Genomic DNA, 89,185 nt, shown 5'->3' on the forward strand with positions numbered 1-89,185 from the left:
GGCCGCGGGTGGCGCCGGCGCCCAGCGTGCCGCTACGGCCCCGAACGGCGCGGCCCCGGGCGGCGCGAGCGCGCCGGGCGCGACCGGACGCGCGGGCGGGCCCGGCGGTGCGCAGCCGGCTTCGATTCAGGGTGGCGGCCCGCAGGGCGCCGCGACGCAGGGCGGCGGTACCCAGGGCGCTGCCGGACGACCTGACACGGGACAGCCCGGGGGCGCGGGACAGCCGGGTGCGACCGGAGCGGGCGCGCGCGGTGCCGGCGCGGATGCGGGCGCCGCAGGTCGCGCGGCGCCGCAGGGAATCGCTCCCCGGAGTGCGTCGCCGCAGGCGGTCGGCGCGCAGGGCGCACCCGCCGGCGACGGTCCCGCGGCTCGTGCCGGTACCGGCGCCGCCGACAGCCCCGGTGCGGGCGCTGCGAACGGCTCGGGCGCGACGGGTGCGGACGCGCCCGATGCGGATGCGAGGATCCAGGCGGCGGGCGGCAGCGACGCGGCGAGCGCGTCGTCGCCCGGAGCGGACCGTGAGACGTCCGCGTCGCCGGTGGGTACCGGATCGACCGGGGCCCGGGCGGAGGGCACAGCCACCACCACCGGCGGCGGCGCAACCTCGACCGGTTCGGGCGGATCCGCGTCCACCGGCGCGAGCGGCTCGGGGACCGGCGGCTCCGGGACTGGCGGCGGCTCGGGCTCGGGCACCGGTTCGGGATCCGTCGGAGTCACGACGGGCACGGACGCTGGGGCCTCGGTGTCCGTCCCGGGCGCATCGACGGGTTCCGGCTCGGGCGAGTCCTCCGGCGGCGGCCTGATCGGTTCCCTCCTCGACGCGATCCCGCTGCTGTGAACCGCGCCGTCGTGCCCGCGCCCGGCGCGCGGGTACGACGGGAGCCGGTCTCAGTCCGGCGGTGACCAGCGCTGGGCGCGCCGGAAGACCATGTCCGCCAGCATGTTCGGGGCGGCGCGCAGCGCGAGGTTCCGGCCGGCGACGACGGCGGGCGTCGGCCACTGCAGCGCCGCGCCGAGCAGGTGCGCCTGGCGCGCGAGGGCCTGGGTGCGCGGCCGGCGAGCCTTGTCGTAGGCGGCGAGCTTCGACGGGATGTCGCGCGGATCGGGGTCGCGCGCGAGCGGCCGGAGCAGCGAGACGAGCACCGCCGCGTCCTCCAGCGCGAGATTCGCTCCCTGGCCCAGGGTGGGCGGCATCGCGTGCGCGGCGTCGCCGATGAGCGCGGCCGGTCCGCGCGCGTAGGTACGCAAGGGGTGTGCCAGCCGTTCGACGGGTTGGTAACCGATGCGATTCGGGTCGGTCGCGGCCAGCACCTGGGGGATCGGCGCGTGCCAGTCGCCGTAGCGCTCGAGCAGCTCACCCGGCTCCGGCAGGTCCTCCTCGGGTGCGGGGCGGACGGCGAACCAGTACACCCGGCCGTCGCGCAGTGGGACGTACCCGAAGCGCTCGCCCCGCCCCAGCGTCTCGCCACCGTCGGGCAGGTCGACGGGGGTGTCGGTGATGCCCCTCCAGGCCCCGTAGCCGCAGTAGGCGGCGCCCGGATCTCCGGCGTGGCTGCCGCGCACGCGGCTGCGGATGCCGTCGGCGCCGATCAGCACGTGCCAGTCCTCGAGCAGGCCGCTCGGTCCCAGGTCCAGCGTCTCGCGGCTGTGTCCCTCCACCCGGATGCCGGGCCGCACGGTGTCGGGCGCCAGCCCGTGCAGCAGAGCCCGGTGCAGTTCGGTGCGGTCCACCACGCGCAGCTCGGCAACGGTGGCCGGAGAGATGACGGCGAGGCGGGTGCCGTCGGCGCGGCGCGTGCCGTACGGGACGGACGGCGGACCGTCGGCGACGATCTCCCGCACCCGTTCCTCCAGCCCGAGCGAGCGCAGTGCGGCGAAACCGTTCGCGAACAGCGACAGGCCGGAGCCGCGGGGGAGGAACCGGGCGGCCTGTTCGAGGACGATGACCTCGGCGCCGGCGCGCTGCAGCCCGGAGGCCACCGCCAGTCCGCCGATGCCGGCGCCGACGACAGCGACGCGCAGCGAGTTGGTCCGCCACATGGCCTCGACGCTAGTGCGCGACGCGCGTCCTGTCACCGAAGCCCGGGCCGTGTGACACGCCCCGTTGTCACCGGGGCTGCGCAGGGTTTGAGATCGCACGCGCGCACCCGCTATTGTGATGCGTCCCCCTCGAATCTCGCGCCGGGGGCGATCACTCGAGGAGAACTGACGTGGCCGTCGCCGACGAATGGGACCTGTGGTTCCCCGATGCGTACGAGATCGGTGCGGAGACGGTGCGATCCTTCGCCCGTGCGACGCGGAGCTGGGACGTCCCCTACGCGGTGAGCCGCCGGCTCCCGGACGACGTGGCCGTGCCGGCGACGCTGCTCGGCGCCCCGATGCTGCAGGCGGCGTCCGCCGTGGTGGGCAAGGCGATTCCGAACTGCAACCTCTCGTCGATCATGCACGCGGGTCAGTCCTTCACGTACCTGCGTCCGCTCCATGTGGGCGACGTTCTGAGCCTGGGGGTGCGACTGACCTCGCACATCGTCAAGGCCGAGACCGATCTGATCGTCGTCGAGTGCATGGTCTACGCGCACGGCGAGCAGGCACTCGACGCCGAGATCTTCCTGGTGCACAGCCAGCGGGAGACCGGCATCGACCTCGACGCGGCCAACCGGCTGGCCGACGAGGTCATGATGACCGGCACCGGACCCTCGCACAGCGACGACTACGCCGCGAACGTCGCCGACTCCCGCTAGACAGCGGCACCGAGCACCCCGTCGAGCGCCCGCGCCATATCGGCGGCCTCGATCCGCATGAGCACGGCCTCGTCGACGCCGGCCAGGTCCAGTCCCGAGTCCATCAGCCGCAGCTCGCGCTCCTCCTCGGCGGCCTCGATCACGTTGCGCACGAACCGGCCGTTGCCGAGCCGGTCCAGCCGGTCGGCCACGCCGGCGCAGCAGGTCTCCAGGACGGCGGCCGCCTCGCCCGTGAGCAGGGCGTCGCGCGAGCGGGCCATCGCCGCACCGATCTCGGCGAGCTCGCCCGGGCTGTAGCCGGGGAACCGGATGCGCCGCGCGAATCGCGAGGCCAGGCCCTCGTTCGAGTCCAGGAAGCGGTCGATCTCGGTGTCGTAGCCCGCGATGATCACCACCAGCCGGTCGCGGTCGTTCTCCATCCGGGCGAGCAGCGTGTCGATCGCCTCCTGCCCGAAGGCGTCGCCGCCCGTCAGGCCCTCCTGGACCAGTGTGTAGGCCTCGTCGATGAACAGGACACCGTCCAGCGCGGAATCGATCACCGCGCTCGTCCTCTGTGCTGTCGCGCCGAGGTACTGGCCCACCAGATCGCGACGGCTGCATTCGACCACGGTGTCGGTGGCGAGCAGCCCCAGGCCGCGGTACATCCGCGCGACGATGCGCGCCACCGTCGTCTTGCCCGTGCCGGGCGGTCCCGTGAAGGCGAGGTGCAGCGAGCGGCTGCCGCTGGTCAGTCCGCGGTCCGCTCGCACCTTGGCCAACTGCATCGTGGTGCGCAGGCGGGTGACCTGCTCCTTCACTTCGCGCAGCCCCACCTGTCGCTCCAGCTCCGCGGCGGCCTCCGCCAGCAGGTCCTCGCCCGCGGGCGCCGGTTCGGTGGTCGGGCCGGCCGCATCGGGAAGGTCGAGTACCAGGCGGTGGCCCGGGTCGCGCAGCGCCGCCTCGGCGGGCGGGTACGACGGTGCCGCCCGTTCGAGCAGCTCCCGGGCGCGCTCCTCGTCGCCCTGCTCGCGCAGCACCAGCGCGTGGCAGTACCGGGCCGCAGCCGCGGCGCCGGGCACGGGCCCGTCGGCCGCGCCGGTCAGCAGGCGCACGGCCTCGGCGAACCGGCCGAGCTGCGCGGCGGCCGAGCCGGCGATGGTGGCGGCCGCGGCGGCGAGGACCGCATCGTCCCAACCGCCGTGCCCGTCGAGGGCGGTCAGGGCGTCCTGCCAGCGCCGCGTCCGGGCCGCGGTGACGGCGCGCTGGTACCGCTCGACGGGGCACCGCGGCGCGGCGTCGAGGACGTCGTCGGCCTCCTCGGGCGCACCGTCGGCGAGCAGCCGGGCCGCGTAGGCGACGTGCGCGGTGGCGGCGTCGCGCAGCGGATGGTCGACGTACAGGCCGGTGGCGAAGACACCGCTCAGCGCACCCGGCGGTAGCCCGACGCGGCGTGCCGCGGCCCCGATCCCGTCGGCAGTGCGGTGCAGCGCGGCGAGCACCTCCGCGGTGTTCTCGCCCGCCGCGGCGCGACCGAGCCAGGCGTCGGCCATGCCCGGGTCCGCAGTGGTGGCGGCCTCGAACGCCCGGCGCGCGAGCGCGGTGTCGCGGGGCGTCGCCTCGAACTCGCCGACGCCGATCCCCAGTGCTGCGACGCCCGCCTGGAATGCGCGGAGCGCGGATGTGCCCATGTGGTCCCCCCAGACCCCGATGTTGCGATCACACTAGCGGGGTCGGGCGCGGTCAGCGGGCGAGTTCGGCGATCTCGCGGATCTCGGCCAGGTCAGGGCCGTATTCGGGCGACGACCAGAACCGCAGCCGCCAGTGGTCGTCGCCCTCGCCGGCGTGCCGCGCTGCGGCCTCGACCTCGTAGAAGCCGCGCGCCATGGGGAACTCGAGCACCTCGCCGGGGCCGTCGGCGCCGGGCGAGAACCACTCGACCGAGCCGGAGGTGTCCACGCAGAGCTGCGTGCGCAGCACCGTGTCCCACTGGCCGTCCTCGGGCGGCACCGCATCCCAGTGCTCCATGTCGACGGGCATCGCCGCCTGGGTGCGCGACGGCGACGCGAAGCCCGCGGTGGCGCGGTTGGTCGCGGCGCCGTGCACGGTGACGGCGGCCAGCAGGTCGTCGGGGACGCGGTGACCGAAGCAGCTGCCGAAGAACTTTCCGTCGCGCAGGTCGAGCACGCCGGAGAGTTGCGTGAGGATGCGGGGTTCGAGGCGCATCGGTCCATCATGACGGACGCCCTCGTTGCGCACCCGGGGTGTCCGTTTCATGGTCGGGGAGCACCCTGATGCCGCAGGTGACGAGATTCTGGCATTCTCGGTGACATGGCACAGACTCCGTTCGCCCCCGCGCCGCCGCCCACGCCCGAGACGGTGGCCGCGCGGGCCGTCGAGGTCACGAAGGTCTACGGCGAGGGTGACAACGCAGTGCACGCGCTCGCCGGGGTCACCGTGGACTTCCGGGCGGGGGAGTTCACCGCGATCATGGGGCCGTCGGGATCGGGCAAGTCGACGCTCATGCACTGCCTCGCCGGACTCGACGCCGCCTCGGGCGGCTCGGTACAGGTGGGCGGCACCGAGCTGACCTCGCTGAACGACAAGCAGATCACGCAACTGCGGCGCGACCGGATCGGGTTCGTCTTCCAGAGCTTCAACCTGGTGCCCACGCTCACGGCGATCGAGAACATCACGCTGCCGCTCGACATCGCGGGGCGCAAGCCCGATCAGCAGTGGCTCGACGCGGTGATCGACCGGCTGGGACTGCGGCCACGGCTCGGTCACCGTCCCACCGAGCTGTCCGGCGGCCAGCAGCAGCGCGTCGCCTGCGCCCGTGCGCTGGTCGGGCGGCCGGAGATCATCTTCGGCGACGAGCCCACGGGCAACCTGGATTCGCGGTCCGGTGCCGAGGTGCTGTCGATCCTGCGCGCGGCGGTCGACGATTTCCGCCAGACCGTGGTCATCGTGACGCACGATCCGCGCGCCGCCTCCTACGCGGACCGCGTGGTCTTCCTCGCCGACGGTCGCATCGTGGACGAGATGCGCCGCCCGACCGCGGAACGGGTGCTCGAGAAGATGATCCACCTCGACGAGCTCGTCGCCCGCTGATGGCGAACCCGATGCGCCGGGTGGCGCTGCGGAACCTCCTGGCGCACAAGGGTCGTCTGGTCCTGACGGTGCTCTCGGTGCTGCTCGGCACGTCCTTCATCGCGGGGTCGATGGTCTTCACCGGCACGCTCTCGAAGGCCTTCGACGGGATCTCCGACAAGATCGCCGTCGGGGTCGACGCGCGCATCTCGCCCGAGAACGCCAAGGGACAGGGTGGATTCGGACCGTCGGGCCCGGGTGTGCCGCTGTCCGTCGTGGACCAGGTGAAGACGGTGCCGGGCGTGCGCGTCGTGGTTCCCGCGATCACCGGCACCATCGCCCTGCGGGACGGCGACGGCGAGGTCGTCTCGCCCACCGGCGCACCCCAGGTGGGCGGCGCCTACCTCCCGCCGGGGGAGAACCTCGATCCGGACGGCCTGAAGATCACGTCGGGCCGCGCTCCGTCGGCGCCGAACGAGATGGTGCTCAACGAATCCGCGTCCGAGCGACTGAAGCTCCCGGTCGGTGCGAAGACCACCATCGTCGCGCCGCACTCGCCCGGCCCGATCGACGTGACGATCGTGGGGCTCTACACGATCTCCACCGACTCGGGCGGCTACCTGGGGGCGCTGTTCGCGAAGGACGAGGCGCAGAAGCTCTTCGGCGACGGGGCCACCGCGCCGTACATCGAGGTGGGCGCAGCGTCCGGCACGTCTCCGCAGCAGCTGCGCGACGCCCTCGCCGAGCGCCTGCCGAATCTGAACGTGCAGACCGGCGCCGAGGTGCGCAAGCAGTTCGAGGACACCATCAACCAGGGCCTGAGCTTCCTCAACTACTTCCTCGTCGCCTTCGGCCTCATCGGCCTGCTCGTCGGCGTCTTCATCATCTACAACACCTTCTCGATGCTGGTCGCGCAGCGAGTGTCCGAGCTCGCACTGCTCCGCGCCATCGGGGCGGGACGCAACCAGGTGCGCAACTCCGTGGTGCTGGAGGCACTCGTCGTGGGCGTGGTCGGCAGCGCGCTCGGCCTCGCCGTGGGCATCGGCCTCGCGGTGCTGTTGCGGGCGGGCGTGAAGGCCGCCGGCGCGGGCTTCCCCGACGGCGGTCTCGCCGTGAGCCCGTCCGTGGTGATCACCGTGATGGTGGTCGGCACCGTGGTCACGGTGATCTCCGCGCTGATCCCGGCCGTGCGGGCCTCGCGCGTCCCGCCCGTCGCGGCCATGCGCGCGCAGGACGGCGGCTCGGCGCAGTCGGTCATGGTGCGCGGCGCGGTCGGTGCGGCGCTGCTGCTGTGCTCCCTGGCGTTGCTCTTCGTGGCCACCACCGAGGTCGGCTCCACCGCCGCGATCGAGGTCGGCATCGCGGGCTTCGGCTTGATCCTCGCCATCGTCATCGGCGGCCCCGCGCTGGTCGCGCCCCTGCTCGGCGGCGTCGGCAAGATCATCGCCGCACCCTTCGGCCCCGCGGGACGGCTCGGCCGCACCAACGTGATGCGGAACCCTCAGCGCACCACCGCCACCGCGTTCGCGCTGGTGATCGGCGTGGCGCTGGTCGGGGTCATCGGCACTCTCGGCGCCTCCATGCAGAAGTCGATCGACGCGCAGGTCGACAAGGGCGTCCGCTCCGACCTGATGCTGCAGGCCCCGTCGCTGGGCATGCCGCCGGCCGCGCTCACCGCGATCAAGGACGTGCCGGGCATCGGCGCCAAGACCATCCTGTACGGCGTACCGATGCGCGTGGGCGGCGACCGGCTCAGCGCTCTCGCCATCGACGGCGACGTCACGACGGCGTTCAACCTCACCCGCACGTCGGGCGAGCTGAAGGTCAAGCCCGGCGGGCTACTCGTCGATGACCGCACGGCGCGCGAACGCGGCTGGGACGTGGGCTCGACGGTCGAGCCGATGTCGGCGGTCGGCACCGCGAAGGCGCAGCTCACCGTGACCGGGATCTACTCCGCCACCGGCGGTTCTCTGTCCGGCCCCGTGATCACGGCCACCGACATGAACACGCTCTACCCGCCCGCGAGCGGCGCCACGGCCCCTCTGGTCACACCGCAGTCGGTGTTCATCAACGCGGCCGAGGGCACGTCGGTGAGCGACCTCAAGGAGCGCCTGCGTGAGGCGGTCAAGCCGCTGCTCGTGGTCAACGTCGATGATCAGCAGGACCTCAAGGACCAGGCGGGGCAGGCGATCACGGCGCTCATGGGCGTGCTCTACGGGCTCCTCGGGCTCGCGGTGGTCATCGCGATCCTCGGCATCGTCAACACCCTCGCGCTGTCGGTGGTGGAGCGGCGCCGCGAGATCGGCATGCTCCGCGCGATCGGCCTCATCCGCTCCCAGGTGCGGCGCTCGATCTACCTGGAGTCCATGCTGATCGCGGTCTTCGGGGCCGTACTCGGGCTCGTGCTCGGCGTGCTGCTGGGAGTCTCCCTGGTGCACGCGCTGCGCGACGAGGGGCTCGGCTCGGTGGTGGTGCCGTGGTCCACGGTGATCGTGATGCTGGTGGCCTCCGCCTTCGTCGGCGTGGGCGCGGCGATCCTGCCCGCCATCCGTGCCGCCCGAACACCCCCGCTCGCCGCCATCGCGGAAGGGTGAGTGGATTCCGAGAGTCGGGTTCTATGAGCCACCGGACCCGAATCCTGCCGCGGTGCCCCGTTGAACCCGATTTTCGGGAATCGCTCGTCGGCAGCTGTCACAGATCGGTCGCGACCGGTGTCCTATGTGCGGAAGACTCGGATTTCGCATGAGGAGGCAATCATGAAGGTCGTCGTGATCGGCGCGGGCTATGCGGGCACCATCGCCGCGAATCGGCTGGTGAAGAAGGCGGCGGACGTCGAGGTGGTCGTGGTCAACCCGCGCGCCGACTTCGTCGAGCGGGTGCGGTTGCACGAGCACATCGCCGGCAGCGGCACGGCCCTGACGCCGTTGACCGGGATGCTCGACCCGCGGATCCGGCTCGTCGTGGGCGCGGTGGACAAGATCGGCGACGGCACGCTGCTGCTCGCCGACGCCACGTCCCTCCCGTTCGACCGCGCGATCTACGCCGCGGGCGGGGCGCCGACCGCACCGTCGGGCGCCTACGCGGTGGGCACGATCGAGACCGCGGAGTCGGCGCGGCAGGCGCTCGCCGGCCTGTCCGACGGGGCGGCCGTCACCGTCGTGGGCGGCGGCCTGACGGGCATCGAGACCGCCGCCGAGGTGGCGGAATCCCTTCCGGGCCTGCGGGTCCGGCTGCTCAGCGAGGGCGAGGTCGGAGCCTCGCTCGGGCCCGGCGCGCGAGCACGGGTGCGGCGCGAGCTCGAGAAACTGGGCGTCGTCGTCGAGCGCGGCCGCTACACCGAGGACGACGGTGCCGACCTCGTCCTGTGGGCAGTGGCGAACCAGGTCAGCGACCTGGCCGCGCGCAGCGGCCTCGCCGTGGACGATGCCGGCCGCGTGCTGGTCGACGAGTTCCTGCGGAGCGTCGGCGATCCGAGGATCCTGGCGGTGGGCGACGGTGCGTCCGTCCCCGGCCAGCGGCTGAGCTGCCAGACCGCGCTGCCGCAGGGGGCGCACGGCGCCGACAACCTCGCACGCGAGCTGGAGGGGACGCCGATGAGGGCGTACTCGATGGGCTACACCGGGCAGAACGTGTCGATCGGCCGGCGGAGCGCCGTCATTCAGGCCGCGCGGCGCGACGACACCCCGACCCGGATCCGGTTCGGGGGCCGCTCCGCTGCGCTGGTCAAGGAGCAGGTTTGCCGGATGGCGAAGGGCGCCGCCCGGACCGCTCGCTACGCCTGGCTCCCCGCACCGCGATGACGAGCGCCGAGGGCCTGTTCGCCGAGCACCGCCCGCTGCTGTTCTCGGTGGCATACGAGATCCTGGGCAGCGTCGCCGACGCGGAGGACGTGCTGCAGGAGAGCTATCTGCGGTGGCGCGACGTGGATCTCGGCACCGTCGGCAATCCGCGGGCGTACCTCGCACGGATCGTGACCCGGCAGGCCCTCAACGCGCTGCGGGCGGCGTCCCGACGGCGGGAGGAGTACGTGGGGCCATGGCTGCCGGAGCCGCTGGAGGCACCGTCGGGCGACGGCCCCGCCGAGCACGTCCTGACGGGGGAGGCGGTAACCACGGCGATGCTGCTGGTGCTCGAGTCGCTCACGCCCACGGAACGCGCGGTCTTCGTGCTGCGCGAGGTCTTCGACTTCGGGTACCCCGAGATCGCCGAGGCCGTCGGCAAGAGCGAGGCGACGGTGCGCCAGACCGCGCACCGCGCGCGTGGGCACGTGCGCGCGCGACGGCCCCACACGATCGCGGACCCTGCCGAGGCGCAGGGCGTCGCGGAGCGCTTCCTCCTCGCGGCGGCGACGGGCGACGTCCAGGCCCTGATGGACGTGCTCGCGCCCGAGGTGGTCTTCCTCGGCGACGGTGGTGGTGTGGTCTCGGCGGCGCGACGCCCCGTGCTCGGTGCCGATCGGGTCGCGCGCCTCGCTGCGGGGCTCTTCCGCAAGGGCACCGCGATGGGGGAGATGGGCGTGCGGTTCACCGTCTACAACGGTATGCCGGCCATGGTCGTCGCCTTCGACGGTTCCGTCGACCTGGTGCTGTGCGTGGAGGTCGACGGTGCCGCCGTCACCGGCGTGTACGTGGTGCGCAACCCCGCGAAACTGTCGGGCGTACGCCCGCCCGCTGCGCTGCAGTGAACCTGTGACGGTGTGTCGAAGTGGTACAGGTCACGTCGTTCACTTCGTGGGTGTGCGAACAGGGCGCGGTCCCGGTGGACCTGAGCTTCCCGGTGCGATCGCGCAAATCGGTGTTATTCGGACTGACGCGCCGTTCGCAATATCTGGTCTGACCTGCGGATTTTGACACAGTGTGACGCGCATCACGAATCGGTCACGGTTGAGTCTCGGAACGGCGAAACTACCGACGGGTAGTCGCGCCCGGTCATTAGCCTTCGCGATGGCTGAAGGCAACCGAAGTTCGTTTGACTATGGGGTGTTTCTCCAGCCCGTCCGTGCACTCCACCCCCTTCGTGCGCGGGCCGTCACGACCCACCTCTCAGGAGAAGACCCATGCGTGAAGCAGTTCTGCGCGACAGCGCCCTCATGCGCGAGAGCGCCCCGTTCAGCTGGAACCGGACGGGGGTGGTCACGAAGGCGATGGCGGCCACCGTCCTGGCGGGGTCGCTGACCCTCGCCACCGTGCCCGCCATGGACTTCTCCGTCCCGAAGCCCGCACAGATCCTCGCCTTGCCGGCCGCTGCGGCGCCGCTGCGGATGGAGGTCAGCACCGTCGGCCTGATCGACCTGCTCCCGGACTCGGTGCTGGTCAGCGAGCTGTCCAATGCCGACCCCGCGCGCATCGCTCGGATCATGGCGCAGATCGAGCCGAGCAAGGTGGCCGCGATCATGGGCAACATGCCGGCCGACAAGACCGCCAAGATCCTCGAGGCGATGCCGCCGGAGAAGGTCGTCGCGATCATGAACGCGATGGACGAGAAGAAGCTCACCGCCATCGTCAACGGCCTGCCGCAGAACAAGCTCAACACCATCGTCGCGGGACTGTCGCAGGACAAGCTCAACGCCGTGGTCAAGGCGATCCCCGAGGCGAAGCTCATCGAGGTGGTCAAGAGCCTCGACGACGCGACACTGGGCAAGATCGTCGGCGCGCTGCCGACGGACCGGCTCGTCACCATCGTTGCGGGCCTGGATCAGCAGAAGCTCAAGGACCTCGTCGGCGGCCTGCCGAACGACGTCCTCGGCCCGGTGGTCGCGAGCCTTCCGGCCGACAAACTGACCGAGCTGGTCAAGCAGATCCCCGTCGAGAAGCTGAGCACCGTGGTGGCCGGTCTGCCGCCGGCCACCATCGCCAAGCTCGTCGAGGGCCTCCCGACCTCGGTGCTCACGGAGGTCATCGGCACCGTCGACCCCGCGAAGATCGGCCCCGCCGTCGCGGCGCTCCCCACCGACAAGCTCTCGCAGCTCGTGGGCTACATCCCCACCGAGAAGCTGGCGGCCGTGGTCTCCGGCTTCGACCAGAAGAAGCTCGGCGAGATCGTCGGCCTCATCCCGGTGGAGAAGCTCGGCCCCGTCGTCGCCGGCCTGCCTGCCGACAAGCTGACCGCGCTCGTCAAGCAGATCCCCGTCGAGAAGCTGATCACCGTGGTCTCGGGCCTCGACGACAAGACCCTGGCGCAGCTCGTCAACGGCATCCCGGTGGAGAAGCTGGGCCCGATCGTCGCCGGGCTGCCCACCGAGAAGCTCATCGCTCTGGTCGGGTCCATTCCCACCGACAAGCTCAAGGCGATCGTGGGCGGCCTTCCCGACGACAAGCTGCTCGGCATCATGGACGGCCAGCTGATCGGCCGCGTCGTCTCGCTGGTGGTCGCGAGCCTGGGCACCCCGGGCGGGATCGCCAAGCTCCCCGAGCTGCTCACCGGCATCGTCGGCGGCGTGGTCAACGGCGGCGCGCAGCTCATCCCGAACCTCATCGCGAACATCCCGCTCGTCGGCCCGATCGTCGCCGGCCCGATCTCCTTTGTGACGACCAACATCGTGGCGCCCGTCGTCAACCTCGGCCTGAGCCTGCTGCAGCCGGTGTTCTCGCTGATCTCCACCGTGATCTCGCTGCCGATCACGCTCGCGACCTCCGTCATCAACGGTGGCGGCCTGACGGATCTGTTCGGGAAGGTGACCAAGGGGCTCGAGGGCCTCGCGGGTACCGATGCGGCCACGAAGCTCGCTGCGGCCGCCCCGGCGGCCGCTGCCGCGCCGGCCGAGGACGCCACGAAGCCCGCGGTCTCGTCCCTGCCGGCGCCCACGGCGGTCGGTCCGCAGGTCGCGGCCTCCGACGCCGACGCTGCTGCGGCGAAGGCGAAGGCCGGCGCCGAGGCGGCTGCCAAGGCCGACGCCGAGGCCGCGGCGAAGGAGAAGGAGGCCGGCTACGTCGGTAAGCACCGTGCCGATGACGTGGTGACGACCGCCCCGAAGGCGGACACCGCCGTGAAGACCGATCCGAGGCCGACCGAAGCGGTGAAGTCGCCGACCGAAGCGGTGAAGTCGGACCCGAAGGCCGAGGCTCCGAAGACCGATCCGACGCCGACCGACGTGGCGACGTCGGATCCGAAGACCGAGGAGGCCCCCAAGGCCGCTTCGACGTCGACCGACGGGGCGAAGTCGGCCGCGAGCACCGACGCCGGCATCGCCGCTGATGCCGGCGCGAAGGCCGGGGCCACCGCCGACGCGGCCTGATCCCAGCCGACTCCGGCCCCCACCGCGCATCCGCGGTGGGGGCCGGAGTCGTCTGCGGAGGCGGTGATCAGCGCTTGCGGAAGACGAGCACCAGGTTCGAGACGAGCAGCTCCCGCAGGCCCGGCACCCGGACCATCCACCACGCCCACGAGGGGTGGTACCGGGGGAAGGCGGCGACGAGGTCGGCGCCGTCGACCCGGCGGGCCCAGCGCAGCCCGTCGGACGCGAGCACCTTGAACAGTGATGTGCCGTAGAGGTTCTTCGGCGGGTGCCCGTGCTTGCGGGTGTACATGCGGGCCGCGCGCTCGCCGCCGAGGTAGTGCGTCTGCCCCATCTCGTGGCCGCCGAACGGGCCGTACCAGAGCGTGTAGCTGAGGATCACCATCCCGCCGGGCCGGGTGACGCGCAGCATCTCCTCGCCCATCGTCTCCCAGTCCCGCACGTGCTCGGCGACGTTGGAGGAGAGGCAGATGTCGACGGCATCGTCGGCGATGGGGAGCGCGAGGCCCGAGCCCCGCAGGCCCCGCGATGCGGTGATGCCGGCGGCGTGCGCCTCGGAGGGGTCGGGCTCGACGGGGACGTAGACGGCGCCGTGCTCGGCGAAGGCGTCCTCGAAGTAGCCCGGGCCGCCGCCCACGTCGAGCACGAGCGCGCCGTCGAGGTCGCCGAACAGGTCACCGGTCAGCTCGACGGTGTCGCGCGCGAGCGAGCCGTAGAACCGGGCCGGCTCGGACTGCTCGAAGCGGAAGTCGGACAGCAGCCCCACCGACCGGCGCAGCGTGGCGCGGCGCCGGAGGCGTTTCGTCGTAGTCCGCCAGGTTCTTGGGGACGTGGGGTACACGCCACCGGACGGTACCCTAGAAGCCGTGCGTGAAGTCCTCCTGCTGTGTTGGCGTGACACCCGCCACCCGCAGGGCGGCGGTAGCGAGCTGTACCTCGAGCGCGTCGGGCAGGAGCTGGCCGCCCGCGGCGTGCGGGTCACGCTGCGCACCGCGATGTACCCCGGCGCCGCTCGCTCCGAGACCGTGCACGGCGTGCGCATCTCCCGCGGCGGCGGCCGCTTCACCGTCTACCCCCTGGCGCTGCTCGCGATCGTGCTCGCGCGCTTCGGTCGCGGCCCGTTGCGCGGCATCCGTCCCGACGCGGTGATCGACACGCAGAACGGCATCCCCTTCTTCGCACGGCTCGTCGCGGGCGTGCCCGTCACGGTGCTCGTGCACCACTGCCATCGCGAGCAGTGGCCCGTCGCGGGGCGGCTCGTCGCACGGATCGGCTGGTTCATCGAATCGCGGCTCTCGCCCTGGGTGCACCGACGGTCGCAGTACCTCACGGTCTCGCTGCCCTCGGCGGAGGAGCTGGCGCTACTCGGCGTGGGGCCGGAGCGGGTGGCCGTGGTGCGCAACGGGATCGACGGTGTGGCCCCCGGCGTCGCGGACGTGCGCTCGGCATCGCCGCGGATGGTGGTGCTCTCGCGCCTGGTGCCGCACAAGCAGATCGAGGACGCGCTCGACGTGCTCGCCCGCCTGCGCCGCCGCGTACCGGACCTGCACCTCGACGTCATCGGCAGCGGCTGGTGGGACTCCGAGCTCTACGCGCACGCCGCGAAGCTCGGCGTCCTCGATCGGGTGACCTTCCACGGCCACGTGACCGAGCAGCGCAAACATCGCCTGCTCTCGCGGGCGTGGGTGCACGTCATGCCCTCGCGCAAAGAGGGCTGGGGAATCACCGTGATCGAGGCCGCGCAGCACGGGGTGCCCACCGTGGGGTACGTCGGTTCGCGTGGGCTCACCGATTCCGTGGTCGACGGTGCCACCGGCCTCCTGGTGCGCGACCTCGCCGGGCTCACCGAATCGGTGTACGTGCTGCTCACGGACGCGCTGCTGCGCGAGGAGCTGGGCGCGAAGGCGCAGGAACGGGCGGGCGAGTTCTCCTGGCCCGCCACCGCCGACGGTGTCTCCCGCGTGCTGTCCGCATCGATCGCCGGGGAGCGTGTCGGCGGGCTGGTCTGAGCCGCGCGGTGACCTGACGCCGGGCGCGGGCACGTGGGTGGGGGAGCGAATGTCGCGCGGGGGTCAGTCGCTCCCTCACCGCAAGCGCGGCTTCTGGTGGGGGTGCGAACGTGGGGTGGGCGGATCGGCGTCGCGCGGGGGACGACACCAGGTGAGGGCCGACGTCCGGTGGGGGAGGAGCGGACTGCACCGCGCTCGACGAGGCCCCGACCGGTATCCGTTACTGTGAACTCGTGATGAGGCGGCGCGAGGTGACGCCGAAGACGGCGTGGTACTTCATCGGTCTCGGGGCCGTTGGTGCTGGTGGCGGCGCCGATCCGGGACTGGTCGGCGTGGCCGGACTTCCGCACGATCCTCGCCGTGGCGATGGCGGTCCTCGGCGCCGGCGAGATCGGCGTGGGCGTCTACGCACTGCGCCGGGCCCGGAGGAGGCGTGATGAGCAAGCCTGCTGATACCGAGACCCGGACGGTCCCGGTAGAAGTGCTGCGAGTCGGCGCCGGTGTCCTGCTGGTCCTATGGCTGACTCTCCTCACGGCGTTCATCTTGACCCCCTGGTCGTACGACGGACCGCTCAGCCAACAGGTCGCCCGCGGTGCGATCCTGGCGGCGATCCTGGTGCTCGGCTCGTGGATGGGCCAGTCGTGGCGCACCGCGACCGGTATGGAACCGGCGATGAGCGCTCCCAGCGCGCGCTATTTCCTGGCCGGCGCGGTGCTCCTCGTTCCCGCGATGACCCTGATGTGGCTCGACTTCGGGCCGTGGCCGGCCTGGCGTGTCATGACGGTGGTAGTCCTCGCTGTGGGGATCCTCGTGCTCTTCGTGCTCGACCTCCGCGACCGGCGGCGACACAAGGGCGAGATCACTGCGCCGATCGCGGCGATGACGGTCCGCACCGCCCGCGGCGATCGGGAGGTCCGGATCGCGCAACCGGAGGGGCTGCACGACCGGTGGATGACCCGCTGGTCGGTCGGCACGCCGGAGGGCACCGTCCAGCGGGTTTCCTACGGACCGGATCCGATGCGTTCGCTCACAGCTGCACTCGCCGACGCGGAGGCCGCCACCGCCGTAATCTGAAACGGTGGCTGAATCCGAGAAGAGGCGCCCCGCGATCCTGACCGTCGACGACGATCCCAGCGTGTCCCGCGCGGTGGCCCGTGACCTGCGGCGCAAGTACGGCGACGAGTACCGGATCGTGCGGGCGGAGAGCGGAGAACAGGCCCTCGAAGCGCTCAAGGAGCTCAAGCTCCGCGGTGACCTGGTGGCCGCGATCCTCGCGGACTACCGCATGCCCCAGATGACGGGCCTGGAGTTCCTCGAGGCGGCGATGGACGTCTACCCGGGCGCCCGCCGCCTGCTCCTCACCGCCTACGCGGACACCGGTGCCGCGATCGAGGCGATCAACGTGGTCGACCTCGACCACTACCTCCTCAAGCCCTGGGACCCGCCGGAGGAGAAGCTCTACCCCGTCATCGACGCGCAGCTGGAGGCCTGGCTGTGCAGCGACCACCGCCCCGTGCCGGAGACGAAGGTCGTGGGCCACCGCTGGTCGGCCCGCTCCTCGGAGGTGCGGGAGTTCCTGGCCCGCAACCAGATCCCGTACCGGTGGTACACGGCCGAGTCGCCGGAGGGGCAGCGGCTGCTGGCCGCCGCGGGCAGCGACGGGCAGGAGCTTCCGCTCGTCGCCGCCGCCGACGGGACCGCGCTGTGCGCCCCGTCGGACAGCGAACTCGCGGCGCACGTGGGGCTGAACACCACCCCGGCGGAGGAGTTCTACGACCTGGTGGTCGTGGGCGCCGGTCCCGCGGGCCTCGGCGCCGCCGTGTACGGCGCATCGGAGGGCCTGCGCACGGTGCTCGTCGAACGGTCCGCCACGGGCGGGCAGGCGGGGCAGAGCTCGCGCATCGAGAACTACCTCGGCTTCCCCGACGGTGTCTCGGGCACCCAGCTCACGGACCGGGCGCGGCGGCAGGCCACCAAGTTCGGCGCCGAGATGATCACCGCCGCAGACGTCGTGGGGCTGGAGGTGACGGGCTCCGGGCGGCGCGTGCGGTTCTCCGACGGCACCGTCGTGGGCGCGCACACCGTCATCCTCGCGACGGGCGTCGCCTACCGGCAGCTGGACGCGCCGGGGATGGACCGGCTCACCGGCGCCGGCATCTTCTACGGCTCGGCGATGACCGAGGCGCCGGCCTGCGCTGGGCAGAACGTGTACATCGTGGGCGGCGCGAACTCCGCGGGCCAGGCGGCCGCGTACCTGTCGAAGGGGGCGCGCTCGGTGACCCTTCTGGTGCGCGGGCCCTCGCTCGAGGAGTCCATGTCGTACTACCTGATCCAGCAACTCAACGCGATCGAGAACGTGCACGTGCGGCCGCACACGCAGGTGATCGAGGCGCACGGCGACGACCACCTCACGCAGCTCACGCTGCGCGACACCCAGTCGGGCGAGACGGAGCAGGTTCCCGCCGACTTCCTGTTCGTCTTCATCGGCGCCGAGCCGCGGACGGACTGGCTCGACGGCGTCGTGGCGCGGGACGGGCGGGGCTTCCTGGTGACCGGCCCGGACCTCACGGTCGACGGTGCCGCCCCGCGGGGATGGGAATTGGATCGCCCACCGTTCCACCTGGAGTCGAGCGTGCCCGGCATCTTCGTCGCCGGCGACGTGCGCTCCGAATCGGCGAAGCGCGTCGCCTCCGCGGTGGGCGAGGGCGCGATGGCCGTGATGTTCGTCCACCGCTATCTGGAAGGAGTTGACTCGTGAGCACTCATGACCCGTGCTTCGTCGACGAACTGCGCACCCTGTTCCTGTTCGAGAAGCTCAGCGACGAGCAGCTGGAGTGGCTGTGCGAGCGGGGCCACGTGGAGACCTTCCCCGCCGGACCCGTGTACTCGACGGGCGACTCCGCCGACTGGTTGTACGTCCTGCTGCACGGGACGATCGCCCTGTCGCAGAAGGTCGGTGACGCGGAGGTCGAGACCACCCGCTCCGATCAGCGCGGCGCCTACGCCGGCGCGTGGTCGGCCTTCCTCGGCAAGGGCGGGCCGGCGCAGAAGCAGTACAACGCGTCGATGCGCGCGGTGACGCAGGCGCAGTTCTTCATGCTGCCCGCCGAGGATTTCAACGAGGCCATGCACGAGTGGTTCCCGATGGCGGTGCACCTGCTGGAGGGCGTCTTCTACGGCGGCCAGCGGAGCCGCCAGATTGTCGAGCAGCGCGAGCGCCTGCTGGCCCTGGGCTCGCTCTCGGCCGGTCTCACCCACGAGTTGAACAACCCCGCCGGCGCGGCCACCCGCGCGGTGGCGGAGCTGCGCACCCGCGTCGGCGGCATGCGGCACAAGCTGGCGGGCATCGCCAGCGGCAAGCTCGACCGCACCCGCCTCGTCGATCTGGTCAAGTTCCAGGAGGAGGCCGTCGAGGCCGTAGCCAGCGCCCCCGATCTCGGCCCGCTGGAGGCCTCGGACCGCGAGGACGAGCTCATGGACTGGCTCGAGGACCACGACATCGGCGACGGCCACGTGCTCGCGCCCGTCTTCGTGGCCGCGGGGCTGCAGACCGACTTCCTCGACCGGGTCGCGGGCTCGCTCGACGACGGCCCCGTGCTCTCGGGCGCGCTGCGCTGGCTGTACTACACCGTCGAGACCGAGCTGTTGATGAACGAGATCACCGACTCGACGAACCGGGTCTCCACGCTCGTCCAGGCAGCCAAGCAGTACTCGCAGATGGACCGGGCGCCCTTCCAGGTGCTCGACGTGCGCGAGCTGCTCGACAGCACCGTCGTCATGCTCAGCCGCAAGCTGGGCGAGGTCACCGTCGTCCGCGACTACGAGCCGGACCTGCCCGATATCAAGGGCTACGGCGCCGAGCTGAACCAGGTGTGGACCAACCTCATCGACAACGCCGTGCAGGCCATGGACGGCCACGGCACCCTGACGCTGCGCGCGTACCGCAAGGAGGAATCGGTGGTCGTCGAGGTCGGCGACACCGGCTCCGGCATCCCCGCCGACGTGCTGCCCCGCATCTTCGAGCCCTTCTTCACGACGAAGGGTGTCGGCGAGGGGACCGGTCTGGGGCTGGACATCTCGTGGCGCATCGTCGTCAACAAACACCAGGGCGATCTGGCGGTGCGCTCCGAGCCGGGGGAGACGGTGTTCACCGTGAAACTGCCCATCGACGGGCCGCAGCGCGAGGACATCGCGATCCCGGACGAGCCGGGCATCGAGGGAGAGGGACAGCCATGAGCGATCCGACAGACCCGATCGACGCCTCCGTGCCGCCCAGCGGCCCCGGCTGCGTGGACTGCGACGCCACCGGCGGGTGGTGGGTGCACCTGCGTCGCTGCGCGAAGTGCGGCCACGTGGGCTGCTGCGACTCCTCGCCGTCGCAGCACGCCAGCGCGCACGCGCGGGAGTCCGGGCACCCGATCGTGCAGAGCTACGAGCCCGGCGAGACCTGGTTCTGGGACTACGTTTCCGAGGACTACTACGACGGTCCGCGGCTCGCGGACCCGCAGAACCGCCCGGTCGAGCAGGCCGTGCCCGGCCCCGAGGGGCGCGTGCCCGCCGACTGGATGGATAAGGTGCACTGATGTCGCAGATCGTCAGAGGAATCGTCGCCCGCGCCAAGGGTGAGCCCGTCGAAGTGGTCCCGATCGTGATCCCGGACCCCGGTCCCGGTGAGGTGGTGGTCGCGGTGCAGGCGTGCGGCGTCTGCCACACCGACCTGCACTACCGCGAGGGAGGGATCAACGACGAGTTCCCGTTCCTGCTCGGTCACGAGGCCGCGGGCATCGTCGAAACCGTCGGTGAGGGAGTCGATCACGTCGTTCCCGGCGATTTCGTCGTGCTCAACTGGCGCGCCGTGTGCGGGCAGTGCCGCGCGTGCAGGCGCGGGAAGCCGCAGTACTGCTTCGACACCTTCAACGCCACGCAGAAGATGACGCTCGAGGACGGCACGGAGCTCTCGCCCGCGCTCGGCATCGGCGCCTTCGCCGAGAAGACGCTGGTCCACCAGGGGCAGTGCACCAAGGTCGATCCCGAGGCCGATCCGGCCGTTGCGGGCCTCCTGGGCTGCGGCGTGATGGCCGGGCTCGGCGCCGCCGTGAACACGGGCGGCGTCTCCCGCGGCGATACCGTCGCCGTGATCGGTTGCGGCGGTGTGGGAGACGCGGCCATCGCGGGCTCGCGCCTGGTGGGTGCGCGCACCATCATCGCCGTCGACCGGGACCCGAAGAAGCTGGAGTGGGCGCGCGACCTGGGGGCCACGCACACCGTCAACGCCGCGGAAACCGATGCGGTGGAGGCGATCCAGGAGATCACCGACGGCTTCGGTACGGACGTGGTGATCGACGCCGTCGGCCGCCCCGAGACCTGGAAGCAGGCCTTCTACGCCCGCGACCTCGCGGGCACCGTGGTCCTCGTGGGCGTGCCCACGCCGGACATGACCCTCGACATGCCGCTCATCGACTTCTTCTCCCGCGGTGGGGCTCTCAAGTCCTCCTGGTACGGCGACTGCCTGCCCGAGCGGGACTTCCCGCAGCTGGTGGACCTCTACCGCCAGGGCCGCCTGCCGCTCGAGAAGTTCGTCACCGAGCGCATCGGGCTCGACGAGGTGGAGAACGCCTTCGCGACGATGCACCGCGGCGAGGTGCTGCGCTCGGTGGTGGTCCTGTGACGCTGCGCGTGGAACGCGTTGTCACGTCGGGTGAATTCAGTCTGGACGGCGGTACCTGGGACGTCGACAACAACGTCTGGCTGGTCGGCGATGACAGCGAGGTCGTGATCGTCGACGCCGCCCACTCCGCCGACCCGATCGTCGACGCCGTCGCGGGCCGGAAGGTCCGCGGAATCGTGTGCACCCACGGGCACAACGACCACGTGACCGTCGCCCCCGAGCTCTCCGAGCGGCTCGACGCACCGATCCTCCTGCACCCCGGCGACGACGTGCTGTGGGACATGACCCACCCGGGCGTCGGCCACGAGGATCTCGCCGACAGCAGCCGGATCGCCGTCGGCGGCACCGAGATCCAGGTGATCCACGCGCCCGGTCACTCGCCGGGATCGGTGTGCCTGTACCTCCCGGAGGCGGGGCAGCTGTTCAGCGGCGACACCCTGTTCGCGGGCGGGCCCGGTGCCACCGGGCGCTCCTACAGCGATTTCTCGGTGATCATCGAGTCCATCCGCGACCGCCTGTTCGCGCTGCCGCCCGAGACCACGGTGAACACGGGCCACGGCGACGGCACCACACTGGGCGCCGAGTCTCCGCATCTCGAGGAATGGATCCGCCGGGGTCACTGACCCGCGACACGAAGACACACCCTGGTTGTATCTTCTTTGCATGACCAGAGTCCTGATGGGGCCGCCGGCGAGCAGATGGTGGATCGCCTACCTGCTCGTCTTCGGTGCCTGCCTCGTCGAGGCGCTGGTGACGCGCCGGTGGGGCATCGCGGCCCTCGTCGTAGCCGTCCTCGCCGTCGGCCTGGTGACGACGGCGGGTTCCCTCCGCCTCCAGGTCGCCGTGCACGTCCTGGCCTGCGGCCTCGCCGCCGTCTCCGTCGTGATCGCCCACCTGGAGGGTCGCACTTTCTGGGTGGTCTTCGGCGCGCTCGCGACGCTCATCCTGGGCGCGCTGGTCCCGCTGGCGCGCCGCGAGGGTTCCGGCGGCCGCATCCGCACCGAGGAACTCGTCGGCCGTACGGTGCCGCAGGCGGAACGGCTGCTCGGATACCCGCGCAACCTGCAGCCGGGCGGCCTCGGCGTGCCCGTCGTGGTCGCCGTGCCCTACGGTCCTTCGCCCGACGGTGCCGACCCGCGCCGTCGGGCCCGACTGGTGGTCACGGCCGTCTCCGTCGATCCCGCAGGCCGGTGGATCGCCTTCGGCGTCGCGCCGGTCGCCTTCGCGCCGCGGGTGGACCGTCGGATCAGGGCCGGGCTGCAGCAGGAACTCAACGCCCGCGTCGGCGGCTTCCCCGCCGACCTCCGCCTCGAGCGTCCCAGCACTCCGATGCGACGGGCGACGAAAGATTCGAGATGTAGCATTTCGGCGTGATCAGAGTGTCGATCGGACCGCGGGTGGGCGGCGCCCTGTACGTGCCACCCGTTCTCGTCGCTGCCAGTGCCGGAATGCTGGCGAGCTCGGCGGAGACGGGACTCGCCGCAGCGATGGCCGCTTCGGTTCTGCTGATGTGCCTGGAATCCACGTCATCGCTCCGCCAGCGGACGGGGTTCTGCGTCGTGTCTTTCGTGTTCATCGTGGTGGCGCTGCGCGCGGTGATCGCAAGCGGGGACCGGTTGCGCATGTCTGTGGTGGTGATGGTCGCGGTGGCCGGCGCGTTCACGATGTGGATTCAACGTCGCTCGGCCGGAGGGGCGGTCCGCTCGGAGGAGCTCGTGGGGTGGACCGTCGCCGATGCCGAGCGGGTTCTCGGCTACCCCAAGGGCCTCCAGCCGGCGGGGATGGCGACGCCGACTCTCGTCGCCGTTCCCGAGGGGGCGGCACCGTCGGACCTGGGCGACCCGGCTGTGCGTGCCGACCTCGTCGTGACGGCGGTGGCACTCGACCCGGCGATCCCCTCCATCACCTTCGGCGTCGCGCCGCCGCACACGGTGCGGCGGCGCGATGTCACCCGCGAGGAGATGCAGGCCGAACTCGTCGCCCGCGTGGGCGGCTACCCCGGGAGCCTGCGCCCCGAGCGGCGCGTCCTCGGAGCCCCTACGCCGGGATGAGAGCGGGGCTGCGGTCGGCGACCTCGATGATGCGGTCGCGCAGCAACCGGAAGACGGTGTCGACGGACCGGGTGGCCGCGGTGGTGTCCGGGTGCATGGCGTTGAAGTCGAGGCCGGCCTCGTCGCGGTTGATCCACATGAAGACCTCGCGCGACGGGGTGGCGTTCGCGAACACCGAGAAGTCGTGGTGCCGCGCCAGTTCCGCACCCGGTACGCGGGTCACGTCGATGTAGGAGAGCATCGGCGCCGTGAAACCGTGCTCGACCGGGAACTCCGGGTCGTCCGCGAGCAGGTCGATGACGGGGAAGACGGGGGTGCGATCGAGCTGCTTCGCGACCGAGACCGCCGCGTGCGCGTTGCGGGCCACCTCGTCGAAGGTGCCGGCGGCGGAGAACTGTACGGGGACCAGGGTCACGTACCAGCCGACGGCCATCGCGTCGCCGGTGGCGGAGCGGTCGGCGCGCGGGATGAGCATGGTGAACAGATCGTCGCCGGTGAGGGCCCGGTGCACCTGCCCCAGCACCGCGAGCAGCGCGCTGCTCATGTTCGCGCCGGCGCGCTTGGCGGCCGCGCTGAAGCGGGCCGTGCGATCGGCGTCGATGAAGGAGGCGTGCACCGCGATGCGGCCCGGCGCCGCCTCGCCGTCGGCGAGGCCCAGCGGTAGCGGGAAGCGGGGCATGCCGCCCGAGCGGCGGAGCGTCTCGCGCCACTGCACGACGTCGGGGTGGGTCGGCGTGAGGGTGGCCGCGAGGGTGCGCTGTTCGCGGGTGAACTCGCTGTGCGCGCGGACCGGTACCGGCGTGAACTCGGTGCCGCTGCGCGCCGCGGTGTACCGCGACAGGAGTTCGAAGAAGGACACCGCCTGCGAGACGCCGTCGGTGTAGAGGTGGTCAGAGCAGACCACCACCTGGAAGTGCGGGTCCGCGGCGCCGGGGCGTGCGTTCTCCACACCGGTCACGGCGAAGGCGAACGCCGCCCACTCGTGCAGCTCCGGCACGTTCTCCATGAGGTAGTCCTTCACGGTCACGCCGGGGTGCGATTCCGACGTGGCTTCCACGGCGATCTCGATGCGCTCCGGAGAAAGCGTGCGGCCGCGCGGATTGAGGTTCGTCGAAACGGGGAATGCGGTGTGGAAAACGCCGTGTGCGCGGACGAAATCGAGGAAGACGGATTCGGCTGTGGTCGCGTCGAATACATCGTGAATCGTGAATGTGGTGAACACGAGACGTCGGGTGCAGGCCTCACCGTCGATGCCGCTGCGCAGGTGGTCGGCCTGGACGAAGGAGGTGCACACGCCCAGGTCAGGTGCGGTGCGCATGGCCGCCTTGGTGTTCGCGTCCGGAGCCCAGACGGTCCACTCTCCCGCCGGGCACTGCCACTGTTCTGAGAAACCCGAAATCATGAAGAACATGATCCCGAACTCCATAGCGGAGCAAAAGACGGAAGCTCAGTGATAAACCCGACAATCGCCAGGGGTTCCCATCCGGCGCCCCATGCCGCATTATGTGCAGTGCTAATTACATAGCCGGGCAACAGAGGTTTTGTTGTTGTTCGAGATGCAAATGTTCAGCCTTTTTCACGGACGCCGTACGGAAACGGCCACTACTGCACCGCCCATCAGGAGCGCCGCCCACAGTGCGTGCGCCGCCCATGCCCCCGCCCGTTCGGTGCGCGGTACCGAGGCCGTCGCGACCGCGCCGGGCACACGGTAGAGCCGCAGCGCAGGTGTGTCGATCGTGAGGGTGAGGCCGGGGAGGGGCACCGTCGGGAAGACGGTCTCGCCGCGGTCGGCCACGGCCTCGACGAGGACCCAGCCGACACCGAGTTCCGCGAGCCGTCCCGCGAGTGCGTCGCCGCCGGCGGCCAGCGCATCCTCCGCATCGGACGCGACGCCCGGAACGCGATCGACGGTCTTCGCGCCGACGCGGAGTTCACCCGTCTGCAGGACGGGCGCCCGGAGCATCCGCGGCGCGGGGTCGAGCACGGGCGCGTCGGGCCCGTACGGGTACGTCCGGAACATCCCGGGCGGCAGTACGGCGACCGACCCGCGGTCCGCGGGCACGGCATCGGCGACGGTCCGCCACGCCGCCGGGTAGGTGACCGGTGCGAGCGCGCCGCCCACCCCCCAGGCGAGGCCCGGCAGCACCGCGATCGGCAGGACGACCGCCACCACGGCGCCCGCCGCCCGCGCGGCGGCGGGCAGAGCGGCCACCAGCGCCGCGGCGCACGTCGCGAAGAAGGGCACGGCGAGGGCGACCCACTTCTGCCCGTCGCGGAGCAGCCCGCTGCCCGGAATCGCCTGCACCACCGCCTCGAGCAGCGCCGTGCCCGGGCCGGTCGCCGCCAGCGCGGGCAGCACCACCGCGCACAGCGCGAGCAGCGCCAACCGTCCCAGGGGAGGGGAGAGCAGCTGCGCGCGCACCACGAGGAGCCCGCCCACCAGCAGTGCGAGGGCGAGGGCGGTCCAGAGCCAGGGCGCACCGTCGGGCACGGCCTGCCGGTTCCAGATGCCCCCGAGCCCCAGCAGTGAGCCGAGCGTGCCGAGACCCGGCTCGGCCCGGGCCGCGAAGACGGCGACGCTCGCCGGGTCGGCGCGCACGCCGCTGCCCGAGACCAGCGACGGGTACAGCCACGGCGCCGCCGCGCAGACGAACAGCCCCAGCTGCCAGGCCCACCGCCGGGGCGCCGCGACCAGGCCCGCGATCAGCGCGAAGACGGCGCCTGTCGGCGTCAGGCCGCCCGCGGCCAGGCACGCGGCGAAGCCCCCGAGCTGCGCCTGTCCCTGCATCCGCAGGCCGACGACCACCGCCCAGCCGATCGCCGCGTACCCCGCCAGCAGGCTCCAGTGCCCCTGCAGCAGCCGCTCCGCGACGAACGGGTTCCACAGCCCCACCGTCGCCGCGGCGAGACCGGCGCCCAGCCGCGCGGGCCGGCCGACGGCCTCGAGTACCGCGAGAGCGCAGCGCCCGAAGCCCCATCCCGCCGCCACCATCGCGACCAGAAGTAGAGCGGTGACCAGCGCGCCACCGTCGACCACCTGCGAGCCGAGCGCGATCACCCAGTCCTGCGGGGTGGCGCGGGCGGCGTTCTCGCCGAGGCCGAGCGCCGTGTCGGTGAGGTACGAGCGGGGCGTGGAGACGGCGTCGCGGAGCAGCAGGTACCGGCCCCCGCCGAGCGACGCCGTCAGCGGGCCGAGGACGACGACGGCGAGCACACCGGACCAGGCGGCGAGGGCCAGGTCGCGCGATCTCATCACCGTCACCCTACTGACACAATGGCCGGGTGAGTGGTCTGGCGTGGGTGACGATCGGCTCGCTTCTGGCGAACCTGTGCTCGTACCTCGTGCATCTGCCGGCGAGTCGCTGGCTGGGACCGTCGGGCTACGGCGAGTTCGCCTCGCTCCTGCAGCTCTCCCTCATCCTCGCGGTGCCCGCGCTCGCGCTGCAGACCGTCGTCGCGCGGCAGGTCGTCCGTGGGGCCGGTGCCGCGCAGATGCGGGCACTCGGCCGGCGGATCGCGGTGGGCTCGGGCCTGCTCGCCCTGGTCGCGGTGCCGCTGGCGGCCGTCGGGCTGCACACCCGTCCGATCACGGCCGCCGCGGCGCTCGCCGCGGCGCCCGCGCTGGTGCTGCTCGCCGTCGAGCAGGGGCTCCTGCAGGGGGAGCGGCGCTTCGGCAGGCTCGCGGCCCTGCTCGCTGTCGCAGGGGTCGGCAAGCTCGCCTTCACCGTTCCCGGGCTGTTGCTGGGCCCGGGGCCGGCGCTCCTCGGTACGACGGTGGGCGCCCTCGTCGCGGCCGCGGTCGGGCGGGCGCTCGCCGGAGACCCGTCGGGGCACGCGGCGGGCCCCGACGCGGGCGTGCGCGCCGTGCTCGGCGCCAGCTCCGTGCAACTGGTGCTGGTGGTCTTCGCCTCGCTCGACCTGCTGCTCTCTCGCCCCGTGCTCGGCGCCGCCGCCGCCGGGACCTACGCGCTCGGGGCGGTCGCGGCGAAGGTCGCCTTCTGGCTGCCGCAGGCCGTGGGCGTCGTCTTCTACCCGCAGCTGGCCACGCCGGACCGCGCCCGCGGGGCCCTGCGCACCGTCGTGACCCTCCTGACGGGCCTGGGGCTCGCCTGCGTGGCCGGGGCGGCGGTCTGTGCCCCCCTGGCGACGGTGCTCGCCGGCGAGGACTACCGGCCGGTGCAGGGGCTGCTGTGGTTGTTCGCGGCCCAGGGCGCGCTGCTGGCGCTGCTCCAGGGCCTACTGCTGTACGCCATCGCCGTCGAACGCACGGGGATGGCGCTGTTCGCCTGGGCCGTGGTCGCCGTCGAGGCGGCGATCCTGCTCGTCGTGCCGCGCACCCCCACCGAAATGATCACCGCCGCGGCGCTGTGTGCGCTCGCGGCGGTGATGGTGGTCGGTGCGGTCGTGACCGTCAGCGCTCGTCGCGCTTGCGGAAGTCGATCGCCTCGGTCCGGGCCTCGTCGGGCTGCGGCTGAGCGCTGAACGCCTCGGTCGCGGGCTCCTCGTCGAGGTTCGGGGCCGTGACCGGATCTTCGTCGAGCGGGGCCGTGGGCGCCGCATCGTCGCGGCCGCCCGTGGCGACCGCACGGCCACCGGTGCCGGGACCGCCTGCCGGAGCCGCCTTCCGGCCCAGGAGCAGGGCGAAGACGCCCAGGCCCAGGGCGATGACGCCGAGCACGCCGCCCGCGACGGGGACCACGTACTTCGCGACCGCGATCTTGTTCTGCGCCGACTTCGCGGCCTCCGCCTGCGAGCGGACCGTCGCGTCGACCCAGCGCTGCTTGGCGTCGAAGACGTCGAGCTTGAAGTCGCGGACCGGCTTCGGGGTGTTCGGGGCCACCTGGCCCGGCAGGCGGAACTGCTGCGTGTAGTGCAGCGACTGGTCGACGATGATGCCCGAGGTCGGGTCGACCCACAGGTCCACGTCCGTCTTCGCCCAGCGGTTCAGCGTGATGTCGTCCTTGGGATCGACGCCGCCGATGCCCCACCAGCTCGCGGGCATCGTGAGCACGGTGCCGAGCGTCGGGTCGTTGCCCTCACGGATGGTCGACAGATCGACCCAGCTCTGCTGGCCCTGGAAGTGCAGCGTCTTGGTGCCGCTGACCTCCTTCTCCTCGACGAACTTCAGGCCCACGTTGCTGCGGGTGATCAGGTCGAAGAACTCGTACTTGCCGTCCTGCGTGGTACCCGCCGGGAAGCGGTACTGCAGGCCCTTGCGGTCGGCGATCTTCACGGCCGGGGTGCTCTCACCGGGCGAGTAGGTGGCCTCGGAGGTCTTGCCGGTGGGCTTGCCCGTCTCGCGGTCCAGGGAGACGCGGTCCAGCCAGGCCTGCACCAGGCCGTCGTCGCACGGGCGCTCGTTCTTCACCGCGCCGGTGAGCTCGGGGTGCCGCGGCTCGCCCTTCGTCTTGATCGACGGCACGACCATCGACATGCCGGACTGCACCGTCATCGTCGACTTGTCCGACGGGGTGGTCACCAGCGTCCGGGTCTGCGTCTGCACGGAGACGTCGTTGACCACGGCCTTGCCCTTACCGATCGAGCACAGGTCGAGCGACTTCGCGGGGAAGTCGGCGTCCGCCTGGGAGTCCGCGGCCTTCTCGGACTTCGCCACCGTCGTGGTGTCGATGTCCAGCGGAATCGTCGTCAGCTTGCCCGCGACGTACGCCGGTCCGGCGATCGCGGCCGTGATCAGCAGCGCGCCCAAAAAGATCAGGATCGGACCGATAACGCGTGCCAGCCGGCTACGGCCTACCGCCATCGAAGTGTCTCCTCACATCTCTTGTGGAGCGCGTGCGTCGTTCGCACACGCCGCAGGGGCACGCGGTCGCGCGCTCCCTTCCAAGTACCCGAGCCTACAGGTGGTACCGGGGTGGCACGGCCCTCGCGCGCGGGGCAAGCCGGATTCCCGGGTAGATTCGGTGGGCGATGAACACCGTCGGGACCAGCGAATTCGCATCTGCAAAGCCTGCGGGTGCGACCGGATTCGTGCCCGCACTCGAGGGCATGCGCGCGTGCGCGGCCGTCGCCGTGATGCTCACCCACACCGCCTTCCAAACAGGTCAGGTGGGTGATTCGGTGATGGGACGGGTGTGGGGCCGGTTCGACATGGCCGTTGCCCTCTTCTTCGGGCTCTCCGGATTCCTGCTGTGGCGCGCGCACGCCCGGTCCGCATGGTCGTCGACCTCCGGTCCGTCGACGGGGCGGTACTACCGATCCCGTTTCGTGCGCATCATGCCCGCGTACCTCGTGGTCGCGGTCGTCGCGCTGGCGCTGCTGCCCCGGCCGACGGCCCCGTCGGGCTCGACGTGGCTCGCCAACCTCACGCTGACGCAGGTCTTCGTGCCCTATTCGCTCACCGACGGCCTCACGCAGATGTGGTCGTTGTCAGTGGAGATGCTCTTCTACCTGCTGCTCCCGCTCGCCGCGCTGGCCCTGGTGCGGTTGCGCGGGCCGTCGGCGCGGTGGCGGGTGCCGCTGGTGCTCGCCGTCGCGGCGGTATCTCTGAGCTGGGTGTGGGTGGGCGCCGCCCTGCCGTTGCCCGCGGGGGTGAACCACCACAACTGGCTGCCCTCGTACGTGCCGTGGTTCGTGGCGGGCATCATCCTCGCCGAGATCGTGAGCGCGCCCGCCTCCCGGTTCGGGATCGTCCGCCGGTGGGCGCGACGGCGGGTCTGCTGGCCCGCGGCGCTCGTGGTCTTCGCGGTGGTCTGCACACCGCTCGGCGGCCCGGTGACCCTCGACACCCCCGCCGCGTGGCAGTTCGCCGTACGGATGGGGCTGGGCGGGGTGCTCGGCTTCCTGCTGCTGGCGCCCCTGGTGCTCGCGCCCGCGGGCGCACCGTCGGGCCGGCTCGGCTCGGGGCCGATGCTGGCGCTGGGCCGCTGGTCGTACGGCATCTTCATCTGGCACCTCGTGGTGCTCAAAGCGGTCTTCCCGCTGTTCGCCATCGTTCCCTTCCACGGGAACATGGTGAAGGTGACGCTCCTGACGTTCGTCTTCTCCGTCGCGGTCGCAGCACTGAGCTACGCCTGGATCGAGGAGCCCGCCCGCCGCTGGCTGGCCCGTCGCGAGGCCCGACGGTCCGCGGTGGCTCAGCCCGCCGAGGCTGCGCCGGCCCGGATCGAGCCGCCGGAGCCCGTCGCGCCGGTGGGGTAGTTCGCTGCGCCCCTGCGCGACGAGGAACACCCAACCTGGGTGGGTGTTTTCCATCACAAACCATAGTTTCAACGCCTCTCGGGTCACTACGTTCTGTGAACGTCGAACGAGGAGAGGGGGATCCGGTGGTGCAGATGGTGGGGGCCGTGGAGCAGCAGATCGCGGATGTGCTGTTCGGTCGGGTCGAGTCGAGCCGCCGCGGCTGGTCGGATGTCGAGGTCGTGTACACGGCATCCGTCACGGGCGGAGTCGGCTCGCTCTTCCTGCGGGTGGACGGTCGACCGGATGTCGGTGGTGCCGCGGCCGCGGAACTCGCGCCGTTGTTCGAGCAGCTCAGGGGTGTCATGGCGGTTCACGGCCACCCCGTGTGGTTCTCGGCACGGATGTTCATGGACGAGGACGGTGTGTACGAGTTCGGCTTCGCCGCGCCGCCGGTCCGCTCGACGCCGTCGTCCGTCGTCGCCGCGGCGGTCATCCTCCTCGTCCTGAGCGCCCTGACCCTGCTCGGCTTCCTCGGATCGAACTCGAACCCGAACCGACCCCCGGCGGTCTCGTCGGCACAAGTGGCGGCGGACCTCACGGTGGCGGCGATCGTGTGGACCGCGGTGATCCTCGGCGTGGTCGCGGGAATCCGGCTGCTGCGCGGCCGCGGCGGTCGGACGCTGGCGACCGTCTCGGCGTGTGTCTTCGCCCTCACGTGCATCGGGCTCGTTGCAACGATCGCGGTGCCGATCCTGTTGTGGCGGAACGACGAAGCCCGTCGCTGGTTCGACGAGTCCCCGATCTACCTACCGGCACCCCGGTAGCCGCAGCACCTCAGTCGCGGCCTCGCCGGCCCCCGGCCCGCCACTGCCGCGGCGACGCGGGAACCGGGCGGGCGGCACCGTCGACCACGCCATCAGGAGCACGCCCGTCAGAGCGAGGCCCTGCGGCCAGGGGCCGTGGCCCACATAGCCGGCCTCGGCGTGCCACGGGCCCGTCGCGAGTAGAAGCATCCCCGCCAGCACGAAACCGGAGGCGCCGAACACCCGCAACGCCGCCCGACGGTCCGCGGAGACGTGCAGCCCGGAGACGATCCAGGTCGCGAGGCCCGTCGCCGCCCACAGGGCGAGGCCCGGCCAGCCGCTCAGCACGAAGGCCACCGCGCCCACGCCCAGCCCGGCGAGGACGCCCGGCTGCCATGCACGCACCGGCTCACCCGGCGTTCGCGGCCGGGAACCGGAGACGAGCGCGAGAGCGGCGAGGATCACGAGCAGGGAAAGGCCGCCGAACAGGCCGATCCGATACGGGGCGTTGAGTCCGAAACGGAGGGTGACGGCACCCTCGGTGCCCTTCGGCACCACCCAGCCCTGCTGCCAGCCGTTGACGGTGACGGCGCGCAGGGGCGCACCGTCGGGCCCGGTGGCGGACCACCCGGAGTTGCGGCTCTCGGGAACGACCAGCACCTGGTCGGCACCCGCGTCACTGACTGTCACGACCCGGCGGTCCGGGGTCCAGCTCTGGATCTTCACGCCCTCGTCGCGCGGGCCGGCGCCGTCGGAACCGGGGGCGTCCAGGGTCACCGTGTCGACGCTGAAGGCCGCCCCCGGCGACGCCACGACCTGCTGCCGCCCGGCGGGAAGGGCCACCGGCGCGGGATCGCAGGCGATCGCGCGGACGGGCGCGCCGTCGCGCAGTTCCCGTGCCCCCGCCTCGATGCGGAACCGCAGCACCCGGTCGCCGACGCGCACCGTCGGGCCGGCCTCGCACGGCACCACGACCGGACGGTCCGCGGGGGCGGGTTCCGAGCCGGGGACGGGCGTCCCGTCGGGGCCGACGGCTCGCACCTCGGCCAGGCCGGGCGCCATCTTCTCCGGGAAGCCGAAGTCGTTGATGTTGATCCGCTCGTCCCAGTCGAGCAGGGAGATCGAGATCGAGTCCGTCACCGCCGGGTCGACCTTGACGGTCACCTCACCGGAACCGGAGCCTTCGGGGACCTCGCGCACCTGCCGTCCCGTGCCCAGGTCGACGCCGATCCGCGTGGGGTGCGCGGGCGCCTCGCCGCGCGGTAGGCGCAGCGTCAGACCGCTCACGACCTGCGGCGACGGCAGACGCAGCCGCAGTACCGGCTTCGGCGACGTGGGCTCGGTGACCGACTGGGGCGCCGACCACACGGTGTTCGGGTCGCCGTCGACGGCCGCGGCGGAGCTGGCCCGCCCGTCGCCGACCGCGGACTCCGCGAACGCCGACGGCGCCGCCGGATCGGCGAGGAGCGCGGAGAGGGCCTGTCCGGGCCGCGACCGGACCGTCAACGCGGCGGTCACCGCCGGGGAACCGGGGCCGTCGACGGTGCGCCGCAGCTGCCCCGGCTCCTCCGGGCCGATGGCGATGTCGGCGCACTGCACCGGTCCGGGGCCGCCGTGCTCGTCGGGCGTGACGACGCAGCCGGAGCGGCCCATGGTGTCCTGGCCGAAGACCCAGCGCTGCGCGGGCCCGGACGCCGGGAGTGCGACGTCGTGCCGGGCCGGGATCGCCTGCCCGCTGCGCGCGTCGGTGAGTTGCGCCTCGGTGATCGCGAACTGGTTGCCCCAGGTGCGGTCCGCGGTCTCCGCGGCGGTGATCCGCACCCAGCGCGTGGGCTCCGACGGCGCGACCAGCGTGATCGGCGTGCCCGCCGTGACGGGGTCGGAGTAGACGGTGCCGGCCTCGGTGGTGATCAGCAGGCGCGTGACCGCCGGCCCCAGCGCCCGCCCGACGGTCACCGTCATCGCGAGGTCCGCACGGGGCTCGGGCAGCGTGAACTGCAGCCACTGGTTGATCGCGTGGTCGAGGCCGGAGGAGACCCACGCGGTGTTCTTGTCGCCGTCCACCGCGGCGGCCGGGCCCGCGCCGGGGAGGACGGTGCCCAACTGCGTCGCGTCGGCCGCGGAGCTGGATGCGGAGACCGTCGCGCCCTCCCACGTCCCGTCGACGAGGCCCGCCGCGGGGTAGTCGGGCAGCCGGTTGAGCGTGCGGCGCGGTTCGCTCGCGGTGCGGATCGCGGAGCTGTGATCGTCGACCCGCCCGTAGTCGGTCTCGCGCCGTTTGGGCGTGTCGGTGACGGTGAGCGGACCGTCGGGCAGGCCCGCGGCAGCGGCGTCCGAGGCGAGCAGAGCCGCCCCGAGCTCGCGGCGCCCCGACGTCGCGGCGTCGGCCTGCAGCCCGAGCAGCGACTCCGGGCCGCCCGCGATACGTGGCATCGACGCCAGGTCGGCGACGTACGGGCCGGTGGGGACGGCACCGTCGACCCGGTAGATGGTGATGGCGGGCAGCGGCGGCCGCAGCCCCGAGTCGACGACCACCTTCTCGACCGTCGGCGGCGCGACGTCGGGGCCGAAGCGCGCGACCTCGCTGATCCCGGGCGAGCCCTCGATCGCGGACCGCGCCAGCGCGGGCCGGGCGGAGCGCGACGTGCCGGGGTCCAGATCGGCACGCAGCACGAGGTAGGAGATGCCCTGGCGGCGCAGCGTCGCGGCCAGGCCCGCCGACGGCGTGCCGGCGCTGAAGAGCCGCTGCACCGAATCGAGCGCGCGGATGGCGCCGGGCGGGTTCAGCGGGATGGCGTCGCGCACGGCCCACGGCGTCTCGGCGAGGGGCTGCAGCGGCTCGTCGCGGGTGAGGCCCCACAGCTGCGCTCCGAACGGGGCGCCCGGCACCACCAGGGCGCGCTCGGCGCGGGCCTGGCCGGGGGCCGTTCCCGCCGCGTGGGCGGACAGCCAGCCCGCCGCCTCCGACCAGTAGTCGGGGATCCTGTCGTAGGGCCCGCGGGGCGCGAGCTTGCCCGTCCACGCCATGCCGCCCGCGAGCGCCAGCACCACGACGACGGCGAGCGCCCCGGCGGCCAACCGGTCGTTCTCGGGGTGCGCCAGCGCCCGCCGCACGCGCCGCAGGTCGACGGTGCCGGGCAGTGGCGCCCGGGCCAGCAGGTGCGCTAGGCCCAGGACCAGCGGCAACCGGAGGAAGGGCTCGATCTTGTAGACGTTGCGCAGGGGCGTGCCGACGCTGTCCAAGAAGACCCGGACGGGCTCGGCGAACGGGGAGCCGAGGCCGCTCGCGTACCCCGCGCCGATCCCCGCCAGCCCGACGAGCAGCACCGTCGCCCAGACTCCGCGCTTGGGCATGCGCCGCATGGTGAGCCCCGCGATCCCGGCGCACGCGACGAGGCCCGTGACGACCACGGCCGCGGGGGAGGTGGTGAGCATGGCGCCCGCGGCGCGCTCGTCGGAGATGAACGGGCTCCACGACGTGGTGCCGCGCAGTACCTCCGGCAGCGAGGCCCACTGCGTGGTGGCGCGGGAGGACTCGATGAACTCGAGGAAGGGCGGGCTGACGCGGCCCATGATGAGCAGCGGCACGATCCACCAGGTGGTGGCCAGCGCGACGCACACCGCCCACCAGGCGCTGAACGTCCAGAACCGTCGGGTACCCCGGCCGACGCGCGCGTGCAGCAGCCACCACAGCGCGGCGACCGCGCACGCGATGCCCGTGGCCACGGCGTTCACCGCGCCCATCAGCGCGACGGCGACCGCTGACCGGGCCGCGAGATTGCGCAGCGGGGCGTCGTGCCCCTGCAGCATCTGCACCAGCGGCAGCAGCACCCACGGCGCCAGCATCACGGGTGCGGTCTCGGAGCTGATCGCGCCCAGTGTCGTGAGCACCTGCGGGGCCAGCACGAACGCGGCGGCCGCCACGATGCGGCTGCCGCGCGAGCCGGTGCGCAGCGCCTCGGTGAGGCGGATGATCCCCCAGAAGCCGGCGAACAGCAGCAGCGCCCACCACAGGCGCTGCGTGATCCACGGCGGGACGTGCAGGAACTGTCCGAGCGCGAAGAAGGCGCCGTGCGGGAAGAAGTAGCCGTAGGCCTGGTTCTGCACCTGGCCGAGCGGGGACTGGCTGGACCAGACGTTCGCCGCGCGGGAGAGGAAGCCGATCGGATTCGCCGTGAGATCGAGCTTGGTATCGGCGACGATCTTGCCGGGGGCGCTGAGGAAACTCAGTGCGAGCAGGGCGACGAACGCCCACGCGCCTGCGCGGCGGGTCAGGGGTTCGTCAGGGAGCTGCGGGTTACTTGTTGGCACCCGAGTCGTCGCGCTCGCCGTAGTTCGACGAGCCCTGCAGGAAGCCCTTGTCCTTCGACACGGTGTTGACATCGGTGGTCGGCGACGTCTGCGCGACGGCCGCGCCGCTCACCAGTGCGAGGGCCACGGCGACGACGATGCCGGCGAGCGCGGCGGTGGCGCTGGCGATGATCGAGGTGCGGTCCATGCCGGAGAGTCTACAGGTCGAGCTCGGCGCAGCCCGACGGCACGATCATGACCGGCCGCTTGCAGCCGCGGAGCACGTGCTCCGAGACCGACGAGTGCCACAGCGCCTTGACGCCCGAGATCCCGCGACTGCCGGAGACGATCACGTCTACGTCGAAGGTGTCCGACGCGGAGATGATCGCGGTCCAGACGGTGGTGGAGACCTCGATCAGCTCGCCGTGTGCGGTGAACCCGGCCGCGGCCGCCAGCTCGACGCCCTGCTCGTTGGTCTTCTTGGCCTCGGCGTGCACCACGTCGCTCTCGCGGGTCAGCGCGGTCTCGGCCGCGCCGGCGCCGGCCACGCCCGACATCGCGGACAGCCGCGCGGCCTGGTGGATCGTGGACTCCCAGGCGGTGACGACGATCGCCTCGGCGTCCCGGCCCTGCGCGAGCACCTTGCTGGCGTACTTGACGGCGCGCTGGGAGGACTCGGAACCGTCGTACGCGATCAGAACCTTGACGGGGACACTCATGCGGATCACCTCGATCTTCACGGTTACCTGATGCCTCCAGGTTACGCCGATCCGACTCGGTTGCAAGATGCAAGTTCGGGCGTGTCAGCGGCGGTACCGGTGGGCGAGCTCGGGATCCGACTCCCACCACAGCCCGGTCGACGGTGCGCCCCCGGTCGCGTCGTTGCTGTCGGCCCGCGCACCCTCGCGGGCGTCCTCGGCGGCGTCCTCACGCACCTGCCGGGCCGCGTCCTCGCGGCGCAGCGCGAACATGAGGATCACCAGGAAGGGCAGGCCGAACAGGTCCGCCAGCAGCCACAGCATCCCCGCTCCGACGGTCTGCGACAGTCGCATCCGGTCCTCGTCGAGCCCCAGCGCCGCGTAGTGCGCGGTGTAGAGCAGAGGCCCGAGCCAGACGACGATCCCCAGGATCCCGTCGGCGAGCGATTCGACGAGCGTGATCAGCAGTGACAGGCCCTGCGGGTACCGGCGCGGCACCGGATCGGCCTGGATCCGGGTGTAGAAGTAGACGAAACCGGCGGTCACCAGCAGGCACCGGGTGAGCAGGTCGAGGGCGGGGCTGCGCATCGCGGCGAGGTTCCACCCCGTGAACAGCAGCAGCCACGGCGTCACCAGCAGCAGGCCCGAGCCGATCGCCGGGTGCCCGAGCACCCGTGCCGCGGGGCTGCGCAGCGCGCGCAGCGCGGCGGACCGTCGGGCGGGGGAGAGTCGGGCACCGAAGACGGTGACCGGCGTCCCCGCCGCCAGCCCGAGCGGGACGACGTACAGCAGGAGGGTGATCTGCAGTGCGCGCACCCAGAACAGGCGGGGCGCATAGTCCGTGATCGGGCCGCACGAGATCGCCACGGCCGTGAGGCAGCCGATGGCGACGAAGGCGACCCGTCGAGCGAGCGGCACGGCGCGTCCGCGCGCGGCCCACAGGTAGGCGGCGGCCAGCACCACAGCCGCGACACCGAGCACGTCGACGCGCCAGTCGTGCAGCCAGGCCGAAGCGGGAATCGCGACACTCACCGGTGCACGGTACGTCCGCCGCACCCGGTTCGGCACCCCGGAGATACTCCTAGACCTGCAGAAACGGGGAGGAATCAGGACGAAGTCCCTCGCGCCGGAGCGGTCTGACAGACTGGGGCGCGATGCAGAAGTTTCGGAACCTCACGATCCTGACGATCGCGGCGGCCACGGTCGCCGCGTGCGGCCCGTCGACGCCGGACGCGGCGCCGACGACGGCGACCGTCGCGCAGGCCCCCTCGTCGACCGCGTCGGCGGCACCGTCGTCGGGTCCTGGACGCCCGGCGACCTGCGGCACGGACTTGCTAGCGAAGCTCTCGATGCGGGAGAAGGCGGGGCAGCTGCTCATGGTGGGCGTGAAGGACGCCGCCGACGCCCGTCGCGCCGTGCAGCAGGGCGTGGGCGGGGTGTTCATCGGCAGCTGGACCGACCGCTCGGTCTTCTCCGGCGGCACGCTGCAGGCCGTGGCGAAGGCGGGGAAGGTGCCGGCGATGGTCTCCGTCGACGAGGAGGGCGGCCGCGTCTCCCGCGTGCCGGGCGCGAACCTGGTCTCGGCGCGGCAGCTCGCGAAGACGATGACCGTCGCCCAGGCGCGGGCCGAGGGCGAGCGGGTCGGCAGGCTCATGAAGTCGATGGGGATCACCGTCGACTTCGCGCCCGATGCGGACGTCTCCGCGCAGCCCGCCGACTCCGTGATCGGCGACCGCTCGTACTCGGACGATCCCGCGGTGGTGGTGAAGTACTCGCAGGCCTTCGCCGCGGGGCTGCGTGACGGCGGCGTCTATCCGGTGTTCAAGCACTTCCCGGGGCACGGCAGCTCGTCGGGCGATTCGCATCAGGGCGGCGTGAGCGTGCCGCCCCTGAACCAGCTCAAGCAGAAGGACCTGATCCCCTTCCGTGCGGCGGTGGACGCCGGCGACGCGGGTGTGATGGTGGGCCACCTGACGGTGCCGGGGCTGACCGAGCCGGGCTTGCCCACGAGCCTGAGTCCCGCGACGATGCGTCTCCTGCGCGACGGTGCCGGGTACGGCGCGAAGCGCTTCGACGGGCCGATCTTCACCGACGACTTGTCGGGCATGAAGGCCATCACGAACGAGTTCAGCGTTCCGCAGGCGGTCACGAAAGCGCTCGAGGCGGGTGCCGATGTGGCACTGTGGATCTCGACGGACCAGCTGGGCGCGGCGCTCGACGCGGTGGAGGCCGCGGTGAAGGCGAAGCGGATCCCGGCGAAGCAGCTCGACGATTCGGTGCTGCGCGTGGCGCGCGCGAAGCACGCCGTAAGCTGCTGATGTCCGGGCGATTCGCCGTAACTTACTTATGAGTAACCTTGTGGGCTAGGATCTGACTCGAGAGTAAGGAGGACGCCGATGGCCGGTGGTACGAAGCGTTTGCCGCGCGCGGTGCGCGAGCAGCAGATGCTGGACGCCGCCATCAAGGTGTTCTCGCGCAACGGCTTCTACGAGACGTCGATGGACGCGGTGGCCCGCGAGGCGCAGATCAGCAAGCCGATGCTGTACCTGTACTACGGCTCCAAGGACGAACTCTTCGCGGCGTGCGTGACCCGCGAGGCCGGCAAGTTCATGCGGAGCATCGAGTTCGACGCCAGCCCCACCCTGCCGCCGCTGCAGCGGTTGCGGTCCGTGATCGCGGGCTTCCTCAAGTACGTCGACGAGAACCGCGACGCCTGGCGCGTGATGTACCGGGAGACCACGGGTCAGGCCGCGTTCGCCGCGCTGTCCGAGAACAGCCGGGAGCGGGTCGTCGAGATGACGGCGGTGCTGCTCCGCGAGGCGGCCAAGTACGCGCCGGAGGACACGGACTTCGAGCTCTACGCCGTCGCCCTCGTCGGCTCCGGCGAGGCGATCGCGGACCGTCTGGCCACCGGGAAGGTCGAGCTCGACCGCGCCGTCGAGATCATGACCTCGTTCCTCTGGGGCGGCATCCGCGGCGAGCGGCCGGAGTAGGTTCGGCGCGGGCGCTGAGGCTGATGAGCCATGCGCCTCGCGCACGGCTCGCGCCTCAATCGGAGAGTTCCAGCCACCATCGGCCGGACAGGTGGGTGATGCGCGTCCGTGTCGCGTCGGCCGGCGTGGCTCCCACGGGGTGGTACGCCAGCTGCGTGGTGCTGATCGACGGGCCCGCGATGTGGAACCTCACCACCCCGTCCCGCTTCGACGCGGAGTAGACCTCCTGCGTGCCGATCGACCTCGACTCGTAGTCGAAGATCTCGGCCTCCGGGTCCGCGAGCATCCGCTCCGCCGCGGCCCGCAGCCGCGGCTCGTCGTAGCCCCAGCGGGCGTCGGGGACGGCGCCCGTGAATCGCAGCCCGATCGCGAGAACCCCGATGAGCGGGATGATCAGCAACTGCCACGCGAACCGCCGGACCGCGAACGCCCATACAGCGAGGTGGGCGAGCCAGCCCAGGAGCAGGAACGCTCCACCCGCGAACGACAGCGCCAGTAGCGCCATATCACCCGGAAACGTCGTCCCCCACAACCACATCGCGACGTCAATGACCACGAAAACAGCCAGTACGTACCCCGCGATGGTCAGGTCGTGCTGCGTCGTCGCCCGGCGATCTGTCGACATGAATCGAGAATACGTGTTGCCGTATCGTCGCGGAGGCTGTGCTCAGCTCTGTGGCGGAGCGCCGGCCAAGCGCCGCGGAACGCCCTCGCTGACCATCCGGTCGACCCAATCGGCGACGGCGGCCCGTACGAGCGTAGGCCTGTCGATGTGTGCGTTGTGGCCCGCGCGGTCGACGATCGTCGTCGTCATCCGGTCGTAATGCCGGAGGAGTCGAAGTTGGTCGATGTAGCCGACGACGGAATCCTGCCGCGCTGTGACCAGCAGTGACGGGGCCGCCAGCGGGGCGGTCAGCCGTGACTCGGGCGGCACCGCCAGGGTGAAGTCGCTCCGGATTCGCGCAGCCGCCGCACGATCGTAGGAACGGAGGCCGGGTAACACTGCGCGTCGGTACCGTTCCCAGTTCGAGGTGGTCAGATCGACGGCCATGTCCTCGTACATCGCGCGGTCGTCAGTGTTCAGAGCGTCCAGCAGTGTCTCGTCCACGTCGAATCGGGTGCGCACCGGGAGCGTGCGTTCAGTGAGTGGGGCCACCGACGGTACGAGAAGGCACAGGCCGAGGACGCGGTCGGGCGTCGAACACGCGACGTGGCGGGCGAGTGCGCCGCCCAGTGAGTTCCCGACGACCGCGAACGGATCGCTCCCGAAATGGTGATCGACGTATTGCGTGACGGCCGCAGCGACAGCATCGACGCCGTCGATGTCGGGGCCGGCAGGGCTGCGCCCGAAGCCGGGCAGGTCGATGTAGTGGCGTCGCCACGAGTGGGGCGAGCGCGCGAACAGGTCGTCGATCGGGAGGAGGATCCGGTGGTCGACGGTGAATCCGTGGATGAGGAGGATCGGAGTCCCATTGTCGTCGCCGAGGACGCGGTCGTGAATCGCGGTGATCGTCATACGAGCGATGCTCGAACATTCCCGCTAGCGTCAATGTCAAGAACGAGGGGGTGTTCGTGCGGATCGGTGAGTTCGCGGCGTTGACGGGAATCAGCGAGCGGAGTCTGCGGCATTTCGAGGACGTCGGTCTCGTTGTGCCCGACCGGGCCGCGAACGGCTATCGGGACTACTCCCACGATCTGATCGGGCGGGCTGAGGAGGTGCGGGATCTCGTCTCGGCGGGGATTCCCACGCGCCTCGTCGCCGACGTCCTTGCTGCGGCGTCCGGTGCGGGCGGAATTTCCGCAGAACACCTCGATCCCGATGCGCGGCGTGCGGTCGAGGACGAGTGGGAGCGCATGTGCCGTTGCGTGGAGTGCATTGCGGCTCGGCGGGACGCGTTGCGCGCCTACCTGGATGGTGACGACTTGCGCAGCTGACCGGTGGCCGCGCGCGCGGCGCGTCGCTCGACGATCGAAAAGTCGCTTGAACGGGGACAAGACAGCCATGCGCGGGACGCATGGCTCGTGAACGATTACCGCCCGGCCCGCCGCGGCTGGACGCTCCACTCGATGTGCCGTCCCGAGACGACGATGCCCGCCGCGGCCGAAGCCGGGCGGGCACCGTCGGAGAACAGGACTTACAGCGGCGTGACGGTGGCCGTCACGTGCGGGAAGCCCTTCTTGAGATCCTTCGCGATGATCTCGGTGCCGCCGGTGGCCTCGTCGCGCGCGACGTACAGGCCGATGCGTGCGGGCAGGATCACCGGCTTGCCGAACCGCACGTGGTGCACCACCGCGTCGGGGACGTGCCCCTCGACGACGCGCAGCATCGCGGCGGCGGTCCACGCGCCGTGCGCGATCGACGACGGGAAGCCGAAGGCCTTGCCGCCGATCGGCGACATGTGGATCGGGTTCCGGTCGCCGCTGACGCCGGCGTACTGCCGGATCAGCGAGCCGTTCACGGACAGCAGCGCGTCGGGGGCGCCGGGGCGGCCCTCCTTCGGCGCGGGCCCGGACGGCTCACCCGACAGCGACGTGCGCTGCTGGATGAGCATCGTCGACACCTCGGAGGCGACCGACGCACCGGACGCATCGGTGAACTCCGTCGTGAAGTCGAGGAGCATGCCCTTGCGGTGCTCCCGCAGGTTGCCCACCGACGTGCGCAGCGTCAGCGACTCACCCGGCACCACGCGGCGGCGCCGCGTGATCGTGTTCTCCACGTGTACGGAACCCACGGCCGCGGCGGGGAAGTCGTCCGCCAGGAACAGGTCCATGATCAGCGGGAAGGAGAGCACGTAGAGGTACATCACCGGCACCTCGCCGGTGTTCTTCAGTCCCACGACCTCGCAGTACTCGCCGACACGCGCGGGGTCGACGGTCACCGTCAGCTCCACGGAGCGGGAGGGCAGCGCGGTCTCCGGCTTCAGCGGGCCCTGCTTGCCGACCACGGGCAGGATGCCGCGCAGTCCGCGCGTGAGCACCGACAGGCTCGACGGCGGTGCCTGCAGCACGGTCACGTTATCGGCCATGATCAGGCCCCCAGCAGGCTCTGACCGCAGACGCGCACGACGTTGCCCGTCACCGCCGCCGAGGCCGGCGCGGCGAAGTAGGCGATGGTCTCCGCGACGTCGACGGTCTGGCCGCCCTGCTGCAGCGAGTTCATGAGGCGGCCGGCCTGGCGCGTGGCCAGCGGGATCGCCGCGGTCATGGCGGTCTCGATGAACCCGGGCGCGACGGCGTTGATGGTGATGTTCTTCTTCGCGAGCACCGGGGTGTACGCGTCGACGAGGCCGATCACGCCGGCCTTGGTCGCGCCGTAGTTGGTCTGGCCGCGGTTACCCGCGATGCCGGCGATCGACGAGACGTCGACGACGGCGCCGCCCTCGTTCAGAGCGTCCTCGGCGAGCAGGTCGTCGACCAGCTGCTTCGGCGCCTTGAGGTTGACGGCCATGACCGAGTTCCAGCGGCCCTCGTCCATGTTGGCGAGCAGCTTGTCGCGGGTGATGCCGGCGTTGTTGACGATGATGTCGAGGCCGCTGTGGCGGGACTTGACCAGCTCGGCGATCTTCTTGCCCGCGTCCGCGGAGGTCACGTCGAGGGGCAGCGCGGTGCCGCCGACCTTGTTCGCGACCTCCGAGAGGGCCTCGCCGGCGGCGGGGATGTCGGCGGCGATGACGTGCGCACCGTCGCGCGAGAGGACCTCGGCGATGGTGGCGCCGATGCCGCGCGCGGCGCCGGTGACCAGGGCGACCTTGCCGGCGAGCGGCTTGTCCCAGTCGGCGGGCGCGGTCGCGTCCTTGTCGGTGACGCGGATGACCTGCGCGTCGACGTAGGCCGACTTGCCCGACAGCAGGAAGCGCAGCGTCGAGGCCAGGCCCGACGCGCCGGTGGCGGCGCCCGGATGCACGTAGACGAGCTGGGCGGTGGCACCGTCGCGCAGCTCCTTGGCGACGGAGCGCGTGAAGCCCTCGAGGGCGCGCTGGACGATGTGCTCGTCGAGGTCCTCGATCAGCTCGGGGGTGGTGCCGAGCACCACGAGACGGGCGCTGTTGCCGAGCGAGCGCATCTGCGGGCCGAAGAACTCGAACAGGCCGACGAGCTCGTCGATCGAGGTGATGCCGGTGGCGTCGAAGACCGCGCCGCCCAGCTTCTCGGCGCCGCGGGCGCCGCCGTTGTTGACGACGAGGTCGTAGTCCGCGAGCAGCTCGCGCACGGGCTCGACGAGGCGTCCCTTGCCGCCAAGGAGGACGGGGCCGCCGAGAGCGGGCTTGCCGGCCTGGTAGCGGCGGAGGACCGGCGGCTGCGGCAGTCCGAGCCGGCTGGCCAGGAAGGAGCCGGGGCCCGACTTCACGAAGGCCGCGTAGAAGTCCGTGCTGGGTGCATCAGGCATGTGGGGTACCTCATCCGTGTGGGGTTCCGATAGGCTATCGACAAGCAACTTACTTCAGAGTAAGAATACTCGGTAGTAGCAACCCTCGATTCCAGGGAGAAACCCGTGGCCAACATCGAAACCCGCCCGGTCGCCATCCTCGGTGGCAACCGCATCCCGTTCGCCCGCTCGGATCGCGCGTACGCCAAGGCGAGCAATCAGGACATGTTCACCGCTGCGCTCAATGGTCTCGTGAGCCGCTTCAATCTGCAGGGCGAGCAGCTCGGTGCCGTGGTCGGCGGCGCGGTGCTCAAGCACAGCCGCGACTTCAACCTGATCCGCGAGTCGGTGCTCGGCAGCCCGCTGAGCCCGTACACCCCGGCGTTCGACGTGCAGCAGGCCTGCGCCACCGGCCTGCAGGCGATCAACGCCGCGGCCCAGGGCATCCAGCTCGGCCGCTACGAGGCGGCCGTGGGCGGCGGCGTCGACACCACCTCCGACGCCCCGATCGGCGTCTCCGAGGGCATGCGCAAGGTGATGCTCGAGCTCAACCGCGCGTCGAGCACCGTCGACCGCCTCAAGCTGGTCGGCAAGCTCCCCGGCAACCTCGGCATCGACATCCCGCGCAACGGCGAGCCGCGCACCGGCATGTCGATGGGCGAGCACGCCGCCATCACGTCCAAGGAGTTCGGCGTCTCGCGCGCTGAGCAGGACGAGCTGGCCTACCTCAGCCACAAGAACATGGCCGCCGCCTACGATCGCGGTTTCTTCGAGGACCTGATCACCCCGTACCTCGGGCTCACCCGCGACGACAACCTGCGGCCCGGCTCGACGGTCGAGAAGCTCGCCACGCTCAAGCCCGTCTTCGGCGTCTCGCTGGGCGACGCGACCATGACGGCCGGCAACTCCACGCCCCTCACGGACGGCGCGTCGACGGTGCTGCTGTCCTCCGACGAGTGGGCGGCCGAGCGCGGCCTGCCCGTGCTCGCCTACCTCAAGGACGTCGAGTACTCGGCCGTGGATTACGTCGGCGGCAAGGACGGCCTGCTCATGGCGCCGACCTACGCGGTGCCGAAGCTGCTGGCGCGCAACGGCCTCACGCTGCAGGACTTCGACTTCTACGAGATCCACGAGGCCTTCGCCTCCGTCGTGCTGGCGACGCTGCAGGCCTGGGAATCGCCCGAGTACTGCAAGGACCGCCTCGGCCTCGACAAGCCGCTCGGCTCGATCGACCGCGCGAAGCTGAACGTCAACGGCTCGTCGCTCGCGGCCGGCCACCCCTTCGCCGCGACCGGCGGCCGCATCGTGGCCTCGGCCGCGAAGCAGATCAAGGAGAACGGCGGCGGTCGCGCGCTGATCTCCATCTGCGCCGCCGGCGGGCAGGGCATCACCGCCATCATCGAGGGCTGATTCCCCACGGCACATCGGGCCGTCCAGGTGCTGTGAACGCACGTGGACGGCCCGACGTCGTTGCGGCCGTCCTACACTGAGGTCATGAGCGCGACGGATGATCTGATCGAGAGGATCCTGCGCGACTACGACACCATCACGGTGGTCGGGGCCAGCGCCGATCCGGCGAAGGCGGCGCACGACGTGCCCGCGTACATGCAGAACCGGGGCTGGCGCATCATCCCGGTCAACCCGCATGCGGAGGAGATCCTCGGCCAGCCGGTGTACCGCTCACTCGCCGACGTCCCCGAGCAGGTGGGCCTGGTCGACGTCTTCCGTCCCTCGGAGCAGACGCCTGAGATCGCCCGGCAGGCCGTCGCGGCCGGTGCCACCGCACTGTGGCTGCAACTGGGGATCCGGTCCGCGGAGGCGCGGGAGATCGCCGAATCCGCGGGGCTGCTCTACGTCGAGGACCGCTGCCTCATCATCGAACAGCGTCGCACCCGGATCTCGAGGAGGAGCGCATGAGCGTGGGCGTCGTGATCGTCGTCGTGGTCGCGGTGGTGGCAGTGCTCCTGCTCATCGGCGTGCTCTGGTTCCTGCGCGACTCCAACAAGCGCATCAAGGACTTCGCCAACTCCACGGATCTCATCCCCGGCCGCCCCGGTCGCGCGCCCGCCGAGTGGGCGAACGCCACCTCCACCGAGGCGCTGCTGCATCAGCGCACCCGCTACGCCATCGCCGACGTGCATCGCGGTGCTTTCGCGCCCGCCGTCCCGCCGCCGCAGGACTCCGCGATCGACGGCCCGGAATCCGATCTCGCCGCCCTCGACGACGCGGTCTTCGCCCTCGACGACCGCATCATCGCCGCTGCCCAGCTGTCGGGCGAGGAGCGGACGAAGGCTCTCGGGGAACTGGAGCCCAAGGTCGCGGCCCTGGAGGCGCTGACCGGCAAGCTGTGGGACGCGCCCTCCGCCCAGCGCCGCCCCCTCATCGACGCGACCACCTCCACCCTCCTCCGCTGACGGCCGCGCGCAACCGCTCCACCATGCCGTGCAGCGCCCATGCCAGCACGACGGTGACCGCGGTGGTCACGGCGACGATCGGCCACGTCGATCCGGTGAACAGCGACCAGCCGAAGACGTCCAGCACCACCACCTCCATCACGATGACGTGGATCAGGAAGAACTCGTAGCTGATCGTGCCGAGCCAGACCATCGGCCGCGAGCCCAGCACTCGCGACGGCCCGGTCGCGAACGCCGCGACGAGCAGCCCGCCGATCAGCGCCTCGAGCAGGAATTTCGTCACGCCCTGCGCGGGCGTGGGCAGGCGGAGGTCGATCGGCCCCGCGAGCGGCGTGAGCAGTACCCCGTAGGCTGCCGCGGCGGCCAGCAGCAGGGGCCACCGCGGCAGCCGCACCCGATCGACGAGCAGCGCTACCGTGATGCCCGCGGCGAAGGCGGCCGCGTACCCCGGCGGCCAGGACCGCGCCGTCTTGCCGAAGACCTCCGTCGCGATCACCAGCAGCAGCCAGGCGACCGACAGCGCCACCATCGCCACCGGCACGACCCAGACCCGCGGCGCACGCACCAGCCACAGGCCCAGCAGCGGCAGGGCCAGGTAGAACACGACCTCGACGCACATCGACCACATCTGGGTGAGCCCGGTGTGCACGTGGCCGACGCCGTAGATCTGCGTGAAGGTCAGGTGTCGCAGGTATCCCGCCCAGCCCTGGCCGTGCGGCGAACCGTCGGGCCGCCACAGGTAGAGCGCGTACACGACGGTGACCACCGCCCAGTACGCGGGCAGGATCCGCCAGGTCCGAGCGACGGCGTACCGACGCACGTCGGGCAGCGCGCCGGGGCCGAGGCGCGCACGGACCCACGGCCGCACCAGGAGGAATCCGGACAGCGCGAAGAACACCGGGACGGCGGTCTCGAGCCGCGCGTACGCGGCGCCGCGCCAGTCCGCCGTGAAGTCACCGCCCCAGAACGCGGCGTGCGTGACGCAGACCCCGAACGCCGCCACGGCCCGCAGCCCGGTGAGGGCGGGGACGTGACCGGAGCGCGGAGCGGGAGCGATGGTGCGTCAGATCTTGATCGCGGGGATGAGCCGGTCCAGGTTCCACAGTCGGTTCCGGCGCGCCGACAGGCACGACACCGTGATCGACGCCAGCCAGATGAACAGCAGAACCCCGATCGCGACCCACAGTCGGTGATCGATACCGCCCAGGACCAGCTGCCGAAGACCGTTGACGCCGTAGGTCATCGGGTCGTACTTGTGCAGGATCTGGAAGGGTCTCGCCGTGGTCTCGACCGGATACATGCCGCCGGAACTCACCAGCTGCAGCATCAGCAGGGCCATGATCAGCACGCGGCCGACCGCGGGTCCGACGAAGGCGTTCACCGCCTGGGTGAAGGCGATGAACGCCAGGGAGACGCCCATCATGAAGAACACCATCGCCACCGGGTGCGCCACCTCGAGCCCGAGCCCGAAGCGCACCACGCAGTACAGGATCACCGCCTGGCACAGGCCGATCGCGGCGGCCGGGAGGTAGCTGGCCATCACCACGCGGATGGCCAGCACCTCGGCGGCGATGGCGCGGTTCTGCAGCGGACGGAAGACCATCCACAGCACCAGCGCGCCGAAGAACAGCGCCAGCGTGAGGAAGAAGGGCGCCATGCCGGTGCCGAAGTTCGGGGCGCGGTTCTCGTGCTGCGTGGCCAATTGGACGGGCCCGCCGATGGTCTGCGCCACCTGGGTCGTCTGCTCCTGCGACCACTTCGGCACGGCGCCGGCGCCCTCACGCAGCTTGGTCGAGAGCTCCTGGCTGCCGTCGCGCAATTGCACGGTGCCCGCGGAGAGCTTCGTGGCACCGTCGGAGAGCTTCGTGATGCCGTCGTCGAGCGTGGCGTTGCCGGCGGCGAGTTGCTGCGCGCCGGAACGGAGTTCGGTCAGCTTCGCGGTGAGATCGCCGCCGGTCGCGCCGACCTGGGCCAGCACCGTCTGCAGCGGGCTCCCCGGCGTGCGCAGCTGCTCGGTGAGCGTCGCGGCGGCCGACGAGGCCGCCACCACCTGCTGCTTCGCCGCTGCCGGTACGGCGGCCTGGGCCAGCTGAGCCCGCACGGCGCGCAGGCCCTCGGCGGCCTGCCGTGCCGCCGGGTCGGGGCTGGTGGTCAGCTGCGCGATCGCGGCGTCGATCCCCGCGAGCGCGGTGTCCTGCGTCGTGATGAAGACGCCGGCCTTGTCGGCCGCGTCGGCCAGCGCGGCGGCGCTCTGCTGGATCTGCGCGGTGTTCCCGCCCAGCCCCGACAGTGCCTTCGTCACGGCGAGCAGGGGATCGGTGGCCTGGGTGATACCGTCGGACAGCTTCTGCGAGCCCGCGCGCAGCTGCGCGGAACCGGTCTTCGCGGTCCCGAGGCCCGTCGCGAGTTGTTCGGCACCGTCGTTTGCGGTCACCAGACCGTCGTGCAGTTTCCCGGCCCCGTCGGCGGCCTGTTCGATCCCGGAGCCGGCGGTGATCATCATGGACAGCACCTGGTTGACCGCCTGCCCCGAGACCCGGGTGGAGACGGCGTTGAGCACCTGCGACATCGCGGTCTGGCCGATGGTGGAGCTGATGTAGTTGTTGGCGTCGTTGTAGATCGCCCGCAGCTGCGCCTTCTCGGGCTTGCCGGTCATCGGGGAGGCGATGGCGGAGGAGAAGTTCTCCGGCAGCTCCAGCATGAAGTAGTAGGTGCCGTCCTTGACGCCCTGCTGGGCCTCGGCGGGGGAGACGATGTGCCAGTCGAGGCTCTTGTCGTCGGCGAGCGACTTCTCGACCTCCGCGCCGGCGTTGATCTTCTGGCCCTTGACCTCGGTGCCCTTGTCCGCGTTGACGAGCGCCACGGGCATCTTGTTGACATTGCCGAAGGGATCCCAGAACGCCCACAGGTACAGCGCGCCGTAGACCAGCGGCAGCAGCATCAGCACGACCATGGCGGCGCGGGTCAGCCGGCTGCGGCCGAAGCGCTTGATCTCGGAGCCGAAGGCGAGGCCCGCGGCGATGGGAATGAGGCGGCTCTTCTTCTCGGACATGAGAATCAGTCCTTCCGGGTCAGGGCGCGTCGGTCGTGCAGGGTGTGCAGCGGGGCGGTGCCGCCGAGGGGGTTGGTGACCCCGACGATCACGGTGTAGCGCTCGGCGATCGCGCCGAGCCGCTGGACGGCCTCGGCGCGGCCGGGGTTGTCGCGGACCTGCTCGAGATCGCCGACGACGAGGATCGGGCGGTTCCCCAGCAGGGCCAGGGTGATCCGTAGGAGGAAGAGCTGCAGGTCGCTCAGTTCGACGATGCGGGTCTTCGGGGCCGGCCGGTCGACGGGGCCGAAGACCTGATCCATCTCGAGGCTGCCGGCGCTGAGCGGCACCATCGAGTACCAGGGCGCCAGCCAGCGGCGCTGCTCGGCGAGCACGGTCTCGACGGTGACCGACTCGTCGAGGTCGTCGATGTCCTCGAAGGCGGCGATGGCGCACTTCTTCCGGATCGCGCCGGGCGTGGTGGCCCCCAGGGCGTCGACGGTGCCGTGGTTCGGCTTGAGCCGGCCCGCGAGAGTGAGCAGCAGCGCGTCCTGGTCGCGCCCCGCGGGCATCTGCACCGCGTGCAGGCCGGGGCCGAACTGCAGGTCGATGCCCCGGAACAGCGGTCCGTGCTCCCCGTCGACGCCGAGATTCACCGCCACGAGCTGTACGTCGTTCGGCTGGTCATCGTCCATGCGGGGCACTCCGGAGGTCGTCGGCGCAGGTCGGTTGTCGATCCTACGGGGGTGGGCCCGACGGTGCCGCGCGCACCGTCGGGCCCGGGAACGGGCGAGGGCGCCCCGACCGGGTGGTCGGAGCGCCCTCGAATGCTCGTTGCTACGAGACGGCGATCAGAACGCGGCCTCGTCGAGCTCCATCGCCTGGTTGTCGACGGCGGCGATGACGTCCTTGACGGACGACAGCAGCGGCAGCATGTTCGCGGCGAAGAACGTCGCGACGCCCACCTTGCCCTCGTAGAAGGACTTGTCGGCACCGGTGGCGCCGCCGTCCAGCTTGGCCTGCGCGATGACGGCCTGGTGCAGCAGGCGCCAGCCGATCATCAGGTCGCCGAAGGCCATGAGGAAGCGCACCGAGCCGAGGCCCACCTTGTACAGCTCCTTGGGCTCCTGCTGCGAGGCGAGCGCGAAGCCGGTGAGCGTGGCGGCCATGGCCTGCACGTCCTCGGCGGCGGTCTTGAGCTGCGCCACCGACGCGGCGAAGGGGCCGCCCGCGTTGGCCTCGATGAAGGCGGTGATCTGGCCGGCCACGTGGCCCAGGGCGGCGCCACGGTCGCGGAGGATCTTGCGGAAGAAGAAGTCCTGCGCCTGGATGGCGGTGGTGCCCTCGTACAGCGAGTCGATCTTCGAGTCGCGGACATACTGCTCGATCGGGTAGTCCTGCAGGAAGCCCGAGCCGCCGAAGGTCTGCAGCGACTCCTGGCCGAGCAGCGTGAAGGCGCGCTCGGAGCCGACGCCCTTGACGATCGGGAGCAGCAGGTCGTTGACCTTGTAGGCCATCTCCTCGTCGGCGCCCGAGACGGGGGTCGCGGTGCGGACGTCCTGGTGCGCGGCGGTGTACAGGTACACGGCGCGCAGGCCCTCGGCGTAGGCCTTCTGCGTGAGCAGCGAGCGGCGCACGTCCGGGTGGTGCGTGATGGTCACGCGCGGCGCGGTCTTGTCCGCCATCTGGGTCAGGTCGGCACCCTGGACGCGCTGCTTGGCGTAGTCGAGCGCGTTGAGGTAACCGGTGGAGAGGGTGCCGATGGCCTTGGTGCCGACCATCATGCGGGCGTGCTCGATGACCTTGAACATCTGCGCGATGCCCTTGATCTCCTCGCCCACGAGCCAGCCCTTGGCCGGCTTGCCGTGGCCGCCGAAGGTGACCTCACACGTGGTGGAGGTCTTGATGCCCATCTTGTGCTCGACGCCGGTGACGTAGACACCGTTCTCCTCGCCGAGGTTGCCCTCCTCGTCGAAGTGGTGCTTCGGCACGAAGTACAGGCCCAGGCCCTTGGTGCCGGGCGCGCCGCCCTCGGGGCGGGCGAGCACGAGGTGGAAGGTCGACTCGAACATGCCGTCCATCACCGCGGAGGTGATGAAGCGCTTCACGCCCTCGATGTGCCAGGAGCCGTCCTCCTGCTTGATGGCCTTGGTGCGGCCGGCGCCCACGTCCGAGCCGGCGTCCGGCTCGGTGAGCACCATGGTGGCGTTCCAGTTGCGCTCGGCGGCGATCTTCGCCCACTTCTTCTGCTCGTCGGTGCCCTCGTCGAAGAGGATCTGCGCGAAGCCGGGGCCCGCGGCGAACATGAAGACGGGCGGGTTGGCGCCGAGGAACATCTCGCCGATGCCCCAGTACAGCGAGCGGGGCACGTCGGTGCCGCCGAGCTCGTCGTTCAGGCCCAGGTAGGCCCAGCCGCCGTCGGCGAACTGCGCCTGCGACTTCTTGAAGGCCTCGTTGATCTTCACCTCGTGGGTGGCGGGGTCGAAGACCGGCGGGTTGCGGTCGGCCTCGGCGAAGGACTCGGCGATGGGGCCCTCGGCCTGACGGGCCGCCTCGCGCAGCATCTCCTTGGCGGTGTCCTCGTCGAGGTCGCCGTACGCACCGGAAGCCAGCACCTCGCCGACGCCGAGATCCTCGAAGAGGTTGAACTCGATGTCGCGGACGTTGCTCTTGTAATGGCCCATGGGGCTGTTCCACCTTCTCAGATCAGGCTGTCGGACTGTTACCTGCCGGTAAGTTACCGCTCGGTAATATGCATAGGATAACGCGCGGACCGCGTGCGAACAAGTGCAAGCGCCCCTACGGTGCGATCGCCTCGTTCCGTCTCCGACGTGCGCGAACAGCCAGGTCAGTGCCGGTGCCGTGGTACGGATCACTCTCGCGCCATTCCACGTGCTCGACCACCATGTCCTCGGGCAGGGCCGCGGAGAGCTCGGCGGCGCCGAAGGTCGGCAGTCCGGGGTGCGAGTCCGCCTTCTCGTGCGCCAGCAGCAGGAGCAGTCCGCCGGGGGCGAGCGCGTGCGCGACCTTGGCGATCGCCCCGGCCCGCTCCTGCGGATCGGGGTGCACGTAGGCCCAGACGGCCAGGTCGTAGGGCTGATCGGGGATCTCGTCGACGGTGATGTCGAGCGGGGTCCAGTGCAGCCGGGCGCGGACGGTGCGCGGCGAACGGGCGGCCACGGTGGCCGCCTTGTCGAGACCGACGCGCGAGTAGTCGACCGCGGTGACGTCCCATGCGCGCGTCGCGAGCCACAGCGCGTGGCGGCCCTCGCCGGCGCCCACGTCGAGGGCGCGGCCGGGCGGCAGCACCGTCACCTGCTCGACGATCCACGGGTCGGGTGGTGTTCCCCACACCAGTTCGGTCGCGCGGTAGCGGTCGTCCCAGTCCGCGGCGGTGCTCACAGCAGGGCCTCCTTGAGGTAGGCCACGTCGTCCGCGAGGCCCTCCGACGGGGTTTCGAGGATGATCGGTGCCCCGGCTGCACGGGCCACGTCTGCCAGCAGATCGGGGTCGATGGTGCCGTCCTGCAGGTTGGCGTGCCGGTCGCGGGCGGAGTCGAACTCGTCGCGCGAGTTGTTCAGGTGCACCAGGTCGATCCGGCCGGTGATCGCCAGGACGCGTTCGACGATGCCCATCAGCTCCTCGCCGCCCGCCCAGGCGTGGCAGGTGTCGAGGCAGAACCCGGCGCCCTGATCGCCCACGGCGTCCCACAGCCGGTCGATGGTCTCGAGCTGCCGCGCGATCGCCCCGTCGCCGCCCGCGGTGTTCTCGATGAGGATCGGCACGCCGAAGCCGCCCTTCTCCTCCTGGCGGGTGAAGAGCTTGCGCCAGTTGTCGATCCCCGCCTGCAGGTCCTCCCCGTCGCGCAGATGCCCACCGTGTACGACGAGGCCGAAGGCGCCCAGATCGGCGGCGGCCGCGGCCTGTTGTTCGACGGCCTTGCGGCTCGGCATCCGGAGGCGGTTGTTCAGGCTCGCGACGTTGATCACGTACGCCGAGTGCACCACGATCTCGAGCGGTGAATCCTTGAGCGCCTGCGTCTGCGGGTGCGGCTCCGGTTTCTTCCAGCTCTGCGGGTCCGAGACGAACATCTGGATCACGTCCACCCCGAGCTGTTCGGCCGTCTCGATGGGGTGGGTGTCACTGCGGACGTGGGCACCGATGCGCATGCGTCCAGAGTAGTGCTTCGACGGTGGCGCGGGCGCCTCCCGCGGTGCCTCCTGCGGGTGCCTGTGGAGGACCGCGGTCCTGTGGAGGAACGGGCGCCCCGGTGCCGTCGACGGGGCGAGATCGGTGGGGCCGCGGCTTAGCGTCACGCCATGGTGGTCATCGACGAGACGGTATGGCGCGGCGCGGCCGCCGACGCGTACGGACGGTGGGCGCGGCTCGAGGCCGGCGCGATGGAGGAGCTCGACGCGGCGCTGGACCGCGCCGCAGCGGAGATCCTCAGCGGTGGAGGCGAACTCGCCGCACGTCTCGCCGCGATCGAGTTGGCCGTCGCGGTGCCGTTCTCCGGTGCGCCGCTCGGCGGCGCACCGTCGATGCCCGTCCGGAAGGTGAGGTCGGCGGCTGCGCGGGACCGGGAGAACCGTCGTCTCCTGGCCGCGGATCTGCAGGAACTGCGGGCGCGTTCCCGCACGCGTGCGGTGGCGGCGCGCCTGGCGGCGTTGGAGTCGCTGGCCACGCGGATCGCCGAACTGGAGGCGGCGGGGGAGACGGTGCAGCTCTTCGAGTACGACCCGCTGGCGTACGGCGGCGACGGGATCGCCGTGGTCGCCATCGGCGATCTCGACTCCGCGCGCAATGTGGGCGTGGTGGTGCCGGGGATGGGCACCACGCTCGCCTCCGTCGGTGCGGTCACGCGGAACGCGGAGAACCTGCTGTCGGCGGCCCGTCGCGCCGATCCGGCCGCCACCACGGCGACGGTGGCCTGGATCGGCTACGACGCCCCGTCGGGGCGCGGATCGGCCGCGGTGCTGGGCAGGGCGAACGCCGAGCGCGGCGCGGCCGAACTGCAGGAGGATCTGCGCGACATCGCCGCGCTCCGCGACGACCGGCGTCTCGTCGTCTTCGGGCACAGTTACGGGTCCACCACGGCGGCCACTGCGGGTGCCCGCGGCGCACTCGTGGGCACGGTCGACGCGATGGTGCTCCTCGGTTCGCCGGGCGCCGGCCCGGTGCGCTCCGCGAAGGAGCTGGGGATGCCCGTCTACGTCGCGCGCGATCCCGACGATCCCGTGCCGCGCGTCCCGCTCACCCACGGCGCCACCCGCCTCCCACGACTGCTCGGCGCGGATATCGGGTTGGGGGTGGATCCGGCGTCCCGGGCGTTCGGGGCGATCGCACTGCCGGCGGGTGCTCCCGGGTTCGACCCGGGGGCGCACTCCGGCTACTTCGACGAGGGCTCGCGGAGCCTGCAGGCCTTCGGTGACGTCCTCGCGGGGGTGGGCGCCCGTGCCCGGTGACGCTGTGGATCCGGACGCCCTGCTGCGCGCCGCCGCGCGCTGGGACGCCGTCGCGGAGGCCTTCCTCGACCGGGCCGCACACTGGCGTGGGAGTCCCGGCACGACCGCGTCGGCGGACTTCGCCGAGCGCGCGGCCGCGACACTCACCGGTCACGCGGACGCGGCCAGCGCCGCGGCGCGGCGACTGCGGGACTACTGCGCGACGGTGGTCGCGACCGATGACGACGGTGCGCGCAGCGTGCGGTGCGCGATCCAGGCCGCTGCCAGCATGAGCACGACGCCGATCGCGGAGGTCACCGAGACACCGGCGTCGAAGGCCTGACCGGCGGCCCGGACCAGTGCGTCGGCCGTCTCCGCGGGTAGTTGCGTGGCCACGTGGTGCGCGCCGGCCAGCGTCTCGGACGCCGCGGCGCCCTGGTCGTCGCTCAGCCCCGCGGGGAGCACGAGCTTCGCGGCGTACGCGCCGGCCAGGATCGAGCCGAGCACGGCCGTGCCCAGCACGGAGCCGAGCTCGTACGCGGTCTCGGATACGGCCGAGGCCGCACCCGCCTTCTCCGCCGGTACCGACGAGACGATGAGGTCGTTCGACAGCGTCTCGGCGGCGCCGATGCCCACGCCGAGCATCGCGAAGGCGATGAGCACGGCGAGCGTCGAGTCCGGCGAGGCGAAGGCCATCACCACGGCGTACGCGGCGGCGGAGACCAGCATGCCGCCCACCACCACGGTCGACGGGGCGATCCACCGCACGACCCGCACCACGTACAGGCCCGCGACCATCATCGTGATCAGCCCGGGCACCAGCGCCCAGCCGGCGTCCATCGGGCTCATCCCGACCACCAGCTGGAGGTGCTGCGAGACGAAGAACATGAAGCCGACCAGCGAGAAGACGCTGAGCAGGTTCACCGCGACGGCGCCGGAGAAGCGACGATCGGCGAACAGGCGCACGTCGAGCATCGGGTCCGGGCGGCGCAGTTGCCGGCGCAGGAACAGGCCGGTGGCCGTCGCGCCGACGGCCAGCGACGCCGCGACGACGACCTGGTCGCCGCCCTTGGCCAAGGTCTTCACGGCGTAGACGATCGGCGTGAGCGCGAGCAGTGAGAGCACGATCGACGTCGGGTCGATGCGGCCCGGCTTCGGGTCGCGTGACTCGGGGACGAAGATCGGCGCGAGCGCGAGCAGCGGGATCAGCACGGGCACTGCCATGAGGAAGACCGAGCCCCACCAGAAGTGCTCCAACAGGAAGCCGCCCACGATGGGGCCGAGCGCGGCGCCGGCGGCGAAGCACGAGGCCCACACCGCGATCGCGAGCCGTCGCTGCTGGGGATCGGTGAAGATGTTGCGCAGCAACGACAGTGTGGACGGCATCAGCATCGCGCCGAAGAATCCCAGGCCCGCGCGGGCGGCTATGAGTGCCGCCGCGGTGGGGGCGTAGGCGGCGACGACGGACATCGCGGCGAAGCCGGTGGCGCCCAGGAGGAGGAGACGGCGCCGGCCCCAGCGGTCACCCAGGCTGCCCATCGAGACGAGCAGGCCGGCGAGCACCAGCGGATAGACGTCGATGATCCACAGCTGCTGCGCCGCGGTGGGTCCGAGCGTGGCGGCGATCGAGGGCAGGGCGAAGCCGAGCACGGTGCCGTCGATCGAGACCAGGAGCACGGGGAGCATGAGGACCGCGAGCGCACCCCAATCGCGCACCGTGGCGCGCGGGGACGCGGTCGTGGTGGTGAGTGTGGTGGTCATGGCGGCACTTCCTGCGATGTCGTGGTTTCGAGTACCGCGTTACTGTACCAGCTGGACGGTATAGAAACGAGAGACGGCGATCACCCCTACGATGCGAGATGTGCCGCCCCCTCCCGCCGCCCGCGCCAAGCTGCTCGACGCCTTCGTGAAGATCCTCATCGAGCACGGCGAACGCGCGGCCACCCTCGAGGCCGTCGCCGCGGAGGCCGGCGTCAGCAAGGGCGGACTGCTCTACCACTTCGGCTCGAAGAAGGCCCTGGTCGACGGACTGTGCGACTGGCTGGACGAATTGGTCGACGCCGACGTCGAACTGATGGCCGCCGCGCCCGAGGGGGCCGTCGCCTACTACGTGCGCACCTCCAACTACGACGATTCCCCGCTCGATCGGGCGATCGTGGCCGTGCTCCGGCTGAGCCAGGCGGCGAACGACCGCGCAGAACGTGCGATCCGGTCGATGCAGGAGCGCTTCCTCACGACGGTGCAGCACGAGGTGCCCGACGAGGCCACGGCCCGCGCGGTGCTCCTCCTCGGTGACGGCCTGTACTACGACGCCGCCCTCAGCGGCGGCCGCCGTCGCGCCACCGACGCGCAGATGCAGGGTCTGCTCGCCGTCGTCGCCCGCATGGTCGACGGGGCCTCCTGACCAATTGAGTGCTGTTCAGTAGAGGGTTTACCGCGGCCTGACCAGCGGGTAGGTTGGACGGCATGCCATCGATCTTCATCTCCGGCGGTGCCTCGGGCATCGGCCGGGCGACTGCTCTGCGTTTCCTCTCCGAGGGATGGACGGTGGGCGTCTACGACGTCAACGCCGCCGCGCTGGAGGAACTGAAGGCGGAGCATCCGGAGATCGTGACCGGCGCGCTCGACGTGACCGACTACGACCAGTGGGAGGCGGCGCTCGCCGATTTCACGCAGCACACGGGCGGCGGCCTGACGGTGCTCGACAACAACGCGGGCGTGCTGTTCGGCGGCGACCTCGACGAGATCACGCCGCAGCAGATCAAGCTGCAGATCGACATCGACGCCCTCGGCGTCACGTACGGCGCCAAGGCCGCGCTGCCCTACCTCAAGCAGCAGCCGGGCGCGCACCTGGTGAACATCAGTTCGGCGTCGGCGATCTACGGCCAGCCCGGCATCGCCACGTACAGCGCCGCCAAGTTCTACGTCTCCGGATTCACCGAGGCATTGGAGCTGGAGTGGGAGAAGCACGGGATCCGCGTCGTCGCGATCTGGCCCCTGTGGGCGAAGACGGCGCTCGCGGAGACGGACGCGAAGAGCACGCAGACGCTCGGCGTGAACATCACGCCGGAGGAGGTCGCGGAGCAGGTGTGGAACTCGGTGCACCCGCGGATCAAGCTCCCGTTCCTGCCGCGGATCCACTATTCCGTCGGAACCCTGACCACGCTGTTGTCCAATTCGAGTAAATTCGCCCCGAGGTCGGTCGTGCGATTGGTCAACCAGATCACCAGCCAGTAGTGCCACCGGCTGCATTTCCCATCCGAGAAGGAGTCTCCACCAACGTGATTGCGACCACCATGCAGGACGGCGAGCTGACGATCGCCCGTCTCGTCGAGTACAGCCGGCGTGTTTTCCCCGAGGCCAAGATCACGACGTGGACCGGTGAGGGCCTGCGCGACCTCACCTTCGCCGAGGTCGGGGACAAGGCCTCGCAGCTGGCCCACGCACTGACCAAGCTGGGCGTGCAGCGGGGCGATCGCGTCGCCACGTTCATGTGGAACAACAACGAGCACCAGGTCGCGTACGCCGCGGTGCCCGCCATGGGCGCCGTGCTGCACACCCTCAACCTGCGCCTCTCGCCGGAGCAGGCCGTGTTCATCATCAACCAGGCCGACGACAAGGTGATCCTCGTCGACGCCTCCGTCGCGCCGCTGCTCGGCAAGTACCTCGCGGCCACCCCGAACGTGCAGCACGTCATCGTGGCGAACGGCCCGAAGCAGGCGCTCGAGGCGCCCGAGGGCATCACGGTGCACTCCTTCGACGAGCTGATCGCCGGCGAGCCCACCACCTTCGCCTGGCCCGAGATCGCGGAGCGCGACGCGGCCGTCATGTGCTACACCTCCGGCACCACGGGCGATCCCAAGGGCGTCGTCTACAGCCACCGCAGCATCTGGCTGCACTCGATGCAGGTGAACTCGTCCTCGGGCATGGCGCTGGGCAACGCCGATTCCGTGCTCGCCATCGTCCCGATGTTCCACGTCATGAGCTGGGGCCTGCCCTACGCCGCGATGATGGGCGGCATCACGCTGATCATGCCCGACCGCTTCCTGCAGCCCGAGCCGCTGCTGCAGATCCTCGACGCCACGAAGGCCACCTTCGCCGCCGCCGTGCCAACCATCTGGGCCGGCGTCGCCGCGCAACTCGCCGCCAAGCCGCAGGACATCTCGCACCTGCGCGAGGTCGTCGTCGGCGGTGCCGCGGTGCCCCCGTCGATGATCCGCACCTTCGACAAGCTCGGCACCCGGATCGTCCACGCCTGGGGTATGACGGAGACCTCGCCGCTGGGCTCGGTCTCGCGGCCGCCCTTCGGCATCGAGGACGAGACCGAGGAGTTCGCCTACCGCGTCACGCAGGGGCGGTTCCCCGCGTCGGTGCAGGCTCGCCTCATCGACGACGAGGGCAACGAACAGCCCTGGGACGGTGAGGCATCCGGCGAACTCGAGGTGCGCGGACCGTGGATCACGGGTGCGTACTACTCGCCCGAGGGCAATGTCTCCGACGAGTCGAAGTTCCACGACGGCTGGCTTCGCACCGGCGACGTGGCCTCGATCAGCCCGGACGGCTTCATGACCATCCGCGACCGCACCAAGGACATGATCAAGACCGGCGGTGAGTGGATCAGCTCCGTCGAGCTCGAGAACACGGTCATGAGCAACCCCACCATCGCCGAGGCAGCCGTCGTCGGTGTGCCCGACGAGAAGTGGGACGAGCGTCCCTTCGTGCTCGCCGTGGTCAAGGACGCCGCCGACGCGGACGTCGAGAAGCAGCGCGCCTTCCTCGCGGACCTGCTGCCCAAGTGGCAGATCCCCGAGCGGTGGGCCTTCGTCGCCGAGGTGCCCAAGACCTCGGTCGGCAAGTTCGACAAGAAGCTCATCCGTGCCGAGTACGCCGACGGGACCTACACCGTCGTCGACTCGCGCAGCTGACGCAGGAGTAGCTGGACCGACGGGGCCGTCGCGGCCGGAAGGCCGCGGCGGCCCTCGTTCCTCCGGAGGCTCTGTGTCAGAAACGCTCGACCAGTTCCGGTGAGGCCACAAGCGTGAGTTCCGCGTACCCGAGGAAGTCGAGGTTGTCGACACCGGTGACGGCCTTGAAGAGTGCGAAGAATTTGTCCTCCCCGTGCGTCTCCTCGACCGAATCCTCACCGGGGAGCGGCTCGCCCATGTCCTCATTTCCTTCGCCGGTATCGATCTCAATGAGACGCCGGACGAGTGAGCCGTCGCGGTACGCCTCCAGCACATAGGCGCCGCCGGTGCTGCCGATGACGAGATGGGTGACGGCCGTGCCCGGCCCGGCCAACATCTCGATCCTGTCCGGGGCGAAGAAGCTGCGCGAGATGACGGTGATTCCAGCGTCGGAGATGTGTGCCCATGCCCGCTCGTCGTGGTCCCCGATCGGGTCGACGCGATGTTCGTCGCTCAGCCGGAGCAGTCCATCGGAGCCCTGCCTCGTCGGCCCGATATGCAAAATATTAATGTTCCAACCCATATTGCCGAAGACTACCGGGCGGGTGACGCCGGCACCCGGGGAGTTCTTACGGATCCGTGAGGTGTTGCGACGGACCTCCCGGACCGGGCTCGCGCGTGCCACGCTGGATCCATGACCGAGGAGTCCGCGAGTCCGGCCGAGCGGGGTGCGCCGGGAGGGGCCGCCGCGCTGGCGGGTGTCCTCGCCGGCGCGGCCGGGCTGGCGGTCGCGGAACTCGTCGCCGCCGTCGCCGCGCCGGGAGCGAGCACGCTGTTCGCGGGCGGTGCGGCGGTCATCGACGCCGCGCCACCGTGGCTCAAGGACTTCGCCGTCGAATCCTTCGGCACCGCTGACAAGGCGGTTCTGCTCGGTTCGATGGGAGTGGTCCTCGCGCTGGGGGCCGCGATCGCGGGCCTCCTCGAACTCCGGCGGCCGCCCTGGGGGTCGGTGCTTTTCGGACTGGTCGGGATCGTCGGAACGTGGACGGCGCTCGCGCGGTACGAGGCGACGCCGCTGTGGGCCGCTCCGAGTCTTGTGGGCATCGGAACGGCGCTCCTCGTACTGCGTCTCGCGATACGGCGGCTGCGGCCCGGGTCGTCGGACGACGGAGTCGTCGCCACCACTCTGGACCGGAGGGGCTTCCTCGTCGTCGCCGGCGCGGCCGCCGGTACGACGGTGCTGGCCCTCGCCGGAGCGCGCTTGCTCTCGGCGGGCGCGGCCGCGGTGAAGGCGGCCCGCGAGACCCTGCGCCTGCCATCGCCGGCGGCGCCCGCGGATCCGGTGCCCGCCGGCGCCGATCTGGGGATCGACCGGCTCACGCCCTATGTCACGCCCGCGGCGGACTTCTACCGCATCGACACCGCTCTGCGTGTACCGCAGATCGATCCGGCCGACTGGACGTTGGAAGTGCACGGCATGGTGGACGAGCCGTTCACCCTCACCTGGAACGACCTCCTCGCGCTGCCGCTGGAGGATCACTACGCGACGCTGGCGTGCGTCAGTAACGAGGTGGGCGGTGATCTCATCGGGAACGCTCTGTGGCGCGGCTACCCGATCCGGGCACTGCTGGATCGGGCGCGGCCGCGGGCCGGCGCCGACATGGTGCTCTCACGCAGCAGCGACGGCTTCACCGCGGGCACACCGCTCACTGTGCTGCGCGATCCCGCCCGCGCGTCGTTGCTCGCCATCGGAATGAACGGCGAGCCGCTCCCCGTGGTTCATGGTTTCCCCGCCCGGCTCGTGGTCCCCGGCCTCTACGGATACGTCTCGGCGACCAAGTGGGTGACCTCGCTCAAGGTCACCACGTTCGCCGCGGACCAGGGTTACTGGACGCCGCGGGGCTGGTCGGCGCTCGGTCCGGTCAAGGTGCAGTCGCGCATCGATGTTCCGCGCGGATCGGTCTCCGCCGGCGCGGTGACGGTGGCCGGGGTCGCCTGGGCGCAGCACACCGGGATCGGCCGGGTCGAGGTCCGTGTCGATTCGGGCCCGTGGATCCCCGCGCGCCTCGCCGACACCGTCGGCCCGGACACCTGGCGGCAGTGGAGCCTCTCGATCCCGCTCGAGCGCGGCGAGCACTCCCTGGAGGTCCGCGCCACCGACGCGAGCGGGATCGGGCAGACGGACGTGACCGCGCCGCCCGCCCCCGACGGTGCCACCGGGTGGCACCGCGTCGTGGTCACCGCGCGGTGATCGGGTCGTCCGCCCGCGCCTAAGCGGCCTGTCTCGGGGCGGTGGATCGGTGCACATGTCCGGTGGGAGTTCGGGTTTCGACGGTGTGCCGCCCGCTCGGGTCGGGGATGACGGTGCTGCGCCAGCCGGCGGCTTCTTTGGCGTAGTTGCATGCTGCGCAGAGGCCTTGGCCGTTGTCGAACGCGGTGGGACCTCCCGCGGCATGGGGGACGACGTGGTCGGTGTGGGCGATCGGTGCGTCGCAGTACGGGGTGCGGCAGTACCGGTCCCGGGCGCGGATCATCTCCGCGAGTCCGTCGGGGAAGCAGCGTTGCCGCGAGTCCATCGCCACCACTGCACCGGACTCCGGGGCGATGTAGAGCCGTGTGACCCAGGCGAGACCGGCTGTGGTCGCTTTGCCGACGAGGTTGCGGGCGATCTCCGCGGGCATGGTGCCGCCGCCGTCGAGGTGCCCGGTGCCGGGCTGATCCCCGAGGAGCACGGTCGCGGCGATGGTCAGGTTCACCGTGACCGGCTGTCCGGTTGCGGCTTCGCGGCCGGTGATCCGGGCGAAGGCGGTGTCGGCCATGATCTGGCCGCGGGTGCGCAGGTCCTCTCCGACGCCGCTCAGGGTGGCGGCGTGTTTGCGTAGCGCCGCGTACACACCCACCCCTTGCGCGACGGGTAGCAGCAGCGACACCCGCGCCATCCCGTCCGGTAGGGGGCGGATGGTGACGGTGCGGTCCTTCTCCGCCGCGGCGTTGCGGTCGAGGGTCGCCTGGGCGTCGAGCTCGTAGGCGAGCTTCTTCACCAGGTCCGAGATCCGGCCCGGCCCGCACCCGGCCAGGGTGGCGGGGTCGGCGCACAGCAGCTCGTCCGCCCGCTCCCGATCCGAGACGTCCAGATGCGACAGGCCCGCCACCAGGATCGGGATCGCCTCCGGGGCCAGGTCACCGTCGCGCAACCGTGCCCGGGTGTGCGGCATGTGCTTGGTCAGCTCCACCGCCTGCGCCAGGAACCGAGCGGCCGTGTGCGGCGACATGTGCAACGCCAGTCCGATCTCCGCGGCGACGCCCTGCCGCCACCGATCCTGCGGCAGGCCGGACGCGATCCGTTCGCACACCCGCTCCCGCAGCAGATCCGCCGCCAACCGGTACTGCTCGAACATCAACCGACATCGGGCGATTTCACTCGAGCGCAGCCGATCGGCAACGCCGTCCTCGGGAGGCGGATACTCCTCTACTGCAACGACTTCTTCCATGTTCTGATGCTAATCCGACCCACTGACAAGTTTTCGCGACCGCAATGGCGAATCGAATGATGTGACGGGGTGGGACGGTCGTCAGAGGCTTGGACGAAGCTTAGTTCAATGCTGCAGACAGCTGCTGGAAGTAGTTGTGCCGTGCCCACGCTTCGCGGTCGCCGATCACGTAGAGGCGCCGCTGCGCCCTGCTCGCTGCGACATTGACGAGGTTGACGCTGGACGCGGCCCACGCCTTAGCGCCCTCCTTGGCGGGATCGCCGCCGAGGACAAGAATTACCACCGGAGCCTCTCGTCCCTGGGCTGTATGGATGGTTCCAGCGCGGAGACCGGGGTAATCGTTGCTCATGGCGGCGAGGTGATCAGCGACGGCCCGGAACGGCGAGATCGCGATGATCTCCTCGGGAGGAACTCCGACGTCCCCGAGGTAGTTCAGAGCTCGCACGAGTTTATTGATCTGGTTCTGCTGGAGGTGCGTTCCCGGAGTGATCTCCGGAGCGTCTGCCCAGTAGCTGTGGGCGATGACGGGCCGCTTGTCCTCGTCGACGGTCTCGAATCGATCGTCGGGATCACCCTTTCTCCGCTGAACCCCATTGACCATGATCCCGCCGTAGGCGATCCGGTTGCACAGCTCGAACATCGGGTTGTCACAACGGCGGTGGACACGTAGCGGAGCGCTCACCCACACGGGATCTTGGCCCTGGTTGATCGTGGTGCCGTAGACGGCGACCCGATCGGCGAGGGTCTGCACCGATGCGCGCGGTGGGATCCAGATCTCCGAGACCGAGTACGCCGCGGCGATGTCACGTTGCGCCTTCGGCGGCATCGTCACCACCGGAGGCAGCTGTAAAGGATCGCCGACCGCGACCACGCGTCGCGCACGCCAGATCGCGCCGACCGCATGTTGTGGGCAAGCTTGGCCTGCCTCGTCGACGAGCAACCAACCTATCGATTCCCGGCCGAGATCGGAGAACATCCGCCCGACGGAGGCGAAGGTCGTGGATACCATCGGCACCACCAGGAACAGCAACTGCCACGCCGCTCGCGCCTTCGCCTCTCTGTCCTTCACGTTGTGCGGCAGGCCCTTCACCATCACCTCGCACGCGGCTGACAGACTGCCGACCATCTCCTTCGCAGTGTTGGCGAGGAAGTCCTCGTGCAATCGAAGGGCGGCCAGGAAGAGCTCCGACCGTGCGGTATCGATTTCGGAATCGAGCCACGGCGCACGCCTTTCTCGCTCGTCGGACAGCTCCTTCGAGGCACTGTCAGGCGGTATGGGTGTCGGATATGCGGCCCCGTATCGCTCCTGATCGCGGGTGCACTCGATTTCGAGGTCGCGGACGGTCCGGCGCAATCCGCCGAGATCATGTTCTGCGGCGGTGGCCTCGCTTCGGAGGCCGGTCAGCACGAGGCTGATCCGTTGCGCGCGTTCCTGCGCATCCGTCAGTGCCCGGTGTGCGTTGCTCAGGGTGTGGGCCAGGGGTACCTCCTGTGCGCGCCACGACTTGAGTACGCGCCCCCACGAGAAGAGTGTTTCCGTTGTCCCAGGCTTGCGCTGCAGGTGACGGCGATGCGCGTCGTCCGCGAGGTCCATGGAAGTCCGGCACTGTGCGACCACCAACTGCTGCTTGGCGAGGTCGCGCTCGACTGCGGCGATCGGCTCCAGACTGAGGCGAAGCCGATTCTCGGCCGCGGGAATCCCGGCTGCGGCGAGAGTGAGGCGTTCACGCCGCTGCTGGGCCGCCAGGCGTTCCGTGATCATGTCCGTTACGCGCTTCTCCGCGGCCGCGAACGCTGCCCGAGCGGTGGCCCATGGTCGAGGTGTGTCGACTCCGTCTCGCCATCGTTTGAGGCGTGTCAGCATCCGGGGTATCGAGTCCGGGGCGTTCTCCTGCGATTGCCGAGCACCGTCGCCGAACCAGAAGGCGGTGTGGAAGGCCGACCGGTTCGACTTGTTGCCGAGTCGGGCGGCCACCAAGCCCCATGCTTCGGGTGAATCGTCCGGCGCCTTCGCGGTCGCGCGGAGAACCTCCGTGGCTATCGAAGCGAAGTAGTCGGCGTCCGTCCGCCAGAGAGTGTCGATGGCGTCGCGCGCGGGGATCTCGGTGCTGACGTTCTCCACTGCGGAGTTGTTGCTCGAGGCGATGACCATCTCGAAACCGGTGAGCTCGGGTCGGAGCTGTCGGACCCGGTGCGTGAAGGCCTGCGTCGTCCACGTGTGTCGGACCTCGGTGAACGCGTCGCCGGGAGCACGCAGAGCGGCCAGCCGCCGGGCACGTTCGACGACGTTGCCCGCGAGGACGTCGCGCAGCATGGTGGTCTTGCCCGTGCCGGGTGGTCCGTTGACGCCGAGTAGACCTTCCGCGGGCCCGAGCTCGTTGAGCGCCAGATTCACCGCGAACTGCTGGCTGAGGGCGAGGGGATGTTCGGGGTTCGACGGCCACCGTCCCAGCGGTAGGCGGTCGACCGAGACGCCGGCGTCGACGGCGGTGGGGGCCGCGACCACGTCGACCCGGTCACCGGTTGCGACTGCTTCGTCGCCGATGAGGTACGTGGACAGGGCCGCACCCAGATCGCCTGCGTGGGCACGGTCGCGCGCCGCACTCAGGTCGTCGAGGAAGAAGCTGTTCAGGAAATCGATGTCATCGCCGTCTCCGGCCCTGTCGGCCGCCACGACGACGCTCGAGATGACGATCTCCGATGTCGCGATCGTCGGGGCCTCGGTGATCCCTGCGCTCTCGTGAGCCAGCGTCACCAGATCGATCAGCGCCCGCGCATCGGCGCGGACAGGGAAGTCTGCGCCCGCGGAGTCACGACGACGACTTTCGAATCCGTCCACCGTTTCGACGAAGTCGGCCTGGGCCGTCTCGAAGCCGCGAAGCCGCTCGGGGGACCACGGGCCGGGATCCTGAACTCTGCCGACCGCCCATGCCGCCGACGAGAGGATCGCAGTGCTCGCCACGAATCGTCCGTCGCCGTCGACGAGGATCCCCGCGCAGGCGTTCGCGCCTCCCGGGCGATCGTCGCCCGCGTCGGGATCCTCGGCGAATGCCCGGTGCAGCGCCTCGTAGGTGTCCGCGAGCCGGTACACCCCGAGGTAGAGCGTGTGCCGCCACGTCCTGGGCTTGCCGTCACGCCCGGGTGCGGGGTTCGGGAGCCGGTCCCAGGGAAGGTCCTCACCAGGGGTCCATGCGATCACCTGCTGACTCTCCGGACGGGTGGCACGCGGAGTCGGCTTCGGGATGGACTGTGGATTGAACAACTCCAACATCCACCAGTACTCGAGAATCTTCACGCGCTCGGCGTGGTCACCACTCATGGCCGCGCTGCACACAGGCTCGACGGATCCTGCACGATCACGCGCACGCCGTAACCCACGTCGGAGGCGAGCTGGTTGAGGAGGTAGGCGGACACCGTCGAGATCCGGGTGACGTCGGTGAGGTCGAGGACGATGGTGCTGCCGCTCTGCGCATGACCGAGGCTCAGCGCCTCGTGCACCACCTCTTCGACGGCCACGAAGTCCACCTCGCCGCGCAGCCGCAGCACGACGTGGCCGGTGGCGGGATCGGTCGTGACGGCGGCGACGGCACTCACCGGGTTCATCGAGCGGCTCAGCAGGTGCAGGCCGAATTCGCTGCTCATCCGCTGCAGCACCGCGACGCCGCGGCTGGAATTGCCGGCCTCGTCGAGCGGTGGGCTGAAGACGCAGATCCCGTACTCGCCCGGCGTCGCGGCGACGATGCCGCCGCCGACCCCGGACTTCGCCGGGATGCCCACCGACACCATCCAGGCCCCGGACCGGTCGTACATGCCGCAGCCCGTCATCACCGAGAGAACGTGCTGCGCGACCGCCGTGCTCACCACTCGCTCGCCCGTGACGGGGTTGACGCCGCCGTTCGCGAGGGTGCCGCCCATCACCGCCACGTCGTGCGCGTCGACCAGCAGCGAGCACTGCCGGAAGTAGGGGTCCAGCGCGTCCTCGATCGGCACGCGCAACGCGTCCGTCGAGCGGGCGAGCGCGGCGAGGGCCAGGTTGCGGAAGCCGGTCTCCGACTCCGAGCGGTAGACGGCCTCGTCGAGCTCCAGTTCGCGACCGGCGAAGCGCGACAGGCCGTCCCGGATCGTGGCGAAGCGTTCAGCACCGTCGACCCCCGGGATCAGCGAGGTCGAGACGATCGCGCCCGCGTTGATGAGCGGGTTCTCCGGGCGGCCCGACGGATCGAAGCTGATGCCGTTGAAGGCCTCGCCGCTCGGCTCGACACCGATCCGCGCGCACACCGCCTCCACCCCGAGCGCCTCCAGAGCCAGCGCGTAGACGAAGGGCTTGCTCATCGACTGGATGGTGAAGGGGACGCGGTAGTCGCCGGCTCCGTAGCTGTGCCCGTGCACGGACACCGAGGCCACCCCGAAGGCCTCCGGATCGGCCGTCGCCAACTGCGGGATGTAGTCGGCGACGGCGCCCGGATGGTCCTCGCGCCGCACGTCGTCGAGCACGCGGGCCATCGCCGCGTTGACGGGATTGTCGGTGAACCCGGTGACTCCGCCGGCCTGTCGTTCCGTGCTCGTCCCACTCATACTGCAAAGCTATCCGACGGCGACAGCTCCTGCCGCCTCGCCGATCCACGGCACGACGGCGCCGCGGACGTCGACTCGCCGCGGCAGCAGGCCGCCGGCGACGAACAGATCGGCGGCGCGCTGCTGCTCGTCGAGGAAGTCCTCCGTGACGGGGCCGACGCCGAACGGGCGCCCGCGCACCGCCGCCTCCCAGGCATCGAGATCGGCGGGCAGGCCCCGCGCAGCCGCGTCGTCGGCGAAGTACGCGGCGGCCTCCCGCGGGTTCGCGGTGACCCAGGCGTCGGACTCGGCGAGCGCGGCGAGGACCGCCCGGACCGCGTCCGGCCGCTCCTCCGCGAGCCGGCGGGAGGTGAACCACAGCGACGGGTGGCTGAACACCGACGCCGTGTCCACGAGCGTCACCAACTCCGCCCGCGACTCCACCGCCGCGAGGCCCGGATAGGCGCCCACCCACGCGTCGATGTCGCCGGCGAGCAGCGCCTCGCCGCCGGCATGCACGTCGACGTCCACGGGCTCGATGTCGGCCCAGGTCAGCCCGGCGTCGTCGAGGGCGAACAGCACCAGGGTGGTCTGCCAGGACCCGTGCGCCACGCCCACCCGCTTGCCGCGCAGGTCGGCGGGGCCTGCGATGCCGCGGCCGGCGAGGGCGACGATCCGCCCGTTCTCGACGCGCGGCCCCGAGATGCCGAGGTAGACCACGTCGTGCCCGGCGCCGAGCGCCGTGATCGGCGGCGTGAAGCCGGTGCCGATCACGTCGTAGCCGCCGTCGGCGAAGAGCCAGTCCGAGTGCAGCGTCGGCAGGCCGGTCCGCGGGTCGACGGCCGGCGGCTCCGGCAGGTCGCGCAGGTCGACCCACTCGACGTCGGGGATCGACCGTTCGAGGATGCCGCGGTGCCGCAGGACGAACAGGGAGTTGTTGTGCGGGAAGTAACCGACGCGCAGCGTCATGGTGTTGTGCTCCTTGGGTTTCCGGGTCAGACGAGGCCGTGCGCGCGGGCGCTGTCGAGGAGGCCGCTGCGGCCCCACTGCGCGACGAGGTTGCTCGGATCGAACTCCTGCGTGCCGCCGACCGCCTCGCCGATCGCCTGGTACTGAGCGCCCTCCTCGAGCAGCACGACGAACTTCGCGAGCGCGAGCAGGCCGTCGCGGCCGATCACGTTGACGCCGCCGTTGGCCTCGAAGATCGCCACCAGATGCGGATCCCGCTCCAGCTCGCCGAGGATGAACTCGCCGGCCCCGATGGTGCGGTCGATGTGCGGTGGGATCGAGCGGGAGAGTGTGAGCCGCTGCGACGCGGCGTAGCGGATCGGAAGGGGCCGGTGGGTCTGGGCGAAGCCGCCGAGCCACGGGGTGTGCACATGCACGACCGACGTGATCTCGGGGTGCGCCCGGAAGAGGTCGGCGTAGGACGTGACGAATCCCGCTCCGCCGTCGCCGAGCACGACGTCGCCGTCGAAGGTCGCGACGACCGGCCGCGCGACCGGATCCTCGGCCCACGGTCCCGGCTCGTTCAGGGCGACGGCCGCGTCGGTGCCGGGGATCCGCTCGACGAAGTTGACGGTGCCGTTGGCGGAGACGGTGCCGGTCTCGCGGAAGACGCGGAACGCCTTCTGCGCGTCGCGGGTGGTGGCGTCGACGAAGCCGAGTGCGGTCTCGTCGAGGGGAAGAACGGTGGTCATGACGGTCCTTTCGGTGGTGGTCATCCGGCGCGCAGGGCGGTCGCGCGCAGATCGGTGGGAACGCTGTTCCGCAGCAGGGGGAGCACCTCTTCACCGACCCGGTAGGCCTCCTCGAGGTGCGGGTTGCCGGCCAGGATGAAGGCGTCGACGCCCAGCGCGCGCAGCTCGTCGAGCCGTTCGGCGACCTGCTCGTAGCTGCCGACGAGCCCGAACGCCGGGCCGCCGCGGATCAGGCTGAAGCCGCACCAGACGTTCGGTTGCACCTCCAGATCGCGATACCCCGTGATCGTGGTGGGCACCCAGCCCGCGATGCGGGCGGCGCCGACGGAGTCGCCCTGGGCCGCACGATCGGCGGCGCCGCGATCGACGAAGGCCCACCCCTTCTCGATCTCGGCCCATGCGGCCTCCTCGGTGTGCCGGGCCACAACGTCGATCCGCACCGCGAACTTCGGTGTGCGGCCCAGCTTCTCCGAGTGCGCGCGCACCCCGTCGAACTTGGCGCGCAGGTCGGCGAACGGCTCGAGCCAGGAGAGGTAGTAGTCGGCGTGCCGCCCCGCGGCGGCCACGGCGGCGCCCGACGATCCGGAGAAGTAGACCTCGGGGAAGGGCTGATCCGCGAGCAGAGACGGCAGGGTGGCGCCGTCGGTGCGGTAGAACCGGCCGTCGTGGTGGAAGGGCTCGCCCCGCCACACCCCGCGCAGCACGTCGAGGAACTCACTGGTGCGGGCGTACCGGTCGTCGTGATCGACCTTGTCGCCCCACCACAGCTGCGGGCGGCCACCGCCTCCGCTGATGATGTTGTAGACGAGGCGACCGCCGGTGGCGCGCTGCAGGGTCGCCGACATCCGGGCGGCCTGGACCGGATGCAGGAATCCGGGTTGGAAGGCGACCATGAAGCGGTAGGTGTCGGACTCGGGAGCCAGCGCTGAGGCGAAGGCCCACGGGTCCTCGGTGACGGGGAAGCTCGGCAGCAGGCCGCCGACGAAACCCGCCCGCTCCGACGCGCGCACCACGGCCGCGGCGTGATCGATGTAGGCGTAGTCGTCCGGCTCGCCGCCGCGGATGGCCGGCGCGATGTTGCCGGGGCCGATGCCCTGGGCCTCGCCGCGGTTGTAGCGGCGCGGTTCGCGCAGGGAGGCGTGATCGCCCTCCATGCCGATGCGCCAGTAGAAGTCGACGCTCATGCCGGTACCTCCTCGGAACGGGACGCGCGCGGCAGGCGCGCGGACGGGTCGGTGAGGTGGAGCAGGTGTTCGCCGACGCGGTGGATCTCCTCGATGTGCGGACGGCCCGTGAGGATCACCGAGTCGACGCCCGCGGCGGCGTACTCCCGCAGGCGAGCGGCCACCGTCGAATACGATCCGACGAGGCCGATCTCGTCGTCGAAGCCCGCGGCGCGGAAACCCGCCCACCGTGCGTGGTCGAGCCGGTCCGCGGGGTCAGGTACCGCACCCGCCTGCCGGATGAGCCTTTCGGCGCGCTGCCACGCCTCGTCGTCGCTCTCGCGGGCGATGACCGGGATCTCCAGCGCGACACCCACGGTCCGCCCCGTGGCGGCGGCCGCGGATCGCAGGGCGATGAGCCGGTCGCCGAGCGGCGCGTCCCGCCGTTCGGCGAAGACGTGCACGTCGCCGAGCCGAGCGGACAGGGCGAGGGCGGCGCCGTCGTCGCCCGCGATCTCCACGCGCGGAAAGGGCAGGCCGGACAGGATGCCGCGGAAGCCTCCGTCGGCGACGTGGAAGTACTCCCCGTCGTAGTCGAAACCCGTTCCCTCGAAGCCGTTGCCGCCGACCGGCTCGCTGTTCCACACGCCGCGCGCGACCTCCAGGAACTCCGCGGCGCGGCGGTACTCCTCGGCCGCAGGCGTCGCCCGCAGGCGCCACCCGAACCGGCCGCGGGAGAGCCGCTGCAGGGTCGCCGAGACCTTGGCGGCGTACACGGGGCTGCCGAAGGCGGGGGAGAACTCCGCCGTCACCCGGACGTGCCGTGTCGCGCGGAGGGCGGCGCCGGCCACCACCCAGGACTCGTCACCGGACGGATCGTGCGGGACCAGGATCCCGTCGATCCCGGCCAGCTCGGCGGCGTCGACGGTGTCGAGAAGGTCGCGGAACCCGGTGCGGGCAGCCGGTGTTCCCGCGCGCCGCGAGTCGCCGCGGACCGACAACCGCCAGTCGATCCCGGTCATCGAGCGACCTCGGCACGCTGGGCGACGATCTGCTGAGCGCGGGTGAGGGGCTCGGCCGCGACCCAGGAGTCGAGGTCGAAGTCGGCGTCGAGGAATCCGTGCGCGAGCAGGAACTGCTGCTGGCGCGCGAGCAACTCGATCCGGTCCTCCGCGAGCGACGGGTGCAGGCCGGCGATCACGTGGTCGGGGTACGCGGCGGCGGCACCCTCGGCCGCGGAGCCGGTCTCGCGCTGCAGCACCGAGCGGGCCTCGCCCGGGTGCTCCGTGGCCCAGTCCGCGGCACGCAGCGAGCGCACCAGGAACTCCGTGACCAGGTCGGGACGTTCGTCGAGCAGTGCCTGGTGCACGGTGATCGGGCGCGGCGTGCCGTTGTTCACACGTGCCGCGCGATCCGCGGTGGCATCCAGGTCGACGACGGTGCGCAGCCCGTGCTCGCGAGCCACGTCGCGCGCACGGGCGCCCTTGACGTACACCGCATCCACGTCGCCGGCGAGCAGCCGGTCGACGCCCCAGGTGGTGACGCGGGCTGCGCCGACGACCCGCGGATCGTCCTGCGCGGGTACCTCGACGAGGCGGGCGTCGGAGAGGTCGAGCCCGGCGAGGCGCAGCGCGTTCCGGAAGCCGTGCAGGGCCATCGCGCGGGGGAAGCTTCGAGCCCGGTCGGCCGCCCACGTCGGCAGGGCGAGGCGGGCGCCGCGGAGGTCCGCCGCGTCGGCGACGGCTGAGTCGGGCCGGACGACGATCGCCTGCGCCTCGTCGATCCAGGTGAGGCCCAGGAGGCGGGTCGGAGAACCCGCCGCGCGGGCGGCGAGGGCGGGGACGTTGCCGCCCTCGCGGATCAGGCCGGGGAGGTCGTGGTCGAAGTGCCGCGCGGCGACATCCGGGGCGCTGTCCTGCAGCACCTTCAGTGAGAGCCCGGCGTCGACCGCGGCATCCGCCAGCCAGCCACGGGCGTGCGCGATGCCGCTGGCGGTGGGGACGGGGCAGCGGGTGTACCAGAGGGTGTCGGTGAGCGTGCTGGTCATGGCGTGGCCTCTCCTCGGGGTGTCGGTGTGTGCCCGCGTCCCACCCCGAGGTGGGAGAGCAGGCGGGTTCGGTAGTCGAGCGCCCCGGGGTCGGCCCGGTCGCGCGGGCGGACCAGGTCGATGTCCTCGTCCAGGACGAACGTGCCGCCGTGCAGCACGATCACGCGATCGGCGAGGCGGACGGCCTCGTCGACGTCGTGCGTGACCATGAGGACCGCGGGGCGGTGCCGCGCCACGAGATCGCCCACCAGGTCCTGCATCTGGAGCCGCGTGAGGGCGTCCAGCGCGGCGAAGGGTTCGTCGAGGAGGAGCAGTCGCGGCTCGCGCACCAGCGCCCGGGCCAGCGCGACGCGCTGGGCCTCGCCGCCGGAGAGGGTGGCGGGCCACTGTCGGGCCTTCTCTCCGAGGTTCACCTCGCGGAGCGCGGCGAGCGCCCGCTCGTCGGTGTCGCGTCCGCGCGGCTGGCCGATGGTGACGTTGCGCAGCACACGCTTGTTGGGGATGAGCCGGGGCTCCTGATAGACGGATGTACGGGCGGCCGGAACCTCGACGGTGCCCTCGTCGGGCGCGAGCTGCCCGCTCAGCAGGCGCAGCAGCGTGGTCTTGCCGGTGCCGCTGGGGCCGAGCAGCACCACGAACTCGCCGCGGTGCACGGTGAGGTCGATGCCGCCGAGGACGGTCTTGTCGCCGAAGGTCTTCCGCACTCCGGTCAACCGGACCGCCACGGGTTCGCCCGCGCGGCGGTCGGCGGCCGTGGCCGGTGAGGGGCTGCGCTCGGCGAGTGGGGGCAGGGCGGATTCGTGGGACCGGGCGGGCGCGCTCATCGGAAGGCCACCTGTCGCCGCCACGGCGTCCCGTACCGCTCCGCGACGCGGACGATCGCGTCGAAGATCAGGCCGAGGGCACCGTAGAGCACGACGCACAGGACCATGTAGTCCGTGCGGTTGTACTCCTGCGCGAGGGTCACCAGGTAGCCGATGCCCTCCTTGGTGCCCACCTGCTCGGCGGCGATGAGGCCGGTGATGCTGATCGCCAGGCAGATCCGCAGCGCCATGAGGATCGCCGGGAGTGCAGCGGGGATCACCACCTCGGCGACCAGCCGCGGGCCGGTGAGCCCGAACTCGCGGGCCGCCTCGACGGTCTTGCGGTCGATGTTGCGCACGCCGAGGTAGGTGTAGGCGTACATCGGCGCGACGGTGGCGACCGCGATGAGCAGGACCTTGAAGGCATCGTCGATGCCGAACCAGGCGATGAACAGCGGCACCAGCGCGAGGAAGGGGACCGCGCGGACGATCTGCATCGTCGAGTCGACGAGTTCCTCGCCGAGCGCCGACAATCCGGACAGCACTCCCAATGTCAGTCCCACGCCCACTCCGAGCAGGACGCCCGCCGCGGCGCGGCGGAAGGAGGCGACGCTGAAGTCCAGTAGTTGCCCGGTGCGCGCCAGCTCGACGAAGGCGGAGCCGACCTGGCCGGGAGAGGCGAGAACCTCGGGACGGAGCGCCCCCGAGGCGGATCCCGCCCACCATGCGAGCACCAGCAGCACGGGAACGAGGAACCGCAGGGCGATCGACAGGGCGCGGGAGCGCGGCCGACTGCTGCGGACGTCGGGCACCATCAGCGCGTCGGGCACCGTCGACGCCTGGCGCCGGAGGTCGAGAACGGCCATGTCAGCGACCCTTGCCGGCGGTCGCGCTGTACGCAGCAGCCTTGCTCTGCAGCGGGTACAGCACATCGGAGGCGGGGACACGGCGGCTGATCACGGCGTTGTCGGCGAACAGGTCGATCACCGACTGCAGGTCGGCCTCGTCCTCGGCCGTCGGGTAGCGCGGCACGCCGACCACCCGGTCGGACGCGATGGCGCGGGCCAGTCGATCCCCGGTCACGGCGCGCGGTCCCGCCTGGTCGAAGACGTTCTGGAAGGCGGCCGGGTCCTTGCGCTGGCGCTCCTTGAGCCCCTGAAGCGCGGTGAGGAAGGCGGCGGCGACGTCCGGCCGGGCGTCCAGGACCGCGGTGCGGAAGGCGAGGATCGTGTGATCGCGCGAGTCGATGGACTCCTCGGTGGCGATCTCGACGCCGCCGCGCGCCCTGGCCTCCTCGTACGGGTCGTTGAAGGACGCCCAGGCGTCCACCTTGCCGGTGGAGAACGCCGCGGTCGCGTCGGACGGCTGCAGGGCCACCCGCTCGACCCGGTCGACGGGGATCTTGGCCTGCTGCAGCGCCTTCAGCGTGATGTAGTCGCCCTTGGCGGCGGCGTTCACGGCGACGCGCCTGCCGGGCAGGTCGGCGACCGAGCGGATGCCGGAGTCGGGCCGGACGATGATGCCGCTGCGGGTGCGGTCCTCGTTGTGCGCCACGGCGACGATGCGGACCGGCACGTTCTTCGACAGTGCCCCGACCACCGGGCTGTACGCGCCCTCCGAGACATCGAGCTGGCCGGCGTTGAAGAGCTTGAGGTTGGCGCTGAACGCGGGCGGCGCTTCCACCCATTCGACGCGGGCGCCCAGCGGCTTGAGCGCGTCGTCGAAGACGTGGTCGCGCTTGCCGACGGCGAGCGCGCCGGCGTTCTGCGGGGCGGTGACCTTGAGGACGAAGTCGCCCGCGGCCGGTGCCGGGGACGAGCTGCCGCACGCGGTCGTCCCGACGGCCACGAGGGCGGCGATGCCGAGGGCGGTGGCGCCGGCGCGGAACCGGTTGGCGGTCATGGTCGAACTCCTCACGAAGGGGAATGGATGACTGGTGAATCTAGGCCGCGCCGGCCGCCGCGCGTAGACATTGCCTTCCGATGATCGGAATGTTTGACACCGATTTCCCGCGCGAGGGGAACAAGTTTCCCGCTCTATGGAAAATGCGGTGGGAGGCCGCTAGGGTGGCGGCGTGGAGAATTCAGGGGTGCAGACCGTCGCGCGGGCGTTCGAGATCCTCGGCTGCTTCCGCGACGGCGACGCGCTGGGCGTCTCGGAGGTCGCGCGCCGGTGCGGCCTCGCGGTGAGCACCACCCACCGCCTGATGGGCAGCCTCGTCGCCGCCGGCTTCCTCGACAAGGACGGCAGCCGGTACCGCGTGGGGGGCGCGCTCACCGAGTTCGGGCAGCTGGCGCACCGGCAGTACGGGGCCTACCGCGCGGAGCCGCATCTCGAGTTGCTCGCCACGACGGTGGGAGCGAACGCGTCGATCGCGATCCGACAGGCGGGGGACGCGGTCCTGGTGGCTACCAGCCGCTGGCGCGAGGCGGACGGCGATCGGCTGCAGGGCATCCGGCTTCCCGTGCACGCCAGCGCTCTGGGCAAGGCGCTGCTCGTCTGGGGCGAGACCACGGAAGACCTCATCGACCTGCTGCCGTACGAGGGTGGCACGGATCGTTCGGTGACCGGCCCCGACGAGCTCGCGGCCGAACTGGACCGGACCAGGAGGCGGGGCTACGCCTTCAACGACGAGGAATTGGACGTGGGCTTCCGCACCATCGGGCTGCCGGTCCTGCGTCCCGACGGGACCTGTCGATTCGCTCTCGGTCTGCGCGGCCCGGTGGCGCTGATGACACCCGAGCGCGTGCCGATGTACGTCGAACTCGCGCGGTCGACGGCGCGCGACATCGCCGACGCGCTCGCCTGAACAGCGTGCTCCGGGGCGGTCACCGGACCGTGATAGCCGCCGGGCCGCCGGGTATCGTTGCAGTCACCGTGACGTGACCAGGTGAGCAGCGCATACCAGCGGATATCGCCAGCCGGCATTGCCGCAGACATTTCTTGGAGTAACAGCTATGACGAACACGCTGCCCGACGGCCGGGCCATCGACGACGCGATCGCCGCCGGGGCCCGCGCCTACGAGCTCGACCGCGCACATGTCTTCCATTCGTGGTCGGCCCAGGCGCAGATCACCCCGATGACGATCCTCGCCTCCGAGGGCTCGTACGTGTGGGACGGCGAGGGGCGCAAGCTTCTCGATTTCAGCTCGCAGATGGTCAACACCAACATCGGCCACCAGCACCCGAAGGTCGTCGCGGCCATCGCGGAGCAGGCCGCGAAGATCTGCACCATCGCGCCCCAGCACGTCAACGAGTCCCGCAGCGAGGCCGCACGGCTCATCGCCGAGCGCACCCCGGGCGACCTGGACAAGGTCTTCTTCACCAACGGCGGCGCCGATGCCGTGGAGCACGCCATCCGCATGGCCCGCGTGCACACCGGGCGCCGCAAGGTGCTCAGCCGCTACCGCAGCTACCACGGCGGCACCGAGCTGGCGATCAACGTCACCGGCGACACCCGCCGCTTCGCGAGCGACTTCGGCGGCGAGTCCGTCGCCCACTTCGACGGTCCGTTCCTCTACCGGTCGTCCTTCTACGCGGAGACCGAGGAGCAGGAGTCGCAGCGCGCGCTCGAGCACCTGGAGCGCACCATCGTGCTCGAGGGCCCGGCGACCATCGCCGCGATCATCCTCGAGGCGATCCCCGGCACGCCCGGCATCATGGTCCCGCCGCCCGGTTACATGGCCGGCGTCCGCGAGCTGTGCACCAAGTACGGGATCGTCATGATCGCCGACGAGGTCATGTCCGGCTTCGGCCGCACGGGCAAGTGGTTCGCGATCGAGCACGGCGCCACCGCCGCCGGCCCCGTCGTGCCCGACCTGCTCACCTTCGCCAAGGGCGTCAACAGCGGCTACGTGCCCCTCGGCGGTGTGGCCATCGGCGCCGAGATCGCCGCGACCTTCGCCGACAAGCCCTACCCGGGCGGCCTGACCTACTCGGGCCACCCGCTGGCCACAGCCTCGGCGGTCGCGACGATAGGCGCCATGGCCGAGGAGGGCATGGTCGAGAACGCCGCGACGATTGGCGACGAGATCATCCGCCCCACGCTCGAGGAGTTCAAGGCCAAGCACCCGTCCGTCGGCGACGTGCGCGGTGAGGGCGTCTTCTTCGCCATCGAGCTGGTGCGCGACAAGGAGACCCGCGAGCCGCTCGCGCCCTACGGTGGCAGCAGCCCCGCGATGAACGAGACCGTCGCCGCCCTGAAGAAGGGCGGCCTGTTGCCCTTCGCCAACTACAACCGCATCCACGTCGTGCCGCCGTGCAACGTCTCCGCCGAGGAGGCCCGTGAGGGTCTCGCGATCATCGACGAGGCGCTGAACGTCGCGGACGCGCACACCGTCTGACCCGCAAGAACCCAGGAGCCCGACATGCCCGCTCTCAAGCCCGTCCTCTCCGCCGAACTGCAGGCCGGGCGTCCCGGTGTGTACGAGTTCTCGGTGCGCTCCGCGCGCCCCGTCGACTGGGTGTGGGGTGAGCTGACCTCGGACCGTCCCCTGCACTGGTGCAAGGGGATCCGGAAGATCGAGTGGACCAGCCCGCGGCCCTTCGCCGCCGGCTCGACCCGCCGGGTGCACCTCGGCCCGGGCATCAGCGCCGACGAGATCTTCTACTCCTGGGAGGAGTCGGAGACGCTGTGCGAGAAGGCCTTCTACGTGCAGTCCGCCACCGCTCCCGGCCTGGCGCGGATGGCGGAGAAGTACCGCGTCGAGGCGCACCCCGACGGCGGCTCGGTCTTCACCTGGACCCTGCTCATCGAGCCGATCGGCGGTGACCGGGTGATCGGCCTGAGCGCCCTTCCCGCCGGCCTGATCGTCAAGTGGCTGCAGCGCGACACCGAGCGCTACCTCGGCTCGGCGTAGATACCGGCATCGGAATCCGCATGATCTGAATCAGATCATGCGGATTCTGCATTCCGCGCCTGGAGACCGATCTGCAGGTGCAGGCCGACCTTGCGGAACGCGGCGTGATCGACGCCGACGAACGCGCCGCCGCGCGGGCGAAGATCCTCACCGAGGGTTAGATCCGGACCGGGTCCAGTCCCGCCGGCAGATCGTGGTCGCCCGCGGCGCAGTCGCAGGGCGCGGCGGGGTCGGTCGCGGCGATGGTCTCCGTGAGCACGTCGGTCAGCCGCGGAAGGTTGCGGGAGAACTCGGCCAGCACGTCCTCGGTGCGCACACCCGTGCCGGCCTCGATGCCCGCATCCAGGTCGGTGACCAGCGCGATCGACGCGTAGCAGAGCTTCAGCTCGCGGGCCAGCGCCGCCTCCGGCAGGCCGGTCATGTTCACCAGATCCCAGCCCTGCGCCGCGTACCAGCGGCTCTCGGCGCGGGTCGAGAAGCGCGGTCCCTCGATGACGACCATGGTCGACGAGGCACGGTCCACGTGCGGCGCCGCGGCCGCCCGCAGCGTGGGGCAGTAGGGATCGGCGAAGCTCACGTGCACGCCGCCGCCGTCGAAATAGGTCGACGCCCGGCCGCTCGTCCGGTCGACGAGCTGTTCCGGGATCGCGATCGTGCCGGGCCCCGCGGCAGGATCCAGGCTCCCGACGGCGCACGGCGCCAGCACTTTCCGCACCCCGAGGCTGCGCAGTGCCCAGAGGTTGGCCCGATACGGCACCGTGTGCGGCGAGAACTCGTGGCCGCGGCCGTGCCGGGGGAGGAAGGCGACCTCGCGCCCGGCGACCTCGCCGACGGTGATCGGCGCGCTCGGCCGTCCGTACGGAGTGTCGACGATGCGCTGCCGGCTCCCGCCCGGCAGGAACCGGTACAGACCGGTCCCGCCGATGACGCCGATCACGCGCCGGCCCCGAGGCGGCTGCGGACTGCCTCCGCGACCTCGTCGGGCCTGCCCACCTCGAAGAACTGCTCCGAGCCGTCGCCGAGGGTGACGCACAGGCGCCGTCGGGTCCGCTTGAACAGCCCGACCACGTCCTCGACGATTCCTGCGCCCGCGACGTGCTTGAGCTGGACCGCGAAGGGCGTGCCGTCGACCTTCGCGGCGAGACCCGCCGGACGGAACCGCAGGTGGGTTTCGGTCAGCTCGAGGTGGCCGCGAACGGCGCCGGAGCGCTTGCCGATACTGAGGAGACGGGCCGCCGGCCAGCTGAGATCACTCACGCTGCCACAATAGGTCGATTCGGTCAGGGGGTTCGCGGTAGCATCGGCTATCCGTTTTCCTAAGGGTGGGGGTTCAAGATGCCGTACTTCGGTGCGATCGTGATGCTGCTGTGGGTGGCCGCACTCATCGACGTGATCGTCTCGGACGAGTACCGGGTGCGCCACCTGCCCAAGGGCGGGTGGCTGATCATCGTCATCCTGATCCCGCTGGCGGGGTCGTTGATCTGGTTCCTGCTGGGGCGGCCCGTCGGCGCCGTCTCGAACGGCGGACCGTCGCGCACCACGGGCTTCCCCGAATACGAGCGCCCCGGCCGGCACATCGCCCAGTACCCGGACGACGATGACGAGTTCCTCCGGCAGTGCCGCGAGCGCGCCGAACAGCAGCGCCGCCGCGCCAAGGAGCTCGACGCCCGCAATCCGTCCGAGAACCCCGAGGACAAGGACTGAACGCCGGGCCGCCGCGGGGGCTGGGCAGCATCTACCGGTCCTCCCTCGCGGTCCTGCGGGCCAACCCGGGACCCACCGTCGGGATCGTGGCGGTCCTCATCTCCGTCATCGCGGTGCTCGGTGTGCTCGCCCGGTTGCCGCTGATCAACGACCCGCGCTGGGCGCCGGCCGCGGACCGAGACATCCGGCAGGTACTCGTGACGCTCGGCTTCTACCCGGCGGGGACGATCCTGGTCACGCTGGTCTGGATGCTGGTCAGCGTCGCGGTGACCGCCACCGGCACCGTCGCGGCGCACCGCTATCTCGCCGGCGAGCGGACGTCGCTGCGCGCCGCCTGGCGCCGCGCCAGGCCGCGGCTCATCGCCGCGCTCGGACTGGGACTCCTCGACGCGGTGGTGGTGGTCGTGCCGGTCGTTCTCGCGGCCGCGGCGTCCATCGCGCTCGCCGTGCGCTCCGGTCCCGAGGTCGCGCGACAGACGACGACGGCGCTGTTCGTGCTCGCCGCGCTCGTCGTGGTCGCGGCACTGCCGACGCTCGCGATCGCCGGGCCCATGCTGGTGATCGAGAAGCTGCGGCCCGTCGACGCGCTGTGGAGCGCGTTCGCGCTGCAGCGGCGCGGCTACTGGCGCCTGCTCGGCCGGGTGATCTGCACGTACGTCCTGGTCAGTGTGGTCTCGACCATCGTCGGGCTTCCGTTCACCATCGCGTCGATCGCCTCGCGACCCGACGCGGACGTGGCCTCGCAGACCCTCGAGAGTCTCCTGTTCGGGAACGTCGGCTGGGTCGTCGGGCAGGTCGCGGTACTGCCCTTCCTCATCGTCACCAATGCGCTGCTGTACGCCGACCAGAAGGTGCGGAGCGAGACGGTCGAGCCGGTCGATGCCTGACGCCGCGGTGGTCGGAGTCAGCTGATCCGCCGCTTGACCTCAACGATGGTTCAGTTCCTAGCCTGATCCTGCGGCGGGACGTCGCGTCCACCCCGAGTTGAGGAGCATGTGCATGGCGGAGTATTTGGCGGTCTTTCGGAGCCACAGGGATACGTTCGACACCTTGTCGACCGAGGAGGTTCAGGGGTTCAACCGCAGGTGGGAGGAACTCTGGGCCGAGGGTCGGCGGGATGGTTGGCTGCTCGATGCGAGCGGTGCGCTGCAGACCGACGGTCGAGTGATCCACGCCGACGGGCGGGTCACGGCTGGTCCGCTGGTCGACGAGGGAGACGTGGTACGCGGTTACCTCAAGATCGCCGCGGGATCGCTCGACGCCGCGGTCGAGCACGCCAAGGGCGCTCCGGTGCTGTTGCACGGCGGGCGGGTCGAGGTGCGTCCGTTCTTCGACGGGCACCCGGGCGAGTAGTCACCGACGGCGCGGAACGCCTTGTGAAAACACGAAATCCCCCTGCTGCGCAGGGGGATTTCGTATGGAGCCGATGACGGGAATCGAACCCGCGCTACCTGCTTGGGAAGCAGGAGTTCTACCATTGAACTACATCGGCAGCAGCGGCACCGTCGGACGACGGAGCCGCGCGTAACGGCAACATTAGCACGCGCACCGTCGGGCCCGAGGACGGGTCAGGACGGCACGGACGCGCGTGGGGCCACCCACAGGCGATAGGCGACGGCGAGGGCGCCGAGCCAGACGAAGCCCACCACCAGCGCGACGAGGGTGTCGTGCTCGAAGGCCATCAACACCGTCACGAACAGCAGGAAGGCGATGGCGAAGAGCTGTCCGAAGGGCCACATCGGGACGGGGAAGCGCAGCAGGGCGACCTCATCGGCGGGCATCGCGGTGCGCTGGCGGTACTGCGAGAACAGGATCATCAGCCACACGAAGACCGTCGCGAAGGTGGCGATGGACGCGATCACCACGAAGACGTTCTCGGGGATCAGGTAGTTGAGCAGGACGCCCACGAGCAGCGCGACGGTCATGATGACCACCGTCATCCAGGGGACACCGTTCGCCGTGGTCCGTCGCATGATCGCGGGCGCCTGGCCCCGCTGGGCCATGCCGAACATCATGCGGCCGGCGCCGAAGATGTCGCTGTTGATCGCCGAGAGGGCGGCGGTGATCACCACGACGTTGAGCACGTGTGCCGCGGGTTCGACGCCGAGTGCCTGGAAGATCTGCACGAACGGGCTGGAATCGCTGTTGATCCGGTCCCACGGGATCACGGCCATGATCACCGCCAGTGCCAGCACGTAGAACAGGCCGATCCGCACCGGCACCGTGTTGATGGCCTTGGGGATGGTCCGCTCGGGGTCCTGCGCCTCGGCCGCGGTGAGGCCGATGATCTCCGACCCGCCGAACGCGAAGACGACCAGCACGAAGCAGCTGAGCCAGCCGCCGAGGCCCGTGGCGAAGAAGCCGCCGTGCGACCACAGGCTGCTCACGCCCTGCGACGTGTCGTGCATGCCGAAGCCGAAGATCAGCACCGCGACGCCGCCCGCGATCATCGCGACGATGGCGGCGATCTTGACGATCGTCAGCCAGAACTCGACCTCGCCGAAGACCCGCACCCGCATCAGGTTCAGGGCGGCGATGAAGAAGATCACCGCGAGCACCCAGATCCACTTCGGCACGTGCGGGAACCACATACCCATGTACACGGCGAACGCGGTGACGTCGGCGATGCACACGAAGACCATCTCGAAGACGTACATCCAGCCCGTCATGAAGCCGGCCTGCGGGCCGAGCGCGGACGAGGCGTAGTCGCCGAACGAGCCCTGGGGCCGCCGCACCGCCATCTCGCCGAGCGCGCGCAGCACCAGGTAGATCACCACGCCGCCGATGACGTAGGCGAGCAGCACGGCGGGCCCCGCCGCCTGGATCGCCGCCGCGGATCCGTAGAAGAGGCCGGTGCCGATTGCCGAGCCGAGCGCGATGAACCGGATGTGGCGCGCGGTGAGGCCGCGGCGGAGCGGAGTGTCGGTCACGGAAGAGCAGTATCCCCGATCCGGGGTGCGCGGTTGCGCACCACCGTCGTGCCTTTACGCTGAACCCGTGCTGCTCTCCGATCGTGACATCCGCGCCCACGTGGAATCCGGCCGCCTGGGGATCGATCCGTTCGACCCGCAGATGGTGCAGCCGTCCAGCGTGGACGTGCGGCTCGACGGTCTGTTCCGGGTCTTCAACAACACCCGGTACACGCACATCGACCCCAAGCAGCGGCAGGACGAGCTGACCACGCTCGTCGAGCCCGCCGAGGGCGAGCCCTTCGTGCTGCACCCCGGCGAGTTCGTGCTCGGCTCCACCCTCGAGGTGTGCTCGCTGCCCGACGATCTGGCCGGCCGCCTGGAGGGCAAGTCCTCCCTCGGCCGCCTGGGCCTGCTGACGCACTCGACCGCCGGCTTCATCGACCCCGGCTTCTCCGGCCACATCACGCTGGAGCTGTCGAACGTCGCGAACCTGCCGATCACGCTGTGGCCGGGCATGAAGATCGGCCAGCTGTGCCTGTTCCGGCTCACCAGCCCGGCGGAGAACCCTTACGGCAGCTCGTCGGTGGGCTCGAAGTACCAGGGCCAGCGCGGCCCGACACCGTCGAAGGCGTACCTGAACTTCCAGAGCTGACGTCCCGGCTCAGTCGGCCGAATGGCGGCCGCGCCGCGGCGCGGGATCCTGCGCGGGCGGGTCGGGCAGCACCGGCGGACGCGGCTGCGGCCGCGGGGGCGCGGGGGTCGGCTCGTCCGGCAGGCGGCGGCGACCGGGTCGCGGTGCGGACGGCTGCGTCGGTGCCGGACGAGCCGATCCGGCCTCGGATCCCGAGCCGGCGTTCGCCGCGGGCCGGGGCGTCGCCGGACGCGGCGCGACCGGGAACTGCCCGGTCGGCGGCGCGACGGGGAGCTGCCCGGTCGGCGGCGCCACGGGAGCGGGCGCCGCGTCCTCGGGGGCCTGCACGGCCGCGACCGCGGCCTTGGCGGTCCGACGGGGCCGCACGGGGATGTTCTCCGGATCGGCGTCGGGATGGCTCTGTGTGTAGCGCTTCGCGGCTTCGGGGCTCACGGCCACGCGCTTCGGTTTCGCCAGCAGGGTGGCGATCGCGGTGGTCAGCGGCACGGACAGGGCCAGGCCGATGCCGCCGACGAAGGCGCGCACCAGCTCGATCGCCACGGAATCCGATGTGAGCACCTGCCCCAGCGGGCGGCCCGCGATGGAGAACAGCAGGAGCAGCGGCAGCGCCGTGCCGACGTACGCGAAGACCAGCGTGTAGACCGTTGACGCGATGTGGTCGCGGCCCACGCGCATGGCCGAGAGGAAGGTGCGGCGACGCGAGGACTTCGGCGACAGCTTCGCCAGCTCGAAGGTCGCCGACGACTGGGTGATCGTCACGTCGTTGAGCACGCCCAGTGCGCCGATGACGAAGCCCGCGAGCAGCACCCCGGACGTCGAGACCGTGGACGCGTAGGCCTGGAGATTCGTGGTGTCCTCACTGCTCAGGCCCGTGACCTGGGTGGTGATCGTCGCGAGCCAGGCCAGCGCGGCGCACACCGCCAGCGAGCACAGCGTGCCCAACAGGGCCGCCGACGTCCGCAGCGAGACGCCGTGCGCGAGGTACAGCACCAGGTACAGGATCACTGCGGACGCGACCAGAGCCACCCAGACGGCCGAATGCCCGTCGAGGATGGACGGCAGCGCGAAGAAGACGATCACCACGCCCGACAGAGCCAGGCCCAGCAGGGCCCGCAGGCCGCGCCACTGCGCCACCGCGATCACGACGGCCGCGAAGACCAGGCCCCACACCCACAGCGAGACGCCGCGCGCGTAGTCGTAGAAGGCGTAGTTCGACGGTGAGCCCGCCACGCCGCCGCCGTTCCAGCTCATCATGATCTTCGTACCGGGCGAGAGGTCGGGCTGGCCGGTGCCGGGCGTGGCCGGTCGCGAGACGTCGACGCCCGACGGTGCCGCGTCCGGCGAGGTCTTGCCGGGCACGGCGGAGACGTTCATCCGCTGCGTGCCGATGGAGAAGACGGTCCACTTGCCCGCGTCGGGGCCCGACGTGATGCGCACCGAGCTGTTGAGGCAGCCACCGTCGGGATTGAGCACCGGATGCGGCTCGGTATCGCTGAGCTGGCCGTTCCCGGACGGGGAGAAGTTGCAGTCGCCGACGAGCTGTTCGGAGACCTCGCCCTTCGCGAGTGTCGGCGTCTGCGGACCCGACGGGACGCTGACGCGGATCTGCGAGGGCCACAGCAGCACGACGCCGGCCACGACGAAGACCCCGATCAGGCCCAGTAGGCCGATGACGACGCGCGACGCCCACTTGCCGAGCGAGATGTTGCTCAGCGAATGGCTGTGCACGTGCGCCGCGGCGGCATCGTGATCGTCGTGTTCGTGATCGTCGTGGTCGGCTGTCACGCCGCCACCCTACTTCTGCTTGTACGAACTCAGGAAGTTGCCGAACCGGTCGAGGGCCTCGGCCAGGTCACGGGCCCAGGGGAGCGTCACAACGCGGAGGTGGTCGGGCGTGGGCCAGTTGAAGCCGGTGCCCTGGACCAGCAGGATCTTCTCCTGGTTGAGCAGGTCGAGCACCATCTGCTCGTCGTCGCGGATCTCGTGGACGTCGGGGTCCAGCTTGGGGAAGGCGTAGAGGGCGCCCTTCGGCTTGACGCAGCTGACGCCGTCGATCGCGTTGAGCTTCTCGAAGGCCACGTCGCGCTGCTCCAGCAGCCGCCCGCCGGGCAGGATCAGGTCGTTGATCGACTGGTAGCCGCCGAGCGCCACCTGGATCGCGTGCTGCGCAGGGACGTTGGGGCACAGGCGTGTCGACGCCAGCAGGGTCAGCCCCTCGATGAAGCCGGACGCGTGGTCCTTCGGGCCGGTGAGCACCATCCACCCGGCGCGGTAACCGCAGACGCGGTAGGCCTTGGAGAGGCCGTTGAACGTGCATACCAGCAGGTCCGGGGCGAGTTCGGCGATGGAGATGTGCTGCGCACCGTCGTAGAGGATGCGGTCGTAGATCTCGTCGGCCAGCACGAGCAGCGAGTGCTTGCGCGCCACCTCGACGATCTGCTGCAGCGTCTCGCGGGAGTAGACGGCGCCGGTGGGATTGTTCGGGTTGATCACCACGATCGCCTTGGTGCGCGGTGTGATCTTCGCCTCGATGTCCTCCACCGAGGGATTCCAGCCGTTCTCCTCGTCGCACAGGTAGTGCACGGGGGTGCCACCGGACAGGCTGGTCATGGCCGTCCACAGCGGGTAGTCGGGCGCGGGGATGAGCACCTCGTCGCCGTTGTTGAGCAGCGCCTGCAGCGTCATCGTGATCAGCTCGGAGACGCCGTTGCCGAGGTAGACGTCGCCGATGTCGAAGTACGGGAAGTCCTGGACCTCCTCGTAGCGGGTCACCACGGCCCGTCGGGCGGAGGCGATGCCCTGCGACTCGCTGTAGCCCTGCGAGGTGGGCAGCGCGTGGATCATGTCGCGCACGATGGAGTCCGGCGCCTCGAAGCCGAAGGTCGCGGGGTTGCCGATGTTGAGCTTGAGGATGCGGTGCCCCTGGGCCTCGAGCCGAGCCGCCTGTGCCACCACGGGTCCACGGATCTCGTACAGCACGTTCTGCAGCTTGGCGGACTGCTCGAGCGGCTTGAGTTCGGTGCGGATGTGGGGCACATGCGGTCGGCTCATGGGCTATATCGTCGCAGGCTGCAGCAAATCCTTTTCGCTCACCTCGCCGTTTCCCGACGGTGCGTCGTGTTCCGCACGGTGCTTGGCCGCGCCGATCACGAGCAGCGCGTAGCCCACGACGATCCACGCGCCGAGTACCGCGAAGGCCGCTCCCGCTCCCGCGCCGATGAGGCCACCGTCGGCGAAGAAGGCCGCGCTGCGCAGGGCCGTGCCCGTGGCACCGATCGGCAGGCTCTGGCCGAGGACCGCCCAGACGTGCGGCAGGAACTCCGGCGGCATCGCGATCCCCGCCAGCGGCATCCCGATCAGCATGAACAGCAGTGCGGCGGGCGCGATGCCGCGGGTGCCGAACAACGAGACCAGGCCGGCGACCGTCGCACCGATGGCGAGCATGCCCGCGCTCATCGCGAGCCACTGCCCCCAGAATCCGCCGGGCAGCACGCCGATCCACATCGCGGCGCCCACGGCGGCGCCGCCGATGATCGCGGCGCCGATCGGCAACGCGGCGGCGACGATCTTCGGGTGGCCGCCGATCATCACGGTCGCCAGGGCCAGCACCATGCCGGAGAGGAAGACCGGCATCACGATGGAGCCGAAGCCGGCACCGCGCGGATCGTCCACCGACAGCGGCGCGACCTCGACGGTCCGCACCTGCCGGCCCTGGGCGAGCGCGGTGGCCATCTGGGTGAGCATCGGTGCGACGGCGGGCGAGGCGCCGCTGGCGACGACGGCCGTCGATTCGGTGCCGGGGCCTCCGGGTACCAGGCCGCCGTAGACCTCGCGGTCCTTCGCGGCCTGCTCGAGGGCGGCCTCGGAGCCGTAGGCGTGGACGGTGAAACCGCCCGGCTGCTGCGAGTTCAGGCGTTCCTGGACCTGCGTGACGGCCGCCTGTGGCCCGACGACGCCGATCGGCAGGTCGTGCGGTTTGCCGTGCGACGCGGGGCCGGTGAACAGTAGGACGATGAGGGGAATGGCGATCGCCAGCGCGGTGAAGACCGCGGCCAGCTTGGCGTGCGACGTGCGCATGAGAGCCTCCAAGGTAATTCAACGTGTGATGAAACGACGGTACGACCGCGGCGCCCCAGAAGTCAACACATGTTGAAATCCTGATAGGATCGTCGGCATGGCGACGGGCAGACGTGCGGGTTCCAGCACCGCGAAGGCGGACATCCTCGAGGCGGCGCGCGAGCTCTTCGCCGAGGTGGGATACGACCGCGCGACGATCCGCGCCATCGCGGCCCGCGCGGGCGTCGATGTGGCTCTGGTGTCGTACTACTACGGCAACAAGAAGGGCCTGTTCCGGGGTGTGATGAGCATGCCGGTCGACCCGGAGGAGATCTTCACCGACGCGCTCGAGGGCCCGGTCGAGGGCGTGGGGGAGCGGCTGGCTCGGGCGGCGCTCACGGTCTGGGAGGGGCCCGACACCTCCGACGCCTTCCGCGCCCTGTTGCGCGCCGCGATCAACGCGGATGAGGGCGCCGCGAACACCTTCGGCGAGTTCCTGTCGTCGGTGATGATCCCGACGCTGACCACGAACGCGGGGATCGGGATCGAGACGGCACGGGTGGTCGCCAGCACGATGTTCGGGCTGGCTCTCCTGCGGTACCTGATCGCGGCGCCGCTGTTCGTCCAGCCGTCGCAGGACGAGCTGATCGCGACGTACGGCGCCGCGATCCAGCGGATCGTCGACGGGGGCGCGGGCTGACCCGTCGCGAAACCGGCCGAATACTCGCCGACGATCGATATGTGACGCCCCGAGGCGCGAATCGGCCGGTTTCTGGAGCTAGTCGCGCGGTGGCAGGATCTCGGTCGGTTCCAGCACTTCGGACTCCGCAGTGGGCGCCGCAGGCGGTACCTGCGGGGCCGCGGGCGGGGCCTGCGGATCCTCGTCGTCGCCGAGGTTGTGGAAGGCGCGCCCCAGTTCCTCGGAGACGTTGATGATCCGAGCTTTCTTGACCTCGGGCTTGTCGATCTCCTCGGCCACGTACTGCGCGATGAACCGTCGGATCTCGGAGTCGACGCTGGCGACGACGCGCACGATCGAGCCGCGGATGGTCCGCGACTCCACGTCGACCCAGACGTCCTTGGGCTTGGGCGGATCGACCTCGATGCGCAGTTCCAGCGGCGCGGCGGCGCGCACCGTCAGTGGCAGCGTGATCAGGCCGGCCACGTCGTAGCGGATCCGGTCCACTTTGAGGTCGATGAGCAGGCCTATGCGCAGCGGGATCTTCACCGTGAACGTGATGAGCTCGCCCACCTGGCGGGTGAGCTGAGGCTCGTCGATCTCCACCTGCGCCCACACCTTGGCCACTCCACCGGGTCCCGACGGGATCGGGCCCACGGTGAAGTCGCCGCCGGCGATGTCGGCGAACGCGGAGCCCACACGCTCCTCGTTCACGGCGATCTCGAAGAACCGCCGCCCGAACTCCTCGTAACTCACGTACTCAGGCACGCATACATCCTGCCGCAGAAGTGATAGCCACTCAGGGAGCTTCGATCACTTCCGGCCGCCGGGGCGCTTCGCGCCCGCCGCGATCCCGAAGCCCTTCGCCTTCGATTCACCCGCCGTCGTCACCGTGCGGTCGGTGCCGCCCGACGGTGCCTTCGGCTGGTCGGCGGGGGTTTCCGGGGCCGACGGTGCCGGCTCCGGCGCCGCCGCGGGAGCCTCCGCTGCGGCCTCGACCGCCGGCTCGGGTGTGACCGGCGTCTCAGCCGGCGCGGGGGCCGAATCCGTCACAGGCGCTGGTTTCGGAGCGCCCGGCTTCTTCGCGCCGGGGCGCTTGGCGCCCGCGGCGATGCCGAAGCCGGCGGCCTTGGACTCGCCCGCGGTCGTCAGGGTGCGGTCCTGTGCGGGGGCCGACGGTGCGGCAGGCGCCTCCGCCGGAGCCTCGGCCGCGGGGGCCTCGGCCGCCGGAGCCGCAGGGGTCTCCGCTGCCGGTGCCGCAGGGGTCTCCGCTGCCGGTGCCGCCGGAGCGGCCGGCGCGGGCTTGGGCGCGCCGGGCTTTTTCGCACCGGGGCGCTTGGCGCCGCCGGCGATACCCAGCCCGACTGCGGGCTTCGCGGGCGCGGCGGGAGCCGCCGGTGCCTCGGCCGCGGGTGCGGCGTCGGCTGCAGGGGCCGCCGGAGCAGCCGCCGCGGGCTTGGGCGCGCCCGGCTTCTTCGCTCCCGGACGCTTCGCGCCACCGGCCAGCCCGAGGCCCACGGCGGGCTTCGCGGGTGCCGCCGGTGCTTCGGCGGCCGGTGCCTCGGCCGCGGGGGCAGAGGGAGCTGCCGCAGCGGGTGCAGCGGCGGGCTTGGCGCCGCCGGGCTTCTTCGGTCCGCCCGGGCGCTTGCCGCCGCCGGCCAGGCCGAGGCCGACCGCGGGCTTCGCGTCCTTCTTCTCCGCCGGTGCAGCCG

At 71.2% G+C, this 89,185-nt stretch carries 79 protein-coding genes, 1 tRNA gene and 2 pseudogenes; 39 read left to right on the top strand and 43 right to left on the bottom strand.

The features are described from left to right. Nucleotides 1–838: pseudogene (locus tag FK268_RS24350) on the top strand (hypothetical protein); the annotation flags it as partial. Nucleotides 839–888: 50 nt separating this feature from the next. Here the strand turns inward: FK268_RS24350 and FK268_RS22045 are convergent. Further along, nucleotides 889–2,040, bottom strand: a complete 1,152-nt coding sequence (locus tag FK268_RS22045; protein ID WP_231707219.1) for an FAD-dependent monooxygenase — start codon at nt 2,038–2,040, stop codon at nt 889–891. Nucleotides 2,041–2,210: 170 nt separating this feature from the next. On the opposite strand from FK268_RS22045, the gene FK268_RS22050 reads away from it, so the two are divergent. Continuing rightward, nucleotides 2,211–2,741 carry an FAS1-like dehydratase domain-containing protein gene (locus FK268_RS22050; protein ID WP_146437606.1) on the top strand — a complete coding sequence of 177 codons (531 nt, stop codon included), beginning with the start codon at nt 2,211–2,213 and terminating at the stop codon, nt 2,739–2,741. Here the strand turns inward: FK268_RS22050 and eccA are convergent. Together eccA and FK268_RS22060 are read right to left on the bottom strand one after the other, a co-directional pair. Continuing rightward, nucleotides 2,738–4,408, bottom strand: coding sequence for a type VII secretion AAA-ATPase EccA (gene eccA / locus FK268_RS22055; RefSeq protein WP_146437607.1), 1,671 nt, complete (start codon nt 4,406–4,408; stop codon nt 2,738–2,740). The genes FK268_RS22050 and eccA overlap by 4 nt on opposite strands. 52 nt (nt 4,409–4,460) lie before the next feature. After that, the gene (locus FK268_RS22060) at nt 4,461–4,943 is read right to left on the bottom strand and encodes a hypothetical protein (RefSeq protein ID WP_146437608.1); all 483 of its coding nucleotides are present in this window, start codon (nt 4,941–4,943) and stop codon (nt 4,461–4,463) included. Nucleotides 4,944–5,048: 105 nt separating this feature from the next. On the opposite strand from FK268_RS22060, the gene FK268_RS22065 reads away from it, so the two are divergent. The 5 genes from FK268_RS22065 (at nt 5,049) to FK268_RS22085 (ending at nt 13,041) form a co-directional block, all read left to right on the top strand. Beyond that, nucleotides 5,049–5,828: an ABC transporter ATP-binding protein gene (locus tag FK268_RS22065; RefSeq protein ID WP_146437609.1), complete on the top strand. Its 780-nt coding sequence runs from the start codon at nt 5,049–5,051 to the stop codon at nt 5,826–5,828. Then, entirely contained in the window at nt 5,828–8,401 is a 2,574-nt protein-coding gene (locus FK268_RS22070) for an ABC transporter permease (protein WP_231707220.1), read from the top strand. Before FK268_RS22065 ends, FK268_RS22070 begins: the two co-directional genes overlap by 1 nt. A gap of 162 nt (nt 8,402–8,563) precedes the next feature. Beyond that, nucleotides 8,564–9,607, top strand: coding sequence for an NAD(P)/FAD-dependent oxidoreductase (locus FK268_RS22075; protein ID WP_146437610.1), 1,044 nt, complete (start codon nt 8,564–8,566; stop codon nt 9,605–9,607). Then, nucleotides 9,604–10,491, top strand: a complete 888-nt coding sequence (locus tag FK268_RS22080; RefSeq protein ID WP_146437611.1) for an RNA polymerase sigma-70 factor — start codon at nt 9,604–9,606, stop codon at nt 10,489–10,491. The genes FK268_RS22075 and FK268_RS22080 overlap by 4 nt, the downstream gene beginning before the upstream one ends. Nucleotides 10,492–10,863: 372 nt before the next feature. After that, nucleotides 10,864–13,041, top strand: a complete 2,178-nt coding sequence (locus tag FK268_RS22085; protein ID WP_146437612.1) for a magnesium transporter MgtE N-terminal domain-containing protein — start codon at nt 10,864–10,866, stop codon at nt 13,039–13,041. A 67-nt stretch (nt 13,042–13,108) separates the two neighbouring features. Here FK268_RS22085 and FK268_RS22095 read toward each other — a convergent pair whose 3' ends face one another. After that, on the bottom strand, nt 13,109–13,882 hold the full coding sequence (locus FK268_RS22095) for a class I SAM-dependent methyltransferase (RefSeq protein WP_146437613.1): 774 nt from the start codon (nt 13,880–13,882) through the stop codon (nt 13,109–13,111). Between the two features lie 25 nt (nt 13,883–13,907). Between FK268_RS22095 and FK268_RS22100 the strand changes: the two genes are divergently transcribed. From FK268_RS22100 to FK268_RS22145, 10 genes are all read left to right on the top strand, one after another. Continuing rightward, a complete protein-coding gene (locus FK268_RS22100) occupies nt 13,908–15,050 on the top strand; it encodes a glycosyltransferase family 4 protein (protein WP_146437614.1) in 1,143 nt (380 codons plus the stop codon). Between the two features lie 303 nt (nt 15,051–15,353). Then, entirely contained in the window at nt 15,354–15,503 is a 150-nt protein-coding gene (locus FK268_RS24355) for a hypothetical protein (RefSeq protein WP_158636190.1), read from the top strand. Beyond that, nucleotides 15,487–16,125, top strand: a complete 639-nt coding sequence (locus FK268_RS22110) for a hypothetical protein (protein WP_146437615.1) — start codon at nt 15,487–15,489, stop codon at nt 16,123–16,125. Before FK268_RS24355 ends, FK268_RS22110 begins: the two co-directional genes overlap by 17 nt. A gap of 4 nt (nt 16,126–16,129) precedes the next feature. Continuing rightward, nucleotides 16,130–17,809: an NAD(P)/FAD-dependent oxidoreductase gene (locus FK268_RS22115; RefSeq protein ID WP_146437616.1), complete on the top strand. Its 1,680-nt coding sequence runs from the start codon at nt 16,130–16,132 to the stop codon at nt 17,807–17,809. Continuing rightward, nucleotides 17,806–19,287 carry an ATP-binding protein gene (locus FK268_RS22120; protein WP_231707221.1) on the top strand — a complete coding sequence of 494 codons (1,482 nt, stop codon included), beginning with the start codon at nt 17,806–17,808 and terminating at the stop codon, nt 19,285–19,287. The genes FK268_RS22115 and FK268_RS22120 overlap by 4 nt, the downstream gene beginning before the upstream one ends. Then, nucleotides 19,284–19,634 carry a UBP-type zinc finger domain-containing protein gene (locus FK268_RS22125; protein ID WP_146437617.1) on the top strand — a complete coding sequence of 117 codons (351 nt, stop codon included), beginning with the start codon at nt 19,284–19,286 and terminating at the stop codon, nt 19,632–19,634. The genes FK268_RS22120 and FK268_RS22125 overlap by 4 nt, the downstream gene beginning before the upstream one ends. After that, a complete protein-coding gene (locus FK268_RS22130) occupies nt 19,634–20,719 on the top strand; it encodes an S-(hydroxymethyl)mycothiol dehydrogenase (protein ID WP_146437618.1) in 1,086 nt (361 codons plus the stop codon). Before FK268_RS22125 ends, FK268_RS22130 begins: the two co-directional genes overlap by 1 nt. Next, nucleotides 20,716–21,342 carry an MBL fold metallo-hydrolase gene (locus tag FK268_RS22135; RefSeq protein ID WP_146437619.1) on the top strand — a complete coding sequence of 209 codons (627 nt, stop codon included), beginning with the start codon at nt 20,716–20,718 and terminating at the stop codon, nt 21,340–21,342. Before FK268_RS22130 ends, FK268_RS22135 begins: the two co-directional genes overlap by 4 nt. A gap of 40 nt (nt 21,343–21,382) precedes the next feature. Then, entirely contained in the window at nt 21,383–22,093 is a 711-nt protein-coding gene (locus FK268_RS22140; RefSeq protein ID WP_146437620.1) for a hypothetical protein, read from the top strand. After that, the gene (locus FK268_RS22145; protein WP_146437621.1) at nt 22,090–22,770 is read left to right on the top strand and encodes a hypothetical protein; all 681 of its coding nucleotides are present in this window, start codon (nt 22,090–22,092) and stop codon (nt 22,768–22,770) included. The genes FK268_RS22140 and FK268_RS22145 overlap by 4 nt, the downstream gene beginning before the upstream one ends. On the opposite strand, the gene FK268_RS22150 is transcribed toward FK268_RS22145, so the two are convergent. Then, nucleotides 22,757–24,088 (bottom strand): condensation domain-containing protein, encoded by a 1,332-nt coding sequence (locus tag FK268_RS22150; RefSeq protein WP_231707222.1) that lies wholly within the window; start codon nt 24,086–24,088, stop codon nt 22,757–22,759. The genes FK268_RS22145 and FK268_RS22150 overlap by 14 nt on opposite strands. A 258-nt stretch (nt 24,089–24,346) precedes the next feature. Then, nucleotides 24,347–26,023, bottom strand: coding sequence for an MmpA family trehalose lipid delivery protein (locus tag FK268_RS22155; RefSeq protein ID WP_146437623.1), 1,677 nt, complete (start codon nt 26,021–26,023; stop codon nt 24,347–24,349). 29 nt (nt 26,024–26,052) lie between these two features. On the opposite strand from FK268_RS22155, the gene FK268_RS22160 reads away from it, so the two are divergent. Continuing rightward, nucleotides 26,053–27,252: a lipopolysaccharide biosynthesis protein gene (locus tag FK268_RS22160; RefSeq protein WP_146437624.1), complete on the top strand. Its 1,200-nt coding sequence runs from the start codon at nt 26,053–26,055 to the stop codon at nt 27,250–27,252. On the opposite strand, the gene pgfA is transcribed toward FK268_RS22160, so the two are convergent. Further along, the gene (gene pgfA, locus FK268_RS22165) at nt 27,182–28,531 is read right to left on the bottom strand and encodes a cell envelope lipid trafficking protein PgfA (protein ID WP_146437625.1); all 1,350 of its coding nucleotides are present in this window, start codon (nt 28,529–28,531) and stop codon (nt 27,182–27,184) included. The genes FK268_RS22160 and pgfA overlap by 71 nt on opposite strands. A gap of 167 nt (nt 28,532–28,698) precedes the next feature. Here pgfA and FK268_RS22170 point away from each other — a divergent pair, with 167 nt between their 5' ends. Both FK268_RS22170 and FK268_RS22175 read left to right on the top strand, forming a co-directional pair. Continuing rightward, the gene (locus tag FK268_RS22170) at nt 28,699–29,928 is read left to right on the top strand and encodes an acyltransferase family protein (RefSeq protein WP_146437626.1); all 1,230 of its coding nucleotides are present in this window, start codon (nt 28,699–28,701) and stop codon (nt 29,926–29,928) included. 125 nt (nt 29,929–30,053) lie between these two features. Further along, nucleotides 30,054–30,734, top strand: coding sequence for a hypothetical protein (locus tag FK268_RS22175; RefSeq protein ID WP_146437627.1), 681 nt, complete (start codon nt 30,054–30,056; stop codon nt 30,732–30,734). Here the strand turns inward: FK268_RS22175 and FK268_RS22180 are convergent. From FK268_RS22180 to FK268_RS22195, 4 genes are all read right to left on the bottom strand, one after another. After that, entirely contained in the window at nt 30,717–35,096 is a 4,380-nt protein-coding gene (locus FK268_RS22180; RefSeq protein ID WP_146437628.1) for an alpha-(1->3)-arabinofuranosyltransferase, read from the bottom strand. The genes FK268_RS22175 and FK268_RS22180 overlap by 18 nt on opposite strands. Then, nucleotides 35,011–35,211 carry a DUF2613 family protein gene (locus FK268_RS22185; protein WP_068740648.1) on the bottom strand — a complete coding sequence of 67 codons (201 nt, stop codon included), beginning with the start codon at nt 35,209–35,211 and terminating at the stop codon, nt 35,011–35,013. The genes FK268_RS22180 and FK268_RS22185 overlap by 86 nt, the downstream gene beginning before the upstream one ends. 10 nt (nt 35,212–35,221) lie before the next feature. Then, nucleotides 35,222–35,722, bottom strand: coding sequence for a universal stress protein (locus tag FK268_RS22190; protein ID WP_146437629.1), 501 nt, complete (start codon nt 35,720–35,722; stop codon nt 35,222–35,224). Between the two features lie 84 nt (nt 35,723–35,806). Then, complete coding sequence (locus FK268_RS22195) at nt 35,807–36,733, bottom strand: cytochrome c oxidase assembly protein (protein ID WP_146437630.1); 927 nt, start codon at nt 36,731–36,733, stop codon at nt 35,807–35,809. 122 nt (nt 36,734–36,855) lie between these two features. Here FK268_RS22195 and FK268_RS22200 point away from each other — a divergent pair, with 122 nt between their 5' ends. Further along, nucleotides 36,856–38,019 (top strand): glycoside hydrolase family 3 N-terminal domain-containing protein, encoded by a 1,164-nt coding sequence (locus tag FK268_RS22200; RefSeq protein WP_146437631.1) that lies wholly within the window; start codon nt 36,856–36,858, stop codon nt 38,017–38,019. Nucleotides 38,020–38,097: 78 nt separating this feature from the next. Next, entirely contained in the window at nt 38,098–38,694 is a 597-nt protein-coding gene (locus FK268_RS22205; protein ID WP_146437632.1) for a TetR/AcrR family transcriptional regulator, read from the top strand. A gap of 55 nt (nt 38,695–38,749) precedes the next feature. Here the strand turns inward: FK268_RS22205 and FK268_RS22210 are convergent, their stop codons facing one another. Beyond that, nucleotides 38,750–39,319, bottom strand: a complete 570-nt coding sequence (locus tag FK268_RS22210; protein WP_146437633.1) for a hypothetical protein — start codon at nt 39,317–39,319, stop codon at nt 38,750–38,752. Nucleotides 39,320–39,361: 42 nt separating this feature from the next. After that, complete coding sequence (locus FK268_RS22215) at nt 39,362–40,210, bottom strand: alpha/beta fold hydrolase (protein WP_146437634.1); 849 nt, start codon at nt 40,208–40,210, stop codon at nt 39,362–39,364. A 56-nt stretch (nt 40,211–40,266) separates the two neighbouring features. Between FK268_RS22215 and FK268_RS22220 the strand changes: the two genes are divergently transcribed. After that, nucleotides 40,267–40,629, top strand: coding sequence for a MerR family transcriptional regulator (locus FK268_RS22220; protein WP_158636193.1), 363 nt, complete (start codon nt 40,267–40,269; stop codon nt 40,627–40,629). Nucleotides 40,630–40,829: 200 nt separating this feature from the next. Here FK268_RS22220 and FK268_RS22225 read toward each other — a convergent pair whose 3' ends face one another. After that, nucleotides 40,830–41,720: a MaoC family dehydratase gene (locus FK268_RS22225; RefSeq protein WP_146437636.1), complete on the bottom strand. Its 891-nt coding sequence runs from the start codon at nt 41,718–41,720 to the stop codon at nt 40,830–40,832. Nucleotides 41,721–41,722: 2 nt separating this feature from the next. Then, the gene (locus tag FK268_RS22230; RefSeq protein WP_146437637.1) at nt 41,723–43,081 is read right to left on the bottom strand and encodes a 3-oxoacyl-ACP reductase; all 1,359 of its coding nucleotides are present in this window, start codon (nt 43,079–43,081) and stop codon (nt 41,723–41,725) included. A gap of 105 nt (nt 43,082–43,186) precedes the next feature. Between FK268_RS22230 and FK268_RS22235 the strand changes: the two genes are divergently transcribed. The 3 genes from FK268_RS22235 (at nt 43,187) to FK268_RS22245 (ending at nt 45,474) form a co-directional block, all read left to right on the top strand. After that, a complete protein-coding gene (locus FK268_RS22235) occupies nt 43,187–44,470 on the top strand; it encodes an acetyl-CoA C-acetyltransferase (protein WP_146437638.1) in 1,284 nt (427 codons plus the stop codon). Between the two features lie 84 nt (nt 44,471–44,554). Next, nucleotides 44,555–44,977, top strand: a complete 423-nt coding sequence (locus FK268_RS22240) for a CoA-binding protein (RefSeq protein ID WP_146437639.1) — start codon at nt 44,555–44,557, stop codon at nt 44,975–44,977. Beyond that, the gene (locus FK268_RS22245) at nt 44,974–45,474 is read left to right on the top strand and encodes a hypothetical protein (RefSeq protein ID WP_146437640.1); all 501 of its coding nucleotides are present in this window, start codon (nt 44,974–44,976) and stop codon (nt 45,472–45,474) included. The genes FK268_RS22240 and FK268_RS22245 overlap by 4 nt, the downstream gene beginning before the upstream one ends. On the opposite strand, the gene FK268_RS22250 is transcribed toward FK268_RS22245, so the two are convergent. From FK268_RS22250 to FK268_RS22275, 6 genes are all read right to left on the bottom strand, one after another. Then, nucleotides 45,440–46,531 (bottom strand): acyltransferase family protein, encoded by a 1,092-nt coding sequence (locus tag FK268_RS22250; RefSeq protein ID WP_146437641.1) that lies wholly within the window; start codon nt 46,529–46,531, stop codon nt 45,440–45,442. The genes FK268_RS22245 and FK268_RS22250 overlap by 35 nt on opposite strands. 6 nt (nt 46,532–46,537) lie before the next feature. Next, a complete protein-coding gene (locus FK268_RS22255) occupies nt 46,538–48,496 on the bottom strand; it encodes a YhgE/Pip domain-containing protein (protein WP_146437679.1) in 1,959 nt (652 codons plus the stop codon). Between the two features lie 35 nt (nt 48,497–48,531). After that, nucleotides 48,532–49,200 (bottom strand): hypothetical protein, encoded by a 669-nt coding sequence (locus tag FK268_RS24360; RefSeq protein WP_158636194.1) that lies wholly within the window; start codon nt 49,198–49,200, stop codon nt 48,532–48,534. 156 nt (nt 49,201–49,356) lie between these two features. Then, complete coding sequence (locus FK268_RS22265; protein ID WP_146437642.1) at nt 49,357–51,189, bottom strand: acyl-CoA dehydrogenase; 1,833 nt, start codon at nt 51,187–51,189, stop codon at nt 49,357–49,359. A gap of 115 nt (nt 51,190–51,304) precedes the next feature. Further along, nucleotides 51,305–51,907 carry a class I SAM-dependent methyltransferase gene (locus FK268_RS22270; RefSeq protein ID WP_146437643.1) on the bottom strand — a complete coding sequence of 201 codons (603 nt, stop codon included), beginning with the start codon at nt 51,905–51,907 and terminating at the stop codon, nt 51,305–51,307. After that, nucleotides 51,904–52,674 (bottom strand): deoxyribonuclease IV, encoded by a 771-nt coding sequence (locus FK268_RS22275; RefSeq protein ID WP_146437644.1) that lies wholly within the window; start codon nt 52,672–52,674, stop codon nt 51,904–51,906. The genes FK268_RS22270 and FK268_RS22275 overlap by 4 nt, the downstream gene beginning before the upstream one ends. Before the next feature lie 150 nt (nt 52,675–52,824). Between FK268_RS22275 and FK268_RS22280 the strand changes: the two genes are divergently transcribed. Continuing rightward, a complete protein-coding gene (locus FK268_RS22280) occupies nt 52,825–53,970 on the top strand; it encodes an alpha/beta hydrolase (protein WP_146437645.1) in 1,146 nt (381 codons plus the stop codon). A 192-nt stretch (nt 53,971–54,162) separates the two neighbouring features. On the opposite strand, the gene FK268_RS22285 is transcribed toward FK268_RS22280, so the two are convergent. After that, complete coding sequence (locus FK268_RS22285; protein WP_146437646.1) at nt 54,163–55,710, bottom strand: MFS transporter; 1,548 nt, start codon at nt 55,708–55,710, stop codon at nt 54,163–54,165. Between the two features lie 91 nt (nt 55,711–55,801). Here FK268_RS22285 and FK268_RS22290 point away from each other — a divergent pair, with 91 nt between their 5' ends. The 3 genes from FK268_RS22290 to FK268_RS22300 all read left to right on the top strand — a co-directional run bounded on the left by FK268_RS22290 (nt 55,802) and on the right by FK268_RS22300 (nt 58,874). Then, on the top strand, nt 55,802–56,353 hold the full coding sequence (locus FK268_RS22290) for a TetR/AcrR family transcriptional regulator (protein ID WP_438696012.1): 552 nt from the start codon (nt 55,802–55,804) through the stop codon (nt 56,351–56,353). Between the two features lie 62 nt (nt 56,354–56,415). Beyond that, on the top strand, nt 56,416–57,186 hold the full coding sequence (locus FK268_RS22295) for an SDR family oxidoreductase (protein WP_146437648.1): 771 nt from the start codon (nt 56,416–56,418) through the stop codon (nt 57,184–57,186). 44 nt (nt 57,187–57,230) lie between these two features. Beyond that, nucleotides 57,231–58,874: a long-chain fatty acid--CoA ligase gene (locus FK268_RS22300; protein ID WP_231707225.1), complete on the top strand. Its 1,644-nt coding sequence runs from the start codon at nt 57,231–57,233 to the stop codon at nt 58,872–58,874. 76 nt (nt 58,875–58,950) lie between these two features. Here the strand turns inward: FK268_RS22300 and FK268_RS22305 are convergent, their stop codons facing one another. After that, nucleotides 58,951–59,538, bottom strand: a complete 588-nt coding sequence (locus FK268_RS22305) for a hypothetical protein (protein ID WP_146437649.1) — start codon at nt 59,536–59,538, stop codon at nt 58,951–58,953. Nucleotides 59,539–59,547: 9 nt separating this feature from the next. Here FK268_RS22305 and FK268_RS22310 point away from each other — a divergent pair, with 9 nt between their 5' ends. Next, on the top strand, nt 59,548–61,104 hold the full coding sequence (locus FK268_RS22310; protein WP_146437650.1) for a molybdopterin-dependent oxidoreductase: 1,557 nt from the start codon (nt 59,548–59,550) through the stop codon (nt 61,102–61,104). A 19-nt stretch (nt 61,105–61,123) separates the two neighbouring features. Here the strand turns inward: FK268_RS22310 and FK268_RS22315 are convergent, their stop codons facing one another. From FK268_RS22315 to FK268_RS22365, 11 genes are all read right to left on the bottom strand, one after another. Further along, nucleotides 61,124–62,251, bottom strand: coding sequence for an HNH endonuclease (locus FK268_RS22315; protein WP_438696013.1), 1,128 nt, complete (start codon nt 62,249–62,251; stop codon nt 61,124–61,126). A 193-nt stretch (nt 62,252–62,444) separates the two neighbouring features. Beyond that, nucleotides 62,445–65,663, bottom strand: coding sequence for a DEAD/DEAH box helicase (locus FK268_RS22320; RefSeq protein ID WP_146437652.1), 3,219 nt, complete (start codon nt 65,661–65,663; stop codon nt 62,445–62,447). Continuing rightward, nucleotides 65,660–66,919 (bottom strand): glutaminase A, encoded by a 1,260-nt coding sequence (gene glsA, locus FK268_RS22325; RefSeq protein WP_146437653.1) that lies wholly within the window; start codon nt 66,917–66,919, stop codon nt 65,660–65,662. The genes FK268_RS22320 and glsA overlap by 4 nt, the downstream gene beginning before the upstream one ends. A gap of 9 nt (nt 66,920–66,928) precedes the next feature. Next, the gene (locus FK268_RS22330; protein ID WP_146437654.1) at nt 66,929–67,867 is read right to left on the bottom strand and encodes an ABC transporter substrate-binding protein; all 939 of its coding nucleotides are present in this window, start codon (nt 67,865–67,867) and stop codon (nt 66,929–66,931) included. Nucleotides 67,868–67,893: 26 nt separating this feature from the next. Then, nucleotides 67,894–68,598, bottom strand: coding sequence for a class II aldolase/adducin family protein (locus FK268_RS22335; RefSeq protein ID WP_231707226.1), 705 nt, complete (start codon nt 68,596–68,598; stop codon nt 67,894–67,896). Nucleotides 68,599–68,618: 20 nt separating this feature from the next. Further along, nucleotides 68,619–69,782, bottom strand: a complete 1,164-nt coding sequence (locus FK268_RS22340) for an LLM class flavin-dependent oxidoreductase (RefSeq protein WP_146437656.1) — start codon at nt 69,780–69,782, stop codon at nt 68,619–68,621. Beyond that, entirely contained in the window at nt 69,779–70,783 is a 1,005-nt protein-coding gene (locus FK268_RS22345) for an LLM class flavin-dependent oxidoreductase (RefSeq protein WP_146437657.1), read from the bottom strand. Before FK268_RS22345 ends, FK268_RS22340 begins: the two co-directional genes overlap by 4 nt. Continuing rightward, nucleotides 70,780–71,808 (bottom strand): ABC transporter substrate-binding protein, encoded by a 1,029-nt coding sequence (locus tag FK268_RS22350; protein ID WP_146437658.1) that lies wholly within the window; start codon nt 71,806–71,808, stop codon nt 70,780–70,782. Before FK268_RS22350 ends, FK268_RS22345 begins: the two co-directional genes overlap by 4 nt. Continuing rightward, entirely contained in the window at nt 71,805–72,632 is an 828-nt protein-coding gene (locus tag FK268_RS22355) for an ABC transporter ATP-binding protein (protein WP_146437659.1), read from the bottom strand. Before FK268_RS22355 ends, FK268_RS22350 begins: the two co-directional genes overlap by 4 nt. Beyond that, nucleotides 72,629–73,426: an ABC transporter permease gene (locus tag FK268_RS22360; protein ID WP_231707229.1), complete on the bottom strand. Its 798-nt coding sequence runs from the start codon at nt 73,424–73,426 to the stop codon at nt 72,629–72,631. The genes FK268_RS22355 and FK268_RS22360 overlap by 4 nt, the downstream gene beginning before the upstream one ends. Nucleotides 73,427–73,478: 52 nt before the next feature. Beyond that, nucleotides 73,479–74,513 (bottom strand): NrtA/SsuA/CpmA family ABC transporter substrate-binding protein, encoded by a 1,035-nt coding sequence (locus FK268_RS22365; protein ID WP_146437661.1) that lies wholly within the window; start codon nt 74,511–74,513, stop codon nt 73,479–73,481. Between the two features lie 172 nt (nt 74,514–74,685). Here FK268_RS22365 and FK268_RS22370 point away from each other — a divergent pair, with 172 nt between their 5' ends. The 3 genes from FK268_RS22370 (at nt 74,686) to FK268_RS22380 (ending at nt 77,470) form a co-directional block, all read left to right on the top strand. After that, nucleotides 74,686–75,420: an IclR family transcriptional regulator gene (locus FK268_RS22370; RefSeq protein WP_146437662.1), complete on the top strand. Its 735-nt coding sequence runs from the start codon at nt 74,686–74,688 to the stop codon at nt 75,418–75,420. A gap of 148 nt (nt 75,421–75,568) precedes the next feature. Continuing rightward, nucleotides 75,569–76,954: an aspartate aminotransferase family protein gene (locus FK268_RS22375; RefSeq protein ID WP_146437663.1), complete on the top strand. Its 1,386-nt coding sequence runs from the start codon at nt 75,569–75,571 to the stop codon at nt 76,952–76,954. A gap of 24 nt (nt 76,955–76,978) precedes the next feature. Further along, a complete protein-coding gene (locus FK268_RS22380) occupies nt 76,979–77,470 on the top strand; it encodes an SRPBCC family protein (protein ID WP_146437664.1) in 492 nt (163 codons plus the stop codon). 157 nt (nt 77,471–77,627) lie between these two features. On the opposite strand, the gene FK268_RS22385 is transcribed toward FK268_RS22380, so the two are convergent. Together FK268_RS22385 and FK268_RS22390 are read right to left on the bottom strand one after the other, a co-directional pair. Then, a complete protein-coding gene (locus FK268_RS22385; RefSeq protein WP_146437665.1) occupies nt 77,628–78,407 on the bottom strand; it encodes an S-methyl-5'-thioadenosine phosphorylase in 780 nt (259 codons plus the stop codon). Continuing rightward, nucleotides 78,404–78,727: a hypothetical protein gene (locus FK268_RS22390; RefSeq protein WP_146437666.1), complete on the bottom strand. Its 324-nt coding sequence runs from the start codon at nt 78,725–78,727 to the stop codon at nt 78,404–78,406. The genes FK268_RS22385 and FK268_RS22390 overlap by 4 nt, the downstream gene beginning before the upstream one ends. 78 nt (nt 78,728–78,805) lie before the next feature. Here FK268_RS22390 and FK268_RS22395 point away from each other — a divergent pair, with 78 nt between their 5' ends. The 3 genes from FK268_RS22395 to FK268_RS22405 all read left to right on the top strand — a co-directional run bounded on the left by FK268_RS22395 (nt 78,806) and on the right by FK268_RS22405 (nt 80,527). Next, nucleotides 78,806–79,174, top strand: a complete 369-nt coding sequence (locus FK268_RS22395; protein ID WP_146437667.1) for a PLD nuclease N-terminal domain-containing protein — start codon at nt 78,806–78,808, stop codon at nt 79,172–79,174. An 86-nt stretch (nt 79,175–79,260) separates the two neighbouring features. Then, nucleotides 79,261–80,061 (top strand): hypothetical protein, encoded by an 801-nt coding sequence (locus FK268_RS22400; RefSeq protein ID WP_146437668.1) that lies wholly within the window; start codon nt 79,261–79,263, stop codon nt 80,059–80,061. A gap of 163 nt (nt 80,062–80,224) precedes the next feature. Continuing rightward, nucleotides 80,225–80,527 (top strand): YciI family protein, encoded by a 303-nt coding sequence (locus FK268_RS22405; RefSeq protein ID WP_146437669.1) that lies wholly within the window; start codon nt 80,225–80,227, stop codon nt 80,525–80,527. Nucleotides 80,528–80,592: 65 nt separating this feature from the next. Here FK268_RS22405 and FK268_RS22410 read toward each other — a convergent pair. After that, nucleotides 80,593–80,666 (bottom strand) — tRNA-Gly (locus tag FK268_RS22410). A 76-nt stretch (nt 80,667–80,742) separates the two neighbouring features. Then, a complete protein-coding gene (locus FK268_RS22415; protein ID WP_146437670.1) occupies nt 80,743–82,104 on the bottom strand; it encodes an amino acid permease in 1,362 nt (453 codons plus the stop codon). Between the two features lie 67 nt (nt 82,105–82,171). Between FK268_RS22415 and dcd the strand changes: the two genes are divergently transcribed. After that, on the top strand, nt 82,172–82,738 hold the full coding sequence (gene dcd, locus FK268_RS22420; RefSeq protein ID WP_146437671.1) for a dCTP deaminase: 567 nt from the start codon (nt 82,172–82,174) through the stop codon (nt 82,736–82,738). A gap of 9 nt (nt 82,739–82,747) precedes the next feature. Here dcd and FK268_RS22425 read toward each other — a convergent pair whose 3' ends face one another. The 3 genes from FK268_RS22425 to FK268_RS22435 are packed head-to-tail and all read right to left on the bottom strand — an operon-like array spanning nt 82,748 to nt 86,815. After that, nucleotides 82,748–84,523 carry a YibE/F family protein gene (locus FK268_RS22425; protein ID WP_231707227.1) on the bottom strand — a complete coding sequence of 592 codons (1,776 nt, stop codon included), beginning with the start codon at nt 84,521–84,523 and terminating at the stop codon, nt 82,748–82,750. 9 nt (nt 84,524–84,532) lie between these two features. After that, nucleotides 84,533–85,789: a pyridoxal phosphate-dependent aminotransferase gene (locus FK268_RS22430; protein WP_146437672.1), complete on the bottom strand. Its 1,257-nt coding sequence runs from the start codon at nt 85,787–85,789 to the stop codon at nt 84,533–84,535. A 3-nt stretch (nt 85,790–85,792) separates the two neighbouring features. Next, nucleotides 85,793–86,815, bottom strand: coding sequence for an ABC transporter permease (locus tag FK268_RS22435; protein WP_146437673.1), 1,023 nt, complete (start codon nt 86,813–86,815; stop codon nt 85,793–85,795). A 97-nt stretch (nt 86,816–86,912) separates the two neighbouring features. Between FK268_RS22435 and FK268_RS22440 the strand changes: the two genes are divergently transcribed. After that, complete coding sequence (locus FK268_RS22440; RefSeq protein ID WP_146437674.1) at nt 86,913–87,494, top strand: TetR/AcrR family transcriptional regulator; 582 nt, start codon at nt 86,913–86,915, stop codon at nt 87,492–87,494. 78 nt (nt 87,495–87,572) lie between these two features. Here the strand turns inward: FK268_RS22440 and FK268_RS22445 are convergent, their stop codons facing one another. After that, on the bottom strand, nt 87,573–88,241 hold the full coding sequence (locus FK268_RS22445; RefSeq protein WP_231707228.1) for a hypothetical protein: 669 nt from the start codon (nt 88,239–88,241) through the stop codon (nt 87,573–87,575). A 45-nt stretch (nt 88,242–88,286) separates the two neighbouring features. Next, nucleotides 88,287–89,185: pseudogene (locus tag FK268_RS22450) on the bottom strand (Fe-S oxidoreductase); the annotation flags it as partial.

It is taken from the genome of Tsukamurella sputi, assembly GCF_007858445.1.
Classification (GTDB): Bacteria; Actinomycetota; Actinomycetes; order Mycobacteriales; family Mycobacteriaceae; genus Tsukamurella; species Tsukamurella sputi.

Coding starts and splice junctions, on each gene's coding strand:
- FK268_RS22440 (WP_146437674.1), top strand. CDS start 86,913: ATGGCGACGGGCAGACGTGCGGGTTCCAGCACCGCGAAGGCGGACATC.
- FK268_RS22380 (WP_146437664.1), top strand. CDS start 76,979: ATGCCCGCTCTCAAGCCCGTCCTCTCCGCCGAACTGCAGGCCGGGCGT.
- pgfA (WP_146437625.1), bottom strand. CDS start 28,531: ATGGCGGTAGGCCGTAGCCGGCTGGCACGCGTTATCGGTCCGATCCTG.
- FK268_RS22435 (WP_146437673.1), bottom strand. CDS start 86,815: ATGCGCACGTCGCACGCCAAGCTGGCCGCGGTCTTCACCGCGCTGGCG.
- FK268_RS22080 (WP_146437611.1), top strand. CDS start 9,604: ATGACGAGCGCCGAGGGCCTGTTCGCCGAGCACCGCCCGCTGCTGTTC.
- FK268_RS22075 (WP_146437610.1), top strand. CDS start 8,564: ATGAAGGTCGTCGTGATCGGCGCGGGCTATGCGGGCACCATCGCCGCG.
- FK268_RS22225 (WP_146437636.1), bottom strand. CDS start 41,720: ATGGCCGATAACGTGACCGTGCTGCAGGCACCGCCGTCGAGCCTGTCG.
- FK268_RS22230 (WP_146437637.1), bottom strand. CDS start 43,081: ATGCCTGATGCACCCAGCACGGACTTCTACGCGGCCTTCGTGAAGTCG.
- FK268_RS22185 (WP_068740648.1), bottom strand. CDS start 35,211: ATGGACCGCACCTCGATCATCGCCAGCGCCACCGCCGCGCTCGCCGGC.
- FK268_RS22125 (WP_146437617.1), top strand. CDS start 19,284: ATGAGCGATCCGACAGACCCGATCGACGCCTCCGTGCCGCCCAGCGGC.
- FK268_RS22335 (WP_231707226.1), bottom strand. CDS start 68,598: ATGACCACCGTTCTTCCCCTCGACGAGACCGCACTCGGCTTCGTCGAC.
- FK268_RS22190 (WP_146437629.1), bottom strand. CDS start 35,722: ATGAGTGTCCCCGTCAAGGTTCTGATCGCGTACGACGGTTCCGAGTCC.
- FK268_RS22155 (WP_146437623.1), bottom strand. CDS start 26,023: ATGAGATCGCGCGACCTGGCCCTCGCCGCCTGGTCCGGTGTGCTCGCC.
- FK268_RS22045 (WP_231707219.1), bottom strand. CDS start 2,040: ATGTGGCGGACCAACTCGCTGCGCGTCGCTGTCGTCGGCGCCGGCATC.
- FK268_RS22170 (WP_146437626.1), top strand. CDS start 28,699: ATGAACACCGTCGGGACCAGCGAATTCGCATCTGCAAAGCCTGCGGGT.
- FK268_RS22085 (WP_146437612.1), top strand. CDS start 10,864: ATGCGTGAAGCAGTTCTGCGCGACAGCGCCCTCATGCGCGAGAGCGCC.
- FK268_RS22130 (WP_146437618.1), top strand. CDS start 19,634: ATGTCGCAGATCGTCAGAGGAATCGTCGCCCGCGCCAAGGGTGAGCCC.
- FK268_RS22345 (WP_146437657.1), bottom strand. CDS start 70,783: ATGACCGGGATCGACTGGCGGTTGTCGGTCCGCGGCGACTCGCGGCGC.
- FK268_RS22365 (WP_146437661.1), bottom strand. CDS start 74,513: ATGACCGCCAACCGGTTCCGCGCCGGCGCCACCGCCCTCGGCATCGCC.
- eccA (WP_146437607.1), bottom strand. CDS start 4,408: ATGGGCACATCCGCGCTCCGCGCATTCCAGGCGGGCGTCGCAGCACTG.
- FK268_RS22110 (WP_146437615.1), top strand. CDS start 15,487: ATGAGCAAGCCTGCTGATACCGAGACCCGGACGGTCCCGGTAGAAGTG.
- FK268_RS22200 (WP_146437631.1), top strand. CDS start 36,856: ATGCAGAAGTTTCGGAACCTCACGATCCTGACGATCGCGGCGGCCACG.
- FK268_RS22315 (WP_438696013.1), bottom strand. CDS start 62,251: ATGTTCGAGCAGTACCGGTTGGCGGCGGATCTGCTGCGGGAGCGGGTG.
- FK268_RS22215 (WP_146437634.1), bottom strand. CDS start 40,210: ATGACGATCACCGCGATTCACGACCGCGTCCTCGGCGACGACAATGGG.
- FK268_RS22280 (WP_146437645.1), top strand. CDS start 52,825: ATGGTGGTCATCGACGAGACGGTATGGCGCGGCGCGGCCGCCGACGCG.
- FK268_RS22060 (WP_146437608.1), bottom strand. CDS start 4,943: ATGCGCCTCGAACCCCGCATCCTCACGCAACTCTCCGGCGTGCTCGAC.
- FK268_RS22205 (WP_146437632.1), top strand. CDS start 38,098: ATGGCCGGTGGTACGAAGCGTTTGCCGCGCGCGGTGCGCGAGCAGCAG.
- FK268_RS22285 (WP_146437646.1), bottom strand. CDS start 55,710: ATGACCACCACACTCACCACCACGACCGCGTCCCCGCGCGCCACGGTG.
- FK268_RS22310 (WP_146437650.1), top strand. CDS start 59,548: ATGACCGAGGAGTCCGCGAGTCCGGCCGAGCGGGGTGCGCCGGGAGGG.
- FK268_RS22320 (WP_146437652.1), bottom strand. CDS start 65,663: ATGAGTGGTGACCACGCCGAGCGCGTGAAGATTCTCGAGTACTGGTGG.
- FK268_RS22375 (WP_146437663.1), top strand. CDS start 75,569: ATGACGAACACGCTGCCCGACGGCCGGGCCATCGACGACGCGATCGCC.
- FK268_RS22240 (WP_146437639.1), top strand. CDS start 44,555: ATGAGCGCGACGGATGATCTGATCGAGAGGATCCTGCGCGACTACGAC.
- FK268_RS22350 (WP_146437658.1), bottom strand. CDS start 71,808: ATGACCAGCACGCTCACCGACACCCTCTGGTACACCCGCTGCCCCGTC.
- FK268_RS22290 (WP_438696012.1), top strand. CDS start 55,802: ATGCGAGATGTGCCGCCCCCTCCCGCCGCCCGCGCCAAGCTGCTCGAC.
- FK268_RS22340 (WP_146437656.1), bottom strand. CDS start 69,782: ATGAGCGTCGACTTCTACTGGCGCATCGGCATGGAGGGCGATCACGCC.
- FK268_RS22070 (WP_231707220.1), top strand. CDS start 5,828: ATGGCGAACCCGATGCGCCGGGTGGCGCTGCGGAACCTCCTGGCGCAC.
- glsA (WP_146437653.1), bottom strand. CDS start 66,919: ATGAGTGGGACGAGCACGGAACGACAGGCCGGCGGAGTCACCGGGTTC.
- FK268_RS22295 (WP_146437648.1), top strand. CDS start 56,416: ATGCCATCGATCTTCATCTCCGGCGGTGCCTCGGGCATCGGCCGGGCG.
- FK268_RS22275 (WP_146437644.1), bottom strand. CDS start 52,674: ATGCGCATCGGTGCCCACGTCCGCAGTGACACCCACCCCATCGAGACG.
- FK268_RS22395 (WP_146437667.1), top strand. CDS start 78,806: ATGCCGTACTTCGGTGCGATCGTGATGCTGCTGTGGGTGGCCGCACTC.
- FK268_RS22330 (WP_146437654.1), bottom strand. CDS start 67,867: ATGACGCTGCGCGTCGGTTACTTCCCGCACAACAACTCCCTGTTCGTC.
- FK268_RS22065 (WP_146437609.1), top strand. CDS start 5,049: ATGGCACAGACTCCGTTCGCCCCCGCGCCGCCGCCCACGCCCGAGACG.
- FK268_RS22430 (WP_146437672.1), bottom strand. CDS start 85,789: ATGAGCCGACCGCATGTGCCCCACATCCGCACCGAACTCAAGCCGCTC.
- FK268_RS22245 (WP_146437640.1), top strand. CDS start 44,974: ATGAGCGTGGGCGTCGTGATCGTCGTCGTGGTCGCGGTGGTGGCAGTG.
- FK268_RS22140 (WP_146437620.1), top strand. CDS start 21,383: ATGACCAGAGTCCTGATGGGGCCGCCGGCGAGCAGATGGTGGATCGCC.
- FK268_RS22355 (WP_146437659.1), bottom strand. CDS start 72,632: ATGAGCGCGCCCGCCCGGTCCCACGAATCCGCCCTGCCCCCACTCGCC.
- FK268_RS22360 (WP_231707229.1), bottom strand. CDS start 73,426: ATGGTGCCCGACGTCCGCAGCAGTCGGCCGCGCTCCCGCGCCCTGTCG.
- FK268_RS22210 (WP_146437633.1), bottom strand. CDS start 39,319: ATGTCGACAGATCGCCGGGCGACGACGCAGCACGACCTGACCATCGCG.
- FK268_RS22150 (WP_231707222.1), bottom strand. CDS start 24,088: ATGCGCACCGCACCTGACCTGGGCGTGTGCACCTCCTTCGTCCAGGCC.
- FK268_RS24360 (WP_158636194.1), bottom strand. CDS start 49,200: ATGGACGATGACCAGCCGAACGACGTACAGCTCGTGGCGGTGAATCTC.
- FK268_RS22265 (WP_146437642.1), bottom strand. CDS start 51,189: ATGGGCCATTACAAGAGCAACGTCCGCGACATCGAGTTCAACCTCTTC.
- FK268_RS22180 (WP_146437628.1), bottom strand. CDS start 35,096: ATGTCAACACCGTGTCGAAGGACAAGGGCTTCCTGCAGGGCTCGTCGA.